This is a genomic window from Leeuwenhoekiella sp. W20_SRS_FM14 (assembly GCF_052119605.1).
GTDB lineage: Bacteria > Bacteroidota > Bacteroidia > Flavobacteriales > Flavobacteriaceae > Leeuwenhoekiella.
In genome coordinates this window covers 1-115,343 of record NZ_JBGQOK010000008.1, presented here as the reverse complement: position 1 = coordinate 115,343, position 115,343 = coordinate 1, and the positions used below count along the sequence as shown (strand labels likewise).

The window sequence follows — 115,343 nt, the reverse complement described above, 5'->3', positions numbered from 1 at the left end:
CCCACAAAAGCAGATGGTATCGCAAATATTAAATAGTCTGCGTATTCAATAATTTCATTAATATCATTACTTAGTTTTAATTGTGCAGGATTAAACTCTACCGCACTTAGGTAATTGGGATTGTGCTGTTCTTTCTTGATGTGTTCTAAAGCATAATTACTACGCATGTACCAACCTACTTCATTCAGGTTTTCTGATAACATTTTTACAATTGCCGTTGCCCAACTTCCGCCTCCTAAAACCCCAAATTTTAAGCTCATAATCTAATTTGTTTACTACCTCAAAAGTACAGATTTTATAGTCCACCTAAAACCTTGAAAACCACCTCCATTATTTTTTGGCACGCGGTTTGGTTAACAGTTAATATAATTCACAAGCCAGACGTCAATGCTAAGAATTTATAGGAATAGTTATTTAGAAAACGATTCCTTGAGTTATTAACTTAAAAACTTATAATTATGAGAACTATAAAATTACTTAGCGGTTTTGCTCTTATACTTTCAATGTTTACATCGTGCTATACAGATGTATATTTAGAGGATGAGGTAATCAATGAACCACAGATATCTCTGGGTGAAGTTCTTAATGCATACGAATTGTGGTATGTAGATATAGATCTTACTAAAGGAAATGGAGCAATTCCTTTTATGGAAAAAGCATTTACGTTATCATTTATAAACGGAAACTTAAGAGCAAATAACAATCTGGTTGCAATAGGTGATCAGGGTAATGGTTTTGGCATTCCGGTAGGTTATTATGATCTGTTTGATTACGACCTTGATATAAGTCACGATATAGATGGTTTTTATTCTTTTGAAGTAAACCTGTTAGCAAACGGAAGCATAGAATTGTACAACAGACCTTTACGAACTTCATATATTCTTAAAGGATATCAACGTAACAATTTTGATTACGACCGCATCTTTTACGACAACATACATTTCTTTTTACAGGAATATGCAGCATGGGAGAAAATATATACCAGTCAACAGGGGGCTTCAAACGAATTTGACGCAGAGAATTTCCTTCAGTTTTTACCGGCTTCAAGTGGTGGAAATTTTGAAAGTTCGCAAGACCCTAACGGAACTTCTGTAAATTCTATTTATTGGGATTATACAGGTATTTATGAAGTGCAAAATGTTGCTAATAATGCCTATTTAAAAACGCTCACGCTAGATTATGATTATTTTCAAAATGAATTTTTTGAACTTTCTATTCTAGATGATTCTACCATTTCGTTATATCAACCTTCATCAGGCACAGAATATCGATTTAGAGGAAAAGGATATATTGCCTACAAAACTCCTGAAGAGGGAAAAAGTAGAGTTAAGCAAAGCGAAATAGAGCAAACTATTAAGCAAATGAAGACCTTAAAGAAGTAGATAATTTTTTGGTTGGTTAGTTGAAAAACGCTTTAAAGATTTATTCTTAGGGCGTTTTTTTAATTATAAGCACTTAATTTAGTAATGAGTTGAAAAATCATTATTAAAATGCAGCCTGAAAGATTTACATAGATTTAGATTACTCTTATTATACTCTTAAGATGCTATTTTGTAATTTACATTCTTAAAACTAACTAATACTAGAAATAAAAGTTATGGGATTATTTTCATTTATTAAAAATGCCGGAGCTAAAATAGGCATCGGTAAGAGTACAGCTGAAGAAGCTGCAGAAAAGAAAGCAGAAGCTGCAGCAGCAGCGGCAGAAGCAAATAAGAAGGCAGCATCTTCTTTAAAAGAGACTATAAGTGATTTAGGTCTTGAAGTAGAAAATCTTGAAGTTACCATTACTGGCGAGTCTGCTGTTGTTTCAGGTAAAGCTAAAGATCAAACAACAAAAGAAAAAGTGGTACTAGTTGTAGGTAACGTAGAAGGGATTGCGCAGGTAGATGATCGTATGGAAGTAGATCACAGTGAGCCTGAAGCGCAATTTCACACTGTTGAGTCTGGAGATACGTTAAGTAAAATAGCAAAGAAGTTTTATGGCAACGCTATGAAATACCCTGTTATTTTTGAGGCTAACAAACCTATGCTTAAAGACCCAGACAAGATTTATCCTGGTCAAATGTTACGTATTCCTAATCTTGATTAAGTTTAAAAAACGTATAAATAAAAAATCCGCTTCAATGTTGAAGCGGATTTTTTTTATCTATAAAAATTCATTTGATCTATATAAACCCAAACAGGATCTGGTAATAGCGGCCTGCAGTTTTTACCTTCTTTAAGCGCTTTTCGAATAAATGTAGAAGAGATTTCAACAACCGGTGCGTCAACAACGTGTATGTTATTATGATATACTAAATTACTTTCTTCATTTTTTTCTGAAATTCGAGGGTAAACGTAAATCTCGTGATTTTCTAAAATAACTTCATAGTTTTTCCATTTATGAAGTGTTTTGAGATTGTCTTCCCCCATAATTAAGCTAAACTCGTGTTGAGGATATTTTTCTTTAAGATGGGCTAAGGTGTTTGTAGTATAATTAGGTTGTGGTAGGTTAAATTCTATAGTGCTGGCTTCAATTTTAGGATATGCTTCTAGAGCTTCTAATACAAGTTGATACCTGTGATTATTATCCAAAAGACTACTCTTTTTTTTAAATGGATTGTGTGGTGTAAGAACCATCCATATTTTATCAAGGTCGCTGTATTCAGCAAAGTGATTAGCGATAATTAGATGCCCTATATGTATAGGGTTAAAAGTGCCAAAGTATAGCCCTATTTTCATACCAGATTTTAGTGCTTTACAAATTTTTCAACCAGATTATATGCTTCTTCTAAAGCAACATCAAGATCGTTATTCTCAATAATGTGATCAAATTGTGGTGCCGTGGCAAGTTCAATACTGGCTTTGGCGACGCGCATATTTATGCGGTCTTCACTTTCGGTTTTGCGGTTTTTCAATCTTATTTTTAACTCTTCAATGCTTGGGGGTTTTACAAATACGGCTAGTGTGCGTTCTGGGTATAATTTTTTAATATCTAAACCACCTACTACATCTATATCAAAAATCACATGTTTGCCGTGTTTCCAAATGCGCTCCACTTCACTTTTTAATGTGCCGTAAAAATTATCCCGGTAGACCTCTTCCCATTCTAAAAACTCTTCAGATTTAATGCGACGTTTAAATTCTTTTAAAGAAAGAAAATAATAATCAACTCCGTCTTGTTCTGTGGGTCTGGGTTCTCGTGACGCAGCAGAGATACTAAATTCCAGATTTAATTCTTCTTTAGCTAAAAGCCACCTTACAATGGTTGTTTTACCGCTTCCGCTGGGCGCAGAAAAAACAATTAATTTACCTCCCTCAGTCATTTTAAAGCACGTTTAAAAGTTGTTCTTTAATTTTTTCTAGTTCGTCTTTCATACGCACCACAACTTGTTGCATTGGAGCGTAATTAGATTTAGAACCTATAGTATTTATCTCTCTTCCCATTTCCTGACTTATAAAAGCCAGCTTCTTACCATTAGAATCTGCAGATTTTAATGATTTCTGAAAGTATTCTAGGTGATTATTCAAACGTACTTTCTCTTCTGTGATATCGTACTTTTCTAAATAGTAGGTAAGTTCCTGCTCAAAACGATTTTCATCTACTTCAGTTTTTAGATCGCTTACTGCCTTAATGAGACGCTCGCGTACTCCTTGCATACGTTCTGGATCTAAGGTTTTAACTTCTTCTAAGTAAGCCGAAATATTAGAAATACGCAGATCAAAATCTTCTTTTAGAACTTTGCCTTCGTCAATTCTATAACTATCAATGGCATTTAGGGCAGTTTCAAGACTTGCTAAGATGGTTTGATATTCTTCAGCGTCAATCTCATCTCGTTCGGTTTTAAGAGCGTCAGGCAGTCTCACGGCCATTTTTAGAAGTTCGACCTCATCTGCACCTGGAGATACAGCCTTCAATTGCTTTATATATTGTTTTACAACATCAGCATTTATTGAGGTACTGGTTTCTTCACCATTAAGTTCAACATATAAACTAAAATCTATTTTACCACGCTCTAGTCTTTTGGCCACAAGGTTTCGCAACTCTAATTCTTTCTCTCTGTAAAAAGAAGGAATGCGCGCATTAAGATCCTGGCTCTTACTGTTAAGAGATTTAATCTCAATGGTTATTTTTTTTGTGGGAAGTTGAGTAACAGATTTCCCAAAACCGGTCATAGATTTTATCATGCGAATTATTTAGTGCGCAAAGATAACAAAACAAGCTGGGTTGAGGTACTTATTGAGAAATACGATAAAGTGTTAATTTATTAAGTTGAAATTTATTTTATTGAAAAATATATGTAGATTTTGTTAATTGTTTATAAATTACAAACTACTTAATTTAAAACACTAACTATTTATGAAAAAAGTAACACTACTACTTGGGTTGGCATTATTAACCGTAATCTCCTGTTCAGAAAATGCAGAAGAATTGAAAGATTCTCAAATATCAGAAAATCAAGAGGTTGCTGTTGATATGAGTGACTTTTATTTGTATACAGATGATTTTGAAAATGGAAAATCTAAGGTAGGTAAAGATTCTAAAGTTTGCTATTCAATGGCTAATTTAAATAGACAATTATCTGAAAATGAGGAGCTATATGACAAGATGTACACGATTGAAAAGGGTGTAAGAAAATTCATAAATGCAAAAAAGCCTTCAGGAGCAGGTAATGGCAATGGAGGCGGTACCAATACGGGCGGTGGTACAGATCCTGTGAGTGACGGTTTAGGAGTTATTACAATTCCTGTTGTGGTTCACGTGATCTACAGTAATTCACAAGAGAATATAAGTGACGCACAGATACAATCTCAAATTGCGATTCTTAATCAAGATTTTAATGCGACTAATGGAGATGTAAACAATGTACCTTCAGAATTTGCAGGTTTAGTTGCAGATTCAGACATCAATTTTACATTAAGTCAGACGATACGAGTTGCTTCTACACGTACTTCTTGGGGAACACGAGATGAGATGAAATTTGCTTCAAATGGGGGTTCTAATGTTGTTGCTCCCCAAACTCATTTAAATCTTTGGATTTGTAATATAGGAGGTGGTATTTTAGGATATGCACAGTTTCCTGGAGGTTCATCTTCAACAGATGGCGTAGTGATTTCTCCTCAATATATCGGAAACACCGGTTATGTTGCTGCTCCTTTTAATAAAGGTAGAACGGCTACTCACGAAGTTGGCCACTATTTAAATTTACGTCACATTTGGGGTGATGGCCGTTGCCAGCAAGATGATTTTGTTGCAGATACGCCATCTTCAGATGCGCCTAATTACGGTTGCCCATCGTATCCTACGGTAAATTGTAGAACTACAGATATGACCATGAATTATATGGATTATGTTGACGATGCTTGTATGTATATGTTCTCTGAAGGTCAAAAATCACGTATGCGTGCAATTTTTGGATCAGGAGGTCCAAGAGCGAGCTTTTTAAACTAGGTTACATACTCATAAATGAATTGTAAAGGCGCTCTGCTAAGAGCGTCTTTTTTGTACATTAGTTTTAAATAATAGATTATGAATTATATAGTGGGATTACTTTTTGTTTTGCTTGCTGCTAAAGGTTGTGAAGACCAGGCTGCATATCAAACTTTAGATTATGAAGCTTCTACCAGAGGTTATTATAGCCACATCAAGGTTGACGGAAATAATCTTACGGTTGATAATAACAGAGATGGTAGCGATAGGATTACTAAAGAATTATCTGCTAGTGAGGTAAACGAACTGAATAGACTCGTGCAGGCTTTTGTAATTACTTCCCCGGGAGATATAGAAAATCCTTCAAATGCTGCAGACACAGATGCGGCAATTCCTGTAAGATTTGTGATTAAAGGAGCGAGTTATAGTCGTACAGCAGAATTTGATAAAGGTAGTCCGCCTGCAAAACTGGCGCCTCTTGTAGGGCGTTTACTTTTATTAGCAGACACACTTTAAAACAAAAACCCACAAGATATCTTGTGGGTTTTTTAATAGTGGGATAATGCGCTTAAAGTTTACGCACCCATATATTTCTAAAACTTACCGGGTTTCCGTGATCCTGTAATTTTATGGGACCTTCACCGTGGGCTTCATTTTTAGGTTTTCCTATATACTCAGTAGTACCTTGTATCTCTACATTATCTTGAACTAAAACGCCATTGTGCAACACAGTTACGGTAGCAGCTTGTGTCTTGTTACCATCTACATCAAATACAGGTTGATGATAAATGATGTCATAGGTCTGCCATTCTTTAGTAGGTTTTGTGGCATTTACTAAAGGAATACTTTGCTTATAAATCGCTGTTGCCTGCCCGTTAGAATAGGTGCGGTTTTCAAAGCTATTAAGAACCTGAACTTCATACAAACCTTGCAAAAATATGCCACTATTACCACGACCCTGACCTTCACCTTCAACAACTTGAGGCGCCTGCCATTCTACGTGTAGCTGCATATCTCCAAAAGATTCTTTAGTTTGAATATCTCCTGTACCGCCTACAACGGTCATAGAGCCGTCTTTATTTATTTGCCACGGTGCATTTACGATCGAGTCTGTAGCACTTTTCCAGGCATCAAGGTTTTCACCATTAAACAATACAACCGCATCAGAAGGAACCCCTTTTTCACTAAAACTTACTACAGCCGGTTCTGGTTCCCAAACTTCAGTCTCTTTAGGATCTGTTATGGGGGCTTCTTCAACCACCATAGTGGTGTCTTTCACTGGAGCAGTAGTCTCGTCGGTTTTCTTTTCTTCGGAAGTATTACAGGAGATTAACAAACCTGCAGCCAGAGCCGGAAGTATAAATGTTTTTTTAATCATCATATTAAAGTTGTTTGATTTTTATATTTCGGTAGGAAACTTGATTTCCGTGGTCTTGTAAGGCGATTTTTCCCGATTTTACCTTAGCAAATGCTTTCCAATCTGCAAACTTAGATTTTGCAACCATAGCATCCCATTCTTCACCAGTAACCGGAAATGTTACTACTTCTTCACCATTCATAACTACAATACCTTTATTGTTATCATAATCAATAGTGATCTCATACGTATTCCATTCTCCAGCAGGTTTTACAACACCTTCAGGAGCTGCAATCATATCATATAAAGCACCAGAACGGTGTGTTGTTCCTGCTTTAGCATCAGGGTGGCGCTCGTCGTCTAATACCTGTATTTCTGCACCTGTGTAATACGGCTCGTTTAATTTAGGATCTTCCTGTACACCCCATAATACCCCACTGTTTCCACCTTCTGAAATCTTCCAATCAAGGCTTAAAACAAAACTTGTATACGTGCTGTCTGTTACCAGATTTTCAGTTCCCTCCCGGTTTTCTGCGGGTGTAAAAACTAAAGCATCGTCAACAACTTTCCACTGGGTAGGTTCTGCACCATTATAAACGTGCCAATGATCTAGATTACTTCCGTCAAAAAGAACAGTCCACTCGCCAGTTTCCTGTTGTATTTCTTCAGACTCTGTAACCGCTACTTCTTCTTTTTCAGAATCTTTAGGTTGATCTTTACACGAAGCAAAAAGTGCTAATGCAAAGCCCAGGGTTAATGTGATTTTTTTCATAGTGATATTTATTTAATGCCTAAAATTCGTTTCAATTTAGCTTCGTCTGTTTCCGCGCCGGCGAAATCATCAAAAGCTTTTTCGGTAGCTTCAATAATATGACTGGCAATAAACGGGGCGCCTTCACGAGCTCCTTGTTCAGGAGATTTGATACAGCATTCCCATTCCATAACCGCCCATACGTCACAGCTGTATTCGGTAAGTTTTGTAAAAATGGTTTTAAAATCTATTTGTCCATCACCTAAAGAGCGGTAACGTCCTGCGCGATCTCTCCAGTCGCCATACCCGCCAAAAGCACCTTTTTTGCCTGTAGGATTAAATTCTGAATCCTTAACGTGAAACATCTTTATAAACTCGTGGTAGTTGTCTATATATTCAATGTAATCTAATTGCTGAAGCACAAAATGGCTGGGATCATATAAAATATTTACCCGTTTGTGATTACCTGTCGCTTCGCGGAAACGCTCAAAAGTAACCCCATCGTGAATATCTTCTCCGGGATGCACTTCATAGCAAACATCAACTCCCTGCTCGTCAAAAGCATTCAAAATAGGAGTCCAGCGATCTGCAAGTTCTTTAAATCCTAGTTCTACTAATCCCGGTGGGCGCTGTGGCCAGGGGTGAAAGGTATGCCAAAGTAACGCACCGCTAAATGTACCGTGAACGTCTATACCAAGATTTCTACTTGCTTTTGCGGCACACATTAATTGGTCAACAGCCCATTCCTGACGTTTTTTTGGGTTGTTTTTAAAACCTTCTGGAGCAAAATTATCAAACATCTCATCATAAGCGGGATGTACTGCAACCAGTTGTCCTTGAAGATGTGTACACAGTTCGGTAATTTCGAGACCGTAGCTGTTTACTTTACCTTTAAGTTCATCGCAATAGGTTTTACTTTCTGATGCTTTTTTAAGATCGATTAACCGGGTTTCCCAGGTAGGGATTTGAATTCCTTTATAACCGAGATTGCTTGCCCATTTGCATAACCCATCAAGAGAATTGAAGGGTTCTTTATCGTCCATAAACTGAGCGAGAAATACTGCAGGGCCTTTTATGGTTTTCATTTGGTTGTTTGTTTTATACAAACACAGCGTCTAAGTGACGCTGCGTTTTTAAATTATTAATTTGTTAAGCTTACCCAGGCGGCATTATTGTCGCTTGATGCCACAGATGCGTAAATAAACTGCATACCTCTTAAACCGTCATCTATAGTTGGAAAATCTGGTCGTTCAGAGCAAGCTGCTCCGTCTTTTACGGCGAGAACTTCTTTAGCAAAGCTTCTGTAAATGGTAGCGAAACCTTCTAAATAACCTTCCGGATGGCCAGGAGGAACTCGGGTATATTCGGTAGATTCTGCATAAGTGCCATTTCCACCCGGTGTGTAAATCTGTTTCGGCTTGTCTAACCAATATGCGGTAAGCTCATTAGGATTTTCCTGATACCAGGCTACACTTCCTTTTGTGCCATAAACACGTATGCCCAGATTGTTTTCTTCACCGGTTGCTATTTGTGAAATACTCAAAGAGCCTTTAGTATTACCTTCAAGACGCAATAAAATATTACCGTCATCATCTAAAACACGCCCTGCGCCAAAACTGCTGAGGTCAGCAGCAACTTCTACAATTTTTTTACCCGTGATATATTCGGTTAGGTTTTCGGCGTGCGTACCTATGTCGCCTAAGGCACCGCCAATTCCAGATTTTTTAGGATCAACGCGCCAGCTGGCTTGTTTGTTTTCGGTTTCTTCAACAGCGGTAGACATCCACCCTTGTAAGTAGTGTACCACTACTTTGCGTATTTCTCCAAGTTCTCCATTTGCAACCATTAATCGTGCTTGCTTGACCATAGGATAACCGGTATAGTTGTGTGTCAAAGCAAATACTTTTGCGCTGCTTCTAACTACTTTTTGAAGTTCAAAAGCTTCTTCTAGCGTAAGTGTAACCGGCTTATCGCAAATAACGTGAAAACCATTTTCTAAGGCCATTTTTGCCGGTGGAAAGTGCATATGATTTGGAGTTACGATAGAAACAAAATCCATACGTTCTGTTTCAGGAAGCTCTGCTTCCTTTTTAATCATTTCCTCAAAACTATTGTAAGCGCGCTCAGGAGCAACACCTAATGCTTCGGCAGATTTGATGCTGCGTTCTGCATCACTGCTAAAGGCACCACAAACTAAATCTATCATCCCATCTATTCTGGAAGCTCTACGGTGTACATCTCCTATAAAAGAACCCTGGCCACCGCCTACCATTCCCATTTTTAATTTTTTCATCTTATAAATGTTTTTCTTCTACTTTTTCGTTCTTGAAGAATATAGCAAAAAGAACCATAACAGCTACAGCAAACAGCACCGGAAATGTCCAAATTCCATTCCAGTCGTGTACCCCTTCACTCAATAAATTGCTGTCTGTTACTTTACCTGCTATAAAGAAGCCTACTAACATACCTACACCGTAGGTGGCTAATGTGATAAGGCCCTGAGCTGAACTTTTAAACTTCTCTCCTGCTTTACTATCTGTATAAATTTGTCCTGAAACAAAGAAAAAATCATAGCAAATACCGTGCAATGCAATACCTATAAACAGCATAAATACAAGCTCGTCTGCATTGCCATAAGCGAATAATAAATAGCGAACCGCCCACGCTGCCATACCTAATAGTAAGGTGTATTTTACTCCAAAACGTTTAAAGAATAATGGTAGTAAAAGCATAAATAACACTTCAGATACCTGACCCAGGGCTGCCTTGGCGGTTGAACCTTCCATACCTATTTCTGTTAAAAACGGACTCAAATTCTGATAGTAAAATGCTAACGGAATACAAATGAGAATAGAAGATAGGAAGAATACAAGAAAGTTTCGGTCTTTAAGAAGTGAAAGCGCATCAAGTCCTAATATATCACGTAATCCTATTTTTTCTCCTTTAGCAACAACAGGAGGTGTTTTAGGTAATGTAAAACTGAAAATACCCAATACTGCCGAAGCAATAGCGGTCATTAAAAAAGTGTTTTTAAGAGCGCCTGCAGCTAATGCTTCGGTACTATCCCAGAAAAATATATAGCTAATAACCACCCCGGCAACAATCCATCCTATTGTGCCAAATACACGTATGTAAGAAAACTCTTTTGCAGGGTCTTTTAACTGTCTAAAAGATACTGAGTTTACTAAGGCAAGAGTGGGCATATAGGCAATCATATATCCTAAAACATAGGGGTAGAAAGCTGCAAAATCTGTAGCATTTGCCATTTGATACATAAGAACAGCGCCTATAAGATGTAGGACACCCAGAATACGTTCTGCATTAAAGTACCGGTCTGCAATTAACCCAATTATAAATGGGGCAATAATTGCTCCCCAGGATTGTGTGGAGAATGCAGCGCCTATCTCGCCGGCGGTAGCATTCAAATTTTGTCCCATAAAGGTACCTAATGTAACAAACCAGCCGCCCCAGATAAAAAACTCCAGAAACATCATAATTGATAGCTGTACGCGAATAAATGATTTCATAAAAAATATTAGTTAAGATTTTGTGCTGCAGAAAGTAGTAATTCTTTAGTTTTTATAATTCCTTCTTCGGCGGTGAGGTTTTCACCTTCATATTCAATACCTATAAAGCCGGTGTATCCCGCATTTTTTACAAGTTGAAGAATCTTAGTAAAGTCCATACTGGTTTCTTCTCCTGCTTCATCAAAGTTATAAGTCTTTGCGCTAACGGCTAAAGCTTTTGGCATCATTTCTTCAATACCTTGATACCTTGGATATTCCTCAACACAAGCACCATCCCATTGCGCACCATTTTCGCGTTTCACACAAAAATTACCAAAGTCAGGTAGCGTACCGCAATTGGGTTTATCAATGATATTGATAACTTCCATTAATAATTTTGCGTTAGAAGAAAAGCCGCCGTGATTTTCGACAATTACGTCTATGTTTTTAGAAGCTCCATATTCTGCTAATTTCCCCAAACCATCTATTGCGCTAGTTTTCCAAACCTCCTTATCTGGAGCGCCTATCAAATTAACGCGAATTGCGTGACAGCCTAAATAAGCGGCGGCATCAATCCACTTTTTATGATTTTCTACAGCGGTATTACGCTCATCGTCATCTGCTACAGCAAGATCTCCTTCTGCATCAACCATTATCAAAACGTTTTGCACATTAAATTCTTCAGACTTAGCTTTCAATTTAGGAAGAATAGAATCTAATGCGGTTTTATCATCAGAAAATGTTTCCATTAAAGGCGTGTATAACTGACTTACATATTCAATACCATCAAAACCCATTTCGTGTGCTTTTTCTGCAAAGTCTAGAGGGTTCATTTCTCCGCTTCGAATTGCTTTATTAAGTGACCACTGTGCGAGAGAAATCTTGAAAAATGGTTCTTTCTGAGTAACTACAACGCTTTCATCTACATTATTTTCAGTTTTATTTTCGTTTTTACACGAGATAACTGCGAGTAGTATTAGGGTTGTTAGCAGGAGTTTAACGTTCATTGGTTGAGTAAATTAGGTTGATTTACACGAGTCTCAAAATTGGGTGAAAAAGGTGCAAAAGATATAAGATCTCTAAATTATACTTTTTTTGGTTTAACTAAAAAATAACTTAAAATTTATATATTTGATAGCATTGGCTAGAATATATTATCAAAAAACTAGAAAAAACGTGAGTAGTATTAAACCTGAAGAGATGTACGATGCCATTGTGGTAGGTACTGGAATTAGCGGCGGCTGGGCTGCCAAAGAATTAAGTGAGCAAGGTCTTAAGACTTTAGTTCTTGAACGCGGCCGTATGGTGAGGCATATTGAAGATTATCCTACTATGAATATGGATCCCTGGGATTTCAAATTTAAAGGACAGCCTACAAAAGAAGAGGAGGCCAAGCAATTTAAGCAAGCGCGTACAGGATATACCACAAACAAGGCGCACAGCCACTTTTTTGTAAATGATCTAGAACACCCCTATAATGAAACCAAACGTTTTGACTGGATGCGTGGTTATCACGTGGGTGGTCGTTCTATTATGTGGGGTCGCCAGAGTTATCGTCTAAGCGACATTGATTTTGAAGCAAATAAAAAAGAAGGGATAGCTGTTGACTGGCCGGTGCGTTACAGTGATATTGCACCCTGGTATGATAAGGTTGAAGAATATATAGGAGTAAGTGGTGAGAATTTAGGATTACCTCAATTACCTGATGGTCATTTTGGCCCGCCAATGGATCTTAACTGCGTTGAAGAACATCTTAAGAAAAACATGGCGCAGAACTATAAAGACCGTTTGGTTACTATAGGGCGTACAGCTCATATTACCTATACAGATAAAACCTTTGAAGGTAGATCTGCGTGTCAATACAGAAATCGCTGTATGCGTGGTTGCCCGTTTGGAGCTTATTTTAGTAGTAACTCTTCTACATTACCTGCTGCTGAAAAAACAGGTAATATGACGCTAAGACCGTTTAGCATCGTAAAGGAGGTGGTTTATGACGATACTACAAAATTAGCAACAGGGGTTAAAGTTATTGATGCTGAAACTAAAGAAGAAATGACTTTTAACGCAAAAGTTATCTTCTTATGTGCTTCTGCAATTGCTTCTGCATCAATTTTAATGCAGTCAAAATCTGAACGCTTTCCAAATGGATTAGGAAACGACAGTGGAGAATTAGGACACAATATAATGGACCACCATTTTCAGGTAGGAGCTTCTGGAAAGTTTGATGGTTTTGAAGATAAATATTACAAAGGTCGCCGTGCAAACGGACTTTACATTCCTCGTTTTAGAAATGTAGGTGGCGATACAGATCAACCTAACTTTAAAAGAGGTTACGGGTATCAAGGAGGTGCAAGCCGTGGTGACTGGACTGAAGCTGTAGCCGAAATGAAATATGGTGAAGATCTTAAAAAAGCAATTTCTGAGCCGGGCGGCTGGACGATAGGTATTACCGCTTTTGGGGAATGCTTACCGTATCACGAGAATAAAATGAGCTTAGATTACGATAAATTAGATAAGTGGGGATTACCAACAGTCACTTTTGATGCAGAATGGAAAGAGAACGAGTGGGAAATGCGTAAAGATATGAAGCAGCAAGCGGTAGAAATGCTTACTAATGCTGGCTTTAAAGATGTTAAGCCCTATGATAATCCAGGAGCACCGGGACTAGGTATTCATGAAATGGGAACCGCGCGCATGGGTAGAGATCCTAAAACTTCGGTTCTAAATGGTAATAATCAGGTACATGCAGTACCTAACGTTTATGTTACAGATGGTTCTTTTATGACTTCAGCAAGTTGTGTGAACCCATCATTAACATATATGGCTTTTACTGCAAGAGCTGCAGCACACGCAGCAGAACAATTTAAAAACGGAAAATTCGCTTAATTATGAAAAGAAGACAGGTTTTAAAAAATATTGGTCTGGGCGCTGGTTATGTTATGGTGGCCCCTGCTGTTTTTAACTTATTGCAAAGTTGTAAAAGCGAACCTAAAAGTGATTGGGAGCCCGTTTTTTTAAACGCTACTAATGGCTATGCCCTAACTAAAGTGCTCGATGTAATTTTGCCTAAAGGCGATACTCCGGGAGCATCAGATCTAAACTTAGCTCAGTTTATTGACAGTTACATGAATGAAGTCGCAGGCGATAAGCAAAAAGAAGAGTTTAAGTCTGGAGCAAATGCTTTTGCCTTAAGCTTTAAAGAAAACTATGATAAAGAACTGATAGACGGTAAAGATGAAGATTTTGAAAGTGCTGTTGCAAAATATTTAGGAGCTGACACAGAAACGCGTGATGGGTATGTAAAACGAATTTCTGAAACTCAGGATCCAGATGCTCCTAAAGCAGATTTTGATGCACATGCAGGATCGTATGCATATTTAAATGCCGTACGTGATTTGGGAGTTTGGGCCTGGAAAAATAGTGAAGAAGTGGGTGAAAACGTACTATGGTATGATCCTATACCGGGAGCTTACATTGGCTGTTTGCCAGAATCTGAAGCAGGTGGCGGAAAAGTGATGTCACTTTAATGAAAAGACGTGTATTTATACAAAAAGGAGCCCTTAGTGGCTCCTTTTTAGCTCTGGGTGGTTCTCAATTATTTGCGATGCAAAACGAGATTAAATTGCCTCAGCGTACATTTAATCTGCATTATGCACCACATTTGGGGATGTTTAAAAATAGCGCAGGTGATGATCCAATAGCGCAACTTCATTTTATGGCAGATCAAGGTTTTACTGCTTTTGAAGATAACGAGATGCGTAATCGTGAAGTTGCATTGCAAAAGAAAATGGCTCAGGTTATGCAACAGCGTAATATGCAAATGGGTGTTTTTGTCGCGCATAAAATTTATTGGACAGCCCCAAACCTTACAAGTGGAAAATTAGATCTTCGTGATGAGTTTCTCAAAGATATAAAGGCATCAATAGAAGTTGCTAAACGAGTGGGTGCAAAATACATGACCGTTGTTCCCGGTTATGTAGATATGTCTCAGAATATAAATTATCAAACAGCACATGTTATTGAGTCTTTAAAACAGGCTGCTGGGCTTCTTGAACCTGAAGATTTAGTAATGGTTTTAGAACCGCTTAATTTTTATAATCATCCTGGTTTGTTTTTAAAAGAAAGCGCGCAGGCTTTTCAAATTTGTAAAGCAGTAGATAGTCCTGCTTGTAAAATTCTGTTTGATATTTATCACCAGCAAATTCAGGAGGGTAATCTTTTACCTAATATTGATGCCTGCTGGGATGAGATTGCTTATTTTCAAATGGGGGATAATCCTGGGCGAAAAGAACCAACTACTGGTGAAATTAATTATAAGAATATATTTAAGCATATACACAGCAAAGGATTTAAGGGTATTTTAGGGATGGAACATGGCAATTCACAACCTGGTATTGCCGGAGAGCAAGCTGTTATAGATGCCTATGTTGCTTGTGACAATTTTCTTTAAAAGATCTGCATCAAAAAACAGGGGTGACTTTTTTAAAAGTCACCCCTGTTTTTATTCTGCTTTTAAGATAGGTAAATGTACTTGGTGATTAATTCTTTTTAAGGTCTAAATAAACCCCATTTGTCCACCCGAAACCATCCTGAGTAGGGTATTCACCACCACCTGCAACAAGTGAGGTGTCAATCACATTATATTTTTCAAGCATTTTACCGGTGCGTTTATAAACCTGATCGTTAAGGTGTAACCATCTTGAAGAAATTTTTTCAGCAAGAGTATTCTTTCCGTAGATTTCAAGACCACGTACAGCAAGCCACTGGTGGGGTGGCCACCCGTTAGGACTGTCCCATTGCTGGGTGTTAATTTTAAGAGTGGTAACCAGACCTCCCGGTTTTAAAAATTGATTTTCTAAAACTTTAGCTACAGATTCTGCTTGTTGAGGTGAGGCCACTTTAAAATACAGCGGATAGACCATAGCTAGAGAAAGGGTAGGAGATGCAGCTTTTTTTGTTAAGTTGTAATCTGTATAAACCCCTTTATCTGCATCCCATAAATAGGTGTCAATTGCGTCCTTACGAGCGCCTGCAGCTGCGACTAATTCTTCGGCACCTTCTGTGTTATTATTAAACCTGCGCGCCTTAGCAAGCATCTGTTCAAGATTATAAAGAAGTGCATTTAAATCTACAGGGATGATCTGAGTAGTTTGTATGGTCGCAATATCATTAGGGTCTTCAAACCATCTGCTGCTAAAATCCCATCCACTCTCGCACGCAGCTGAAATATTTAAATATACTTCTGCGGCATTTCTACCAGACTCTTCTGCTGTGGTCACATCTTCAAGATAACTTTCTGCACGAGGGGTAGTGGTATTACTGTAATATCTGTTTAATAAGCTTCCGTCTGGCATTTTTACAACACGGTCTATAGCAGAATCTTCGGTAAGACCTTCTCCTCCTTTCATCCAGAAATCATATTCTTTTTCAAGAGCATCGTGATATTTTAAAAACACTTCTTTTTCCTCTTTAATACTTGCAAGAAGGTTTACCATTTCTGCAAAAAATGGAGGTTGTGATCGACCTAGATAATAAGTTCTGTTACCATTAGGGATAAAACCTATAGTCTCTATTTGATATGCGAAATTATCTAGAATATTTTCAATTAATTCAACTTCACCGGCATCTTTCAATCCTAATAAAATAAAATAACTATCCCAATAATAAACCTCTTGAAAACGACCACCGGGTACAATATAGGCTTTAGGTAATGAGATTCTAGAACCATTTTCTACCGCATCTGCATCTCTTTTTAAATAGGGCCAAAGTGCATTAATATGTTCTGCTGTTGTACGAGTAGTATCAGATTCAAAAGTTGAAGTAGAAATCTCAGGTAGTGTAAAATTCTCAAGTACAAATGCTTTTAAATCAAAATCAGGAAGATCTTTAAGACGTTTGTAATTTGCTAAAATACTGTCTGAGGGAAATTTAGGCTCGCAATCTACAAATGTTTTTCCGTCAGGAAATACGCGATTGGTTTGTACATCTATAAGGAGATCTCCGTAACGATCTATAGGATCTAGATTTTTATTAGGAAAATTTATTGGTTCCTGTATTGCAGAATCGGTTTGTGATTCTTTTTTACAGGAAGTAACTGATAACGTCATTAGGATTGCGAGTATTAGGGAATAGCATTTAATCATATCAGATTTTATTTAGTGCTAAAAAGCCCAAAAATTAATCAGTTCTGATAACTTTTGGGCTTATAGTTTGTATTTAAGTGTTGCAGCTTTACTCTACAATAAACTTACCTTTCATTACACTATAATGACCGGGAAAACTACAGATAAAGTCATAAGTTCCAGGCTCTGGTGCATCAAATTCTATAGTATCTGACTGACCGCCACCTAGCATTTTTGTATTTACGATTACCGCGTCTGTACCTTCAGGAATATAGCCATTGTCTCTTGCTGCAGAAGCTTTAGCACCAAATGCAGGAATCTCTGTGCCTTGGGTTAGTAAAACAAAATTATGACCCATAACTTCAACAGGTTGTTTGCCAGTATGGCGTAAGGTTAGTTTTACTTTTTTACCCGCAGGAACGCGTATTTCATTTTTATCAAACTGCATTAAATCTGTAGCTAGAAGAACAACTTCAGTTACATTTTCGTCAGCTTTTTTTGACGTAGATGTATTGTTAGCGCCAATTTTTACAGTTTCTTTTTCTTCCTTATTTTCTTTATCTCCACAGTTTACAAGTAAAAGAGAAAGTGCAAAAATAAGTGTGAGTTTAAATGTTTTCATTAGTTTTTATTTAGGTAAGGGCTAATATACGTAACAATTTAGAGTGTGCCAACACTCTCTGGGTGTTAATAGGAATACTTTAAGATTTAACGGTTTGCACATTAAAAAATGCTAATGTGCGCTCTTCATTATACGTAGTTCTTCGTGTAGTCATAAAACCTACATGCCCCCCTTTTTCGGGCATCTCAAGATGTATAAACGGATGCGATTTAGAAACAGCAACAGGATAACATTTCTCATTAAGAAAACTATCGTCTTTAGCGTTTAAAAGTAATACCGGTACTTTTATTTGATTTAAAAACTGACTGCTGCTGCTCTTTGTGTAATAGTCAAGAGCGTCTTTAAAGCCGTGAGCAGGAGCTGTATAATACTCATCAAATAGGCGCAGCGATTTAATTTTCCTGTAATTTTCTGCATTTAACTCTCCGGGAAAATTAGAGAGTTTCATCTTGTATTTAGCTCGTAAATCTTTAAGAAATGACCATCGGTAAATCCAGTTTCCACTTCTTTCTAAGGCGCCTAAAGAATCAAATAAATCTATGGGAGTAGATATGGCAACGGCAGCAATAATGTTATCTGGTCGCTCCCGGTTTTCTCCTAAATATTTTAAAATGAGATTGCCGCCAAGACTAAAGCCACATAAATATAATTGGGTGTTTTTCTTAAAACTATTAATGTGGCTAATAATTTCAGCTACATCTTCTGATGCTCCAGAATGATACGATCTTAATTTAGTATTAATCTCACCGCTACAGCTGCGTAAATTTATGGCTGCACAATCATAACCATGTTTTATGAGTTGCTTCACGGTTCCTAACATATAGGTCCTTTTAGCGGTGCCTTCAAGACCGTGAAAGAGTAAAACTGTTTTTGACAGTTTACTGGTACTCTTAGAATAACTCCAATCGATATCAATAAAATCACCGTCAGATAAAATAACGCGTTCCCGTTTTTGGTAAACGCCATACACGCGCCTTAATTTAGCGGCAAAAATAGTGTTAAAATGTGCGTTTTTGAATGGGCCTCTAGCCGTATATGTTGATTCAATCAATGGCATTAATAGAGAATATCGTCTTTAGGTTTTATACTTTCGGGTAAATTTTCTTCATCAAGCATATCCCGTAAATCTATTTCAATAGTACGACAGAGGGCGGTCATAGGCACATCATTAGCTTTACCTTCAAAAGGATCTTCACTGTTATCTCCTACATATTCCATAGTGGTAAAAATCCACATAATTAGAATGGTAAATGGGATCATTTGTAAAAACATAAAAGCAATTTGCCTAGCGGGTTCGATATCTTCTGAAACGTGATTTTCAAAAATATTTAGCAATCCCAGCGGAAGCAGTAATACAAATATCCACGTAAAAACTTTTGAAAAATAACCGTATTGTCTGGGAAATGGAGTGTTTTTTATACGCTCACACATTCCCTGAAAATCATAGAATTTTGCTAAGGCTTCCTGTAACTGCATTTCTTGAAGGCCATCTATAACCTGATCTTTTCTCAAACGCTGTATTATTAATGCCTGATTTTTTAAAAGGTGTGTAGCAGGGTTTGCCCGGTCTTTTGTCTCCTCATACTCGCTTTGCCCTACATATTGATGTACTTCACTACTTTCTTGATTGCGCTCTGCGTGACGGTCAAAAAGACGTTCTACTAAGGCACCTTCCTGAAGGGTCCAGGTGCGAGGCTGTCTCAATTGAACGCGTAATGCATTGAGCCAGGCGATATGTCTGTAAAATAAATCTCTCCTTATTTCTTTTTCTGCAACAGGGTCATCTATACTTATAAGACTTAATACTCGTATGCCCCAGGTGCGACTCCAGTTTACAATCATTCCCCAAATTTTACGACCTTCCCAAAAGCGATCATAACTCTGACTGTTTTTAAAACCAAGGTAAAAGGATACAGCAATACCAATTACTGTTAGAGGTTCAAAGGGAATATCTATAAAATACCAGCCTAAATAGTGGTAAACAAAAAAAATAGCTAAAGAATATACCAGAAAAAACAGAAGCTCTTTCCACGTGTATCGCAAGATTAATTTCCAGCTTATATTTCTTCTAATTAACATATAAATAATATTATTTCAGCCAAAGATAAAGGCATTTGATGCGACTGTAATACGTATTAAGGTAATTTTAAATAGTATGCACGCATAGGATATTTCAATATATTTGCGTTTTAATAGAGACTTATGTACACTAAACAATTTGAAATACGCTGGAGTGATATTGATGCAAATAGACATCTGGCGAACAGCGCATATATAAATTTTATGAGTCATACACGTATGGCTTTCTTAATGGAAAATGGATTTGGTCATCAAGAAATGGCTAAGTATAACATAGGCCCGGTAGTATTTTATGAGCATATGTATTATTTTAAAGAAGTATTTGCAGGGAAGCCTGTGACGGTATCCCTACAGTTAAAGGGTATCGCAGAAGACGGGATGTATTTTGAATTCTTGCATAACTTTTACGATCATAAAGGCCGAAATTTTGCAAGTTGTGAAATGATGGGTGCCTGGATTGATTTAAAAGAACGAAAACTTACGGCATTGCCCGAAGAGCTTATCGCTAATCTTGCTAAACTAGAACATACAGAAGATTTTAAAATTCTTACCAAAGAAGATACACGCAGGTATGGCAAGAAACCCCAGGATCTAAGTTAAGAAATAGCGGCTTTACTTGTGCGGGTAGATAAATAGACACCTGCAAATATTAAAAGTCCTGCTATTGCGCGTATAGGAGTAATCTTATCTGCACCTACCAGAACTGCAAAAATTACAGCTATTAGTGGCTGTAAATAGATAAAGGCTCCCACAGTAGAAGCTTTTAAAGTTTTTAAGGCGTAGAGGTTAAGAAAATAGGTAGAAAATGTGGTGCCGGCAACCACAAATATCATAATCCATATTGCATTTGATGGCAGTTCTAACCAGTTTACAGCAGTAAATTCGGTTAGCGTAAAAGGTAAGTTGAGAATAACACCACCTAGAAACAGCCATTTCATTAATGTTATTGTTGAGTATTTGTGAGTGATGGGTTTGACTAAAATAAGGTAAACTGCATAGGTTGCCCCATTTACAAAAAACAACACATTGCCTAAAGGTATATTAGGTGCATTAGGTTGCTGCGATGCGCCAAATAATACAAGTACCAGTGCTCCAAGCATTCCTATAGCGATTCCTAAAATTTTAATAAGGCCTATTTTTTCTTTAAGAAAAATTGCAGAAAGTACTAAAAGTATTACGGGAGAAAGTGTAATAATAACCGAACTATTAATAGGAGTAGAAAGGCTTAATCCTTTAAAAAATGCAAGCATATTTATAAACATGCCAAAGACAGCACAACCAAGTAATCTCCAATAATCTTTAGAATCTATTTTTTCTGATTTTGTAAAAATACTTGCCAACCAGAATAAAGAAGCTGCACCTACAACGCGCAATAGTATAAAGCCATAAGCTCCTATGTAATTAGGCATGACTCCTTTTGCTAATGTATGATTTATACCATAAATGGTGCTGGCACCGGTTGCTGCGAGAAGCGCTAATACGCGTTTATTCATATTAGCTTTATAAGTGTATTGAAGCTTTAGCTTCTTCTACTACTTTTTTACTGTTGCCTATAAAAATTTTGTCATTGTTTACAATTACCGGTCTTTTTAGAAAGGTATAGTGTTCTAAAATAAGTTCTTCAAAATCAGGCTCCTCAAGTTTTTGCGTATTTAAACCACGTTCTCTGTAGAGTCGTGCGCGCTTATTAAAGAGCATTTCAAAGCTTCCTGTAAGATTATGCAATTCGTTAAGTTGCTCCTCAGATATGGGGTCGGTTTTTAAATCCTGCTTAATAAATGCTGAAGGCAGTGCGATTTCTTTTAAAATGCGGGCGCAGGTATCGCAGGTAGATAAATAATAGACTTTTTTCAAAATACGAAGTTTAAAATATTCTTCAAGTTACAAAGTAATTGCTTTTACTTCTAAAATAGTACTTTTAGAAAAAATTTAAAACCATGCCCTTTACATTAGAGTATACACTCGATATAAGTCGTAAGAATCGCGAAATATTTAAAGGTTTTCTAAAGACAATATCGCTCAAAGATTTAAATAAAATACCTGCGGGCTTTAATAATAACATCATTTGGAATATTGCGCACGTCATCGCTACACAGCAGGTTTTGGTGTATATGCTTTCTGGCGTAAAGCCTCGTGTATCTTCAGAATTTATAGAAATGTACCGCAAAGGAACTAAACCTGAACGCGATATTTCTCAGGAAGAATTAGTTGAGATATGTGAACTCTTAAGCATTACCATAGACCATACAGCTACAGATTATGTCGCTGGTGTATTTAATGAATTTAAAGAATATACGGTATCTACCGGAAGCACCTTAAGTAATGTTGACGATGCATTGGCTTTTAATAATTTTCATGAAGGCATTCATTTAGGCTCTGTACTGGCCTTACGCCATGCTATAGGTTTGGTTTAATAAACGGAGCAACCTCGCTTAACGCGATCTTAATTGTTATTTGACCTTCAGCATAGGAAGCTACTTCATATGGGTTGTAAATTAAAATCATTTCGTTTTCAGTAAATCCTATATTAGCCGGTAAAATAAAGCTATCATTTTCAAAGAAATAACCAGTACTGTTAATGCTTTCACTTTCAGGAATTTCTTTTTGATTTCTAAATTTTTGCTCTACTAATTTTAGAAAAGCGGGTAGATCATTAATTAGATTTTCCGGGCTAAGAGATTTTCCGTTTTGTTTATCAATATTTAGATAGGTGGTGCTTCCATAACCGTGAGCTCCTCCCCAAAAACTATAAGTTTCAAAAACGATACTTAGTAGTTCTTCGCCATTGTAGCCGGTTGTCGAGTTGCTGGTAAATACATAGCCGGCACTTGTTTCGGGAAACTCATCCTGATAACTTCTGTAACTTGAAATAAAATTTGCGATGGCTTTATCTAGCGTTTTTATTTCGGGGCTTTCATCTGGGTTGATGATAAGATTGCTTATAAGTACGCGTTCTATAGCGTTATTGATAGAATCAGATAATTCGTCTGGACCCTGAGCAGTTAATTTATTAATTTCAATTTCAGGACATATGCCATTTTTACATGGTTCTAGAGTGGTTGCATTGTAAATGGTATTTTTAAAAGTTAACGGAGATTCCTTTTTTTGACAGCTAATTACAACAGATAGGATTACGTAAAAGCAGAAGTATTTTTTCAAATTAATAATTTTTTGCCTGTTAAACATAGGATAAAGGTACATTGATTTTTGGCAAAGCTTACTTAGCAAGGTACATTTACGGTACGATTTAATAAAAGTTTAAAATTTATGAAATTCAATACTAAGACAATACACGGTGGTCAGCACAACACAGATCCTGCTTATGGTAGTGTTATGCCTCCTATCTATCAAACTTCTACCTTTTCTCAAACAACCCCGGGTGGTCATAAAGGTTTTGAATATTCCCGTAGTGGTAACCCTACACGTAAAGCTCTTGAAGATGCATTGGCAAGTATTGAAAATGGAAATTTTGGTTTGGCTTTTGGTTCAGGATTAGCAGCAATAGACGCAATTTTAAAGCTTTTTAAGCCCGGTGATGAGATTATTTCAACAAACGATTTGTATGGTGGGTCCTACCGGTTATTTACAAAGATTTTTGAAGGTTTTGGTTTAAAATTTCGTTTTGTAGGGATGCAGGATACTTCAAAGATTGAAGATGTAATAACAGATAAAACAAAACTTATTTGGGTAGAAACACCTACAAATCCAATGATGAATATTATTGATTTTGAGGCAGTTTCAAAAGTCGCAAAAGCTTATAAATTACTGTTAGCTGTAGATAACACATTTGCCACACCTTATTTGCAACAGCCTTTAGATCTAGGCGCAGATATCGTTATGCACAGTGTTACAAAGTACCTGGGCGGTCATAGCGATTTAGTTCTAGGCGGACTTATTGTAAAAGATAAGGAGTTGGCAGATAGGTTATACTTTATTCAAAATGCAAGTGGTGCTGTTTGCGGGCCTCAAGATAGTTTTTTAGCACTACGCGGAATTAAAACTCTTCATGTACGTATGCAACGTCATTGTGAAAATGGAAAGGCAGTTGCACATTTCTTAAAAGAGCATCCTAAAGTTGATAAGGTTTACTGGCCTGGTTTTGAAGATCACCCTAACCACGATATCGCAAAGAGGCAAATGAACGATTTTGGTGGAATGGTTTCTTTTACAACTAAAAATGATTCGCTTGAAGGTGCAGTTTCAGTCGTTGAAAATTTAAAAGTATTTACTCTTGCTGAAAGTTTAGGAGGCGTTGAAAGTCTTGCGGGACACCCGGCGAGTATGACGCATGCAAGTATACCCAAAGAAGAGCGTGAAAATTTAGGAATAAAAGATTCTTTAATACGATTGAGTGTGGGAATAGAAGATATAGATGATCTTCTAGAAGATTTAAAACAAGCTCTTAACTAGAGCGATAATAGTAGTTTTAGAAATTGAGGTAGTAGATATACCCAATATTTAGCCAGACTATAGAATCATCATATCTATTGGGCGGGTAAAACTCTTCATCAGGATTTAAGCCATCTACCCAGTTAGAGTAATATTTGTGATAGCGCAGCTCCAGGTTTATATCGCTTAATTCACCTATTTTGTATCTGATACCTACGCTTCCTGTAAGCGCCCAGGTATTGCCAGAGCTATCGTCAATACCGCCTAATTTACCATCACCTATAAGAAAATCATCAAAATAGATATCTTCAGGCGTTGCTCCTTCCACATCCTGAATAGAAGAGTAGGATGGGTTAAAGCCTACATAATGAGCACCTAAACTTATATATGGTGCTACTTTATAGCCGCCTGCTTGAAAATCACGAATACTTTTAGGAAAATATTCAATTTGCATACCTAATTCAAAAACGAGAGAAGACCCTTTGTGATCTCTTAAGTCATAACCTTCGGGGGTTTCTTTTTGAGACTCAATACCCTCGTGTGTAAACTTGGAGTAGTGTAAATCTGCTTCAGTTCTTAACTTAAAATGGTCGTTAAAGTATTTATCCCGTGTATAGCAGTTACAATCAGAGCGATAAGCGAAGTTCATATAATGAACAATACCAACCCCAATCCCTATATTATTCAAATTTGTATCTACATTTTCGCGCAAACCAAAATCAGATTGAAAAAGTAAGGGGCCTGCGATTATTCCTACTTCATTTGAGAAGCCAAACTGAGCATTGCTTTTGAAAGGCATTGACAAACAGATGAATAATACCGCAAAGATGATTTTGGTATTCATTGATAATTGGGGATATTTATACGACAAATATACTAAAACATCCGATTTAACCTAAAATTATGCACTTCCTAGAATATTACATCTAAAAAATCTAAAAATACAGGTATTAAATTAAGAATATGGAAAATATATACCCTTATTTTTATTGATATCATATATTTGCACTGCATTAGCGTGTAGAATATTATAAATAGTAAAAACTTTAATATGTCAGATAGCATTAAGAAGTTCGTTGACTTTGTAGAAAAGGCAAATCCTAATGAACCAGAATTTATTCAGGCGGTTCAGGAAGTAGCAGAAACTGTAATACCTTTTATAGAGAATAACCCAAAATATCAAGATAAAAAATTGTTAGAGCGCATGGTAGAACCAGAGCGTGCAATTTTATTTAGAGTAACCTGGGTTGATGATCAGGGAGAAACGCAAATAAATAAAGGGTATCGTGTAGAATTTAATTCTGCTATAGGTCCTTATAAAGGTGGTCTTCGTTTTCATCCTTCAGTAAATTTAAGTATTCTTAAGTTTTTAGGTTTTGAGCAGGTTTTTAAGAACAGTCTTACTTCACTGCCTATGGGTGGTGGTAAAGGGGGTTCAGACTTTAATCCCAGAGGTAAGAGTGATGCTGAGGTTATGCGATTTTGCCAGAGTTTTATGACAGAATTATACCGTCATATAGGTCCTAATACAGATGTTCCTGCCGGTGATATAGGTGTAGGTGGTCGTGAAATAGGCTATATGTTTGGTCAATATAAGCGCATTCGTAATGAATTTACAGGTATTCTAACCGGTAAAGGTCTTTCTTACGGAGGTTCTAAAATACGTCCTGAAGCTACAGGTTATGGAAATGTATATTTCACTAAATACATGTTGAATAATATAGGGGAGAAGCTTGCCGGTAAAACGGTAGTCATTTCCGGTTCTGGAAATGTTGCTCAATATGCAGCAGAAAAGGCAACGCAGCTTGATGCAAAAGTTATTACGATGTCAGATTCTGACGGTTTTATTTACGATGCAGCCGGTATAGATAAGCATAAGCTTGCTTACATAATGGAAATTAAAAATGAGCGTCGCGGCCGTATTAAGGAATATATAGATAAATATCCTGATGCTGAGTTTCACGAAGGTAAAACACCTTGGGGTGTCAAATGTGATATTGCGCTTCCATGTGCAACTCAAAATGAATTAGACAAAAAAGACGCAGAATTACTGGTTAAAAATGGAGTAATGAGCGTAGGTGAAGGGGCGAATATGCCTTGTACACCAGAAGCTGTTGAGGTATTTGTAAAAGCAAAAATCTTATTCTCACCAGGTAAAGCTTCTAATGCAGGTGGTGTTGCTACCTCTGGTTTAGAAATGTCTCAAAACAGTATCAGATACAACTGGTCTGCAGAAGAAGTAGATCAAAAACTTCACGAGATTATGTATGACATTCATAAAGCCTGTGTAGAATATGGTACTCAAGAAGATGGTTTTGTAGATTATGTAAAAGGTGCAAACATAGCAGGCTTTGTAAAAGTGGCAGATGCTATGCTGGCGCAGGGAATTGTATAAGAAAGATTTCTTTTTAAATAGATTAAGACCCCGATACCGCTTCGGGGTTTTTTTATGGCATAAATTGTACTTTTAGCTTCTTATTAAGTCCCTTTGATGATCAAAAAAATCCTTTTTGTATTGGTTTTTTTATTCCCTTTACTGTGTATAAAGGCACAGAGTTATGCAGATTTCTGGACGGGTTACTTTTCTTACAATACTATTGTTTCTATTTCTGAGGGAGATGCAGAAATTTATGCAGCATCACAAAATTCTGTATTTAGTTACGCGCTTAATTCAAACGCAATTAAAACCTTTTCTACAATTGAAGGTTTAACAGGTGAAGCGATAAGTACCATACACTACAGTAAATCAGCCGGTATTCTCTTTGTAGGCTATCTTTCAGGATTAGTTGATCTGGTAAAACCAGACGGCAGTGTTTCAACTTTAGTGGCGATACGTGATAAAACGGCAATTCTTCCGTCAGAAAAAACGATAAATGATTTTTATGAATACGGCAACACCCTTTACATTGCTACGGGTTTTGGTATTTCTCTTTTTGACCTTGCGAGATTAGAATTTGATGATTCGTATTTTATAGGTGATAATGGTGCGCGCATACCTATTCTACAAACCACAATTTTTGAAAATTATATTTATTCAGCTTCACCTACAGGTGGTTTGCGAAGGGCTTTGGCAACTGCCGACAATCTTATTGATTTTAGAAACTGGGAGACCGTAGATTCCAGGAGTTGGTTGGGAATACAAACATTAGCAAATTCTCTTTTTGGTATAACCGCAGATCAAAATTTGCAACAACTAACAGCAGATTCATTTAATGCAGTTGCATCTTTTTCAACTCTACCCAAACAATTAAAAGCTTCTAATAGTGATTTGATTGTAACTTTTAATGACGAGATTCTATTATTTAATGCTCAGGGAAGTTTGATTTCTAGGATTATGACGAGTTCTCAATATCCTGATAATTTTAATGCAGCTCTCACTTTTGAAGACCAACTGTATACCGGCACACAACAAAACGGACTCTTAATTAGCTCTAAAACTACGCTTGAAGATGCGCTTAAGATAATACCAGACGGGCCATCGCGCAATGATCCTTTTGCGATTGAAGCTGCCCCGGGAGAATTATGGGTTGCATATGGGGATTACAGCGACTCTTATAATCCGTATCCTTTAAAACAACGAGGAGTGAGCAATTTAAGCGAAGAGGGTTGGTTAAATATTCCGTTTAATGAGCTCTTAGGGGCAAATAACATTACAAATATCACTTTTAACCCAGAAGATAACAGTCAGGTGTTTATGAGCTCATACAACTCGGGACTATTAGAGTTTGCAGATAAAATACCTGTACAGCTTTACGATGAGACTAATAGTGGGCTAAGTGATGTGCCTGTAAATCCTACAGATGTGCGTATTAATGGAGCAGCATTTGATCGAGAGGGTAATTTATGGCTTACAAATAGCCTTGTAAAAAACGCACTTGCTAAAAAAACGGGTGCTACTATTCAAGGAATTACTGTAGAAGATATTTTACCAGATTTTAATCAAATTAATGGTTATACGCAATTAGTCACAGATCGAAGAGGCTTTGTATATTTTGGGTCATCAAACCGCGGATTGTTAGGTTACGACCCTGCTACCAATACCTTTGCCCGTCTTAATGCAGAGCGCTCAAACTTACCTTCTAATGCGGTACTTTCTTTGGCGATTGATGCTAATGGTAGTTTATGGATGGGTACTTCAGCAGGCTTGCGGGTATTATTTAATCCTTCTCAAATGTTTGAAAATCCCGAAATTCAAGCGCGGGAAATTATTATAGAAGACAATGGTATAGCGGTAGAGCTACTTAGTGAGCAAGTAATACGTTCAATAGCTGTTGACGGTAATAATAATAAATGGGTTGGGACTGTATCTAGCGGTGCGTTTAGCTTTAATGCTAATGGTCAGGAAACCCTACAAGAATTTAACCGGCGCAATTCACCCTTGCCTTCAAATAATATTCAGGATATTACCATTGATGATTCGTCTGGTGAGGTCTTTTTTGCAACTCCTTTAGGCTTAGTTTCTTTTAGAGGAAATGCGGTAGCTCCAGAAGAAACCTTAGACAATGCCCGGGTCTATCCCAATCCTGTTAGACCGGGCTTTAATGGTTTAGTAACTGTAGATGGCTTGACAGAAAATGCAAACATTAAAATCACAGATCTTAATGGTAATCTGGTGTATGAAGAAATTTCTGAAGGAGGAAGTATACAATGGGATACAACCGCTTTTGGAAAATACAGAGTTGCCTCTGGTGTTTATTTTATTCTGATTACAGCCGAAGATGCTACGGAAACTAAAGTCGTTAAACTCATGATTATACGCTAATGTTAGTAACCACACGTGCGTTAGTGATTTCGGCTTTAAAATATGGCGAGGCAGATTTAATCGTTAAATGTTTTACCGAAGAAGCGGGTCTTAAATCTTATTTATTGCGTTCTATTTTAAAGTCAAAAAAGGGAAAGCTTCGTACGGCTATGTTTCAACCTGCAACGCAGCTTGAAATCGTTGCGATGCACAAAGATAAAGGTACTTTAGAAAGTATTCGTGAGGCAAAAGTTTTACAACCCTATGTGAGTTTGCATACAGATATTTTAAAGTCGAGTATAGTTCTTTTTCTTTCAGAAATGTTGCGTAATGTTATTCAGGAAGAAGAAGAGAACAGGCCGCTGTATTCCTATTTAGAACATGCTTTTATGTGGCTCGATTTACATACGCACACCGCTAATTTTCATTTATTATTTCTTCTGGAGCTCACTAAATATTTGGGCTTTTACCCCGATACTTCAAATATAGATTTACCAAATTTTAATCTGGAGTCGGGTAATTTTGAGCGTATAGAAACTTTATACAGTATTTCCGAAGAAAATTTAGATACATTAAAAAGTCTTCTGGGTACAAATTTTGATGCATTATCTGGCATAAAATTGAACCAGAAACGCAGGGCGGCCTTTGTAAATATGCTTTTGAGCTATTATGAATTACATTTGCACAGCTTTAAAAAACCCCGGTCTCTGGCGGTTTTAAGCACGCTTTTTAACTAACCACAACCTATGCGCTTACCTTATATATCGGTATTTTTTTTACTAAGCTTTTGTCTTGTTCACGCTCAAAAAATTACAGTTTATGATAATTTGAGTCAGGTTCCGGTTGAAGGTGCGGCATTGTATAATGCGACAAAGACAAGCACTGCAGTAACAAATGATAAGGGTATTGTAGATATATCACTATTTACAAATTCTGAAACCATTTATATTTCTCATGTTTCACATATTCTTAAAAAAACAACTAAGGCGGCTCTGATTGCTTCGGGTAATCAAGTGTTTTTGTTAGATGATGAGAACCAACTGAATGAAGTTGTGCTTTCGGTTTCAAAATTTGAACAACAAGGACGTGATATCACTCAAAAAGTAATTCGGCTTGATGCTGAAGATGTAGAACTTAAAAACCCGCAGACTGCTGCAGATTATTTGAGTCAGAGTGGGCAGGTCTTTGTGCAGAAAAGTCAGTTGGGCGGTGGCAGCCCTATGATTAGAGGTTTTTCTACAAACCGTTTGTTGATTACCGTTGACGGTGTACGTATGAATACCGCCATATTTAGATCGGGAAATCTTCAGAATGTAATCAATATAGACCCATTTACTATAGATCAAACTGAAGTTATTCTAGGTCCCGGTTCTGTCGTTTATGGTAGTGACGCGGTAGGTGGTGTGATGAATTTTTATACAAAAAAGCCGTCATTTTCTTTTGAAGAGGGTAATGATTTCTCAGGAATGGCCTTAAGTCGGTATGCAACTGCAAATAACGAAAAGACAGGACACCTTGATATTAATTTCGGTTTAAAAAGGTGGGCTTTTCTAAGTAGTATAAGTTATTCTGACTTTGACGACCTGCGTATGGGCGGGCATGGTCCCGATGATTACCTAAGACCAGAATACGTTAAAATTATAGATGGTGTTGATACCGTTGTAGAAAATGAAGACCCACAAGTTCAGATTCCTACAGGATTTAATTTGCTTAACCTCACTCAGAAAGTGCGTTTTATGCCTAATAGTATTTGGGATTTTAATTTGGGTTTGCATTACAGCACCACTTCAGACTATTCTAGATACGATCGTTTAACCCGTAAACGCGGTGATCAATTGCGTTCTGCTGAGTGGTATTACGGTCCGCAGACCTGGTTTTTAGGAAATCTTCAGGTAGATAAAAAGGGGAATGGAGATATTTATGATGACGCAAAAGTAACTGCGGCTTACCAATATTTTAAAGAAAGTAGAAACGACCGGGATTTTGGAAAACCTACACTATATTCAACCGAAGAGCAGGTAAATGCCTATTCTTTAGGACTAGACTTTACTAAAAAACTTTCTGAAAACAGGTTATTTTACGGTTTAGAATATGTGTACAACAAAGTAAATTCCTTCGGAAATCAAACTAATGTAGAAACTGGTGAGCGGGCTGCAACAGCCAGTAGATATCCTGATAATTCGAGTTGGCAATCTCTAGCTGCCTATTTAAGTGGCCAATTTAATCTTGCTGAAAAATTAACCCTTCAAACAGGCTTGCGCTACAATCATATTTTAATTAATGCTGCATTTGACGATACTTTTTATGACTTCCCTTTTGAAAAAGCAAATGTAAACTTTGGAAACCTCACCGGTTCTGCAGGTTTAAACTGGCAGACTAGCGAGATGCTTGATTTAAAATTAAATCTGGGGACGGCCTTTAGAGCGCCTAACATAGACGATATAGGTAAAATATTTGATAGTGAGGCGGGATCTGTAGTGGTGCCTAATCCTAATTTGAAAGCAGAGTACGCCTATAATGCAGAGATAGGTGCAGTATTTAAAGTTGGCGAATTACTCAGATTGGATTTAACTACGTATTATACGCATTTAGAAAATGCATTAGTGCGTCGCGATTTTAATCTTGAGGGCGTAACGGTTATTGATTATCAGGGAGAACCTAGCAATGTGCAGGCGATTCAAAACGCAGCACGTGCAGAGGTTTATGGTATCGAAGCCGGTTTAGAGTATTTATTTGCTAAAAATATGAAGTTCACCTCTCATATAAATATTACAGAAGGCAGCCAGGAAGAAGATGATGGCAGCGATGCACCCCTGCGCCATGCGGCTCCATTATTTGGGAATACACATTTAATTTACCGACTCAAAAAATGGAAGTTTGACGCCTCTGCAGAATATAATGGGGAGATTGCTTATGCAGATCTTGCACCTTCTCAAATTGCAAATGATTATTTATATGCACTTGATGCAGACGGGAATCCGTATTCTCCCCGCTGGTACACGATCAATCTGTATAGCGAATACCAGATCGCTAAAAACTGGAAAGCTACCGCAGCTTTAGAAAACATTACTGACCAGCGCTACCGCCCGTATTCTTCAGGAATTTCGGCGCCGGGACGGAATTTGGTTTTAGCAGTGAAATACACATTTTAAGGATTGTTAAACTGCGTAGAATAACCATTTATTCTTCATTTTTTATGGGTGTTTCAAAACGGTAGATTTCTTATCAAAATTCCGTAATTTTGCACACTTATTAGAAAACGCATATCATGAATACAAAGTTCCCTGAATATAAAGGACTTGACCTACCCAAAGTAGCCGAAGAAATTTTAGCCTATTGGAAGGAAAACGACATATTTGAAAAAAGTATTTCAACGCGTGAAGGCAACGACCCTTATATCTTTTTTGAGGGACCGCCATCTGCAAACGGAATGCCTGGTATTCACCACGTTATGTCGCGTGCAATCAAAGATATCTTTTGCCGTTTTCAAACTCAAAAAGGAAAACAAGTTAAGCGTAAAGCTGGTTGGGATACCCACGGACTTCCGGTAGAACTGGGTGTTGAGAAAGAACTGGGTATTACCAAAGAAGATATCGGTAAAAAAATAAGCGTTTCAGAATACAACGAAGCATGTAAAAATGCGGTGATGCGCTATACCGATGTGTGGAATAATCTTACCGAGCAGATGGGCTACTGGGTAGATATGGAAGATCCCTATATTACCTACAAGCCAAAATACATGGAGTCAGTATGGTGGCTTCTAAAAAATATTTACAACCAGGGTCTTATCTACAAAGGCTATACAATACAACCCTATTCACCAAAAGCAGGAACTGGTTTAAGTTCGCACGAACTTAACCAGCCCGGTACCTATCAAGATGTGACAGATACTACGGTAACGGCACAGTTTAAGGTTGTAGAAGATGAGACTTTTAAAGACTCTCCCTTAGCAGCTTTTGACGGAACAAAATACCTGATGGCCTGGACCACCACTCCGTGGACTTTGCCATCAAACACAGCTTTGACAGTTGGAAAAAAGATTGATTATGTATTGGTAAAAACATTTAACCAATATACGTTTGAGCCTATCAATGTTGTTCTGGCAAAAGCTTTGGTAAGCAAGCAATTTGACAAGAAATTCTTCGCTTCGGAAAGTGAGGAAGACTTTTCAAATTTCAAAGAAAGCGATAAAAAAATACCATATCAAATCCTTTCAGAATTTAAGGGTAGCGACTTATTAGAGCTGCGTTATGAGCCGGTGATTGATTATGTGAAACCTCACGATAATCCTGAGAATGCATACCGGGTAATTTCTGGCGATTTTGTTACTACAGAAGATGGTACCGGTATTGTACATACGTCACCTACTTTTGGTGCAGATGATGCAATGGTCGCTAAGCAGGCAGATCCAGAGGTGCCGCCTATGCTCGTAAAAGATGAGAATGGGAACCTAGTACCACTTGTAGATTTACAAGGTCGTTTTAGACCAGAGTTACAGGAATTGGGCGGTAAATATGTTAAGAATGAATACTACGATGACGGCGAAGCGCCAGAGAAAAGCGTAGATGTTGAGATTGCAATAAAACTCAAAGAAGAAAACAAAGCCTTCAAAGTTGAAAAATACGTTCACAGTTATCCCAATTGCTGGCGTACCGATAAACCTATTTTATATTATCCCTTAGATTCCTGGTTTATTAAAGTAACCGATGTGCGTGATCGTATGCACGAGCTGAATTTGGGTATAAACTGGAAGCCAAAGGCTACCGGAGAAGGCCGCTTTGGGAATTGGCTCGCAAATGCCAACGACTGGAACTTATCACGCTCACGCTATTGGGGAATTCCGTTGCCTATCTGGAGAACTGAAGATGGTAAAGAAGAAATCATCATTGGTTCGGTTACCGAACTAAAAGAAAAAATCACTGAAGCCTTAGAAGCCGGTGTTATGCAAGCAGACCCTTTTGAAGGATTTGTTGCAGGAGACATAACAGATGCAAACTATGATCTCGTTGACTTGCATAAGAATATTGTAGATGAGATTAAGTTGGTTTCACCTACCGGAAAACCCATGCGTCGCGAAGCAGATCTAATTGATGTTTGGTTTGACAGTGGTAGTATGCCCTATGCACAATGGCACTATCCTTTTGAAAATAAAGAAAAGGTTGAAAATATCTGGCGCAAAGCAGATTTTATTGCTGAAGGGGTAGATCAAACGCGTGGTTGGTTTTATACCCTGCATGCGATTGCAACAATGACTTTTGACGATGTTGCTTATAAAAATGTAGTTTCTAACGGTCTTGTTTTAGACAAGAATGGTCAGAAAATGTCTAAACGTCTAGGCAATGCCGCAGACCCTTTTGAGACCTTAAACACCTACGGTCCCGATGCGACACGCTGGTACATGATTAGCAACGCAAATCCCTGGGATAACTTAAAGTTTGACCTTGATGGTATTACGGAAGTGCAACGTAAATTCTTTGGTACACTTTATAATACGTATTCGTTCTTTTCATTGTATGCAAATCTTGATAGTTTTAACTACTCTGAAGCAGATATTGAACTTAAAGACAGACCAGAGATTGATCGTTGGGTTCTTTCAGAATTACATACATTAATTGCTGAAGTAGATAAATTTTATGCAGATTATGAGCCTACTAAGGCTACCCGAGCGATTTCAGAATTTGTACAGGAAAATCTAAGCAATTGGTTTGTACGATTAAGTCGCCGCCGTTACTGGAAAGGCGATTATGCACACGATAAAATTTCGGCATATCAAACCCTTTATAAATGTTTGATTACAGTTGCAAAATTAGGTGCTCCTGTCGCTCCATTTTTTATGGATCGTTTGTATAAAGATTTAAACGGTCTAACCGGTTTAGAGACTTCAGAAAGTGTTCACCTATCTGATTTTCCGGTAAGCGATGCATCTTATATAGATAGAAAGCTTGAACATAAAATGCAGAAAGCACAGACAATTTCTTCATTAACACTTTCATTACGTGCTAAAGAAAAGATTAAAGTGCGCCAGCCTTTGCAGCGTATTATGATTCCTATTTTAGATAATGAGCAGCGCGAAGAGATACTTGCGGTACAGGATTTGATAAAGTCTGAAGTAAATGTTAAGGAGATTGAATTGATTGATGATGCTTCAGGAATTCTGGTAAAATCTATTAAGCCCAACTTTAAAGCGCTGGGACCACGATTTGGTAAAGACATGAAGGTAGTAGCAAATGCTATTAATGCAATGAGCGCGGCAGATATTACTACGATTGAAAATGAAGGAAAAATCACCGTGGACATTAATGGAAAAAGTGTTACTTTGGCGCCCGAAGATGTGGAAATAACTTCTCAAGATATTGAAGGGTGGTTAGTTGCAAGCAGTGGTTCTTTAACAGTAGCACTTGACGTAACGCTAAACGATGCTTTGAGAAATGAAGGTATTGCCAGAGAGCTGGTTAACCGTATTCAGAATCTTAGAAAAGACTCTGGTTTTGAGGTAACAGACAAAATAGAAGTACAAATACAACGTGACGGTAAGATCGAGCAAGCCGTTATTGATAATTTAGACTATATTAAAATGGAAACGCTCACCGCAAAACTCGAGGTTGCAGAGCAAGTTACTAACGGTATAGCCATTGCATTTGACGATGTAGAAACAAAGTTGGCTATAAAAAAACAGTAAATAGAATATGGCGGCAGAAATTAAAGAACGTTTTAGCGACGCAGAATTAGAAGAATTTAGAGTTCTTATACAGGCTAAAATCGATAAGGCTCAGAATGATCTTGATCTTATTAAAAGTGCTTATATGAATGATGGTAACAACGGTACAGATGATACCTCTCCTACATTTAAAGCTTTTGAAGAAGGTAGTGAAACCATGAGTAAAGAAGCGAATTCTGCCCTTGCAATACGTCAGGAAAAGTTTATACGTGATTTAAAAAATGCATTAAACCGCATTCAAAATAAAACGTATGGTATTTGTCGTGTTACAGGTAAATTAATTAATAAAGAGCGTCTTAAGCTTGTACCTCATGCTACATTGAGTATCGAGGCAAAAAATATGCAGTAATTCTGTATATTTTAAATAATATATAAACGCTTCAGTATTTTCTGAAGCGTTTTTTATTTTAAATAAACTATGAATACATCTAAAACTAGTTTTGCTCTTATAGTGGTTCTGCTGTTTTTGGGTACGATTTATAGCCAAAAGCGACTAGAATATCGTATTCCATCAAATCTTGCAAAAGGTGTTTTTGTGGCTTCTGATGATGTTTTTGAAATTTTCATTAAAACTACAGATACAAAAAATATTAGTGTAAGAGCAGAAGTTGAAGGAGAGACTTTTGAAACTATAATAATAGATCCTGTTGTCGAAAATGGGTTGTGGCTAATAAAGATAAGCAGATCTTTAGGTTTTGAAGCTATAGACGATAAACTGGCTGCTCACAAAGTAGTCTCTATTGTGTTACATATAGAATTACCAAAAGATAAAGAGGTTTGGGTGAATTCAAGTTTAGCTTCGGTGCAGGCTCGAGGTAATTATAAGTATATAAACATGAATCTTTCTGGAGGAGATTGTAAATTGTTTGATTTCTGCGGAAGCGGTATTATCAATACACTTAGAGGTGCTATTGAAGTAGAGACTCGCAATACGCGTATTGAAGCGTTAACCCGTAACGGAATTCAGAAAGTAGCCACAAGACCTAATGGAAAGTACCACTTAAAGCTTAAAAGCGTTGACGGCAATATAAGCGTATCGCAATCTCAATAATTTAATTATTTTTACCTTTCGCTAATCAAAAACAGCTCATGTCATTAAAGAAGGCCGTAGGCATTATAGTTCTTATTTTACTTATAGATCAAATTAGTAAAATTTATATTAAAACACATTTTCAATTACAAGAGCAAGTACAGGTTTTTGAGTGGTTTAGAATTCTTTTTGTTGAAAATGAAGGCATGGCCTGGGGGACAAAAATACCCGGTGATTACGGAAAAATAATTCTTACTCTTTTTAGAATAGGTATTCTTCCTTTAATAGGATACTGGCTTTATGATAGTGTAAGAAAAAATATGTCGAGAATTCTTATTGTTGGGGTTGCATTGATTTTTGCGGGAGCTTTTGGAAATATTATTGATTCTGTTTTTTACGGAATTATTTTTGACAGTAGTGCAGGGCAACTGGCTACTTTTTTACCTCAAGACGGGGGTTACTCTAGTTTATTTTATGGTCGTGTAGTAGATATGCTGTATTTCCCAATATGGGAAGGTTATTTGCCAGAATGGTTGCCTATCTGGGGGGGTAATTATTTTACATTTTTCAATGCAGTTTTTAATATTGCAGATATGGCAATTAGTACCGGAGTGGGTTTGCTTCTTGTGTTTAACAAAAGAGCTTTTGCAAAAGAGAAAACGGCTTAGCGTTTAGATCAACTAAGCCTCAACCAACTTAGATGGTAATAATAAATTTGGTTCCGTATCCTAATTTACTCGTGACTTCTACCTTGCCACCTAGTGCTTCTACTTGATTTTTTACTATAAATAAGCCTACAGATTGATTGTTTTCATTATTATCTGTACTTCTAGACATATGAAAAATCTGCTCAGCATTTTTATCTGATAAATCATAGCCTGTACCATTATCTTCTATAATGAGTGATAGCTTTTTATTGTTTTCAAGACAGTAAGCTTTAATTTCAGGTTTACGACTTGGGCTTTTATTAATAATTCCATTTTTAATTAAAATGGTAAAAATGTTTGTCAAAAACTCTTGATTGTATTCAATTTCCGGAACCTCTGAAAAGTCTGAGTATATGTACGCTTCCTCGCGGTCAATAAGTGGTCTTAAATTAGATTTTACCTGGTCTAGGGTTTCTTCTAGATCTATGGTTACTTTAGGCTCTGCTGCCTTTGTTTGTATTGATACAACCTCGTTAAGTCTGGCTACAGTTCGGTTTAAGCTTTGTGCAATCTCCTTATAATTGTTAAACAGTTCTATTTGATCGTCTGTAAATTTCTGAGTTTCTACTAACTGGCTTGTAAGTTCAAGATTATTAACGTGAGATTTTATATTGTGTGATACATAGTTTGCAAAAGTGAATAGGCGAGAGTTATTGGCTTCTACCAGGTCTATGGCTTTTTCAAGCATAAGCTCACGCTCTTTTTCTTTATTTACATTTACCACTACTCCCTTAAGGCCTATAATTTGACCTTTTCTATCAAAATCTGGTCTGCTAATCGCGTGAGCCCAAAAGGTCTTATTCGTGTAGGTAACCATCTTGATGACTTCGTCATAAATGGGAGCTCCATTTGCTAAATTATGATAGCTGGCAATTACAGACTCATGATAATTCATATCAAAAAAATGCAGTGCATGTTTTATTGAGGGTTTGTAATTATCAGGGGTTTCTAAGATTTTTTGCAGTTGTTTATCAAAGTAACTTTTTTTATTAATAAAATCTATTCTCCAGCCACCGGCGCCTACCATTTCAGCTATTTGCTCGTAAAAAAAGCTTTCTCTTGACTCAGCGGTCTCAGGAACTGATTTTTTAGATAAAAAGGAAAGAATTCCATTTTGTTTGGTAACTGACATGCGAATTGGATTTTTAAAAATGAGGATGAAGATAGCAAAAAAATCGACATCGTGTCAAAAATTATACGTTTTATTAGGTGTTATACAGTGAGTTAGCGTGATGTCTTTGTTGTTATGAGGTAGGTTTTTCTCAGCTTCAAACAAGGATAAACCTATCTTTAAAGCGCCTGGTCTACATCTATTTAAAAAGCGATCGTAAAACCCTTTGCCATATCCAATTCGTGATCCAATTTGATCAAAAGCGAGTAGGGGTATGAATATGACATCAAGTTGAGTGGGCGTAATTTCAATACCATTTTGAGGTTCGGGGATTCCCCACTTATTTACAATTAAGCGTGTTCTGTCTGTAAGTAAATAATGACGCATAGTAGAATCTTGAAAATCACTTTTAGAAATGACAATATGTTTATCTTTTCCGTTGAGTATATTCAAAATATAATCGGTATTAACTTCCTTTAAATGTTCTATGCTTAAAAAGATATGATAAAACTCATAGTCCCAAATAGGGAGTTTGAGTAGCTGATTTGCGATAGAAAGGCTTAGTTCATCTATTTCTGATAAGCTTAAATTGTTACGCTTTTCTTTATATATTTTACGGTATTCTGCTTTAGTCATGTTTAATTTCTGAAGTAGAAAGATGAAATATGGCATCACCCTGATACACTAAAGAAGCTTCATTAGAGTTTATAATATACCCGTCATTTGTAGCTTTTACTTTATGTCTAAACGATCCGTATGGGTCTGTTATTGTTGCGATTACCTCATTTTTTTCTACAAAATCGCCGCAATTACTTTTAAGATGAAGTAGGCCGCTGTATTTTGCTCGTAACCATGAACTAGTCACAATGGTTGTTGATTTTTTTACTAGAGGTGGAGCCGTAAATTCTTTTGAGAGCATTTTAAAATGGTCTAGAATGCGCATCACCCCAAACACTCCTTCCCGCGCAATATCTTTGTCACTTACTTGCGACTTTCCGCCTTCAAAAAGTAAAATGGGTATATTTAATTTTTCGCAGGTAGAACGATAGGATTTTGCGATGTTTTTTGAGTAAACAGTAAATGGAGCTCCAAAAATTTCAGCATATTTTATAAGTTCTTTTTTATCAGGATCTACACGTATTTGAGCTACATTAAACCGGCTTCCTCCGCCGGTGTGAAAATCAAGACAAAAGTCTGCAGCAGGCAGTATTTTATTACTAAATTGATATGCAAATCTGCCTGCTAAAGAACCTTTACGAGTTCCGGGAAAAACACGGTTTAGATCTCTTCCGTCAGGAAAAGCACGTTCCATATTTAAAAAACCGAAGACATTTATAACCGGAATACATATAACAGTACCCCGTAGAACCTTGTTTATTTTTTTTGAAATAACCTGACGTACAATTTCTACACCATTAATCTCATCACCGTGAATACCTGCCGTAATTAAAATGCAGGGTCCGGGTTTTTTGGCGCGTTGTATTATAATAGGCACCTCTACAGATGTGGTCGTATATAATTTTGCGAGATTAAAATTAAGCGTGCGCCTTGTTCCCGGAGGAATTTTCTCGCCCAGTATGTGTAAAATATTGTCTTCGTCTATACCTGTCATAATTTTAGACGCCTCGTTCAATATATTTAATGACTTCTTTTGCGATATCTCTTCCTGTAGCACGTTCTATGCCCTCTAACCCTGGCGAAGAATTTACTTCAAGAATTAAAGGGCCACGGGCACTTTGTAGCATATCTACACCGGCTACGCCTAGCCCCATTGCTTTTGCTGCTTTAATAGCAGCAATTTCTTCTTCATCAGAAAGTGTGATGACTTCTGCGGTGCCACCTCGGTGCAAATTAGATCTAAACTCACCTTCTTTACCCTGACGCTTCATAGCGCCCACTACGTGACCGTCTATTATAAAGGCTCTAATATCTGCACCTTTAGCTTCCTTAATAAACTCCTGTACAATTACACGTGCCTGTAATCCGTTAAATGCTTCAATTACAGATTCTGCTGCATTTTTGGTTTCGGCTAAAACGACACCTAATCCCTGTGTTCCTTCTAAAAGTTTAATGATTAAAGGAGCGCCACCTACATGGTCTATAATCTCACCTACATCGCGCGAATAATTAGTAAAAACAGTTTTAGGAAGCCCCAAGCGTGCCCGAGATAAAATTTGAAGGCTGCGTAATTTATCACGGCTACGTACGAGTGCTTGTGACTCTGTAGTGGTAAAACAACCCATCATTTCAAATTGTCTAACTACAGCGGTACCGTAGTAGGTAATTGAAGCCCCAATACGCGGTATTATTGCCTCGGTGTCTGAAAGGTAACGTCCCTTGTAGTATACAGAGGGTTTCTTTTTTTCAATAATTAAATCACATTTAAGGGGATCTATTATTTCTACATTATGCTTGCGCTTCTTTGCAGCTTCTACAAGACGCGCAGTAGAGTATAAATTACCATTACGGGATAAGATTTTTATATTCATAAGGCTTTTTGAGCGTGTGAGACATCAGTGAGTTCTGTGTCTACGATAAATTTTTTAGTAAGGAATTTACGCCCTATCAAAACCGGGAACCGCATGTCTTCGCGAGAACTTAGTGTGAGCGATATTTTGAATGTTTTTTTAAAAATAGTAATGTTACTCTGTACAACATACCGGTATTGAATCTCGCCATTACTGCTCTTTACAGCTGTAATATCATAGGATGAAAAGCGCATTTCTTTACCGTTATATTCAGGATGTTTAGGATCTAGAAATGTACAGCATAAAATGTTATCTTCTTCTCGTATATGATTACAGTGTATTGAAGATGTATAGGCACCGGTATCTATTTTGATATCAATGTCAGACAAGCCCAGTTTAGGAAAATCGGCACGGTCTATACGTCCTATAATTACTTTTTCCATAGGTTGCAATTTAATAAAAGCATAGCTGTTAATTGGTAATACCTTCTAAAACTAGGTTAATGTAGTCTTAATATTCTTTGGTAAAATTATGTTTTAATCTGTAAAGATACAGCCTATAATTACGACCAAAGTAGCGCCTGTATATTAGGGTTGCTAATTTTTATTTGCTCAAGAAGCTGTAAATTTGAATGAGATGGAAATACCTGATTTAGACTTACAATTAAAAACACTTCCCAGCAGCCCCGGGGTATATCAATACTATGATAAGAAAGGCAAGTTGCTCTATGTGGGAAAGGCTAAAAATTTAAAAAAACGCGTTTCTTCTTATTTTACCAAGAGACACGATAATGCCCGAACGAATCTTCTGGTTAAGAAAATAGTCGAAATTAAACATATTGTTGTTGACAGTGAGACAGATGCGCTCCTGCTTGAAAATAATATGATAAAAAAATATCAGCCGCGTTACAATGTAATGCTTAAGGATGATAAAAGTTATCCCTGGATTTGTATTAAAAATGAGCGCTTTCCACGGGTTTTTCCCACCAGAAGATTAATAAAAGATGGTAGTGAATATTATGGGCCATACACCAGTATGAAAACTGTACATACCCTACTTGATCTCATAAAAGGGTTGTATCCTTTACGTACTTGCAACTATGATCTTTCTAAAGATAAAATAGAATCTGGCAAGTATAAAGTTTGTTTAGAATATCATCTGGGCAATTGTTTGGGGCCTTGCGAGGATAATATTTCCGCAGAGAAGTATCATGAGAATATAGATGCGATACGCGATATTGTAAAAGGAAATTTTAAAGACTCGTTGCATCGTTTTCGCCTACAAATGAAGGCTCATGCTGAAGCTATGGAGTTTGAAGATGCACAGCGTATTAAAGAGAAAATAGATATATTAGAGGGCTATCAGGCAAAGAGCACAGTGGTAAACCCACTCATTAATAATGTAGATGTTTTTAGTATCGTATCTGATGAGGGGTATGGGTATGTGAACTTCTTACAACTTTCTCACGGGGCGATTATTAGATCGCACACACTGGAGCTAAAGAAAAAATTAGAGGAGTCTGATCAAGAGTTACTCGAAATAGGAATTATAGAAATACGACAGCGTTTCAATTCTCAATCTCCAGAAATATACACGCCGATTCCTGTTGATTTAGGTGAAAAATTTAGAGTTACAGTTCCAAAATTAGGTGATAAAAAGCGCATAGTAGAATTGTCTGAGCGTAACGCAAAGTATTTTAGAATGGAGCGCTTCAAACAAACCAAAATCGTAGATCCAGACCGGCATGTGAATCGCCTAATGGCTCAAATGAAGTCTGATCTAAGACTATCTGTAGAGCCCAGACATATAGAATGTTTTGATAACTCAAATATTCAGGGAACAAATCCTGTTGCAGCCTGTGTTGTTTTTAAAGACGGAAAACCCAGTAAAAAGGATTATCGTAAATTTAATATCAAGACAGTAGAAGGTCCTAATGACTTTGCATCTATGGAAGAGGTTGTGTTTAGAAGATACAGACGTTTGCTAAATGAAGATGAACCTTTGCCACAACTCATTATTGTAGATGGCGGTAAAGGCCAGCTTTCTTCTGGTGTAAAGGCTTTAGAAGATCTGGGTCTGCGCGGAAAAATTGCTATTATAGGTATCGCAAAACGACTTGAGGAGTTATTTTACCCCGGAGATTCTATTCCACTTTATCTTGATAAAAAGAGTGAAACCTTAAAAGTGATTCAGCAACTGCGTAATGAGGCACACCGTTTTGGAATTACATTCCATAGAAACAAGCGCAGTAATGCTGCTATAAGTACAGAGCTAGAGACAATTTCTGGTATTGGAGAAAAGACGGTAATTGAGTTGTTAACCCATTTTAGATCTGTTACTAAAGTTAAAGAAGCTTCAGAAAAGAATTTAGCTGAAGTTATAGGGCCATCAAAAGCCAGGATTATTTACAATCATTATCAACAAACAGAATGAAAAAAAGCTACTGTCTACTTATTATAGTTTTAATGAATTGGGTATTTTATGCTCAAGACAGTACGACCATAGATTTTAGTAAATACCCAAAGGGAAACCAATTAAAGGTAGGTCTTGTGCTTAGTGGCGGTGGTGCTAAAGGTTTAGCGCACATAGGTGTTTTAAAAGAGATTGAAGCAGCCGGTGTTAAAATAGATTATATAGGCGGGACCAGTATGGGTGCCATAATTGGGGGTTTATATGCGGCCGGGTATAATGCACATCAGCTTGATTCTATTTTTAACGTTGTTAATTTTGACAAATTAATTCAAGACAATTTACCGCGTAGTGCGCAATCATTTTATGAGCGTGCAGACGCAGAAAAATATGCCATAAGTCTCCCTTTTGATCATTTTAAAATCTCGTTTCCTTCAGCACTTTCTAAGGGTCAAAATATTTATAACCTATTTACAGAGTTAACGCATCACGTACAGGAAGTAAATGACTTTTCAGAATTATCTATTCCATTTTTCTGTGTGGCTACAGATGCCGAAAAAGGACAGGCTATTATTTTAGATAAAGGCTGTTTGCCCGAAGCTATTACGGCAAGTGGCGCATTACCTTCCTTATTCAGTCCGGTAATTGTAGATGACCGTATTTTAATAGATGGAGGTGTTGTTAATAATTATCCGGTTGAAGAATTACGCAGAAGAGGTGCAAATTTTATAATAGGAGTTGACGTTCAGGATGATTTAAGAGGCAAGAGTGAGCTCAAGAGCGCACCAGAGATGCTTATTCAAATTAACAATTATCGAACCATTGAAGCGATGAAAGATAAAGTCGCTGAGACAGATATTTATATAAAACCCAATATTGCAGGTTACAGCGTTGTAGACTTTGATAAAGGAGCAGCCATAATTAAGGGTGGCGAGGAAAAAGCAGAAACATTTGATTCAGAATTTGTAAAGTTAGCTCAGCTTCAAAATGCGCAGTATAACAAGTCTGCATTAGCGATTAATGATACAGATACACTTAGAATTAAAAGTGTGGGTATTAATGGCAACACCTATTATACGCGATCATATATCTTAGGTAAGCTTAAAATTAAAACTCCGGCTAAAACCACTTATGCGGCTCTATTTGATGGAATAAATAATCTTGCAGCTACAAATAACTTTCAGCGTATAAATCATAAGCTAGAAGCATATGATGATGGTCAATACCATTTATCTGTAAATCTTACCGAAAGTGAATCTACAACTTACATAAAAGCGGGTATTCATTATGATGATGTGTATAAAAGTGCTGCTTTAATGAATATCACAAAAAAGCGTGTATTATTTAAAAATGATATTGCATCATTTGACCTTGCTTTAGGAGATAATATTCGGTATAATTTTGACTATTATAGCGATAATGGTTTTTATATTGGTTTTGGTTTAAAATCCTACTACAATAGCTTCGACCGTCGTGTAGATGCGAGATTTATTGAGCAATTGAGCGATTTGCCTTTAGAGAGTTTTAATAATATTACGGTAGATTATACAGATTTTACGAATCAGATCTATATACAAACACTTTTTCAAAAACAGTTTTCATTTAATCTGGGATTAGAACATAAATTTTTAAAAATAGATACAGAAAGTGTACGCCTTGTAGAAGACCCTAATAGTAAAGTCTATTTTGACAATAGCCATTACTTCAGCACATACGGAAGTTTACTTTTAGACAGTTTTGATAATAAATACTTCCCTACATCTGGTTGGTATTTTAATGGTGATTTTCATCTTTATCTATTATCTTCAGACTACAATAATAATTTTGAAGAGTTTTCTGTAGGTAGTGCGCGATTAAAATATGCACATAAAATCTTACCAAAACTTTCTGTACTTGTAGGCGTTGAAGGCGGTTTTAAAATAGGGGCTTCAGAAGGCGGTAGCTTTGACTTTATTTTAGGGGGATGGGGAAATGATTTTATTAATAATATTATTCCTTTCTATGGCTATGATTTCATTAGCAGCGCGGGCGATGGTCTCGTAAAATCTGATATAAGTTTTGATTTCAATTTTTATCGCAAAAATCATTTAAACTTTGGGGGTAATTTTGCCAATCTTGAAAACAGTTTGTTTACTAGCGGTAACTGGTTAACTCGGCCAGACTATACCGGTTATTTTGTAGGTTATGGTTTAGAAACGCTTGTAGGACCCTTACAAACAAAACTTTCATATTCCCCTGAGGTTGATAAAGTGTTCTGGAATTTTAGCCTGGGATTTTGGTTTTAAGAAAAAATTAGTTTGTTTGGCTAGTCTTTTTACGATATTTGTAATGATCGATAACGTTTTCGAAGAAAAACACAATAAGCATAAATCTTAATTGTATTACTTCGGTTAAAAAAAAGAAACTATGCCTTTCTACCATAAACTGGGTAAGATCCCGCACAAGCGTCATACACAATTTAGAAAATCTGACGGGAGTCTCTATTACGAGCAACTTTTTGGTACTATAGGTTTTGACGGGATGTATAGTAATATGTATCACGAGCAACGCCCCACACAGGTTAAAGAGATTAAAGGCAGTAAAAGTGTTAAGCCTAGAGTTGCCAAAGCAAATCACATACAATCCTATAGATTTAGAGGTTTTGAGATAAAGCCTCAGGCAGATTATCTAGAAAGCCGTAAACCCATTTTGACCAATAGCGATTGCACAATAATTCTTGCTGCACCGCAAAACAGAACACAAGATTATTTTTATAAAAACAGTGATGCAGATGAGTTGATCTTCGTGCATCGCGGTAGCGGTAAATTTCGCAGTCACTTAGGTAATTTAGAATTTAAATATGGTGATTACATTTTAATTCCGCGGGGAACAATCTATAAATTAGACTTTGATACAAGTGACAACAGATTGTTTATTGTAGAGTCTCGCAGGCCTATATACACCCCAAAAAGATACCGCAATTATTTTGGTCAATTATTAGAGCATTCTCCATTTTGTGAGCGTGATTTACGCAGACCTTATGAGTTAGAAACCAATAACGAAACCGGCGAATTCTTGATGAAAATTAAGAAGCAGGACGATCTTTTTGATATGGTTTATGCGACGCATCCCTTTGATGTGGTGGGTTATGATGGTTATAATTACCCGTATGCATTTTCTATTCACGATTTTGAACCCATAACAGGGCGCATACACCAGCCACCACCGGTACATCAAACTTTTGAGACCGATGCATTTGTGGTGTGCAGTTTTTGTCCGCGTAAATATGATTATCACCCAGAAAGCATTCCCGCACCTTATAATCACAGTAATATAGACAGCGATGAAGTATTGTACTATGTAGATGGAGATTTTATGAGTCGAAACGATATTGAAGCCGGGCATATTTCATTACATCCTGCCGGTATTCCTCACGGGCCACACCCGGGAGCTACAGAACGTAGTATAGGTAAAACTGAAACCGAAGAACTTGCTGTAATGGTTGACACCTTTAGACCGCTGCAGATTTGTGAAGATGCGATGCCTATTGCAGATGAGAGCTATTATAAATCGTGGTTACCGCACTAAATTTATTAATTAGGGCTAGTTTATATAGGTGTAGGTAAAGAATAACAAATAAGAAATACAGAATACAAAATCGCTTTAGATTATGAGTAAAGAATTAAAATCCGTTGACTACGGACTCGAAAAAATATTTGAAGGAGCGCAAGATTTTCTTCCGCTTTTGGGTACAGATTATGTAGAATTTTATGTGGGTAATGCCAAGCAGGCAGCACATTTTTATAAAACAGCTTTTGGTTTTCAATCTTTTGCATATAGCGGTTTAGAAACCGGCCAGAAAGACCGTGTGAGTTATGTGCTTAAGCAAGATAAAATTCGTTTAGTATTAACTTCTCCGCTAGGAAGCGATTCACCTATTAATGATCATATTGTTAAGCACGGTGATGGTGTAAAAGTGGTAGCCTTATGGGTAGAAGATGCCCGCAGTGCGTTTGAAGAAACAACAAAGCGCGGTGCAAAACCATTTATGGAACCTACAGTAGAAAAAGATGAGTATGGTGAGGTTGTACGCTCTGGTATTTATACCTATGGCGAGACCGTGCATATGTTTGTAGAACGCAAAAACTATAACGGACAGTTTCTGCCGGGCTTTCGCAAATGGGAATCAGATTATAATCCGGAGCCTACCGGTTTAAAATATATTGACCATATGGTGGGCAATGTTGGCTGGGGCGAGATGAATACCTGGGTAAAATGGTATGAAGATGTGATGGGTTTTGTTAACTTCCTGACTTTTGATGACAAGCAAATCACCACAGAGTATTCTGCTTTGATGAGTAAAGTGATGAGTAATGGTAACGGCAGAATAAAATTCCCAATTAATGAACCGGCAGAAGGGATTAAAAAATCTCAGATCGAAGAATATCTAGATTTTTATGAGGGTCCTGGAGTTCAGCATTTAGCTGTTGCTACAGATGATATTGTTAAGACTGTTTCCGCTTTGCGTGCTAGAGGAGTAGAATTTTTGCCACCACCACCGCAAGCCTATTACGATGATATTCCTAGAAGACTAGGGGCGCATATGGAAACTATGAAAGAAAATCTTACTAAACTACAAGAGCTATCAATACTTGTAGATGCAGATGAAGAAGGGTATTTGCTTCAGATTTTTACCAAGCCACTTCAAGACAGACCCACTTTATTTTTTGAAATCATTCAGCGTATGGGAGCAAAAGGTTTTGGTGCAGGTAATTTTAAAGCCTTGTTTGAGTCTATAGAGCGGGAGCAAGCTTCAAGGGGTACCTTATAATATTTCAGCTTTGCTAAAAAAAATATACGTTACAAATCCTTGTTTATTAGTAAGCAAGGATTTTTTTATTTAATCTATCCTTAGGATTAGGTTTTTAAGCTTTTGGCTATTTTTGGAACAACTCTTGCAAAAGCATTAGTAAAGCCCCTAATAATTAGTGCTATGAAAAAAGGTTTTCTGTTTTTTACAATTATGCTTTTAAGCTTTGCGACATTTGCTCAAGAGAATTCTTTTGGCGATGGGGAGTGGTTTAGATTCCGTATTAGTTATAGTGGCTGGTGGAAAGCGGGTGAAGCCACAATGGCTGTCTCTAATGATACGTATAAGGGTAAGCCGGTATATCATATTAAGGGTAAAGGTGTCACTACGGGAATGACCAAATTGTTTTTTGGCGTTGAAGATTATTATGAGACTTATGTAGATAAGCAAACAACGCTTCCTTATAAATTTATTCGGAAAATTGATGAGGGCGGCCACACAAAAGATAAAGTAATAGATTTTGATCAGCGCGCTCATGTTGCTACTGTAAACGATAAGAAGCATAACACGATCACTACTCATAAAACTGAACCTTCAATACACGATATGGTTTCTAGTTTTTATTATTTGCGCAATGCAATTGATTCAAAGACTTTGAAAGATGGCGACGAGACAGTGATTAATATGTTCTTTGATCAGGAAAACTTTAAATTCAAACTTAAATTCTTGGGTAGAGAAGTGCTTAAAACCAAGTTCGGTAAAGTAAATACCCTTATTTTTAGACCTTATGTACAAGCCGGAAGAGTATTTAAAGAGCAAGAAAGTTTGACAGTTTGGATTAGTGATGATCAAAATAAAATACCTTTACAAATCAAAGCTGATTTAGCAGTAGGTTCACTAAAAGCAGATATTGATGCTTATAAAGGTTTAAAGCATCCTTTCTATATTATACAAGATTAATGATAAAAGAAAACAGCCCGGAAACACAAAAGCAGTTAAACGCTTTAAGCGATAAGTTTGATGCAATGGGCCAGAATCTTAATCACCATTTAGAGGGTTTTGTACATGGTAAGCCCATAAATTATTGGGACTATATTCAAACAGATATACTTTTAAACCTACAGGTACAACGCACATTATTTCCCGATGAGATGGTATTTATTATGTACCATCAAATTAATGAGTTGCTGTTTAAAATGATCTTGTGGGAGATAGAACAAGTAGCCTATGCTGCTGAGCTTACTACCGCTCTCTTTTCATCAAAATTAGATCGCATTAGTAGATATTTTGATATGCTCACCTCTTCTTTTAATATTATGCGTGAGGGAATGGAGATGGAGCAATACTTAAAATTTCGTAGAACCCTTAGTCCTGCCAGCGGATTTCAAAGTGCGCAATACCGCCTTATTGAATTCAGCTCAACAGAATTCTGTAATCTTATAGATGCGCGCTTCCGTAACGATTTTAGTAGTGATGATATTAAAGATGACCTCTTTTACAATAATGCTTTTGAACACCTGTATTGGCAGGCTGCCGGCAAAGACTACAGTACAGGAGAAAAAAGTTATACGTTAAAAGAGTTTGAATTAAAATATAAAGAGGAATTCATCCGTTTCATTAAGCGTTATGAATCGCTAAACTTATGGTCAAAATTTAAAACACTACCACTTTCAGATCAAAAAGATGCAATATTAATAAAGGCAATGCGTCACTATGATTATACGGTTAATATACAATGGGTAATGGCGCATTACCACGCAGCACTACATTATTTAAATCAAGGTAAAGAACCTCTTGAAGCTACAGGTGGCAGTGATTGGGTAAAATATATGCATCCTAAATATCAAAAGCGCATTTTCTTTCCGGAGTTATGGTCTGAGAATGAGCGTGATGAATGGGGACAAAACATAGACTAAATTAAGAATTTTCAAAAACCCTAAATTGAAGAAATTAAGCATACTACTTCTGGCAGCACTTACATTTGGTGCGTGTGCAGATGATGAAACAAAAGAAGTTAAACCCGTTACAAAAGAAAAAGTCGCCCCTATAGTAAAACGTTTTGGTTACACCCTTAATGATTATAACGTTGTCTCAGATACGGTTCAACAGGGAGATAGTTTTGGACAAATATTATTTGATAATGGAATTGATTATGCCACAATTCAGCAGATTACAGATTCTGTTCAGGGTGTTTTTGATACTCGTCTTATTCGTGTAGGTAAACCCTATACGTTATTAAAATCTAAGGATACATTAAATCAAGCGCAGGTCTTCATTTATGAAGAAAACAATATAGATTATGTTGTTCTTGATTTTAAAGATGAGGTTGTACAGGCTACTGCAAAAAAACGTCCTGTTACAATTAAAGAACGTGAAGTAAGTGGTGTAATTAACAATAACCTTTCTACGACTTTTGACGACTTAGGCCTTAGTGTTAATGTGGCATATAAGATGGCAGACATCTATGCGTGGACCATAGATTTCTTTAGACTTCAGGCAGGAGATCGTTTTAAACTGGTCTATACAGAGAAGTTTATAAACGATACCATCCCTGCGGGAATAGGCGAGATAAAAGCCTCCTGGTTTGAGCATAAAGGCAAACCGTTTTATGCCTTCAGATATAAAAGTGACAGCCTCGCTGATACTTACGGGTATTTTGATAAAGAAGCGATGAATTTAAAACGTGCCTTTTTAAAAGGACCTTTGTCATTTAACCGTATTTCATCGAGATACAACCTTAAACGTCGTATAGCCTATTATGGTAATCGTATTAGACCACATAAAGGTACTGACTTTGCCGGTGCTGTAGGTACGCCTATTATGGCAACTGCAAATGGTACCGTAACTAAATCTGAATATAGAGGCGGAAACGGTAATTATGTTAAGATTAGACATAATAAAACCTATGAAACGCAATATCTTCACATGAGTAAGCGAGCGGTTAAAGTTGGTCAGCGTGTTTCTCAGGGAGATGTGATAGGATATATAGGGATGACAGGAAATACCAGTGGTCCTCATGTTTGTTACAGATTTTGGGAAAACGGTAAGCAGGTAGATCCTTTTGCCTTAAACCTGCCTACTTCAGAACCATTAGCAGAAGCACTACAAGAAGAATATTTTATACACATTGCTCCATTAGTAGAGCAACTAGACGCAATAACCTTCAAAAAATAATATAACATGCAAAAAATCAATCCCACTCAAACAAAAGCCTGGAAGGCGCTAAAAGATCATTTTGAAAAGGTAAGAGCCTTAGAAATGAAAACGCTCTTTAAGGATGATTCAAGAGCCGAAGATTTTTCCTTAATCTGGGATGACTTTTATGTAGATTATAGTAAAAATAGAATGACTTCTGAAACTAAATCTCTTTTATTAGATTTAGCGAAAGAGATGAATTTTGAAGACGCACGTGCCGCATATTTTAATGGTTCTGAGATAAATGAGACCGAAGGAAGAGCGGTAATGCATACAGCATTAAGACAACCTAAAGATGCTCACATAGCAATTGATGGTGAAGACGTTATTCCTGAAGTAAACGCGGTTAAAGAAAAAATAAAAGGTTTTTGTGATACAGTTATAAGCGGAGCGCACAAAGGTTTTACCGGTAAATCTATTACCGATGTTGTAAATATAGGTATAGGTGGTTCAGATTTGGGCCCTAATATGGTGGCTGAAGCTTTAGCCTTTTATCATAATCATTTAAAGGTTCATTTTATTTCTAACGTAGATGGTGATCACGTTCACGAGTCTTTAAAATATTTGAATCCTGAAACAACACTTTTTGTAATTGTTTCAAAAACTTTTACAACTCAGGAGACCTTGTCTAATGCGAATACCGCTCGTAAATGGTTTTTGAGTAAAGTGGCTGGCACGGTTGCAGAAGGTGAAGCCGTGGCTAAACATTTTGTTGCTGTATCTACAAATGAAGAAGCAGTTAAAGACTTTGGTATAGATCCTAACAATGTGTTTACCATGTGGGACTGGGTTGGTGGTCGTTTTTCGCTTTGGAGTTCTGTTGGCCTATCTATTGCTCTGGCTGTAGGATACAACAATTTTGAAAGTATGCTTGCGGGAGCTCATAAAGCCGATGAGCACTTTAAAAAGGCTGATTTGGGCGAAAACATTCCGGTGATGATGGCGCTTACGACTATCTGGTACAATAATTTTTTTGGTGCTGAAAGTGAAGCGATTATACCCTATACGCAGTATTTGCACCGTTTTCCGGCCTATTTACAACAGGCAATTATGGAAAGTAACGGGAAGAGTGTAGATCGTAATGGCAATCCTGTAGATTATCAAACCGGTCAAATCGTATGGGGAGAACCGGGAACAAACTCACAACATGCTTTCTTTCAATTAATACATCAGGGAACTAAAATTATTCCAACTCATTTTATAGGATTCAAACACGCTCTTCACGGCGATTCAGATCATCATAATAAATTAATGGCAAACTTCTTTGCACAGACGGAAGCCCTGATGAATGGTAAAACCGAAAAAGAAGCGCGTGAGGAATTAGAGTCTTCAAATATGAGTGCAACCGCTATAGACAAATTGGTTCCATTTAAGGTTTTTGACGGAAATAAACCTACTACCACTATACTTATTGATAAATTAACGCCAGAAAGCTTGGGAGCGCTAATCGCGATATACGAGCATAAAATCTTTACAGAAGGTATTCTTTGGAATATTTTCAGTTACGATCAATGGGGTGTAGAATTGGGTAAGCAGTTGGCAAAAAACGTGTTAACAGACTTAAATTCAGATAGTATAGCAAGTCACGATAGTTCAACCACATCCCTAATTAAGCATTTTAAAAGTGAATAGTAAAATGTGCTTGTAATTTATATTTTTAACTCTTAAATATCAATTATAGATATTTAAGAGTTAAAATTAAACATATTGCGTTAAATAGTAATCCTTAACATTGCGTTAATATTTAATTAGGTCTTTATTAAGACTTTTGCAAAAATTATAAATTCAAACAAGCACAATGAAAAAAATTACAAGTTTACTAGCACTTGTTTTTCTTCTGTTAACTGCTGTTGCGCAGGCTCAGGGAACTTTACGAGGTACAGTTGTAGATGGTGAAAATGGCACACCACTACCTGGAGTTAACGTAGTTGTTGATGGCACAACTAACGGAGTATCAACTGATTTTGATGGGTTATTTGAGATTCAAGTTGCTAAAAACACAGGTTCTTTACGTGTTTCTTATGTGGGATTTGCTCCACTAACGTTAAATTTTGATGTTACAGGAAAAAAAGTTATTGATTTAGGTACTGTGAAGCTTCAGATGGATTCTGATGCTCTTGATGAAGTAATTGTTAAGGCTTACTCTTTAGCAATAGATCGTAAAACTCCTGTTGCAGTTTCTACAATTAAAGCAGAAACTATTGAGAATGAATTGGGTAGTCAGGAATTTCCTGAAATCTTAAAAACTACACCTGGTGTTTATGTGACTAGAGGTGGTGGTGGTTTTGGAGATGCAGAGCTGCGTATACGTGGTTTTAATTCTCAAAACGTTGCGGTAATGATTAACGGTATTCCTGTAAATGACATGGAAAACGGTAATGTTTACTGGAGTAACTGGGCAGGTCTTTCTGATGTAACTAGCTCTATGCAGGTTCAAAGAGGTCTTGGTGCTGCTATGATAGGTCTTCCATCAATTGGAGGTACTGTAAACATCGTTACAAAATCTACTGATATTGCTGCAGGTGGTAATGTTGTAATGACTACTGGTAATGATGGCTATACAAAATATGGTTTTACTCTTTCAACAGGCTTATTAGATAATGATTGGGCTGCAACTGTAAGTTTATCAAGAACTACAGGAGAGCAGTTTGTTGATGCAACTACTATTGATGCATATTCTTACTTCTTAAACGTAGCTAAGAAAATAAATGAAAACCATGAATTATCGTTCACGGCTTTCGGTGCTCCACAACGTCACGGTCAGCGTCAAAACAGATTGTTAATTGATGATTACAGAAAAAGTGAGCGTGGAATCAAAACGAACACAGATTACGGTTATAAAAATGGACAGTTATTAAATCACGAAGATAACTTCTATCACAAACCACAAATGTCATTAAACCATTATTGGACAATTAGTGATATTTCTTCACTTACAACATCTATCTATGCCTCTTATGGTACTGGTGGTGGAGGTGGTACTGCAGGTGCTAACAAATTTGGAAAAGATGATTTAAATTATCGTGATTCTGCTTATGGTCCTGTAGATTTTGATAAAATTGTTGCTGAAAATAAAGCCTTGGGAGCAGCAACTAGTGTTGAGACGTTTTTAAGAGCATCTAGAAACAACCACCAGTGGTATGGTGCTTTATCAACATATAATACAGAGCTTTCAGAATATATTGACCTTTCTGCGGGTGTTGATGTACGTATCTACAAAGGAGATCACTTTACAGAGCTTACAGATCTTTTAGGAGGTTCTTTTTATATAGACAATAATGATGTTAATAATCCTAATAAGGTTGTTAAGGTAGGTGATAAGTATAACTATAGTGATTCGGGTTATACAAACTGGGCTGGTCTTTTTGCTCAGGCAGAATATAACAAAGACAAGATTTCAGCAGTTATTTCTGTTGCCGGTAACAATACATCTTACAAAAGAGAAGATTACTTCAAGTACACTCCAGAAGATCCATTAAGAGAAACAGACTGGGTAAACTTTACTGCTTTTAGTACTAAGGGTGGTCTTAACTACAGACTTGATGATGTAAATAATGTTTTTGCAAATGTGGGTTACTTTGAGCGTGCTCCTTTTAGTGATGCAGTTTTCATAAATAACACAAACATAACTAATGCTGATGCAGAGAATCAAAAAATCTTTAGTGCAGAAGTAGGTTATGGTTTTAGAAGTGATAATTTTAGAGCAGATCTTAACGTTTATCGTACAAAATGGACAGATCGTACCTACACGATCTCAAGAACAGCAGATAATGTTCAATACACTGCAAATATATTAGGTTTAAACCAGTTGCATCAAGGTGTTGAATTGGAGCTACAATACCGCCCAATAGAAACTTTAACTTTAACAGGTATGGCTTCTTTAGGTGACTGGAAATTTGCTAATGATATTAAAAATGTTCAGGTATTTGATGATCAACAAAACCCAATTGGAGATCCTATTGATATTTATTTAGAGGATGTAAAAGTTGGAAATTCTGCTCAAACTACCTTTGCTTTAGGTGCAGATTATGCAGTATTAGCTTCTACTACTATAAGAGCATCTTTTAACTATGCTGCAGATTACTTTGCAGATTACGATCCTACAGGTCGTAGTGCAGAGGGATTACCACAAACTTGGGAAATGCCAGAATATGGTTTACTTGACTTAGGTTTAACGCACAGATTTAACTTCGGAGGATTTAATGCGCAGATTAATGCTAATGTATTTAACGTTTTAGATACAGAATACATTTCTGATGCACAAGACGGTAATAACTCACTTGCAACTACAGCAAGAGTTTATTACGGAGCTGGTAGAACCTATACTGTAGGTGCAAAAATTAATTTTTAATAAAAATTGAAATGAAAAAATTTAATTATTTATTGACAGCAATTACTGTAGGGGCTATGTCTATGGTAAGTTGTGATCCTGTAGAAGATATTAATGATCAGCTAGAGGCAAATGAAGCAGGTATCTCTGATGTATTTAATTATACATTAACTGAAGATGACTACAAAAAAGTTTTAGAACTTGATTTTGCAACTTTTAATACTGTAGAGGATGCTAAGAGTTTAGTTCCGTTAGTTCTGAAAAATAATTTCCCTGTTTTAGGAGATGGTTCTTTAGCAACGGTAACATATGATTTGTATGCTCCGGTATCTACTGAGCGCTCATTAATTGTTTACACAGTAAGTACTGCAGATTATGATTCATATCCTGAAACAGAACGATTTGACAACTTTGACGATGAGGATCAGATCTATACATTTTTAGATGACAAATTTCCTGATGTTGCTAACAGAACATTAGTTTCTTTAACATACAAGTTTTACAACGGAAGTACTCAAACTTTGAATAATGGGTTTCTTAGAGTAAATGGTGAATGGCAATTTGCATTAGGACTTACAAATGCCGAATATACAATGGTAGGTCAAGGTTTTGCAAACTTCAATACTAAGGACGAAGCTTTGAGAAAATTACCAATTTATCTTTTAGATAAATTTAAATATGAAGATGTTGCAGTCAATGATGTTAAATCTACAATGTACAAAGTTTATACTACAGATGTAAATGATATTGATGGAGATGGAAGTGTTACAGATAGTGCAACGTATAGTTTCATAGCAAATTTCATTTTTGACGGATCTAAATGGAATGTGTATAATAATGCACTTCCTATGACTCTTCAGTTCGGTAATGATGCAGGTGAATGGATTCCTGATAATACTATAGCTTATACATTGGCTGTAGCTGATTATGCATTTATAGGTTCAGAATTATCTTCAGAGTTCCCTGCTCAAACAGCAAGTATGTTACGTTATAACAACCTTGATCGTCGTAGCGGTAATGATGCTTTCTGGAGTGATGACTTAATATATAGAGCTCTAAATTTACTATTAAATAAGTTAGATGCTAATGCAGAAGAAGGTCAGAAATATGCTGTAACTCTTGATATTTATAATGGGGCGAACACAACAGAAACGTTCTTTGTAATTAAAACTAACGGAAGTTGGGTAAAACAATAAATAGATAATAGTTTAAATAAAACCTCCTGCTCAATAAGAGACAGGAGGTTTTTTTATTTTTGTAAAAATTTTATTATGAGAAAGAAAATAGTTGTTGCTCTATGTTCAATGTTAGCTTTTGCGTCGTGTGGGGGTTCTGATGATGATGTAGTTGTTGCGCCTCCCGTAGAGCCAGAATTAGAAAGTCCGGTAGCAGTAGCTGATGCATTCAACGCCGAAGAAAACACAGATTTTATAATTCAAAATCTAACTGCCAATGATGATTTAGCTTCTGGTGCACGTATTGTTTCTGTTGATGCGGCAACCACACAGGGTGGTACACTAACAGACAATCGTAATGGCAGTTATACTTATACTTCAAAGCCTAATTTTGTAGGGGACGATACGTTTACTTATCAATTATGTCTTAATGCAGATACAAGTATTTGCTCACAGGCAACCGTTACCATAACTGTTTCAGATGCAGGTACGCCGGTTGCTAAAGATGACACTGCAGCCACAGCAAAATCCACCTCTTTAACACTTGTAAATTTATTAGCAAATGATGAGTTACTTGACGGGGCTGTGCTTACAAGTGTAGATTTTTCGACTAGTACGGGAACAGGTGTGTTGAATAGTAACGGCTCTGTTACCTATACCCCTGCGACAAACTTTTTAGGTGAAGATACTTTTACGTATACAATCTGTGATAACGATGCGACCCCTAGCTGTTCTACAGCAACGGTAACCATAAATGTATTAGAGGCGGTAAGTTTTACAATTCCTGCGCAGTTACAAAGTTATTATGCTGGCGTGAGCTTCTTTGAAGATGGAGATCTCACATTTGATGCTTTAAGCTCATTTACAATAGCAAAGCACACCACAATTTTAACATACACACAGCGCCACCAATTTTTATATGATGCAGATGCAGATTTGAGTAACCCTGCTAATGTGATATTAATGTATTCTGGAGAAAGCCGTGATGAGCGGGAGTATACTTCAGGAAGCAATTCTCATTCACCACAAACCTTTAATACTGAGCATATTTTCCCTCAGTCACGATTAGCTACCGAAGATGCTGTGACAGATTTGCATCATTTACGTTCTGCAGATGATGAGGTAAATACATTACGATTAAATTACCCTTTTGTAGATGGTAGTGGGGCTTACAAATTAATAAATGATAATTCATGGTATCCTGGTGATGAGTGGAAAGGTGATGTAGCGAGAGCTGTTTTATATCTTAATATACGATATGGCGAAGACTTTAAAAAAGTAGGAAATCTTGACTTGTTTTTAAAGTGGAACCGTGAAGATCCTGTTTCAGATTTTGAGAAAAACAGAAACAAAGTTATAGAAGCAGCTCAGGGTAATCGTAATCCATTTATAGACAATCCATATTTAGTAACCTTAATTTGGGGTGGAACACCTGCTGAAAACACATGGAACTAGTTTCTAATTAAAGCTTAATAAAAACCCTTCCATTTTAAACGGAAGGGTTTTTTGCATTTAAAGCATTTCGGTTTCAGTCCTTTCAGAGCAAAAAGTTATCTTTGATTTTTAAAATTTCAGACTATGTATACTACCGTACAATTTGTGCATTCGTACTGGGCTTATTTGGCTCTTATTATCCTTACAATAACAACTATAAACGTACTCGTTTCTTATTTTTCAGGTAAAGAATTTGGGGCTCGTGATTTTAGGTTGGCGTTGTTTACTTTAATTGTTTCACACATTCAATTACTAATAGGTATTGTGCTTTATTTTGTTTCTCCATTAGGAGCAAAAGCAATAGCTTCACAAGGTATGGGTGCTGCGATGAAAGATCCTAATCTACGTTTGTATGTGGTAGAGCATCCCATTGCAATGATTCTTACCATTGTTTTTATTACAATAGGATACAGTAAGCATAAGAAAAAATTAACTTCAAAGCCTAAGTTTAAACTACTAGCGATATTTTACACCCTTGGTCTTATTGTAATGCTAAGTCGCATTCCGTGGTCAAACTGGTTTTAGAAGATTATAGATTTCAGACAAAAGTCTTAAGCATAAAAAAAAGCTCCGTAATCAAAATGATTACGGAGCTTTTTCAATTGTTGCAAACTGCAAACTGAATCTAGCGATTCATCCAGTCTTCAATCTCTTCAACTTCTAATGGAATATTGCGCATTAGATTAAAAGGTTCACCTTGTTCCTGAATAACTAAATCATCTTCCAGGCGAATTCCAAAACCTTCTTCAGGAATATAGATGCCGGGTTCAACCGTAAATACATTATTGGCTTGCATGGGTTCGTGCAATAAACCATAATCATGGGTATCTAGACCAATATGGTGCGAGGTGCCGTGCATAAAATATTTTTTGTAAGCCGGCCAGTCTTTATTTTCATTTTGAACATCAGCTTTGTCGAGAAGTCCAAGTCCTAATAACTCTGAAGTCATCAACTTACCTACTTCCTCATGATAGGGTCCCCAAAGATTTCCTGGTGTAAGCATTTTTGTAGCTTCTTTCTTAACGCGTAAAACAGCATTGTAAACCTCTTTTTGTCGTGCTGTAAATCTTCCGGAAACGGGAATAGTACGCGTCATATCACTACTGTAATTTGCATATTCAGCACCTACATCTAGTAAAATTAAGTCGCCAGCCTTGCATTCTGCATTATTTACGATATAATGTAGCACGTTAGCATTATTTCCTGAAGCAACAATGGGTGTGTAGGCAAAACCACGTGAGCGATTGCGTAGAAACTCGTGCATAAACTCAGCCTCTATTTCGTATTCCATCACACCTGGCTTTACAAACTGAAGAATACGCTTGAAGCCTTTTTCAGTAATATCGCAGGCTTTTTGTAGTAAATCTATCTCTATAGGATTTTTTACTGATCGTAGGCGCTGCAATATAGGATTGCTTTTAGCTACGCTATGTGCAGGGTACTGCTCTTTTATTTTTTTATTAAAACGAGCTTCACGGGTTTCAGTTTCTACATTGGCACGGTAATGCTCATTTGTATTTATATAAAGCGTCTCTGCTTGAGTCATCAATTCATAAAAAACCTTATCCCACTCTTGTATCCAATACACCGTTTTTACGCCGCTAACTTCAAGAGCTTTCTCTTTTGTGAGTTTTTCTCCTTCCCATACGGCAATGTGGTCATTAGTTTCTTTTAAAAATAAAATCTCGCGGTGTTTTTCTTTAGGGCAATCTGGAAAAAGTACCAGAATACTTTCTTCCTGATCTACTCCACTTAGAAAAAATAAATCTCTGTTTTGCTGAAAAGGCATGGTGCTATCAGAGCCTATGGGGTAGATATCATTACTGTTGAAAACTGCAAGACTATTTGGCTTCATAGCAGCCATAAATTCTTTGCGATTATGTATAAAAAGATTGCGATCTATTAGGTCGTATTTCATAGTTGTAATTTGAATTTACTCAAAGGTAAAAACAACATGATTAATGGGTGTTAAACTCTTTTTAAATTGTTTAGATTTCTTTAACAAATAGGTATTTTTAAAAGCATAAAACTGTTGTACTATGCACATTCGATTTTTACTCCTCACTTTTTTTATAATTGTTTTTTCGAGCTCTTTTGCTCAGCAACCGGCCACTTCGCCAGATTTAATTGTAAAATCGCTTGAAACTAAAGAAACCTTGGTTTCAAATTCTATTGTTAAAAATATTCCTTTTAAAAATGCAGGCCCTACCATTATGAGTGGTCGTGTAGTTGATATTGAGGTAAATCCTGAAAATAGCACAGAGTTTTACGTGGCTTATGCTACGGGTGGCGTTTGGCATACAGTGAATAACGGTATTACATTTACTTCAGTTTTTGACAGGGCACCTACTCAAAATGTGGGTGATATTGCGGTAAACTGGGCACATAATATAATCTGGGCAGGTACAGGCGAGACCATTTCTTCAAGGTCATCGTATGCAGGGGTAGGTATTTTAAAAAGTACAGATAATGGTAAAACCTGGGTGAATACAGGTCTTTACGATTCGCACCATATTAGTGATATTATTGTAGATGAAAAAAATCCTGATGTAGTACTTGTAGCTTCCTTAGGGCATTTGTACTCTCCTAATGACGAGCGAGGCATTTTCAAGACTTTAGATGGAGGAAAAACATGGAATAAAACCTTGTTTATAAATAGTGACACAGGTATTATTAATCTGGGTGCCGCGCCAGAAAATGCTAATGTATTGTATGCCGCTGCCTGGGACAGAACGCGTATGGCTTGGGATTTTAGGGGGTCGGGTGAAAACTCAGGGATTTATAAATCTACTGATGCAGGTGAAACCTGGTCGTTAGTGACTGTAGGTAATGGTTTTCCGCAGGGAAAAGGAGTAGGGCGTATAGGTCTCGCTGTTGTAAATGCAAATACACTTTATGCAATTCATGATAATCAGGATATGCGTGATGATTCTAAAGAGAAGAAAGCAGAAAAGAAAGACGAAGATTTAAAGCCTGAAGCATTTAAAAATATGACTTCCGCAGCATTTTTAGAATTGAACGCCGATGAGCTTGATGATTACTTAAAATCAAATCGCTTTCCAAAACAATACACGGCTGTTAAAGCAAAAGAATTGGTAAAGTCTGGGGAGTTTAAAGCATCAGATTTCTATTTGTATACTTTCGATAAGAACAGTCCTGACTCTGAAGGTGAGGTTATAGGTGCAGAGATCTATAAATCTAATGACGGTGGAAAAACGTGGAACCGTACTCATGAGGGCTACATAGAAGATTTCTTTTATTCCTATGGGTATGTTTTCGCAGAAATGGATGTAAACCCACAGAACGAAAACGAAATCTATTTAGTAGGCGTTCCGCTTATTAAATCTACAGATGGCGGTAAAACCTTCACCTATATAGATGAACCTAATGTTCATGTAGATCATCATATTATTTGGGTAGATCCTAAAATGCCAAATCATCTTATTAATGGTAATGACGGTGGTTTAAATATGTCTTATGACGGGGGTAAAAGCTGGTCAAAAATAAACTCAATGCCTTTAGCGCAATTCTATGCAATTAATGTAGACTATGAGAAACCCTATAATATTTATGGGGGTTTACAGGATAATGGAACTTGGAAGGGACCTCATAATTATGAGTACTCTAAAGATTATGAGGCAGAAGGTCAATACCCCTTTAAGCGCGTAGGAGGTGGTGATGGTATGCAGGTGCAGATAGACCGAAGAGATAGTGATATTATTTATGTGGGATCGCAGTTTGGGTTCTACAATCGTCTAAATTTAAAAACAGGGGAGCGTACGTTTATTAAACCGAGTCATGATTTAGGGGAAGCTCCATATCGTTTTAATTGGGAAACGCCCATTTTGCTTTCATCGCACAATCAGGATATTTTATACATGGGCGGTAATAAGTTAATCCGCTCTATGAATCAGGGTGACACGTGGACGGCTATTTCGCCAGATCTTACAGCGGGCGGCAAGCCAGGTAATGTACCTTACGGAACGCTCACGGCAATTAGTGAGTCCCCATTTCAATTCGGTTTAATTTATACCGGTAGTGATGATGGGGTGATACAGGTCACTCAAGACGCCGGGGGCAGTTGGAAAGTTATTTCGACAACTTTACCTCAGAATTTATGGGTGAGTAAAGTAACTGCTTCGACTCATAAAAAAGGAAGGGTGTATGCAGCTTTAAATGGCTACCGCTATGACGATTTTAAGCCCTACGTATATGTAAGCGATGATTATGGGAAGAGCTGGAAAGATATAAGCTCTAATTTGCCACTTTCTCCTATAAATGTAATTATAGAAGACCCGGTTAAAGAAAACATCTTGTATCTGGGAACAGATGACGCGAGTTATGTGAGTTTCAATAAAGGCGAAAGCTGGGAGGTTTTAGACGGAAGTATGCCTAATGTAGCGGTTCACGATTTAGTAATTCAAACTGAAGCTAATGATCTGGTAGTGGGCACTCACGGAAGATCTATTTTTATAACAAATCTTGATGAGATTCAGAGTTTTGATCCCGGTAAGGCTGAAGATTTGCAACTGTTTAAAATGCAAGCGGTAGATTTTTCTACAAACTGGGGCAGGTCGTGGAGTGCATGGCGTACTGCAAATACACCAGAAACCAGCATTAAATTTTATGCTCCTAAAGCCGGTGAGGCTAAACTCGATATCTTAAGTAAAGAAGGTAAATCTGTTAAATCCTGGTCTGCAGAGATTGATAAGGGGTTTAATTATGTAACCTACGATTTAAGTATTTCTGAAGATGGGAAAAAGCAATTAGAAAAAGAAACTAAAAATTTAAAAATCACAAAGGCTCAAAATGGTGTGTTTTATCTTCCGCCGGGTACTTATACGGTGCAAATAAATGCAGCTGGTACATCTGCTAAAACCAAATTTGAAATAAAAGAGGGTAGTCGTCGCCAGGATCGTGCTGAGCGTGCCGCACAAACACAGGAAGATTAAAAAACTATTTATGAATTTAAACCTGAGTATTCCGGCATTGTTGTTTCCAGCAATTTCTTTAACAATGTTAGCTTATAATGCCAGATATCTTGCAATAGCTGCTTTAATTAGGGAGTTGCATAAACGGTATCAGGATAACTCGTCATCTCCTGTAAAAAAGCAAATTAATCAATTGCGTAAACGGCTGGGGATTATAAAAGCCATGCAGGCTATGGCAATTGTAAGTTTTCTACTAGCGGTAATAACGATGTTTTTGATTTATATTGAAAGAGATTTTCTTGCAAATATTGTATTTGGAGCTAGTTTAATAGCTTTAATGATTTCACTAACACTTTCGTTTATCGAAGTTCAGTTGAGTACTCGGGCTCTTGAAATTCAATTAAATGATATGGATGATTAATTATTCGGTGGCAGTACAAAATACAATCGGTTAACCTGTATCGTTTTACAAAGACTTAAGTCACCTATTACCATCAATTCAAATCTTCAGTAAGAAAATTATGTTTAACGAGAAGCCTATATTTCAAAGGTTTTCGTAAGAAATATTAAACATTATTTTTATTATTTAAAACCATTCCAAAAGCGGTCTCAAAGTTTGTGAAACAACCTTTTGAGCCGTATTTTTGTGCCACTAAATAAAAAACGTAAATAAATGGGAATCATTTCCTCTTCTATCGCCCGAAAAGTTGCCATGGCACTTTCAGGTTTGTTCCTAGTATTGTTTTTAGGTCAGCATTTTACAATTAACTTAACATCGACCTTTAGCCCAGAAACTTTTAATGAGTTTTCTCATTTTATGGGAACTAACTTTTTGGTACAGGCAATACTTCAACCTGTATTAATCTTTGGAGTTATTTTTCACTTTGTAATGGGTTTCATTCTTGAAATTCGTAACCGTGCAGCACGTAAGATTAATTATGTGAATTACAAAGGGAGTGCAAACTCAAGCTGGGTTAGCCGTAACATGATTTACAGTGGTCTTGTGATTTTAGCATTCTTAGGATTGCATTTTTATGACTTCTGGTTTCCTGAGATTGTACACAAATACATTGAGTCAAACCCTGCTGATGCTACGCGTTATTACGGGGAGTTAGTAGAAAAGTTTGAAAGCCCGGTTAGAACAGGTCTTTATGTGCTTTCTTTCGTTTTCTTAGCGCTTCACTTATTTCACGGTTTTGCATCTTCTTTTCAATCGGTTGGCTTTAATAACAAATACGCGACAGGCTTGAAGAAGTTTGCTAAGTTTTATGCAATCGCAATCCCTGCGGGTTTTGTATTCATCGCGTTGTTTCACCATTTTAATCACTAGACGATGTCAGAATTAAAATCAAATATACCAGACGGCCCACTTGCAGATAAGTGGACTCAACATAAAAATGATATTAACCTGGTTAACCCTGCAAACAAGCGTAACATAGATGTTATTGTTGTAGGTACAGGTCTTGCAGGAGGTAGTGCTGCTGCAACGTTAGCAGAGTTAGGCTATAACGTGAAGACTTTTTGCTATCAAGATTCTCCGCGTCGTGCGCACTCTATCGCTGCACAGGGAGGTATTAACGCTGCAAAAAATTATCAGGGAGACGGGGATTCTAACTACCGCTTATTTTACGATACCATAAAAGGTGGGGATTATCGCTCACGCGAAGCAAATGTTTATCGGCTTGCTGAAGTTTCAGGAAATATTATCGACCAGTGTGTTGCACAGGGAGTTCCTTTTGCACGTGAATATGGCGGACTTTTAGATAACCGTTCTTTTGGTGGGGTTTTGGTTTCCAGAACTTTTTACGCAAAAGGGCAAACGGGACAGCAGTTGCTTTTAGGAGCATATTCTGCAATGAACCGCCAGATTAATAGAGGTAAAATTCAGCCATTTAACCGTCATGAGATGTTAGATCTTGTCCTGGTAGATGGTAAAGCGCGAGGAATTATTGCCCGTGACCTGGTAACAGGTGCAATTGAGAGGCATTCTGCTCACGCAGTTGTTTTAGCGAGTGGTGGTTATGGGAATGTATTTTTTCTTTCAACCAATGCGATGGGAAGTAACGTAATGGCTGCGTGGAGAGCGCATCGTCGCGGAGCGTATTTTGCAAATCCTTGCTATACGCAGATTCACCCTACTTGTATTCCGGTTTCGGGAGATCATCAGTCAAAATTGACGTTGATGTCAGAATCCTTACGTAATGATGGTCGTATCTGGGTTCCAAAGAAAAAAGAAGATGCAGAAGCTATACGTGCCGGCAAATTAAAACCTACAGATCTTAAAGAAGAAGATCGTGATTATTACTTAGAGCGTCGTTACCCTGCTTTTGGTAACCTGGTTCCTCGAGATGTGGCATCAAGAGCAGCAAAAGAACGCTGTGATGCGGGCTTCGGTGTTAATAAAACCGGTGAGGCAGTATATCTTGACTTTAAGAGCGCAATAAACCGTTATGGTAAGGAAGAAGCTTTAATACACGGTAATCATAACCCTTCAGATAAAGAAATATACGACTACGGTAAAGCTGTAGTTGAAAATAAATACGGAAACCTCTTCCAGATGTACGAAAAGATCGTAGATGAGGATCCGTATAAAACACCTATGATGATTTACCCGGCAGTACATTACACGATGGGTGGTCTATGGGTAGATTATAACTTACAAACAACTATTCCGGGTTGCTACGCCGCTGGAGAGGCGAATTTCTCAGACCACGGAGCTAACCGCCTTGGTGCTTCAGCATTGATGCAAGGTCTTGCAGATGGTTATTTTGTATTGCCATACACGATTGGAGATTATCTTTCTAAAGATATTCGTACCGGTAAGATACCTACAGATTCTCCAGAATTTGATCAGGCAGAAAAAGATGTACGGGAGCGTATGAATAAATTAGTGAGTGGTAAAGGCATACACTCTGTAGATTATTACCACAAGCGTTTAGGAAAAATCATGTGGAATAAATGTGGAATGTCTCGTAACGCAAAAGAGCTTCAGGAAGCCATGGATGAGATTTCTGCTTTACGTGCAGATTTCTGGGAGAATGTAAAAGTACCGGGAAGTATAGATTCTAAAAATGCAGAGTTAGAAAAAGCCGGAAGAGTAGCCGATTTCTTAGAATTGGGTGAACTTTTTGCTAAAGATGCCTTAACTAGAAATGAATCTTGTGGAGGCCACTTTAGAGAGGAATATCAAACTCCGGAAGGAGAGGCCTTAAGAGATGATGAAAACTTTAGTTTTGTTTCTGCCTGGGAATATAATGCAGATCCACGTGAGGCTAAATTGCATAAAGAACAATTGACTTTTGATAATATCGAAGTTAAAACGCGTTCTTATAAATAATAATTAAAAGATAACTTTTACTATGAAGTTAACACTCAAAATATGGCGTCAGGAAAGCGCTAAAGCAAAAGGGGCGATGAAAAGCTACCAGATTGATGGGATTGACGGAGATATGTCTTTTCTAGAAATGCTAGATGTGCTTAATGAAGATTTGATTAATAAAGGTGAAGTGCCAGTAGAATTTGATCACGATTGTCGTGAAGGAATTTGTGGAAGTTGCTCCTTACAAATTAATGGAGAACCGCACGGTCCAGACCGTTTAGTTACAACCTGTCAGTTACACATGCGTAAGTTTAATGACGGGGATACTATTACAATAGAGCCTTGGAGAGCAACTGCGTTCCCGGTAATACAGGATTTGATTGTAGATCGTACTTCTTTTGATCGTATTCAGCAGGCAGGTGGTTACATTTCTGTAAACACTTCTGGTAATACAGTAGATGCTAATGCGATTCCTATTAAGAAAGAGAATGCAGATGATGCTTTTTATGCAGCTACGTGCATAGGTTGTGGGGCTTGTGTTGCTGCTTGTAAAAATGCAAGTGCTATGTTATTTACATCTGCAAAGGTTTCACAGTTTGCTTTATTGCCACAGGGTGAAGTAGAAGCTACAGAGCGTGTGCAAAATATGGTACGTCAGATGGACTTAGAAGGTTTTGGAAATTGTACCAATACTGGTGCTTGCGAGATAGAATGTCCTAAAGGAATTTCTTTAGAAAATATCGCTCGTATGAATCGCGAGTATTTAAGTGCTGTTTCAAAAGGATAAGCTTTTCGCAAAGCGGAAATTATAAATAAAACACCCGATAGATTTCAAAATTTATCGGGTGTTTTTACATAAAATAAGTCCTTCGAAAGGGTAGATCAGCAAATTGGATTGATCTAATCTTGTTGTAAGTATCAGATTATCCAAACAACCACTCCACAACATCATTCATCTTAGCAACTTTAACTATGGTAATACCGTAATTTTCATTCGGTATTTTACAATATTTAGAAACCATTATAGTGCTAAAGCCTAACTTTTCGGCTTCAAGAATACGCTGTTCTACGCGTGTAACCGGGCGTATTTCACCTGCAAGACCTATTTCTGCTGCAAAACAAATGTCTTTTGCGACTGCAATGTCTTCATTACTCGATAATATAGCAGCGACTACCGCCAGGTCAATAGCCGTATCATCAACACTAATGCCGCCTGTAATATTTAAGAAGACATCTTTTGCTCCAAGTCTAAAACCAGCGCGTTTTTCAAGAACGGCAAGAATCATATTCAATCGTTTAGCATTATAGCCGGTTGCGCTTCGCTGTGGTGTGCCATAAACGGCTGTACTTACTAAAGCCTGTATTTCTATCATTAGCGGGCGCATACCTTCTAAGGTGGCAGCTATTGCAGTTCCGCTTAGTTCTTCATCGTTTTTTGAAATTAAAATTTCAGAAGGGTTAGAAACTTCACGCAAGCCGCTGCCTTGCATCTCGTAAATACCAAGTTCGTTTGTAGATCCAAAGCGGTTTTTATGAGCTCTTAATATTCGATAAACATGATTGCGGTCGCCTTCAAATTGTAATACGGTGTCAACCATATGTTCCAGAATTTTAGGACCTGCAATATTTCCATCTTTGGTAATATGGCCTATTAAGATCACCGGAGTTGCTGTTTCTTTAGCAAATTTTATTAACTCTGTGGTGGTTTCCCGAATTTGAGAAATGCTACCGGCGCCACTTTCTACATAATCTGTATGCAGTGTTTGTATTGAATCTATGATGACAATATCGGGCTCTACAGCTTCAATCTGTTTAAAAATGTTCTGGGTTTTTGTTTCCGTTAGGATCAGGCAATTTTCAGCATTAGGGTTTATGCGTTCTGCCCGCATTTTAATTTGCTGAGCGCTTTCTTCTCCAGAAACATAGAGTGTTTTATAGGGAAGCATTAATGCGATTTGCAGCATTAAAGTGCTTTTTCCTATACCCGGTTCACCACCTAAAAGCGTTAAAGATCCAGGCACGAGTCCGCCTCCTAAAACACGATTGAGTTCGTTGTTTTTTGTATTTAAACGTGCTTCGGCTGTGGTATCAATTTCCTGAATACGTTGGGGTTTTGCGACCCGTTTTGTTGTTGGAGTCTCAACTTTCCAGCTCGATTTTTCTGCTTTTTGTATTACTTCTTCAGCAATTGTATTCCATTCTTTACAGGAAGTGCATTGTCCTTGCCATTTTGCAAATTGAGCACCACAATTTTGACAGAAAAAGGTTGTTTTAGTTTTTGCCATTAATATCCGAAATCATCTTTTATACGTTGAGCACGGGCCATTAAAATATCTTTATCTACATCGCCTGCGCTTTTTAATACCAATGCGCTCTCATAGGTACGCATTGCTTTTTTTGTATCTCCATTTCCTTCATAAGACCGGCCCAAATAGTAGGCCCCCAATACAGTCTCGGGGTATTCTTTTCGGGCAAGTTTGCCCAGGTTCTCAAAACCATCCCAATCTGCTTTTTTTTCTAGTGCCGCCGCAATGGCAATAAAGTCATTGATGCGTATTTTATCTTTGATACCGAATAGATTTTCAATAATCTCATATTTTTCAGTTAGATAATTAAACGGAGATTCTGCGGTAAGGATATCTTCCTGAAACTCTTTTTTTGTGATGGGTCTGTACACAGAAAAAATCTGTTCTAGTGCACTGGGTATTGCTTTGCCTGCCAGCGTGTAATGTGTTGCGTTCTCAAAATCGTCAAAATAATACTTAAGATTAGGGTTTTCTATATTTTGAAGTGCGACATGAAGTACCTGTGTAGATTCGCGAAGTGCTTCAATATCTTCAGTTCCAGTTGCCTGATAGTAAAATATTTTATTTTCAGTTTTCTGAAGAATATCGGTTAAGCGTTCAGTCATTTGGGGTGCCAAATCTGGACTTAAAGAAATATAGGCATTAAATAATGGCGGATTTTTCATCAGGTAATAGTTTGCAAAACCTGCAGTCGCGTCATGACCTACTATTAAATTGAAAGGTGCCAGGCGGTATTTTTTGCCCAACCAGGGAAAAAGATCCTGGCCAATAAAATTAAAGAATGAAGCCCCTTGCTCTGTGGGTAAAAAGTTGCCGTCATCATACTGGGTATCGTCCATGCGATTAGGTTGCATGACGCCTACTACAATGGCTTGAGGCATATCTTCCCAATAACTGTAATAATCAACATTGCCAGAGACAGGTTCAAAAAGATAATCTGCATCGAGTACTACGATTACCGGGTAATTTTTGTCTTTATTAGTCTCGTAATTACGGGGTAGCTGTATTTTTACTTGTCTGCTTTCGCTAAGATTTGTTGAAGGAACGGTTTCATACAAAACCTGTGCATTCAGAAAGCTGCTAAACAGCAGAAGTAAGAGTAGTGTTTTTTTCATGGTAGGTAGATTTTTTGGATATGTGAATTTAACCATAAAATGGCTAAGCTACCTCAATGCGGTCGTGATTACTTATTTCGATTTAATACCGGTAATAAAATAAATGAGAGTGCTCCTAAGACAATTACTAAAAGTGTTTGTGAGCCCCATATAATCCAGCCAAAAGCTTCACCACCTTCTTTACTAAAACCAAAAAAAACAAAAAGGGCACCTATACTTATAGGATACACTCCGATGCCTCCGTTTGTTACAGAGATAGAAAACGAACCAATAACAAATGCAGCCAGTATGATGCCTAATGAGGCCGTAGCAATTTCTGGGATTGTAAATTTTACAATCCAAAACATCATAACATACATAATCCAGATGAACAATGTATGTGCGATAAATGCAATTTTATGTTTCATATGCAGGATACTGCGCATACCCTCTAAAAGGCCGAACATAAATTTTTTGATTTTTAAGAAAAATCCGGACTTTGAGTTTTTGACTATTCTAAAACCTAGATAAATGCCACCAACTACAACAAATAGAAACGCTACAGTATATAATGGATTAATATTTTGATCTTTTAAATAGGTAAGGAGTAAATCTGTTTGCAGAAAAATGGCAATAGCAACAACCAGTAAAAGCATTACAAAATCTGCAATGCGTTCTGATATTATAGTGCCGAAGCCTTTCTCGAAAGGAATGTCTTCATAAGTGGTTAAAAGTGCTCCTCTTAACAGTTCACCACTTCTAGGGATCCCTAAATTTGCAAGATAAGCAGCCATTACCGCCATAAATCTGTTAGAAAGGTTGGGTTTGTAGCCCATAGGTTCTAATAAATATTGCCAGCGATAAGCCCTCGAAAAATGGCTTAAGAAGCCAAATATCAAAGAAATTAAAATATAAATGGGGTCTGCTTTTTTAATATTTTCCCATAGTGTAGCGCGCTCCTCTGGAGTAGCTGAGCTTAATGAATAATATATGAGAAAGACCCCTAAACCAAGAGGAATTAAAACTTTAAGAAATTTTATAAGTTGCTTTTTATTCAAGGTTATTTAAGCAAATTTGTTTCTTCATTAGGGAATACTAAAGAAGGTTTAAATGCTTTGGCTTCCTCAAGTTCCATAAAGGCATAGGCGATTAAAATGAGAATATCACCTTTTGCAACCTTGCGTGCTGCGGCGCCGTTGAGTGTGATTTCACCGCTACTTCTAGGGCCGGGAATTGCGTAAGTTTCTAAACGTTCTCCATTAGTAACGTTTACAATTTGTAAGCGCTCTCCTTCTATAACTCCGGCAGCATCCATAAGATCTTCATCTATAGTGATGCTTCCAATGTAATGAAGTTCTGCTCCGGTAACTTTTACGCGGTGTATTTTAGACTTTACAACGTTAACTAACATGGTGTAAAAATAAGGGTTTTTAATTTAGGGCGATATTGTCAATAAGGCGAACATCTCCTGCAAAAACAGCGATGAAAGCTCTGTACGATTCGTTTGCTCTTTTAGCTACAGTATGTTCTAAAGTACGTGCATTTGCGATTTCAAAATACTCTAGTTTCAATAGCGCGCTTTCTGCAAAAGCATTTGTCACAAAATGATGTATTTCTTCAATCCCTTTGTCGTCAAAAAGTTCTTTTGCTTTCAGTAAGGTGCTATATATAAAAGGAGCAATCTCTCTGTGATTATGCGTTAATCTCATGTTGCGAGAGCTTTCCGCAAGACCATCATCATGACGGCTAATTGGGCAACCTATGATTTCAACAGGAAGTTTTTCTATGGCTACAAGTTTATTTACGATTTGTAGTTGCTGGTAGTCTTTTTCACCAAAAAAGGCAAAATGAGGCTGTACAATCTCAAAAAGATACTTTAATACAGTAGCTACGCCTTCAAAATGACCGGGTCTAAAAGCACCTTCCATTACGGTATCTAGCCCGTCAAAATTATAATCTATAGATTCAATATTAGTACCGTAAATCGTTGTAGTACTGGGAGCAAAAACAATAAGGTTAGGGTTGATGTTTTCAAGGAGTTCAAGGTCTGCCTGAAGGTCTCTTGGATAAGTCTCTAAGTCCTGACTGTTATTGAATTGCGTGGGATTTACAAAAATACTAACCACCACTACATCACATTTTTGTAAAGCAAAATTAAAGAGACTGGCATGCCCCCTATGCAATGCTCCCATAGTGGGGACAAAACCTATTTTTGAACCATTTTCTTTATGCTTTGCAACAGCGTTAGAAATTTCTGGTCTATTGGTGAATACGTGCATGGGGATTAATTTAACAGGCGGCAAAATTACTATATTACTGGCAATCTGCATAAATTTTCGTAATTTTGCGTGTTTTTTAGCCTTAATAGAAACTTAGAAGCACACATATGAAAAATAAGAGGATATTGTACGTATCATCTGAAGTTATACCTTATTTGCCAGAGACAGAGATTGCATCTATGTCTTTTGAGGTACCTCAAATGGTTAATAGTAAGGGAGGTCAGATTAGAATTTTTATGCCTCGATACGGAAATATCAACGAAAGACGTCATCAATTACACGAAGTAATACGTCTTTCTGGTATGAACTTAGTTATTAATGACTTTGACATGCCTCTTATTATTAAAGTTGCTTCAATACCTAAAGAGCGTATTCAGGTTTACTTTATAGATAACGAAGAGTATTTTAAGCGTAAAGCGACTTTTACAGATGAAGACGGAAACTTATTTCCAGATAATGATGAGCGTGCTATATTTTTTGCAAAAGGAGTTGTAGAAACCGTTAAGAAATTAAATTGGGCACCAGATATTATCCATGTTCATGGATGGTTGGCATCTTTGTTGCCACTTTATTTGAAGAAATATTATGCGAGTGAACCACTTTTTAAACAAAGTAAAATAGTTACTTCTGTTTACAATAAAGGATTTAACGATACGCTTAATATGCAATTGATAGATAAAATAGCTTTTGATGGTATTGACAAAGGTGAGATTGCAGAATTAGCAGAGCCTACCTATTCAAACTTGATGAAAGTAGCGATTAAAAATTCTGATGCTGCAATTATAGGTTCATCAGATTTAGATGAAGAGCTTTCGAGCTATTTAAATGTGACTAAAATACCGGTATTACCCTTTAAGAAAAAGGAAGAGTTTGCTCAGGCGTATGAGGAATTCTACACGACTAAGGTTTTAGATTAAAAAAAAACGAATGAAATTAAATGCTTTGTTGGTAAGAACATTAGGAATACTAATGCTTCTTTTTATTGCTGCCTCTTGTGAAGATGACTTTTTGGAGATTGGAGATGGCTTAGTAGATTCTAGTAATTTTACTTCGGGTGTAGAAGCCTATGATGTAGTTGCTTATAATGAGCAACTTGTAAATAAGAATGCTGTTCAGACTAATGGTTTAAATATAGGAATCTTAGGTTTTTACAATGATCCGTTGTACGGGACAACCACAGCTTCAACTTTAAGTCAGGTAGGTTTAACAACATATAACAGGACTTATGGTACAAATCCGGTTATAGACTCTATAGTTTTTACAATGCCGTATTTTAGTACACAATCTGTTAACGAAGAAAGTGAAACAGTTTATACTTTAGATTCGGTGTCAGGTACAAGTCCTATAAAACTAACTGCATACCGATCTAATTATTTGCTTACAGATAATGCTCCACCAGATTTTGAAGATGCTGCAATATATTATTCTGATGATATACCGGGCTTTACAGGTGTGCGCGGTGATTTCCTTTTTGAAAAAGAGGTTTTACCATCTAATGCTCCGGTAATTACAACGGTGCCTGCAGAGACAACCGCAGAAAATCAGGATCCTGTGGCAACTACAAATTCACCCAGGTTACGCTTTAGATTAGACGGTCTTACAACAGGTGCGAACGCTGCATACTGGCAAGATGTAATTTTTTCTAAAGAAGGACAAGATGTACTTTTTAATGGTAATGCCTTTAGAAATTACTTTAGAGGAATTTATTTAGATGCACAGCCTATAGGCAATACAGGTAATTATTTTGTATTTGATAAAGCTAACACTTCAATCGTAATTTATTATAAGTCTGGAGCTGAAACTGCTCGTGTTTCGGGAAGTATCACTTTAGGATTTTCGGGTAATTCTGTTGTAAACTTTGAGAACAACTTTAAGACTTCTGTGACAGACAGGTTGGTTACTGTTAATACTACTGAGGGGGATGCAAATCTATTTTTAAAAGGTGGTCAAGGAAGCATGGCTGTTGTAGAGCTTTTTGGAGCAGATACAGATAATGATGGTATACCAGAAGATTTAGCTGAACTTCGAGCAAAAAACCGACTTATAAGAGAAGCAAATCTTGAGTTTTTTGTAGATCAATCAACTATTAGTGCATTGTCAACGTCAGCAATTTCAGAGCCAGAGCGCATATATATATACGATCTTGAAACAAACCAACCTCTGGTAGATTTTTCACTAGATGCAAATATCACGAGTCAGGGAGTAATTACTGCTGTAGGAACAACGCACTTAGGGCCTTTAACAAAAACCGAATCAGGAGCAGGAATTAGTTATAAAATACGAATTACAGAATATATTAAAAATCTTCTAAGCGCAGATAACGATAGTCCTAACACAAAATTAGGTGTTGTGGTAAGTCAGAATCTTACTGCTATAGGAACAGGTAGAATAGATAATAAAACATCTGCAGATTACCCGAATAGAATTCCTTTCGCATCAGTAGTTTCTCAAAAGGGAACAGTTCTTTATGGAAGTAATTCTTCAGTGCCTAATGAGAAGCGATTAAAATTGAATATATTTTATTCTGAAGCAGGAAATTAAATAAATTATATGTGCGGAATAGTAGGTTATATTGGGCACCGAGAGGCTTACCCTATCATTATGAAAGGTCTACAGCGTCTGGAGTACCGAGGATATGATAGTGCTGGTGTTGCAATATATGATGGAGAATCTATACAGCTTTGCAAAACAAAGGGCAAAGTAGACGATTTAAAAAAGAAGGTTGAATCTTCAATTAATACAAAAGGAAATTTAGGTATAGGTCATACACGCTGGGCAACACACGGGATACCTAACGATGTGAATTCGCATCCGCATTATTCAAATTCGGGAGATCTTGTAATTATACACAATGGAATCATTGAAAATTATGATGCCATAAAAAAAGAGCTTACCAACCGGGGTTTTACTTTCAAGTCTGACACAGATACTGAAGTTTTAGTTAACCTTATTGAAGATGTACAAATCAATCAGGGTTTAAAACTGGGTAAAGCAGTACAGGTTGCGCTAAATCAAACGGTAGGTGCCTATGCAATTGCTGTTTTTGATAAGAAAAAACCAAATGAAATTGTAGTTGCACGATTGGGAAGTCCTTTGGCTATAGGTATTGGTGAAGGTGAGTTTTTTATTGCATCTGACGCTTCACCTTTTATAGAGTATACTACAAATGCACTGTATCTTGAAGATGGCGAGATGGCGGTGGTGCGATTAGATAAGAAAATCAAGGTTTTTAGTATTAAAGATGATGCCTTGATTACTGCTCCATATATTCAGGAATTGAAGTTAAATCTTGAGCAGATAGAGAAAGGTGGTTACGAGCATTTTATGCTTAAAGAAATTTATGAACAGCCGCAGGCAATACGAGATACCTTTAGAGGTCGTATGCGTGTTAAAGAAGGCATTATTAAAATGGCCGGAGTAGATGACCATATTGATAAGTTTATAAATGCAAAAAGACTCGTCATTTTAGCCTGCGGAACTTCGTGGCACGCTGGTCTGGTTGCAGAGTATATTATTGAAGAATTAGTACGTATTCCTGTTGAAGTAGAATATGCTTCAGAATTTAGATACCGTAACCCTGTAATAGAAAAAGGAGACATCGTTATTGCAATTTCTCAAAGTGGAGAAACCGCAGACACGATGGCTGCAATGAAACTTGCAAAAGAGCAGGGGGCATTTGTTTTTGGTGTTTGTAATGTCGTTGGCTCGTCAATATCTAGAGAAGCTCACGCAGGTGCCTATACGCACGCAGGTCCCGAAATAGGAGTTGCATCAACAAAAGCATTTACTACGCAAATTACAGTTCTTACGTTGTTAGGATTAAAAATTGCAAAAGCTAAAGGAAAAATCTCTACTTCAGACTTTCATATGCATTTAGAGGAGCTAAACCTTGTTCCTCAAAAAGTGGAAGAAGCTCTGCAAAGTAATGAGCAGGCAAAGAAAATTGCCGAAGTGTATAAAGACGCAGCTAACTTTTTATATTTAGGTCGTGGATTTAACTTTCCGGTTGCTTTAGAGGGCGCATTAAAACTGAAAGAGATTTCATATATACACGCAGAAGGCTATCCAGCAGCAGAAATGAAGCATGGACCAATAGCTTTAATAGATGAGCAAATGCCGGTGGTTGTAATTGCGACCCGCCGAGGTCACTACGATAAAATCGTAAGTAATATTCAGGAAATAAAAAGCCGAAAAGGAAAAATTATAGGAATTGTTACAAAAGGAGATGTTACGGTGCGTGATCTCGCAGATTATGTCATTGAAGTTCCTGAGATAATGGATTCTATGTCGCCGCTTTTAACTACAATACCATTACAATTATTATCCTATCACATTGCAGTGATGCTGGGTAAAAATGTTGATCAGCCTCGTAATTTGGCAAAATCAGTTACGGTTGAATAAGCTCATATACTGGTCTTTATGATCTATTAAATTAACAACAAAAGCCTTCCTGTATGAGAAGGCTTTTGTTGTTTATAAAACTTTTTCAGCTAAAAAAAAACCAACAGATTAAATTCAACTAAAGAGGATTAGTTTTTTTAATATTAAAAACTATCTTTGCACGATGAAAAAAAACAGGTGTTTTTATGCACTATTCATTTTTTTCAACTACATATTTTGCTAAACATTAAATAGTTAAGAATGTCAAACGTTACAGGTAAAGTTTCCCAAATTATCGGCCCTGTTGTAGATGTGGAATTTGCAAACAATGCAGATCTTCCAAAAATTTATGATTCATTAGAAATCACTAGAGCAGACGGAAGTCTTCTGGTACTTGAGGTGCAATCACACGTAGGTGAGAACACAGTTAGAACTATCGCTATGGATTCTGCAGATGGTTTGAGCAGAGGTACAGATGTAGTTGCTACAGGAGCTCCTATTCAAATGCCTATAGGTGATGATATATATGGGAGATTATTTAATGTGATAGGTGATGCTATAGACGGTATAGGAAATCTTCCTAAATCTGGAAATGCAGGACTTCCTATTCACCGTGAAGCACCAAAATTTGAAGATTTATCAACTTCTACAGAAGTTTTATTTACAGGTATTAAAGTAATTGACTTAATTGAGCCTTACGCAAAAGGGGGTAAAATTGGTCTTTTTGGAGGTGCTGGTGTAGGTAAAACAGTATTGATTCAAGAGTTGATTAACAATATTGCAAAAGGTCACGGTGGTCTTTCTGTATTTGCCGGAGTAGGTGAGCGTACTCGTGAGGGTAACGATTTACTGCGTGAGATGTTAGAGTCTGGTATTATTAAATACGGTGATGCTTTTATGCACTCTATGGAAGAAGGCGGCTGGGATCTAAGTAAAGTAGATAAAGAAGCTATGAAAGGCTCTAAAGCTACTTTCGTATTTGGTCAGATGAATGAGCCTCCAGGGGCGCGTGCTCGTGTGGCACTTTCAGGATTAACCATTGCAGAATATTTCCGTGATGGAGCAGGAGAAGGTCAGGGTAAAGACGTTCTTTTCTTCGTAGATAACATTTTCCGTTTTACTCAAGCAGGTTCAGAAGTATCTGCACTTTTAGGACGTATGCCATCAGCGGTAGGTTACCAGCCTACCCTTGCGACTGAGATGGGTGCGATGCAAGAGCGTATTACTTCTACAAAAAGAGGTTCTATTACATCTGTACAGGCAGTATATGTACCTGCAGATGACCTTACAGACCCGGCACCGGCTACAACCTTTGCTCATTTAGATGCTACAACAGTACTTTCTCGTAAGATTGCAGAATTAGGTATTTATCCTGCTGTTGATCCATTAGATTCAACTTCTCGTATTTTATCTGCAGCTATCTTAGGTGATGAGCATTACAACTGTGCTCAAAATGTAAAAGAGTTATTACAGCGTTATAAAGAACTTCAGGATATTATTGCCATCTTAGGTATGGAAGAACTTTCTGAAGAAGATAAATTAGCTGTTGGTCGTGCACGTCGCGTACAACGTTTCTTATCTCAACCGTTCCACGTTGCAGAGCAGTTTACAGGTATCCCGGGAGTTTTAGTTGATATTAAAGAAACTATTAAAGGATTTAATATGATTATGGATGGTGAATTAGACCACCTTCCGGAAGCAGCTTTTAACCTTAAAGGTACTATTGAAGAGGCTATTGAAGCTGGAGAGAAAATGCTTTCTGAAGCATAAAAATATGTAGGCAGTTTTCGGGTAGCGGTTTAACAACTGCAAACTGTAACTGTAAACTGAAAACTAGAAGATATGCATTTAGAAATTGTAAGTCCAGAGGCTACTTTATATAGCGGTGAAGCAACGTCAGTAACACTTCCGGGTGTAGATGGCGGGTTTCAGATTTTAGATAATCACGCGCCTATAGTTGCTCTTTTAGAAAAAGGAGTAGTTAAAGTTAAAGGAGCTATACTTTCAGAAAAAGCAAAAAAGCGTTTTACAGTAGGAAAAGAGGCGGGAGAATTTGTTCTTGCAATCAATTCAGGTACTGTAGAGATGAAAGATAATAAAGTAATTGTATTGGCAGATTAACCACTGCTAATTTATATAATGCAAAAGCGCTTAATCTAGTTGATTAAGCGCTTTTTTTATGATTATGTTTATTGATTTTTAAAGAGTACTCAAAATTTTATACTATTGCTTGGCTAACCACGCTTCGCGTGCAATTACAGCCTCTTTTTTAGCCTTTTGTTTAAGAGTTATAAAGTAGGTAGGGTCTGCCGAAAGTGTTGCTTTTATAGTCTTTAAATCACCAAATCGAGTAAATTCAATATTCAAATGGTCTCCTACTTTTTTAGATGCTAATAGGGTGTTGAAGTCCTCTATACTGGTAAAAGGAATTTCATCTATAGATGTTATAAGATCACCTCTATCAAGATCGGCTTTATATGCAGGGCTCCCTTTAAATGTGTTTCTGGTAATTTCCAAGCCAGTTTCTGTTTCTTTAAACGAAGCGCCAAAATACGGCTTGTTAGCATCCTGTTCAAGATTAAGTCCTACTTGTTCAAATAATCCGGCATAATTCGGCATCTCACTGCTGTAGATGTAGTTGCTGAAAAAGTTTTGGGCGAAAGCATCACCGGCATAATCGGCCAGTGTAGTTTCAATATCAGCAACGGTATACGCTACTTCAGTTTTACCGAAACGATTCCACATCAGTTGCATAAAATTATCCAGATTTAAGTCTTTTTCACGTAAGCTTAAATCCAAAGCCAGACCTAAAACACTTCCGTAGGAATAATAGGAGATAAACATATTCTCGCGGTTTACAGGGTCAACCGAAGTTGCGGCATCTACAAAAGGCGCCTGATTGCTCATCTCAATGGGGTTGAAATACTGCAATGCAGGAGAGTTCCAAACATAATTAAACGTGCCATTAAGACCTTCAACATATTCCTCTGCTGTAATAACACCTGCACGTTCTAAAATCAGATTTGTGTAGTAGCTGGTAAACCCTTCGGCAAACCAAAGACTGTTGCTCATATTGGCTTTATCAAACTGAAACGGTTCTAAGTCCGCCGGGCGAATGCGCTCCACATTCCAGCTGTGAAAGTACTCGTGAGAAACCGTCCCGATATTGCCCTTCATTCCGCCATTGGCGAGCGTTTCGGTATCCGTAAGAATGGTACTGTTGCGATGTTCCATGCCATCCCCGGAAACATTGGGCATATAACACGCCAAAAAGGTGTATTCGCCATAATCATATTTGGGCAACTCTCCAAAAACAGCTTGTTCCTGCAAGACAATAGCTTTTACTTTATCCCAGTATTCATCAAATTCAGCTTCGGTTCCGGGGTCGTGTAAAACGAATCTTATATTCTGACCGTCTACCTTAAATTCACGCAGTTTGTAGTTACTTATTTCCGTAGGGCTGTCCATAAAATAGTACAGATTTGGTGACGTGTAGGTAGTGCCTTCTTTAAGTTTTAGTTGTGTTGCAACTTTCCAGTTTAAGTCTTCACGAGCATTAAAGGTGATTTCTATAGGGCGTTCCTGTAATGATTCAGCGTACATAAATGTAGCGGGCATATTAAGGTGCGCGTGGGTTTCATCAACTTGAGAATACGTGCCGCCACCTCGATTGGCAAACAAAATGTATTCTATATTTATGGTTCCGTCTGTATTGGTGATGATCCAACTATACGGGTTGTCTCGTTTTACCTCAAGGGGTTCTCCGGCTCCGTTGGTTGCTTTAAAACCGTAAATGTTTTTAGCGAACTCGTGAATGGCATAGCGTCCCGGTGAAGATCTACTCATTTCAACGCGCAGGGTGTTTGACTTGATCTGCGGAAAAGTAACTTTTACTACCGCCTCGTGATGTACGGCATTGTCAAAAGAAATTTCATAGGTATTGGTCTGAGCCTGAAGAGAAAGGCTTACAAGTAGGAAAGCAATCCAAAGTTTCATAAATAATAAGGTGTTTAAAACGTAAAGATAAGGATATCACGCTACTTAAAAATCCTTAATAACGTTCCCCTCCTTGGGAGGGGTTAGGGGAGGAAAAGGCTAGAATATCTCCGGGCTGACAATCTAATGCTTCACAAATGGCTTCTAAAGTTGAAAACCGAACCGCTTTTGCCTTGCCTGATTTTAAGATTGAGAGGTTAGCTTCGGTAATACCTACAATTTCCGCCAGTTCTTTGCTCTTCATATTTCGGTCTGCCAATACCTGGTCTAAGTTGATGATGATGGGCATAGCTAAACGGTCAAATCGTTTTCTTCTTTCAGTTTTAAAGCTCTTGCAAAAGCATCGCTAAGGAGCAGGAATAGTACTCCTACAATTAAAAGAAATAAAAGAAGGTTAAAGTTTGAAGTGCCAAAAGTGATACTGAATTGACTCTCAACCGTAAGCAAGGAATATATTCCAATAAAAACGAACGAACCCAATGCACAAGCGGTAAAAAACTGTCCGGTTTTTTTGGTGCTTACAATAACTTCTTTTGAGAACAGTTTTCCTTTAAGTAGCAATCCGGCAAACTTCCGCAACTGATAGAACCCAAAGAAAAAGAGCAGGAATAATGCGAAAAAAAAAACCGTAAAGAGCAAGGCTTTTCCTCCAAAACCACTTTCTGTAAACGGAATATTTACATTAATGATGCTTTGCTCAGGAAAAATTAAGATATATAAAATGGTTCCCGGAAAAAAGACCACAATGGGGATCATTAGGTAAAAAGCCAGATCAATAAGCGATTTGAAGAGTTTGTTTAAGTTCATTGTTTTAATAATGGGTTACACCTATACGTACCTTATCTGCAACAAAAGCCATGACTGTAAAGAGAATTATAACTGATGCGGATACAATAAATAATACATTTTTAGTTTTCAAAATTTTAAATATTATCGTTTTACGATAACAAATATAATTTAATTATTGGAAAACAATAATTTTTATTTAAATATTTTTCATTCTTGCATTTCGAAGAGGTCAGATGAGGACGTATCTTTGCTCAATGCTTCCCAAAAAATTACAGTCAAAAATTGATCAACGCAAGGCAGCGAATGCGTTACGCAAATTAGGCTCCTATTCTTTGGAGGGCCTGGGGAAGGATGTCGATTTTTCATCTAACGATTATTTGGGTTTTTCTAAAAACAAGAGCATTTTCTTCCGCGCAAGCGAAATTTTAGAAGAACAAAACCTAAAACAAAATGGTGCAACCGGTTCGCGTTTACTTTCCGGCAATCATAAAATTTACGATCTGGCAGAAGCGTTTATTGCAAAAACACATCAGGTTGAAGCGGCATTGATTTTTAATTCGGGTTACGATGCTAATGTGGGTTTTTTTAGCAGTGTGCCGCAACGTGGCGATGTGATTTTATACGATGAGTTTATTCATGCCAGCATCCGCGACGGTATCCAAATGAGTCATGCAAAAGCGTATAAGTTTAAGCATAACGACCTACAGGATTTAGAATTAAAACTATCACTTCGAGCGCAATCAGAAAATCAAGAAGAGGTAAATCAAAACGAAATTTTTATCGTCACTGAATCGGTTTTCTCCATGGATGGCGATACGCCAGACCTAAAAGCGATGGTGAATTTATGCGAAAACTACAACGCCCATTTTATAGTTGACGAGGCGCACGCTCTAGGTGTTTTTAATCTGGGATTGGTGAATTATTTAAACTTAAAAAACAAGGTTTTAGCTACATTGGTAACATTTGGTAAAGCGATGGGCTGTCATGGAGCAGCGGTTTTAGGTTCAGAAGATTTAAAAAGCTATCTTATTAATTTTGCACGAAGTTTAATTTACACCACTGGTTTGCCGCCGCATAGTGTAGCAACCATCTTAGCATCTTATAAACAGCTTAAAAATGTCAACCCGAGCGCAGAAGAGGGGCTTTCTGATGAAGTGATAAAGCTCAATACTAACATTCAATTTTTCCGGCAAGAAGTCAAAAATAAAAACCTTCAAGCGTATTTTATCCCGAGCAATTCGGCAATACAATCTGCAGTAATTCCTGGAAACGATACTGTTAAAGAGATTTCACTTCAGCTGAAAGAATTTGGTTTTGACGTCAAAGCGATTCTTTCACCCACAGTGCCGGCAGGACAGGAGCGCTTGCGGTTTTGTTTACACAGCTACAACACACAACAAGAGCTTAAAAATGTACTTGAGCGGCTTGCAAAATCTTTACATACATTCTCTATAGATTAAGCTTGCGGTAGTACCTTTGCAGTATTATGGCAAAACAAACTTTTTTTATAACCGGGATTTCTACAGAAGTAGGAAAAACAGTGGCTTCGGCGATTGTTACTGAAGCTTTGGAAGCTGATTACTGGAAGCCTATTCAGGCAGGTGACTTAGACGATTCTGACACCCATAAGGTTAAGCGGTTTATTAGTAATACTAAAACGCATTTTTTTGAAAATGCATTCAGCTTAAAAACGCCTATGAGTCCGCATGCAGCAGCAGCGATTGATGGTGTTCAAATCATTTCTGCAGAGGTAAAACGACCCGAAACTAAAAACAATCTGGTAATTGAAGGAGCGGGAGGCCTTTTGGTTCCTATAAGTGATACCGAAACGATTCTAGATTTAATTGAGCCAGATGACAAGGTGATTGTAGTTTCACGTCATTATTTAGGAAGTATCAATCATACGTTGCTCACAATCGATAAACTGAAACAAGCCGGGAAAACCATTTTCGGAATTCTTTTCAGCGGAGCCGAACATCCCACCACAGAGGCTGTAATTTCAAAAATGAGCGGCGTTAAGATCATTGGCCGTATTGATGAAGAGCCCTATTTTGATAAGATGGTGGTTAAAGAATATGCAGATCTTTTGAAAGAAAATCTACAGTAGGAAGTGACAATAAGCAGGCTTGTACGAATTTTAAACTTTGAATTTTGAATCTAACTGAACGCGATAAAAAACACATTTGGCATCCACTAACGCAGCATAAACTACATCCTGAAGCAAAACCTATTGTCAAAGCTAAAGGAGCTTTGCTTTATGATGAGGACGGAAATGAATATGTAGATGCAATTTCTTCCTGGTACACGGCGATGTATGGGCATTGCAATGATTTTATTATAGACCGCGCCTATAAACAAATGCAGCAGCTCGATCAGATTATTTTTAGTGGTTTTACACACGAGCCGGCAGTAGTTCTTTCTGAAAAATTGATGCAAATTTTACCTTCCAATCAAGCCAAGTTGATGTTTAATGATAATGGATCGACATCAACAGAGATTGGTATTAAAATGGCGTTGCAGTACCATCATAACAAAGGTGCTGATCGTAAAACACTTTTGGCATTTGAAGAAGGTTTTCACGGGGATACGTTGGGCGCAATGTCTGTAAGCGGATTATCTGTTTACAATGGTCCGTTTGAAGAATTTTTTATTGATGTAAAACGCATTCCACTGCCTAATGGCGAAAATATCAACAACGTACTTCAAGCCATAGATGCTTTTCATAAGGAAACTCCATTAGCCGGATTCATTTATGAGCCTTTAGTACAAGGCGCTGCAGGGATGAAAATGTATCAGCCTGAACATCTGGAGCCCGTTTTGCAAAAATGCAGGGAACTTGGTATTATTACCGTGGCCGATGAGGTTATGACCGGCTTCGGTAAAACCGGAAGCTTTTTTGCTTCAGACCACATTAGCATCAAGCCTGATGTGATGTGTCTGTCAAAAGCCTTAACCGCCGGTTTGGTTCCTATGGGAATCACCACCTGTACTCAGGAGATTTACGATGCTTTTTATGATGATGATATAGGTAAAGGTCTGTTTCACGCGCATACCTATTCAGCTAATCCTATTGCTTGTGCAACTGCTATTGCCGGGATAGAATTATTGCAGTCGGAAGAAATTCAGGCTAACATCAAACAAATTATGAGTTGGCATCAGCAATTTGCCGAAGAATTAAAAGACCATCTAAAAGTGCGTGTTACGCGACAACAAGGTGTGATTTTTGCTCTAGAATTAGCAATTGAGATGGAACGTTATGGCAACCTGCGCTACCGCATCTATGAAGCGTGTATGAATGAAGGCGTGTATTTGCGACCACTTGGCGCTACTATTTATATTCTAGCACCCTATATTACTACTCGGGAGCAAATGGAAACAGTGTATGCTGCGATTAGGAAGGTTTTAGATACGTTTTAATAGTCTCCGGCTTTTAGTTGACTTTTATTTAGATCTATAACCTCGCCAGTATTTTCAAGAGTTACTTGAAAAATCTCATAGAGTATTTCATCATCCTCGCCAGCAGATTTAAGTTCTACTAGAGCTTCTCCTTTAGGGCCTTTTATGGGGAATAATGCTTCTGCGGTTTTATCGCCGTTGGTATAATTTACTTTATAACTGCCAAAGCCATTTTTCTCTATAGGTTCTCCCAGAGCTTCAATTACTGCAGGGTTATTCTGTACAATTTCTAGAGCCTCGTCACCGCCGCTGCTATTTTGTACTTTATTAACAAAGCCAAAGATTGCTCCTCCTATTAGAATAATTCCGATGATAATAATAGTAAAACACCCACCTACGGGTACGACCCATTTCCAGTTGCGAGACCACCAGCTGCGTTCTTCTTTTACTAATTCGTTCATTGATTTTTGTAGTTGATTGATTCTACGAATCTAAGTAAATCTTTTAAAACTTGATTTTTTGATGTTCTCATTAACTGATATAGTAATTTTGCGATGTATAAAAAATCAGTTTTTAAATACTGATTTTGTCAAAAATAAATCCAGTTGAAACACATAGTTGCACTAACCGGAATTTCTGCTATATCTGCTTCGGGAGAAGATAAGCTTCTGCACAATGGCTTAGCAAATCATAACTTATCTTTTGATGAAGGTCTTGACGCCTGGGTAGGTAAACTGCCTAAAAAGATTCAGTTTAAAATTCAAAAAATACGAAAGGAAAGCCGCAATTATCAGGCGCTCGATCCTTCAGTATTGTATGCGATGTATGTATCTCGTAAAGCGGTTGCACAAGCCGGCTGGACCTACGGGAGTAAATTTGGTATTAATATAGGTTCGTCACGCGGAGCTACCCAGCTTTTTGAAGGGTATTATGAGGCATTCGCCAAATCTGGAAAAACCGAAACCCTGGCGTCACCCACAACCACTTTAGGAAATATCTCCTCTTGGGTTGCTCAGGATTTACAAAATGATGGCCCCGATATTTCACATTCTATTACCTGTTCTACTGCATTGCATTCTTTGCTTAATGGGGTTGCCTGGTTACAGTCGGGTATGTGTGATAAATTCTTAGTAGGTGGTAGTGAGGCTGCGTTAACACCATTTACTATAGCTCAAATGCGGGCGATGAAAACCTATAGTCGAGCAGATAAAGAGGCTTCTTATCCGTGCCGTGCGTTTGATCTTAATAAAACTGAAAATACAATGGTTTTAGGAGAAGGGGCAGCATCAGTGTGCCTGGAGTTAGGAACTCGTGAGCACGCACTGGCATATGTAGTAGGAGTAGGTTATGCAACCGAAACCTTGAAGCATGCTGTTTCTATTTCGGCGGAAGCCACATGTTTTCAAAAGTCTATGAAGATGGCAGTAGAAGATGCTCTTGGCACTGGTGATAATGTAGGGATTGACACTATCGAGGAAATGATGGGGGCTATAGATGCGATTGTGATGCATGCTCCCGGAACTCTATTAGGAGACAGCAGTGAGTTTAAGGCGGTACAGGCATTATTTGGAGATAATCTTCCGTTATTAACAACCAATAAATGGAAGATAGGACACACCTTTGGTGCTAGTGGGTTGTTGAGTCTTGATCTGGCTGTAAAAATGTTGCAATCTCAACAATATGAGGAAGTACCCTTTATTTCGCCGCAGGCAAAACAGAAAGAGATTAAGAATATATTAGTTAATGCAGTAGGTTTTGGTGGTAACGCTGTTAGTATTTTGTTACGCAAAGCCTAGCTTTTTCACATTTATAAACAACAGATTTAGTATTTTTGACAGACTTTCAAATGCTATGAAATCTACTTTGACAGAAAAGATACTTTCTTTAAACTGTTGAGGATTTAAAATAAAACAGATGAAACATAACTGGACTCGCGAGGAAATCCTCAATATCTATAACAAACCTTTAATGGAGTTGCTTTATGAAGCTGCGACAACACACCGCTTGCATCACGATCCCAATACCGTACAGGTTTCTACATTATTATCAATTAAAACAGGTGGTTGCCCCGAGGATTGTGGGTATTGCCCGCAAGCTGCGAGATATCATACAGATATTAAAGGCAATGATTTAATGGGAGTTCAGCAGGTAAAAGCACAGGCTTTACGTGCTAAAGCTGCAGGAAGTTCACGAGTTTGTATGGGTGCTGCCTGGAGAAACGTAAAGGATGGTGAAGAGTTTGATCAGGTTTTAGAAATGGTACGTACCATTAACAAACTGGATATGGAGGTATGTTGTACGCTAGGTATGATTACCGAAAATCAGGCGCAACGTCTGGCTGAAGCGGGTTTATATGCTTATAATCACAACTTAGATACTTCTGAAGACTATTATAAAGATGTGATTTCAACACGTGCCTTTCAAGATCGATTAGATACAATAGGAAATGTACGCAAAACCAATGTTACGGTTTGTAGCGGTGGTATCATAGGGATGGGAGAAAAAGTAGAAGATAGAGCTGGTATGCTCGTTGCTCTTGCGACTTTAGATCCACAGCCAGAAAGTGTGCCTATAAATGCATTAGTAGCGGTAGAAGGCACTCCAATGGAAGATATCGAGCCTATTTCTATATGGGAAATGGTGCGTATGGTAGCAACTACTCGTATTGTAATGCCACAAACACAAGTACGACTAAGTGCAGGACGTACGCAAATGAGCAGAGAAGGGCAGGCAATGTGTTTCTTTGCGGGAGCAAATTCGATTTTTGCAGGAGATAAATTGTTAACTACACCTAATCCTGATGTAAATGAAGATATGAAGATGTTTGAATTGTTAGGCTTAAATCCGCAGGCACCTTTTGTAAAAAAGGCAAAACCAGAAACTGTAGAAGCTCAAGACTCTAAACATATGCCTACCGGTGAAAAGCCAAAATGGTCTAGACCGGGTCATACGATACCTCGTAATGAAGAAGCAAAGGCAAAAGCTAAAGCTTAATCCTAATACTTATATACTTGAAGCTTACCGAAATAAATAGGGTAAAAACAATTACTAAAGCAGAATTCATTAAAAATTATTTGAAACCACAAAAACCAGTGGTAATCGAAAATTTAATTGAAGATTGGCCTGCTTTTGATAAATGGGATCTTGACTACATTAAAGATGTGGCCGGTGATAAGGAAGTGCCATTATATGATGATAGGCCGGTTACTCACGAAGACGGCTTTAACCAGGCCCACGCAAAAATGAAGATGGCAGATTATATAGATTTGCTAAAAAAAGAGCCTACGACTTATCGTATTTTCTTATATAATATTATGAAAGAAGTTCCTTCGCTTAAAAAGGACTTCAATTTTCCAAAAATAGGATTGCATTTAATCAAGCAAATACCTATGGTATTCTTCGGTGGTGAAAACTCACGGGTTTTTATGCATCACGATATAGATTGGGCAAATATTTTGCATTTTCATTTCCACGGAAAAAAACAGGTGGTTTTATTCCCTCCGGAGCAGACTAGAAATTTATACAAAGTTCCGCACTCTTTAATAACCAGAGAAGATATTGATTTTGATAATCCGGATTTTGATAAATTTCCGGTTTTAAAAAAAGCAGAAGGCTTTATCTGCGAACTTAATCACGGAGAAACTCTATACATGCCTGAAGGATACTGGCATTATATGAAGTATGTAACGCCTGGTTTTAGTATGAGTTTACGTTCGCTACCTAGAAAGCCTAAACATCTGTTGCGCGCCGTTTATAACGTCTTTATAATGCGTCATTTTGATGGCTTAATGCGACGTAAAAAAGGACAGGCGTGGATTGATGAGAAAAATGAGCGCGCGATTACCGAAACCCATACAGCACACGGTATTTAAATGAGTTTCTGATTCTGAATTTTGCTTAAACGTTGGTGAATCTGGCTACGATGGTTCTCTACGTAAAAGCACTAAAATTTAGTTCTTAGTCCTAAGAATATAAAACTGTTAGTAAAAGAAAATTAAGGTATTAATTCTTTAGACTTCTCGTAAATCCAGTCTCCTGGCCAGCCGCGGTAGAATAAGTAATCGGCTAGTTTTTTTCGTTTTTTGTATTTGTCTTTTTCCGTTAATTGGTTAAAGCGTTTTTGAGCCAGTTTGTCAAAGGTTTCTATGTATTCTGAATCTGGAATTTCGGTAAAGGCTTTTTTAATTATATAATCGCCTATTTCGCGCTGTTTTAATTCTTGTTTAATGCGGTTTTTACCCCATTGCTTATGACGAAATTTTCCACGGGCAAAACTGCGTGCGAAGCGTTCTTCATCTAAAAATTTGTGCTGTAAAAGATGATAAATTATTGCATCTATAGCATCTGGAATCATACGCATTTGAAGCAGTTTCTCACGCACTTCTTTATGGCAGCGATCTTGATAAGCGCAATAGGCTTCAAGCTTTCGCTTTGCTTCTTCTAGCGTATAGGTTTTTACAGGTTGTTGCATTAAAATTAAAATAAGCCAAAGATATAAAACAAAAAACCCCCACCGTTTGCACGATGAGGGTTATTTCAGTTATCTAATTTCTTTCCCGTCTTTATCTGTAAAACGGTACTCGAGATACGTGTAAGCATCTCTAGGCATTATTTTTACCCATTTTTTATGTTCTATAAACCATTTAGAACGTACTGATGGGAAGCCTTTTGTCAAGAAGGCCTCTATAAAAGGATGCGTATGTAACGTAATCTTTTTATAGTCTTTTTTGAATAATTTTATTAAGTCTGCTTGTATGCGACTTACAACACTAATAGGTGCTTCAATTTCACCATCTCCATTAGGATCTTTCTCCCGGGTCTTTATGTTCATTTCAGGTCGTACACGTTGGCGTGTAATCTGAATAAGTCCAAATTTACTGGGGGGTAAAATTTTATGCTTTGCACGGTCATCGCTCATTTCATCACGTAGATGATTAAAAAGTGTTTTACGATTTTCGGCTTTACCCATATCTATAAAATCTACTACTATAATACCGCCCATATCGCGTAGACGCAATTGGCGTGCAATCTCAGTTGCAGCGATCATATTTACTTCCAAAGCTGTTTCTTCCTGACTTTTAGCTTTATTAGATCGGTTACCACTATTTACATCTATAACATGTAAAGCTTCAGTGTGTTCGATAACTAAATAAGCCCCACGACTCATCGATACAGTCTTCCCAAAGGAAGTTTTAATTTGTCGTTCAATGCCATGTTTTTCAAAAACAGGTACATTACTCTGGTGTAGTTTTACGATATTTTCTTTATTAGGTGCAATCTCTTGCAGATATTCTTTAATTTGATAATACAATGTCTCGTCATCTACACATATTGCAGTGAAGGTGTCGTTAAACAAGTCTCTTAACATAGAAGAGGCTCTGTTCATCTCACCTAAAACTTTACTGGGTAAATGGGCATTGTGTAATTTTTTACACATGGCAGTCCAACGGTCTACCAGGTTTTGTAGATCTTTATCTAACTCTGCAACCATTTTTCCTTCAGCGACAGTACGCACAATTACGCCAAAACCTTTGGGTCGTATACTCTGCATGAGGCGTTTAAGGCGTGCTTTTTCTTCTTTAGATTCTATTTTTTGCGAAATAGAAATACGATCAGAAAAAGGAACTAAAACCACATATCTCCCGGCAATAGATAGCTCACTGCTTATTCTTGGGCCCTTTGTAGAAATGGGTTCTTTAACTACCTGTACGAGAATAGATTGATTAGATTTTATAGCGTCTGCTATTTTACCATTTTTGTCAATGTCTTTTTCTGTAGGAAAGTTTTTTAAGGAGTAATCCTTGAGTTTACCTGTGCTTACACGTTTTACAAATTTCAAAAGAGTGGGAAGCTGCGGTCCTAAATCGTGATAGTGCAAAAATGCATCTTTCTCGTAGCCTACATTGACAAATGCGGCATTAAGACCAGAAACCGTCTTGCGAATTTTAGAGATAAATATATCTCCTACCGCAAACTGGTTATCTTCCTCATCCTTATGTAATTCTATTAGTTTACCATCTTTTAAAAGGGCAAAATCAACTGAAGTGGAACTGGATCTAATGATTAATTCATTATTCACGCTTCATTAAATTATATCCACAGCATTAGCCTGATATACAGGTATTTGCTGCAAAAAGATTAAACATTTTTTTTCACAGGATTTTGTAAACGTTAGAAGTTTTACGCAGCAAATTGTGCGAAGACTCCAGATGTCAATGAACATGTGTTATTATAACAAACGCTATAATAACAGAAAAAGTAGTACTAGACTACTTTTTCTTTTTGTGACGGTTAGCGCGACGACGTTTTTTACGTTTGTGCGTTGCTACCTTGTGTCTTTTTCTTTTTTTACCACTTGGCATAAGAGCTCGGTTTAATAATTAATAGTTAGTTTTCGTCTACTGATACGTTTGACTTAACACCTTCTACAAAAACCTTAGCAGGTTTAAACGCAGGGATATTATGTGCGGGTATCTTAATAGTAGTATTTTTAGAAATGTTACGGCCGGTTTTCTCAGCACGCGTTTTGATAATAAAACTTCCAAAACCTCTTAAGTAAACATTGTCTCCACTTTCCAGAGAGTTCTTCACTTCGGTCATAAATGTTTCAACAGTTGCCTGAACATCATTTTTCTCAATTCCTAATTTCTCGGAAATCTTAGCAACAATATCTGCTTTTGTCATTATTTATTGTTTTAGGGGGTTAAAAATTTTCAAGGGTGCAAATATACACATTAATAAATCAATATTTCAAGCGTAAAAGATTAAAATATAACTACATAAACGGCTAAATTGAACAAAAGGTATTTTTTGTGTTAAATTTCTCTAAAAAACTAATTGACTGGTACTTACAAAATAAAAGAACGCTTCCCTGGAGGTCTACAAGCGACCCGTATTACATTTGGCTTTCAGAAATCATACTTCAGCAAACACGTGTTGAGCAGGGAACTCCTTATTATTTTAACTTTATAAAGGCTTTTCCTGATATAAAATCACTCGCTGATGCAGACGAAGATGTGGTTTTAAAATTATGGCAAGGTCTGGGCTACTACTCTAGAGCTCGTAATTTGCATGCTACTGCAAAAAAAGTAGCTTATGATTTAGACGGTATCTTCCCGACTACCTATTCTGAAATCATAAAATTAAAGGGTGTGGGTGATTATACCGCCAGTGCGATTGCTTCTATATGTTTTAATGAAGTTAGAGCTGTTGTAGATGGTAATGTATATAGAGCACTTTCTCGAGTTTTTGGTATTGAAACCCCTATAGATTCTACATCTGGTAAAAAAGAGTTTAAAGATTTGGCTCAAAAACTGATTGATATCAAAGATCCAGCAACTTTTAATCAGGCGATTATGGAGTTTGGTGCTACGCAGTGTAAGCCTAAGAATCCATATTGTTTGCATTGCCCTTTTAATACAGAATGTGTCGCGTTTCAGCAGGGTAAAATAGAGCGTCTTCCTTATAAAGAAGGAAAAATAAAAGTGCGGGACCGGTTTTTTAATTATTTAATATTGATTACACGAGACGGCAAAACTGTACTAGGTAAGCGGGAAGAAAAGGGTATCTGGCAGGGCTTGTTTGACTTTCCCTTACTGGAATCTGAAACAAATCTTGATTTAAATACGTTCCGCGAATGCGTGAAAGGCTTTTCTATTAAAGGTATAGATGAACCAATTCTCTTTGATAATTTAGAAGTAGAGTCTATTAAACCAGGTCAGACTGAGCCCATTGTTCATAAGTTGTCACATCAAAAGCTGCACGTTAAGTTTTGGGTTGCTAAGGTCGTAGAAGCTAAGGGTCTTCAAACTATACCATTTACAAGCTTTAGTGAGTTTGCAGTGCCTAGAGTTATTGATCGCTTTATGGAAACTTTTGATTTTGAGGAACATTAATAGGAAAACACCTTAAAATCTATGTGATTTATGGCAAAGGCTTAACGTGTTTTTAGTTGAGCAACTACTTAATTTTAGTTACTTTTGATCTTTCAAATTAAGATTATGTCAGGTACACTAAATAAAGTAATGTTAATAGGTCACACCGGAGACGATGTTAAAATGCACTATTTTGAAGGTGGTGGCAGTATAGGGCGTTTTCCGCTTGCTACTAACGAGACGTATACAAATAAAACTTCGGGTGAGCGTGTAAGCTCCACCGAATGGCATAATGTGGTTGTGCGTAATAAAGGTGCAGAGATTTGTGAAAAATACTTGAAGAAAGGCGATAAGGTATATATAGAAGGGCGTATTAAAACCCGTAAATGGCAGGATGAGTCTGGTATTGAACGTTACAGTACAGAAATACAATGTACAGACTTTACATTTTTAACGCCTAAAGATAATGGAGGTATGGATTCTTCTGCATCTCAACCGACTCAAAGTAGACCTGCAGTAGCGGCTAAACCGAAAGCGGCACCATCTCCTGTAACTCCTGCAATTGAAGAGGAAGAAGATGATCTACCTTTTTAAATAGTATAAACTAAACACCATCATTTAATTGGATCCTGACCCCCCAAGTTTGCTACTCATTCAACAAAGCTTTTCAATAACCACGGTTATAGAAATTATAGCGGTGCTTATCTTGCTGGTTTTTTCAGCTTTAATTAGCGGTACTGAGGTTGCTTTTTTTTCACTTACTCCTTCAGATTTAGAGCTAGATCCCGATAAGCAATCTAGAAAAGAAAGCATTGTTGCGGGATTATTAGAAAAGCCAAAAAAACTTCTTGCAACAATACTGGTTGCAAATAACTTTATAAATATTGCTATTGTTTTAATATTTACAGGTCTGGGAGAGACGTTATTCTCTGGTCTTGATGGCTTAAAGGTTTGGGTGGTAGATCTAAGGTTTTTAGTAGAAGTTTTAGGAATTACCTTTCTTATACTTATGTTTGGTGAGATCCTGCCTAAAGTTTACGCCAGTAGAAATAAGGTAAAGTTTTCTAGTCAAATGGCGTATCCTATGCTGGTTTTAGATTTTATCATTACACCTTTAAGTATGCCTATGCGTTCTATAACGCTATTGCTTCAGGATCGCCTGGGCAAACAAAAGGCTAATATAAGTATAGATCAATTAGGGCAGGCATTAGAGTTAACCAGTGAAGAAGATACCTCTTTAGAAGAGCAAAAAATTTTAAAAGGTATAGTAAGTTTTGGTAATACAGATACCAAGCAGGTGATGAAACCTAGAATGGATGTATTTGCGCTTAATGAAGACTCATCTTACTCAACCATTATTCCTTTAATAATTGAGAATGGGTACTCACGTATTCCTGTTTATGCAGATAATGTAGATAATATATCTGGTATTCTCTATGTTAAAGATTTGCTTCCGCATATAGATAAAGAAGACTTTGAGTGGACTTCTCTTTTAAGAGACCCTTACTTTGTGCCCGAAAATAAAAAGCTAGATGATCTTTTAAATGAATTTAAAGAGAAGCGAATACACCTTGCAATTGTTGTAGATGAATATGGCGGAACAAGTGGTTTAATCTCTATGGAAGATATCATAGAAGAGATTGTGGGTGATATTAGCGACGAGTTTGACGATGAAGATATTATCTTCTCTAAGCTAGATGACAATAATTATATTTTTGAAGGAAAGACATCGCTTAAAGATTTTTACAAAGTTCTGCGAATGGATGATCCTTCGTCATTTGAAGAAAACAAAGGGGAGGCTGAAACGCTAGCAGGATTTCTTTTAGAGATTTCTAAAGGTTTTCCGCGGAAAAACGAAATACTAAATTTTGAGCACTATGCGTTTACTATAGAGGCTATAGATCAAAAACGTATTAAGCAAATTAAACTTACAATTAGAGACACCGAATAAAGGCGGGTTTCTTATAATCTTTATAGTATTGAATCTAAAAGCAGCACATTTAATGATTTTATGCAGTTTTCTGATCTTTTCTTGCAAAGATGATGTATTGCCTAAGCCTGATGCTTTTTTAGCACTTAATTATAAAGCTCCTGAATATTCTCTGTATGGCTCAGACGAGTGTTCTTATGAATTTATGAAAAATGCGCTTGCGGTAGTTCGCTATAAAAGTGATTGCTCTGCCGTTTTAGAATATCCTGCGTTAGATGCTGCGCTGTATCTTACGTACCGCCCTGTTACTAATAATATAAAAGAGTTGTTAACCGATGCTCAAAAACTAACTTATGAGCATGTTATAAAGGCAGACAATATCTCTGAAGAGAAGTATTTTAATGAGGAACACAATGTTTACGGTATGTTTTACGACGTTGCTGGTAACGCAGCTTCACAATCTCAATTTTATGTTACCGATAGCACGGCCCACTTTATAACAGGATCTATCTATTTTAATGTAAAGCCTAACTACGATAGTATTTTACCCGCTGCCGCCTATATGAAAAATGATATTCGTCATATAATGGAAAGTCTTAGGTGGAAGAAATAGCCAGGTACTCGCCGCATAATCCCGTTTTTTAATCACAATTTTGCAGCCAGATTTTGGGCTATGGAAAGTGATACTAAAAAATGGATTTACCTCATTATCCTCTCGCTGGTTTGGGGCAGTTCTTATATACTTATTAAAAAAGGGTTGCTGGGGTTAAAGCCGCTTCAGTTAGGGGCTATGCGTATTACATTTTCTACAATTTTTCTTTTTCTTATAGGATTTAAATCTCTTTTTAAAATTACCAGAAAGCAGTGGCCCTGGATTGCACTTAGTGCTTTACTAGGTACCTTTCTTCCTGTTTTTTTATTTGCTTATGCAGAAACTGAGATTGATAGCAGTATCGCTTCGATACTAAATTCACTGGTTCCCCTGTTTACTATGTTCTTAGGCTATGTGATTTTTAAAATACCGTTTACGGGAAATCAAGTACTTGGAGTTTTAATGGGGCTTGCAGGAGCAGGGATTCTTATTTTTAAAGGAGCTGAAGTCAACCCAGAACAGAATTATGTGTTTGCAGGTTTTGTTGTTCTTGCGGCGCTGTGTTATGCAGGTAATGCAAATATCATAAAATCGAAGTTACAGGAAGTTTCCTCTAAGGCAATTGCAGTAGGTAATTTTACGGTAATGATTATTTCGGCGTTAATTGTTCTTTATTTCTCAGGCGTTTTAGAGCTTGATTTATCAAATAATGTAGTCTCAGAATCTCTGATGTATATAGGTGTGCTTGCTGTTGTGGGAACAGGAATCGCTAAAATTTTATTCAATAGGCTCATTCAGATTTCGTCTGCCGTGTTCTCAACTTCGGTGACCTATTTGATTCCTGTAATTGGTATTTTTTGGGGTTTACTTGATGGTGAATTATTCACTTTGATTCATTTTTTAGGAGCGATGGTTATTCTGGCGGGTGTGTACCTTGTAAACCGTAAACAAAAAAAGACCGACGATTAAGCCGGTCTTCTTAAGTATTTAAAAAGCTAATTTTTATTTGAAATCTGCTTCAGTAACTCCTTCATTAACCTTTACTTCAGAAAATGTAAACTCAATATTTTGAGGTCCCATAGACTGTGATAATTTGGTAGGAAATTGTACGCCTTTAACTTCTTTGTAGTCCCCAAATAATACGGTTTGAACAAAGGTCTGGCCTTGCATTTCCTGGGTAGTTTCCTCTTTAATTTTTAGACCACTTTCTGTGTCATAAAAAGCTTTTTTCTTATCATTTAAAGCTAAAACATAAGCGTTTTTACCATCTACTTTTTCGATCTTCTCAAGCTTAATAGTTTCATCATCAAGCATATTTATTTCAGCAACAATAGCAGATTCTGCTTTTAAATCTTTCAGTTGCTCAGGAGTAGGAGTAACGGTTTGCCCCTGTGCAGTAATAACAGCGGTGTCACCATTAAGTACTTGTTTAGACATTACATTACCCATTACCTCTATCATTTGTACAAACTGTTCTTTGTTTGTTTTTTTCATAGTAAGTTTAAGTGGTGTTCCCTGAACACTGCCTTCGCCAACCATTAAAAGAGATTCAAGAGCTGCTACTTTATCTTTTCCGCCTATGGCTTCCAAATAGTTGTTTAAAACCGTTTGCTTAGTTACACCTTCAGGAAGCGCTACTTCATATTTTGGCTTTTCTACAGCATTACCTTCTTTGTCATAAAATTTTACAGGAATTGTTTTTCCTTTAAATGATACGTTTTCAAGGTTGCTCAAGACTTCGCTTCCTTTTCCTGCAATAACAATACGCGAATTATCTGATAAGAAATACTTTTTAGCTACGCGTTGAACATCTGCAATAGTTACAGCATTAATTTTACTTAAGTAATTCTGGTAAAAGTCTTCAGGAAGATTTTCTGTTTCAATATTTAACGCAAAACGCGCTACAGTAGCCGGTTGCTCTAGAGATCTTACAAAACTTCCTACATATTTAGCCTTAGCATTTTTTAGATCTTTTTCTGAAACCGGAGTCTCACGTATTCTATCTATTTCTTCTAAAAATGCCACAACAGAACTGTCTGTAACCATGTTTCTAACACTCGCTGAAGCGCTAAACGAAGTCATCCCATATTTGTCATTGCCTATGCTAGAATAAGCTCCGTAAGTATAGCCTTTGTCTTCACGTAGGTTTAAAAACAGGCGGCCTTCACCACCACCACCTAAAATTTGATTTGCCATTAAAACCGGAAAATAATCAGGATCACTCATTTTAAGAGAAACCAGGTTTTCTACAATCACTTCAGACTGCACCGCATTAGGCATATCTATAAAGTCTATTTCTGTACTAGTAACATTTTTAGGAGTTGTAAAAGCTGCTGGAAGAGCGCTTCCTTTTTTCCAATCTTTAAAATTGTTAGTTACTATTTTTTTGATGTTTTTAAAATCAACATCACCTACCACAACCAGATATGCGTTGTTAGGAATGAAAGCTTTGTTATAAAAAGCTTTAGCATCTGTAAGAGTTACATTCTCTAAGCCTGCTGGCGTCTCAAATTCACCTTTTGGGTGATCTTTACCATAAAGTAATGCACGACTTGCAGTACTTGCAGCTGCAGAAACACTTTTTTCATTTGTTTTTAAATTGTCTATTAGAAGAGCTTTCTCTTTATTGAATTCTTCTTCAGTAAAATTAGGATTGATTGCTGCATCAGCAAGAAGTTCTAAAATACGATCTGAATATTGAGTAAGACCACTTGCAGCAGCATATTGAGACCCAAAGTTGATACGGGCACCCATAAAATCTACTTCTTCATTATAAGCATCTTTACTAATGCTTGTAGAGCCTTTACCTAATAATGCGCCAGATAATGTTGCAGCTCCTGTTTTGTCTCCTTCCTGAATAGGCGGATTGTCTAACGTAAGTGTATATGCAACGCGTGGGAGTTTGTGATTTTCTACAACGATTACCTTTAGACCATTCTTTAATTCGAAGCTCTGAGGTTTGCTGAGGTTAATTTCAGGTGCAGGCCCGGCTTTTGGCATTGTGCTTCTGTCTACTTGTGCGTTAGCGCTAAAACTAGCCGCTAGAACAAGTAAACTAAATATTATTTTTTTCATCAGAATTTGATTTTGTTTGACGTTACTGTTTGATTTGTAATAATCTACAGTTTATTTCTCCTCTTTTTTCGGTAGATATTCTACTTCAACACGTTGATTAGGCTTTAAATATTTATTTGCAACCTCTTTAATTTCTTCACGAGTGATAGAACGGTAAATTTCTATTTCTGTATTAATTAGATTAGTATCGTCATAAAGCATATAGTCTGTTGCCAGTGTGCTTGCAATACCTTCAACGCTAGAGTTTGAGTTTACAAAGTTGCTTTCAGCCTTATTTTGAAGTTTTTGAAAATCACTTTCTGAAATTAAATTATTTCGCAAAGCGGCAATTTCTTCTTCCATACCCTCAAGTAGCGTTTCAAGAGAAGTTTCTCCTAAAGGCAAACCATAGATGATATACATACCGTAATCTTCCTGCTCTAAATTTATGGCTCCTATTTGTAGCGCCTGTTTTTTCTCATCAACCATTTTCTTATACAGTTTAGAGCTTTTACCATCGCTTAAATAAGAAGAGATCATATTTAGAACATAAGCATCGTGATCACCATATCCCGGAGTGCGGTATGCGGTAAGAATTGCAGGGACCTGTATATTAGAATCGTAAAACTGAGTTCTTTTTGCTTCAGTAATAGGAGCTTCTTCAGGATAGCTGCGTTCTAATTTTGGTCCGCTAGGAATAGGACCAAAATAGTCCTGAATCATTTTTTTTGTTTTAGCAATATCAATATCTCCGGCAACCACTAATGCTGCATTACTAGGTTTGTAATATTTATCGAAGTAAGCTTTAAAATCTTCAAGAGAAGCAGCATCCAGATCTTCCATATAACCTACATTAGGATCTTTATATGGGTGCTTTTCAAACAATTGCTCGCTTATTGCAAATAAAAATTGGCCATAAGGAGAGTTGTCATAACGCAAACGACGCTCTTCTTTAACAACTTCATTTTGAGTATCTACACCGTCTTGTTTTATAATAGGATGTAACATACGTTCAGACTCCATCCACAGGCCAAGTTCTAGATTATTTGAAGGAAAAACTTCATAATAATACGTTCGATCCTGAGATGTGTTGGCGTTATTAGTACCTCCATTAGAACTCACCATCTCAAACCATTTTCCATTTTCGATGTTTTCTGTTCCTTCAAAAAGTAAATGTTCAAAGAAATGTGCAAAACCGGTTTGCCCATCTTCACGGTCTTTACCACCTACGTGATACATTACAGCTGTAGTAACCACTGGAGCAGTATTGTCCTGATGTAAAATTACGTGAAGACCATTGTCTAAATCATACTCTTCAAATTCAACTTCTTGAGCAGTAGCATTAAAGCTCAAAAGAAGAATTGAAGCAATTGAAAAAAGAGTCTTTTTCATGCTTAAATTTTATTTTTAGTTATACCCATGAGTATATGATTAACAAAAAAAGTTACATAATCTTCATTAAAAGTATGTAATCTCTATTCTTAACGAATTATTTTGCAATAAACAGAGTTTTTAAAGGGAGAATTCTCTTTTTTTAACACGGTGTTAATGACATTAAATTTTAAAAGTGTGAACTTTATGAAAAATCAAAAAAAAAGTTATGCTTAAAGTTGCCCTACCCATTCGTTTTGGTGTTGCTATCACCGCTGGTCTAATCGCTTATTTTTTAGTCCTTGCCCTTTTTGGGTTACATACAAACCCCATATTTAGTCTTTTTAATGGAGTTATTACCGGATTTGGAATTTTTGAATCTATTAAATATTACAAATTAAGTAAAGGAAAAGAATTTGAATATGGTGATGGTTTTTCTGTAGGAATTGTCACCGGTTTTGTTTCTACAATATTGTTTACAGCATTTTTTGCATTGTACGCGGGTAATATAAATCCTGATTATCTAGATATTATGATAGGCAGATGGGAGAGTACGTATGACACTAGCCTGGGAAGTGTTGTATTTGTAGTTGCCATTATGGGTTTTGCGACCAGCGCTGTACTAACCTTGAGCTTTATGCAATTGTTTAAACAAAGTTGGAATACAACTAAAAGAGCTAAATAAGTCAATTTTAAATGTTACCATTGGTTTGGATTGTAAGTAAATAGCTGTATATTTGCGCCCTCTTAAATCTAAAGGTTTAAGATTTTAAAAACTATTTAATCATTACGCTATGTACGCAATTGTAGAGATAGCAGGGCAGCAATTTAAAGTTGCAAAAGATCAAAAGGTATTTGTAAACCGTTTGTCAGGAGAAGAAGGAGACGATGTTTCTTTCGATAAAGTTCTTATGACAGGAGATGGTGACAACATCACTTTAGGCGCCCCGGCTATAGAAGGAGCTCTAGTAGGAGCAACAATCACTCGTCACTTAAAAGGAGACAAGGTTATCGTTTTCAAAAAGAAGAGACGTAAAGGTTACAGAAAGAAAAACGGTCACCGTCAATCTTTAACTGAACTTTTAATAGGTGATATCTCATTAAAAGGAGGTAAAAAAGCAGCTAAAACTGAAAGCGCAGCTCCTAAAGCTGAAGCTAAAAGTGAATCTAATGACGATTTAAGTAACAACACTGTTGCTGAATTGAGAGAGATGGCTAAAGAACAAGGACTTGAAGGATATTCTTCAATGAAGAAGGCTGAATTAATTGAAGCTTTAAGTAAATAATAATCTACTAAAAACTTAAAATAAGATGGCTCACAAAAAAGGAGTAGGTAGTTCGAAAAACGGTAGAGAATCAGAATCAAAACGCTTAGGTGTTAAGATTTTTGGTGGTCAGGCTGCTATAGCAGGTAATATTATCGTTAGACAACGTGGTAACACGCATCACCCAGGTGAAAACGTTTATGGTGGTAAAGACCATACACTACACGCAAGAGTAGACGGTGTTGTTAAATTCACTAAAAAGAAAGACAACAAATCTTACGTTTCTATAGTACCAGCTGCAGAAGCATAAGTAAAACTTATATAATTATTTAAAAGGGTCTCTTTCAGATTGAAAGAGACCCTTTTTTTGTTTATAGTTTAAACTTTACCTAATACAGACTTAACACCGCTACTTTATCTTAGTATGTTAATTCAACCCATTGAGAACCCTACTTTTAATTACATTACTTTGTATTATGGCTCCTTATGCTTTAATACAGGCACAGTCTATTGATAAATCTTTTCAGCATTTTTCAGACTCTCTCTTTTATGTATATAAATTAGAATTAGATACTGCATTAAAACAATCAGATCGAAATAAAATTGTTGAAGCATACTTAAACCGCGCATCGCTATATAAACAATCTCAGATTTACACAGAAGCAGTCGAGAATTATAACTTAGCATACAGATATAGCTCAAAAACAGCATATAAAACTAAGTCTTGTATTAAAAATAATCTTGGGGAGATTTATATATTATTAAATAATTATACAAAGGCTCTACACTATTTAAAAGAAGCTTTTGAGATTGCATCAGAAAATAATTTATCTATTGAAAAAGCTAAAAGTTTACGGTTAATAGGTACGTGCAAAGAAAAGCTTGGTGAACCCCTCGTAGCGTTGACTTATCAAAACAGAAGCTATGCAATTTATAATGAGCAAAATGATTTATATGGGCAGGCCATAGTAAATGAAAATTTAGGAAGTATCTATGAGGACCTTAAAATGTATGATAAAGCGTACAGTCACTTTGAAAAGGCTTTTGTGTATTTTAAAAATACAAATGATGAGTCGCAGATAAATGCTCTTAATAATCTGGCAGATATTTACAGAAAGACTCAAGATTACACGAATGCCCTGATAAAAACAACAGCGGCATTAAATCTTGCACAGCAGTATGGCAATTCACATCAAATACAAAGTGCCTATAAAGATCTTTCTAAAACTTACATTTTAAAAAATGATTTTGAAAAGGGTTATCACTATTTGTCTGAATATCAAAAACGTGTAGAGCAGCAGTTTTATTCTCAAAATTTTAATCAGCTAAATGCGCTTCAAACCATTTTTGACACTAAAGAGAAACAAGCTCAAATTAATTTGCTTGAAGCAAAAAACAAGACGGCAAAAGCTAATTTAGTTATTCTCATCCTGCTTACACTCGTTGCGGTCGTTTCATGTGTTTTGGTTCTTTATATTCAGAAAAGAAGAAGGAGCTTAATTGCCAAGATTCACGCGTATAAACAACGTGCTCTAGAAGCTGAAATAGAACATAAGGTTGCTCAGGAGCAATACTTACAAAATGAAATTCAGCTTAAAACAGCTACACTCTCTAAATACAGCTTAAGCATTTCTCAAAAAAATAAATTGATAGAAGAGGTGTCGGGAACACTTCAGAAACTAAGTTCTCGTAAACGAATGGATCTTCCTGTAAAATTAGAAGCCCTATCAAAAGAATTAGATCTTCATCTTGCAGAAGATAATGAGTGGAACCAATTTATGGTTCTATTTGAAGAAATTCATCCCCACTTTACAAAAAATTTAAGTGAAGTTACGTTACATAAACTTACGGCAACTGAGTTGCGTTTATGTTTGCTTTTAAGACTTAATTTATCGTCAAAAGAGATCGCTTCTATTTTACGAATTACGGCAGACAGCGTTCGAGTTGCGAGGTATCGTTTACGCAGAAAACTACCCATAGAAACACAGGAAGAATTAGTGAATTTTATGCTCAGGTTATAAAGGAGGGTTATTCTTTAACAAGATGTTAGTTTTGTGTAAAGTTTAGGTAATTGTTGCCCTGGTGTAGCTTTCAAAATTTACAATCTTTACAATTTGTTGCTTTTAATTTTAGCAGGTGTTTAAAGGGCTCAGGTAAATTTGAAAAAATACTAAACACCAAAAAAATGAAAATTATTACCAGTTTAAAGTTGCTCAGTGTAACGCTGCTTTTTGCCTTTAGTAGTACAAGTTTATCTGCGCAAAACAGTAGTATTCAAGGCGTGATTGTAGATGATTATGGAATAAATGTTCCGGGCGCCGCAGTAATGATTGAAGCCTTAAATAAAGGAGCGGTTTCTAACCAGGACGGAAAATTTACCTTTCTTGATATTCCTGAAGGTAGCCATACACTTGCTATTAAATATTTAGGTTTTAAAGATATGTTTGTGCCGGTAGATGTCACTAGTGGTAAAACAACAACGATATCTATTTTGTTAACTTCAGAAGAGACTAAATTAGAAGATGTACAGGTTATAGGTTATAGTTCTGGTGGGCAATCGCGTGCACTTAATACACAAAAGAATAATCTTAATATTACTAATGTTGTTTCTACAGATCAGATAGGTAAGTTTCCTGATGCCAATATAGGTGATGCGGCAAAGCGTATTCCGGGTATTACGATGCAGATAGATCAGGGAGAAGCGCGAAATATTATTGTACGTGGTCTGGCTCCACAGTTAAATTCGGTAACCTTAAACGGAAGCCGTATTCCTTCGGCAGAAGGAGATAATAGAAATGTACAGATGGATTTGATTCCGTCTGATATGATACAAACCATAGAGGTCAATAAAGCTGTAACGCCAGATATGGATGCAGATGCTTTAGGTGGTTCTGTAAACCTTGTAACACGATCTACTCCGCAAAGCTTTAGACTCTCTGCCACGGGTGGAAGTGGAATAAATTTTATTACAGATAAACGTATTCTAAGCGGGTCGTTTCTTGTAGGCGATCGTTCAAAAAACAAAAAGTTTGGCTGGCTTATTTCTGCATCTATAAATGACAACGATTTTGGGAGTGATAATGTAGAAGCAGAGTGGGCAGATACGTTTGAATATACAAACGCAGCTGGTGAGGAGACAGAGGTTGACGTCAATCCGTATGCGGCTGTTTTTGAAACGCGTAAATATCTTGTTCAACGAGTAAGACGCAGTTTTTCTGCAAACCTAGACTACAATATAGATGAGAATAATGAGATTTATTTAAAAACGATGTATAACTGGCGTGATGATCGGGAGAATCGTTTTGCCTATTCTTCTGAGGTTTTAGATGCCGAAGATATTCTTGAAAGTGATTTTGATTTGGTTAACAATACGCCTTCGCGTTTTCCGGTTGAAGCAAAAAGAGAAACTAAAGGAGGTATCCCCGGTGGAAGAAATCAAAACAGACGTCTTGAAGATCAGCGTATGCAGAACTATAGTCTGGGAGGAAATCACGTTTTTGGAAATCTTAAATTCACCTGGATGGGTTCTTTTGCAAAAGCATCTGAAGAACGGCCTAATGAGCGTTATTTAGTTTACGCTTCAGAATATGGTATAAACAATGAAGTTGTTGACACACGTTACCCATTGCATATGCCCGAAGAAACAGAAGATTTCACAAATTTCGAATTTGATGAGTTGACTGAAGAATATCAATTTACAGAAGAAAAGGACCTTAACTTTTTTGCCAATTTTGAGCTCCCGGCAGACTTTTTTAATACCGAAAGTGGGAGTATAAAATTTGGTGTTCGTGGTCGTTTTAAAAATAAGAATAGAGACAATAGCTTCTTTGAATATGCACCGCTTACCGGCACTTTAGATAATCTGTCTCTTGTAGAGCAACGTAATTATAGTGGTAACGATTTTCTTGCAGGATCTCAATATAAACCCGGTGTTTTTGCATCCCCACAATTTTTAGGAGGTTTAAATCTACAAGATGTAACAGCTATTGAAGGTGAGGCTGTGCCTGATGAATATCTGGGTGATAATTTTGACGTGACAGAAAATGTGTTTGCAGGTTATTTAATGACTAATCAAAAGCTTACCGAAAAACTTGACGTGTTAATAGGTTTAAGAATTGAGAATACGCGCATTGAGAGTACTGGAAATAGCTTTAATGTAGATGAGCCAGAAGATGTTACACAGATTGATGATGAGAGCTCCTATACTAATATACTGCCGGGAGTGCATTTTAAATACAATGCTTCAGAATCAACAGTTTTGCGTTTTGCGTGGACAAATACACTAGCCAGGCCTAATTATATAGATCTGGTGCCTTACAGGCAACGCGAAGACGATGAGATCTCAATAGGAAATCCGCAATTAGAACCTACAACTTCTATGAATTTTGATTTTATGGCAGAGCGATATTTTGAGTCTGTAGGGATTCTTTCAGGCGGAGTGTTTTACAAAAATATTCAGGATTTTATTTACACTCAAAAAACAGATCAGGAAGATGGTATAGAGTTATTTCAGCCTTTAAATGGTGACAAAGCAACCATCTTTGGGGCTGAAGTTGCTTTTCAGCGACAGCTAGATTTCCTGCCGGGTTTCCTCAAGAACTTTGGTATCTATGTAAACTACACCTATCTAAATTCTGAAGCTAAGGGTATTGCAAATGAAGATGGTGACTTGCGCGGTGATCTCGATTTACCGGGCTCTTCTCCTAATATGTTTAATGCTTCATTATCTTATGGTGACAGCTGGTTTAGTGCTCGCTTATCTGGTAATTATTCTGATGCTTATTTAGACGAATTAGGAGGTAATGCTTTTGAAGATCGTTTTTATGATGAGCAGTTCTTTTTAGATCTTAATGCAACTGTTTTCTTATCTAAAAATCTTCAGGTATTTGCAAACCTCAACAATATTACAAATCAGCCTTTGCGTTATTATCAAGGAGTGCAGGATAGGACTATGCAGATGGAATACTACAATACGCGTTTAACCTTTGGTGTCAAATATGACTTATTTTAAAATGAAAAACTTCAAAATTATAGCATTTCTAAGCGGTATTTCTATAGTGATTTCCTGCGGAAGTAGTAAATCTCAACTGCCTGAGATTAAACCCGATCTAATAACAGAGCACGTTAAATATGATACAGATGACCCTGCGATTTGGATAAATCCTGAAGATGCATCGCAGAGTATTGTTTTTGGTACAGATAAAGAAAGTGATGGAGCGATCTATGCTTTTGATCTCAACGGAAAGATTATAGCATCAAAAACCATTCGCGGTATTCAAAGACCTAACAATGTAGATCTGCGTTACAATTTTCCTGTGACTGATTCTACTACGACAGATATCATTGCTTTTACTGAGAGGGAACGTAAAATGTTGCGCATCTATTCGGTTCCTGATATGAAACCTTTAGATGGTGGTGGATTTCCGGTATTTGCAGATGATAACAATCCCAATATAGATTTTCAATCTCCTATGGGTGTGAGTTTATACAAGTCGGCAATTGATAGCTCATTCTATGCGATTGTAGGTCGAAAATCTGGGCCTTTAGAAAACTACTTATATCAGTATAAAATCACGACAAAATCAGACAGTTTAGTAGGGTTTGACCTGGTACGTAAATTTGGTCAATTTAGTGGTAAAAAGGAAATTGAAGCTATTGCGGTAGATGATGCGATGGGTTTTATTTATTATTCAGATGAAGGAGATGGTATTAAAAAATATTTTGCAGAACCTGATAAGGGTAATGAGCAGGTAAGCTCTTTTGGATTTGCAGATTTTCAGAATGATATTGAGGGTATAGCGATTGCAACTTATGAAGATGGCACAGGTTTTTTAATAGTATCAGACCAGCAACGGGGGCAGTTTAACATTTATGATCGCAAAACAAATGCTTTTATAAAGGCTTTAAATCTTACAACGACAGAAACAGACGGTTGTGATGTGGTAACGGTACCTCTCAATAGTACATTTAAAAACGGCTTGTTTGTAGCGATGAATGACGACGGTACTTTTTATTTTTATGATTTAGCCAAGCTGAAGTAGTAAAGAAAAATAGGTTGAAAATTAAAAAACCCCTCTTAAATATCTAAGAGGGGTTTTGCTTTTTAAGTGTTATTAATTATAAACCAGGATATGTTCCTGTAATAATCTCGACACCATCAATTATCCATCCTACTACAAAGAATCCTGCAGTTAGGATAAAAAGAATGTTCCATAAAATAGGGCTTCCTAAGTACCATCTGTGCGCAGCAAAGGCTCCTAAAAATAACCCTCACAATACTGTGAAGGTTATTGCTGTATTATTAAATGCTGTATTTAATTCTTTAAGTTTAGTTGTAGAGCGTCATAACTTTCAGACTTTATGCCAATTAATCCGAATTTTGTTTCCCCGGCAGCAATTGTTTTTCCATATAAATTATATTCTTCCAGCTCTATTTTAAACTTTTTGTTAGCAGAACCCGCAGCAATCATATTTGCTCCTGCGAGGCCGGGTCCAACTATTAACCCTGCCGGAAAAGAGTTTGTGTTTTCTTCGTAACCGTAAGGACCATTAGATGCAGAAGTTGAATAAACACTTACAGGGCTTAATAATAAATACCAAAGGTAACTTGCCGGACTTTGTTTAATAGCTTTAAATACGTCAGCCTGATCCATTATATAGACCTCGTTTCCGTTTTGATAAGCAATTACGGCATCTCTTCCAAAGACAATATCGTTAGTAGAGTTATTGGTAATTTTTAATGCTACTAGTTTAACTCCTTTTTTTGCTTCTTTCTTAGCGTACTTTTTTTCAAGAAGATCGTATTTGTAATCTAATTGCAGATCCTGATTTTTAGCAGTACTGATGTAGTTTATAGATTGGGGTTCAATTAATCGATATCTGGAAGCGCAACCCGACAAAGCGACAATTAAATTTAGTAACAGTAATTTGTAGATGTGTTTCATTAATAAAACTTTAAGATTTAATGTAAAAATATAATTATAAATGATATAGGCAAGTTTTTACATAAAAAAAGCCCCGACATATTTAATATGTCGGGGCTTAGGATTTTTGAACCCTAATTTTGGCAAGCTTAGTATCTGTAATACTCCGGTTTGAAAGGGCCTTCAACCGTAACTCCAATATATTCAGCTTGTTCTGTGCTTAATTCGGTAAGTTCTACACCTATTTTCTCTAGGTGTAAAGCGGCTACCTTCTCATCTAAATGCTTAGGTAGCATATAAACATCATTGTCATAGTTAGCAGAATTTTTCCAAAGTTCAATTTGTGCTAAAGTCTGGTTTGTAAATGAGTTACTCATTACAAAACTTGGGTGACCTGTTGCACAACCCAGGTTTACAAGGCGACCTTCAGCAAGAAGAATAATATCTTTACCGTCTATCGTGTATTTGTCAACCTGTGGCTTAATCTCATCTTTAGTAGAACCGTAGTTTTCATTTAACCAGGCTACCTGTATCTCATTATCAAAGTGGCCTATGTTACAAACTATGGTTTTATCTTTCATCGCTTTAAAGTGCTCAGCACGTACAATGTCTTTATTTCCTGTAGTAGTGATCACAATATCTGCAGTGCTTACAACGGTCTCTAGGCGTTTAACTTCAAAACCGTCCATTGCAGCTTGTAATGCACAAATAGGGTCAATTTCAGTAACCGTAACAATAGAACCTGCACCTTTAAAAGAAGCAGCTGTACCTTTACCTACATCTCCATAACCACAAACTACAACACGTTTGCCGGCAAGCATCACATCTGTTGCACGACGAATTGCATCAACAGCACTTTCGCGACAACCGTATTTGTTGTCAAATTTAGATTTTGTAACGCTGTCATTAATATTTATAGCAGGCATTGGTAAAGTACCTTTTTTAACGCGCTCGTATAAACGGTGAACACCCGTAGTAGTCTCTTCAGAAATACCTTTAATTGCAGCACTTAACTCAGGATACTCATCAAGTACCATATTTGTTAAATCACCACCATCATCAAGAATCATGTTTAATGGCTTACGGTCTTCACCAAAGAAAAGCGTTTGCTCAATACACCAGTTAAATTCTTCTTCACTCAAACCTTTCCAGGCATACACAGGAATCCCCGCTGCTGCAATTGCTGCTGCTGCGTGATCTTGTGTAGAAAATATATTACAAGAGCTCCAGGTCACATCTGCACCTAGTGCAACAAGTGTTTCAATTAATACTGCGGTTTGAATTGTCATATGCAGACATCCTGCAATACGCGCTCCTTTTAGCGGTTGCTCGGCACCATATTCTTCTCTCAAAGCCATAAGTCCCGGCATCTCTGCCTCAGCTAATTCAATTTCTTTTCTACCCCAAGCAGCTAAAGAAATATCTTTAACTTTATAAGGTACATACTGTACTGTTTTCGTTGACATAGTCTTATATTTACAATTCTTATTTTTTGCAAAAATACGTAATAATCACTACTTAACGTGCCACTTTTCAAAACAATAACACCTAATCCAACCACTCAAGTTTATATCTGGAAAGTGGAAGAGCCTCTTGAAGTTTTAGCTAAATCTGTAAATCTTACTCCGCATTGTCAGGCTCGCTTTGACAGTATGAAGTCAGAATTACACCGCAGAGGTTTTTTGAGTATTAGACATCTTTTACACGTTGCAGGTTATACAGATCAGGATTTATACTATACAGAGAATGGAAAGCCGCATCTTAAGGACGGTAAGCATATTTCAATAACACACTCCTACAATTTTACGGCAATAATCGTTAGTGATACTGCTGAAGTAGGTATAGATATTGAAATGCAGCGCGATAAAATCTTACGTATTGCATCTCGCTTTACTCCGTTAAAAGAATACAAAACCCTTGCTAATGATGAAGCGGTTGTGCGCAAACTCACCATTGTTTGGGGAGCAAAAGAATCATTATATAAAATATACGGGGTTAAAGGGCTCAGCTTTCTACAACATATTAATGTAGCTGATTTTGATTTTGATGACAATAAATCAACAGCGGTTATAAATTATCACGGGAGTCAGAGTGAGTACAGTGTTGATTTTCTCGAGTTTGAAGGCTTTACCTGTGTATATGCTTTGGCTTTATGATCAAAAATTTAAAGAAAAGTAAAAAAGAAGTCTACACGCATTTTCAAAATGCAGCACAAAACAGGCAGTCTCTCTTTGCAATCTTATTTGACCCCGAAGAATTTGATGATAAGGCTATTGATAATCAGCTAAAGCGAATTCCAAAAAACGTCACACACATTTTAGTAGGAGGTAGTACAGCGACTCAATCTCAAACGCAAGTAGCGGTTCGTTATATTAAAGAACAGTGTAAATTACCGGTTGTATTATTTCCAGGAGATTACCGGCATATTACAGCAGAAGCAGATGCCTTACTTTTTTTAAGTTTACTTTCTGGGGACAATGCAGAATACCTCATACATCAGCAAATAAAGTCTGTAGAAATACTTAGAGATACAGATATAGAGATTATACCTACCGGTTATATTTTAATAGACGGCGGTATAGAAACAGCAGTTCAGCGGGTAAGCAACACTCAGCCGCTATCTCAAAACAATATTGATCTCATTGTAAATACTGCACTTGCGGGGCAATATTCTGGCAAAAAATTAATTTATTTAGAGGCGGGTAGTGGAGCTGTGAATCGGGTTTCCGTACAAATTATAGAAGCTGTGAAAAAAGCGATAACAATACCCTTAATTGTAGGAGGCGGAATACGCACTCAACAGCAGTTGCAAGATGCATATCGCGCAGGAGCAGATATGGTTGTGGTAGGAAATGCTTTTGAAAAAGGCGATTTTTAAGACCCTCGTATTGTTGAGATAGTTCTATATTATCGCAGAAATAAAATAATAAAACTCATGAACATTTCAGTAGAACTTACATTAACGCCACTCCAGGACGATTACGAGCCGGCAATTATAGATTTTATTAAAAGTTTGCGTGCATCTGGGCTAATCGTTTTAGAAAATCCTTTAAGTACACAGGTTTATGGTGATTATGATGCGGTAATGACTGTACTTCAGAAAGAAATGAAAGTTGCTTTAGAAGCGGTAGAGCGAGGTCTTTTATACATAAAAATCGTAAAATCTGACCGCAGCGACTATGAGCCCCATTTTTGATTTTCTATTTGGTCAATATGCAGAATACGAGACCACTTCTGTAGTCTTAGAAATTATAGCGGTTGTTTTTGGACTCCTTTCTGTCTGGTTTTCTAAGCAGAACAATATTTGGGTTTACCCTTCGGGGATGATAAGCACAGCAATTTTTGTGTATCTGTTAGCAAAGTGGGGTTTGCTGGGCGATTTAATGATTAACGCATATTATTTTGCGATGAGTGTTTATGGCTGGTACATTTGGACGCGTAAAGTAGATGCAAAACATGTTACGCCTATAACGCGAACTACGTTAACAGAACATAAATGGTCTGCTCTCATTTTTATATTAACGCTCATTTTTGTGTTTTGTGTCTACACGTATTTTGACAAGTGGAATAGTTGGACGGCGTATGTAGATACGATAACCACAGCTATATTTTTTGTTGGGATGTGGCTTATGGCTAAGCGTAAGATTGAGAATTGGATTTATTGGATAGTGGGAGATATAATTTCTGTGCCCTTATATTTTCACAAAGGCTTCACATTTACCAGTTTTCAATATATTATTTTTACTATTCTAGCTATTTATGGTTTTATTGCGTGGAAAAAATACCTGAACAACAACCCGGTGATTGTATAAAAATTGTGCTGTTTGGACCAGAAAGTAGTGGTAAAACAACGCTTTCACGAGCACTATCTGAATATTATAAAACGGTATGGGTACCCGAGTATGCTCGCGAATACCTTCAAGAGAAGTGGGTGACTCAAAAAACAATTTGTGAGCCTAAAGATATACTTCCCATCGCAAGAGGACAGATTAAACTAGAGAATGACGCAGTACAAACCGGCATTAAATTAGTATTTTGTGATACAGATCTGTTAGAGACAAAAGTTTATAGTGAAGCTTATTATGAGGGTTGGTGTGATCCTTTTGTTGCTGAAGCAGCGCTCAAAAATAAGTATGATCTTTATCTCTTAACTTTTATTGATATACCCTGGGAGGCAGATGACTTACGAGATAGGCCAGAGCAACGTCAGGAAATGTTTGATCTTTTTGAACAGGCATTGATTAGTAACAACAGGCCATACGTGCTTTTAAAAGGAACTGTTCAGCAACGCTTAAAAACAGCTATTAACCAAATTAACAACTTACTACCTTGAATTTTACAGACCAAGAAATCAGCGAAATCAGAGAACATGGTTTAACTACAAAACAAGTAGCCTCTCAAATAGAACTTTTTGTAAATGGTGTACCTAATGTTAAGCTGGTCTCTGCAGCAACAATATCAGACGGTATTTTTCAGCTTTCAGATCAGGAGGCGTTAACCTATCGTGATGTTTATGAACAAAAGAAGGCAGATCTAGAAATTCTAAAATTTACACCAGCCTCTGGTGCTGCCAGTCGTATGTTTAAAAGTGTATTTAAATTTCTGGAAGATTATAATGTAGAAAAAGAATCAGTTAATGCATATCTAGAACGTACCGGTAGTAAGGCTATGAAAGTCTTTTTTGATAACTATGAGAAATTTCCTTTTTATAATAGAATAATAGATCATCTAAGTGATGCAGAATTGGCTGATGAAAACTCAAAAAAGTATGCATTTGTAAAGAAAATGATGGGTGCCGAAGGTGAAGACTTTGGCAATTTGCCTAAAGGTTTAATCCCTTTTCACTATTACGGTTCTTATAGTGTAACCGCTTTTGAAGAACACCTGTACGAGGCGGCTGCTTACGCTGCAAAAAATGATCAGGCAAAATTACATTTTACTGTATCTCCAGAACATAAAGAGGCTTTTGAAGCACAATTAAAAGAGGTAGAAACTTCAGTAAGTACAAAAACAAATACCCATTTTGAGGTTGATTATTCTTTTCAAAAGCCAGAAACAGATACTATCGCAGTTACTTTAGACAATAAAATGTATCGTAAAGATGATGGTTCGTTACTTTTTAGACCAGGAGGTCACGGTGCATTAATTGAAAATTTAAATGATGTTGATGCAGATGTGATATTTATTAAAAACATAGACAATGTCCTTGTTAACGATAGAATTGAGAATTTAGCAAAAAGTAAACGCACACTTGCGGGTGTGTTACTTGCAAAGCAGGAGCAGGTTTTTAAATATGCAGGTTTACTGGCAAACGACACCATTACAGAAGCAGAGCTCGAAGCGCTCGTTACGTTTTTAGAAACCGAATTTAGTACGCGTATAAGTGATGATTATTCTAATTTTTCAATGGCTGAAAAGAAAACATATCTAGCTGAAATTTTAGATAGACCCATACGAGTTTGTGGTATGGTTAAAAATGAAGGAGAACCTGGCGGAGGTCCGTTTTGGGTTGAAGATGAAAATGGCAAGATAGCGCTGCAGATTATTGAAAGTGCACAGGTAAATACTAAAGATGCTAAGCAGGAAGAGATTTTTAAAAACTCAACTCATTTTAATCCGGTAGATATTGTAGCAGGTGTGCGTAATTATAAAGGAGAGAAATACAATTTGCTTGATTATGTAAATCCAGACCTGGCATTTATCGCATATAAAACAGATGGCGGTACAGAGATTAAAGCATTAGAGCTTCCGGGATTGTGGAATGGCGCGATGGCACGCTGGAACACTTTATTTGTTGAGGTTCCTCTAGAAACATTCAATCCTGTAAAAACGGTAAATGATTTGCTTAAACCTTCGCACCAGAGCTAGATGAATAAAGACGTACTGTTTTCAGAATGTGATTTTAAAGCAGTTCGCAGTAGCGGGCCCGGAGGTCAGCACGTAAATAAAACTTCAACTAAAGTGATGCTACACTGGAGTTTAAAAGACACAACAGTATTTGATGAGGTACAAAAAGATCGTCTGAGTGCACGTTTATCTTCAAAACTTACTACCGAGGGTTCACTGGTGCTATCATACGATCAAAGTCGCAGTCAGCACAAAAACAAAGAAGAGGTATTTAAGAACCTGGTAAGGCTCTTGGAAGCAGGATTAAAAATTCCGAAGCATAGAAAAAAAACAAAACCCTCTTTAGCTTCTAAAAAGAGGCGACTTGATACAAAGAAGTATACAGCAGATAAAAAAGCAAACCGAAGGCCGCCCAGTTTATAAATGTACCGGTCAAGATTTTAAAAGTGTGGAGAATTTCCACACTTTTTTTGTGGAATATATTCAGATTCTACAAGTTCCACACATTCCATCATTTAGTGATGTTGAGTTCAATTACCTGTTTTTCAATACAATATAGTTATAAGAGATGGCTTAGTTGTACTTGGTACAGTTTTGTTATATACCTAAATGAGTTTGAGAGTAAACAAGCTTAATTTTCAAAATACTAATAAACAAATACAGAAATGAAAAATTTAATAATGACAGTGGCAGCAGCAGCAACGTTACTTTTTGCAAGTGAAAAGGTAAATGCTCAGGATACTGAAAATAAGGATATAGCATTAAATCAAACAGAAGTTCAAGCTCCGGTAAATGATGGATTTGAAAAAATAGAAATTTCAGAATTGCCTAAAATCGTTACAGATGCTGTAGTGGTTGATAAAGCTGGGGCTACGATTAATGAGGCTTTTTTAAATGCTGAATTAAAAGTATATAAACTCACGCTAACTAATGAAGATCTAGAATCTGAAACTGCTTACATAAATGAAGTAGGAAAATGGGTTGAGGTTAAATAAAAATTCAATTAAATAATCAATATAAATTTTTGCACAAACGTGCACTTTCTAAATAACACAATTATGAAAAATCTAGTAATGACAGTAGCAGCGGCAGCAACAATGATATTTGCAGCTCAAAATATGAATGCACAAGAAACATCTCAAGATGTTGCAATGAACCAAACAGAAGCACAAGCTCCGGTACAGGATGGTTTTGAAAAAATAGAAACAGCTGCACTTCCCGAGATTGTTACAAACGCAGTAACGGCAGACAAAGCAGGTTCTGAAGTGACCGAGGCATTCTTTAATGAAGAATTAGGAGTGTATAAGTTGATGTTACAGGCAGAAGGCGCTGAAGCTGAAACAGCATATATCAACGCAGAAGGAAAATGGGTTACTTTAAAGTAATCTAAAGTAAAAAGTAAGTATTATAAATCACGACACTTAGGTGTTAATCTAAAATATCAAATTATGAAAAAGTTAGTAATGACTGTAGCAGCCGCAACAACAATGCTTTTTGCAGCTCAAAATATGACCGCACAAGAAACATCTCAAGATGTTGCAATGAACCAAACAGAAGCACAAGCTCCGGTACAGGATGGTTTTGAAAAAAT

The 115,343-nt window shown here is 37.0% G+C and carries 105 protein-coding genes and 2 pseudogenes (1 of these 107 running past the window's edge); 66 read left to right on the top strand and 41 right to left on the bottom strand.

Annotated features, from left to right (window positions below; genetic code table 11):
- Positions 1-260 carry the beginning of an NAD(P)H-dependent glycerol-3-phosphate dehydrogenase gene (locus tag ACEN25_RS14180; RefSeq protein WP_441803477.1) on the bottom strand. 730 nt of this gene lie to the left of the window's left edge, so only the first 260 of its 990 coding nucleotides appear in the window; it begins with the start codon at positions 258-260; its stop codon lies beyond the left edge, outside the window.
- 198 nt (positions 261-458) lie between these two features.
- Between ACEN25_RS14180 and ACEN25_RS14175 the strand changes: the two genes are divergently transcribed.
- Positions 459-1,382 (top strand): nicotinic acid mononucleotide adenyltransferase, encoded by a 924-nt coding sequence (locus ACEN25_RS14175; protein WP_441803476.1) that lies wholly within the window; start codon positions 459-461, stop codon positions 1,380-1,382.
- Positions 1,383-1,597: 215 nt separating this feature from the next.
- Positions 1,598-2,092, top strand: coding sequence for a peptidoglycan-binding protein LysM (gene lysM / locus ACEN25_RS14170; RefSeq protein WP_441803475.1), 495 nt, complete (start codon positions 1,598-1,600; stop codon positions 2,090-2,092).
- Between the two features lie 53 nt (positions 2,093-2,145).
- Here the strand turns inward: lysM and nadD are convergent, their stop codons facing one another.
- Genes nadD through ACEN25_RS14155 form a run of 3 tightly spaced genes read right to left on the bottom strand, consistent with a single transcriptional unit; the run spans position 2,146 to position 4,170 of the window.
- Positions 2,146-2,724: a nicotinate (nicotinamide) nucleotide adenylyltransferase gene (gene nadD, locus ACEN25_RS14165; protein ID WP_441803474.1), complete on the bottom strand. Its 579-nt coding sequence runs from the start codon at positions 2,722-2,724 to the stop codon at positions 2,146-2,148.
- 8 nt (positions 2,725-2,732) lie between these two features.
- Positions 2,733-3,308: a guanylate kinase gene (gene gmk, locus ACEN25_RS14160; protein WP_028376969.1), complete on the bottom strand. Its 576-nt coding sequence runs from the start codon at positions 3,306-3,308 to the stop codon at positions 2,733-2,735.
- Between the two features lies 1 nt (position 3,309).
- Positions 3,310-4,170, bottom strand: coding sequence for a YicC/YloC family endoribonuclease (locus ACEN25_RS14155; protein WP_441803473.1), 861 nt, complete (start codon positions 4,168-4,170; stop codon positions 3,310-3,312).
- A gap of 172 nt (positions 4,171-4,342) precedes the next feature.
- Here ACEN25_RS14155 and ACEN25_RS14150 point away from each other — a divergent pair, with 172 nt between their 5' ends.
- Complete coding sequence (locus ACEN25_RS14150) at positions 4,343-5,434, top strand: zinc metalloprotease (protein WP_441803472.1); 1,092 nt, start codon at positions 4,343-4,345, stop codon at positions 5,432-5,434.
- A 78-nt stretch (positions 5,435-5,512) separates the two neighbouring features.
- Positions 5,513-5,929: a hypothetical protein gene (locus ACEN25_RS14145; protein WP_441803471.1), complete on the top strand. Its 417-nt coding sequence runs from the start codon at positions 5,513-5,515 to the stop codon at positions 5,927-5,929.
- A 52-nt stretch (positions 5,930-5,981) separates the two neighbouring features.
- On the opposite strand, the gene ACEN25_RS14140 is transcribed toward ACEN25_RS14145, so the two are convergent.
- The 6 genes from ACEN25_RS14140 to ACEN25_RS14115 are packed head-to-tail and all read right to left on the bottom strand — an operon-like array spanning position 5,982 to position 12,034.
- Positions 5,982-6,791, bottom strand: a complete 810-nt coding sequence (locus tag ACEN25_RS14140) for a 3-keto-disaccharide hydrolase (protein WP_441803520.1) — start codon at positions 6,789-6,791, stop codon at positions 5,982-5,984.
- A gap of 4 nt (positions 6,792-6,795) precedes the next feature.
- Entirely contained in the window at positions 6,796-7,542 is a 747-nt protein-coding gene (locus tag ACEN25_RS14135; protein WP_441803470.1) for a DUF1080 domain-containing protein, read from the bottom strand.
- An 8-nt stretch (positions 7,543-7,550) separates the two neighbouring features.
- Positions 7,551-8,606, bottom strand: a complete 1,056-nt coding sequence (locus ACEN25_RS14130; RefSeq protein ID WP_441803469.1) for a sugar phosphate isomerase/epimerase family protein — start codon at positions 8,604-8,606, stop codon at positions 7,551-7,553.
- 56 nt (positions 8,607-8,662) lie between these two features.
- The gene (locus ACEN25_RS14125) at positions 8,663-9,814 is read right to left on the bottom strand and encodes a Gfo/Idh/MocA family protein (RefSeq protein ID WP_441803468.1); all 1,152 of its coding nucleotides are present in this window, start codon (positions 9,812-9,814) and stop codon (positions 8,663-8,665) included.
- 1 nt (position 9,815) lies between these two features.
- Positions 9,816-11,048 carry a nucleoside permease gene (locus ACEN25_RS14120; RefSeq protein ID WP_441803467.1) on the bottom strand — a complete coding sequence of 411 codons (1,233 nt, stop codon included), beginning with the start codon at positions 11,046-11,048 and terminating at the stop codon, positions 9,816-9,818.
- 8 nt (positions 11,049-11,056) lie between these two features.
- Positions 11,057-12,034: a sugar phosphate isomerase/epimerase family protein gene (locus tag ACEN25_RS14115; protein ID WP_441803466.1), complete on the bottom strand. Its 978-nt coding sequence runs from the start codon at positions 12,032-12,034 to the stop codon at positions 11,057-11,059.
- A gap of 193 nt (positions 12,035-12,227) precedes the next feature.
- On the opposite strand from ACEN25_RS14115, the gene ACEN25_RS14110 reads away from it, so the two are divergent.
- Genes ACEN25_RS14110 through ACEN25_RS14100 form a run of 3 tightly spaced genes read left to right on the top strand, consistent with a single transcriptional unit; the run spans position 12,228 to position 15,477 of the window.
- Positions 12,228-13,913: a GMC oxidoreductase gene (locus tag ACEN25_RS14110; protein ID WP_441803519.1), complete on the top strand. Its 1,686-nt coding sequence runs from the start codon at positions 12,228-12,230 to the stop codon at positions 13,911-13,913.
- Positions 13,914-13,915: 2 nt separating this feature from the next.
- A complete protein-coding gene (locus ACEN25_RS14105; protein ID WP_396509850.1) occupies positions 13,916-14,554 on the top strand; it encodes a gluconate 2-dehydrogenase subunit 3 family protein in 639 nt (212 codons plus the stop codon).
- Positions 14,554-15,477 (top strand): hydroxypyruvate isomerase family protein, encoded by a 924-nt coding sequence (locus tag ACEN25_RS14100; RefSeq protein ID WP_441803465.1) that lies wholly within the window; start codon positions 14,554-14,556, stop codon positions 15,475-15,477. Before ACEN25_RS14105 ends, ACEN25_RS14100 begins: the two co-directional genes overlap by 1 nt.
- An 88-nt stretch (positions 15,478-15,565) precedes the next feature.
- On the opposite strand, the gene treF is transcribed toward ACEN25_RS14100, so the two are convergent.
- From treF to ACEN25_RS14080, 4 genes are all read right to left on the bottom strand, one after another.
- Positions 15,566-17,134, bottom strand: coding sequence for an alpha,alpha-trehalase TreF (gene treF / locus ACEN25_RS14095; RefSeq protein ID WP_441803464.1), 1,569 nt, complete (start codon positions 17,132-17,134; stop codon positions 15,566-15,568).
- A 124-nt stretch (positions 17,135-17,258) separates the two neighbouring features.
- A complete protein-coding gene (locus tag ACEN25_RS14090) occupies positions 17,259-17,771 on the bottom strand; it encodes a plastocyanin/azurin family copper-binding protein (protein ID WP_441803463.1) in 513 nt (170 codons plus the stop codon).
- 79 nt (positions 17,772-17,850) lie between these two features.
- Entirely contained in the window at positions 17,851-18,828 is a 978-nt protein-coding gene (locus tag ACEN25_RS14085; protein WP_441803462.1) for a YheT family hydrolase, read from the bottom strand.
- A complete protein-coding gene (locus ACEN25_RS14080; protein ID WP_441803461.1) occupies positions 18,828-19,850 on the bottom strand; it encodes a bestrophin family protein in 1,023 nt (340 codons plus the stop codon). Before ACEN25_RS14080 ends, ACEN25_RS14085 begins: the two co-directional genes overlap by 1 nt.
- A 123-nt stretch (positions 19,851-19,973) precedes the next feature.
- On the opposite strand from ACEN25_RS14080, the gene ACEN25_RS14075 reads away from it, so the two are divergent.
- Positions 19,974-20,450, top strand: coding sequence for an acyl-CoA thioesterase (locus ACEN25_RS14075; RefSeq protein ID WP_441803460.1), 477 nt, complete (start codon positions 19,974-19,976; stop codon positions 20,448-20,450).
- On the opposite strand, the gene ACEN25_RS14070 is transcribed toward ACEN25_RS14075, so the two are convergent.
- Together ACEN25_RS14070 and ACEN25_RS14065 are read right to left on the bottom strand one after the other, a co-directional pair.
- Complete coding sequence (locus ACEN25_RS14070; protein ID WP_441803459.1) at positions 20,447-21,343, bottom strand: DMT family transporter; 897 nt, start codon at positions 21,341-21,343, stop codon at positions 20,447-20,449. The genes ACEN25_RS14075 and ACEN25_RS14070 overlap by 4 nt on opposite strands.
- A 7-nt stretch (positions 21,344-21,350) precedes the next feature.
- Positions 21,351-21,704, bottom strand: coding sequence for an arsenate reductase family protein (locus ACEN25_RS14065; RefSeq protein ID WP_441803458.1), 354 nt, complete (start codon positions 21,702-21,704; stop codon positions 21,351-21,353).
- An 83-nt stretch (positions 21,705-21,787) separates the two neighbouring features.
- Between ACEN25_RS14065 and ACEN25_RS14060 the strand changes: the two genes are divergently transcribed.
- Positions 21,788-22,264: a DinB family protein gene (locus ACEN25_RS14060; RefSeq protein ID WP_441803457.1), complete on the top strand. Its 477-nt coding sequence runs from the start codon at positions 21,788-21,790 to the stop codon at positions 22,262-22,264.
- On the opposite strand, the gene ACEN25_RS14055 is transcribed toward ACEN25_RS14060, so the two are convergent.
- Positions 22,248-23,009 (bottom strand): DUF3298 domain-containing protein, encoded by a 762-nt coding sequence (locus ACEN25_RS14055; RefSeq protein ID WP_441803456.1) that lies wholly within the window; start codon positions 23,007-23,009, stop codon positions 22,248-22,250. The genes ACEN25_RS14060 and ACEN25_RS14055 overlap by 17 nt on opposite strands.
- A 105-nt stretch (positions 23,010-23,114) precedes the next feature.
- Between ACEN25_RS14055 and ACEN25_RS14050 the strand changes: the two are divergent.
- Positions 23,115-24,260: pseudogene (locus ACEN25_RS14050) on the top strand (cystathionine gamma-synthase); the annotation flags it as partial.
- Positions 24,261-24,276: 16 nt separating this feature from the next.
- Here ACEN25_RS14050 and ACEN25_RS14045 read toward each other — a convergent pair.
- Complete coding sequence (locus ACEN25_RS14045; protein ID WP_441803455.1) at positions 24,277-25,083, bottom strand: THC0290_0291 family protein; 807 nt, start codon at positions 25,081-25,083, stop codon at positions 24,277-24,279.
- A 207-nt stretch (positions 25,084-25,290) separates the two neighbouring features.
- Between ACEN25_RS14045 and gdhA the strand changes: the two genes are divergently transcribed.
- The 8 genes from gdhA (at position 25,291) to ACEN25_RS14005 (ending at position 37,396) form a co-directional block, all read left to right on the top strand.
- Positions 25,291-26,634 carry an NADP-specific glutamate dehydrogenase gene (gene gdhA / locus ACEN25_RS14040; protein WP_441803454.1) on the top strand — a complete coding sequence of 448 codons (1,344 nt, stop codon included), beginning with the start codon at positions 25,291-25,293 and terminating at the stop codon, positions 26,632-26,634.
- Positions 26,635-26,730: 96 nt separating this feature from the next.
- Positions 26,731-29,001: a type IX secretion system anionic LPS delivery protein PorZ gene (porZ, locus tag ACEN25_RS14035; protein WP_441803453.1), complete on the top strand. Its 2,271-nt coding sequence runs from the start codon at positions 26,731-26,733 to the stop codon at positions 28,999-29,001.
- Entirely contained in the window at positions 29,001-29,717 is a 717-nt protein-coding gene (gene recO / locus ACEN25_RS14030) for a DNA repair protein RecO (protein WP_441803452.1), read from the top strand. Before porZ ends, recO begins: the two co-directional genes overlap by 1 nt.
- 9 nt (positions 29,718-29,726) lie before the next feature.
- Positions 29,727-32,132: a TonB-dependent receptor plug domain-containing protein gene (locus tag ACEN25_RS14025; protein ID WP_441803451.1), complete on the top strand. Its 2,406-nt coding sequence runs from the start codon at positions 29,727-29,729 to the stop codon at positions 32,130-32,132.
- 116 nt (positions 32,133-32,248) lie between these two features.
- Positions 32,249-35,659: an isoleucine--tRNA ligase gene (ileS, locus tag ACEN25_RS14020; protein WP_441803450.1), complete on the top strand. Its 3,411-nt coding sequence runs from the start codon at positions 32,249-32,251 to the stop codon at positions 35,657-35,659.
- Positions 35,660-35,666: 7 nt separating this feature from the next.
- Positions 35,667-36,047 (top strand): TraR/DksA family transcriptional regulator, encoded by a 381-nt coding sequence (locus tag ACEN25_RS14015; RefSeq protein WP_028376935.1) that lies wholly within the window; start codon positions 35,667-35,669, stop codon positions 36,045-36,047.
- Between the two features lie 69 nt (positions 36,048-36,116).
- Complete coding sequence (locus ACEN25_RS14010; protein WP_441803449.1) at positions 36,117-36,749, top strand: hypothetical protein; 633 nt, start codon at positions 36,117-36,119, stop codon at positions 36,747-36,749.
- Positions 36,750-36,787: 38 nt separating this feature from the next.
- Positions 36,788-37,396: a lipoprotein signal peptidase gene (locus ACEN25_RS14005; protein ID WP_028376933.1), complete on the top strand. Its 609-nt coding sequence runs from the start codon at positions 36,788-36,790 to the stop codon at positions 37,394-37,396.
- Positions 37,397-37,424: 28 nt separating this feature from the next.
- Here ACEN25_RS14005 and ACEN25_RS14000 read toward each other — a convergent pair whose 3' ends face one another.
- The 5 genes from ACEN25_RS14000 to ACEN25_RS13980 are packed head-to-tail and all read right to left on the bottom strand — an operon-like array spanning position 37,425 to position 41,457.
- Positions 37,425-38,567 (bottom strand): sensor histidine kinase, encoded by a 1,143-nt coding sequence (locus tag ACEN25_RS14000; RefSeq protein WP_441803448.1) that lies wholly within the window; start codon positions 38,565-38,567, stop codon positions 37,425-37,427.
- Positions 38,568-38,621: 54 nt separating this feature from the next.
- Complete coding sequence (locus tag ACEN25_RS13995; protein WP_441803447.1) at positions 38,622-39,182, bottom strand: 5-formyltetrahydrofolate cyclo-ligase; 561 nt, start codon at positions 39,180-39,182, stop codon at positions 38,622-38,624.
- The gene (locus ACEN25_RS13990; RefSeq protein ID WP_441803446.1) at positions 39,175-40,158 is read right to left on the bottom strand and encodes a succinylglutamate desuccinylase/aspartoacylase family protein; all 984 of its coding nucleotides are present in this window, start codon (positions 40,156-40,158) and stop codon (positions 39,175-39,177) included. The genes ACEN25_RS13995 and ACEN25_RS13990 overlap by 8 nt, the downstream gene beginning before the upstream one ends.
- Positions 40,159-40,162: 4 nt before the next feature.
- Positions 40,163-41,035 (bottom strand): 30S ribosomal protein S6--L-glutamate ligase, encoded by an 873-nt coding sequence (gene rimK, locus ACEN25_RS13985; protein WP_028376929.1) that lies wholly within the window; start codon positions 41,033-41,035, stop codon positions 40,163-40,165.
- Positions 41,032-41,457: an ATP-dependent zinc protease family protein gene (locus tag ACEN25_RS13980; RefSeq protein ID WP_028376928.1), complete on the bottom strand. Its 426-nt coding sequence runs from the start codon at positions 41,455-41,457 to the stop codon at positions 41,032-41,034. Before ACEN25_RS13980 ends, rimK begins: the two co-directional genes overlap by 4 nt.
- Before the next feature lie 193 nt (positions 41,458-41,650).
- Between ACEN25_RS13980 and uvrC the strand changes: the two genes are divergently transcribed.
- From uvrC to ACEN25_RS13920, 12 genes are all read left to right on the top strand, one after another.
- A complete protein-coding gene (gene uvrC, locus ACEN25_RS13975) occupies positions 41,651-43,447 on the top strand; it encodes an excinuclease ABC subunit UvrC (protein WP_441803445.1) in 1,797 nt (598 codons plus the stop codon).
- Positions 43,444-45,708 carry a patatin-like phospholipase family protein gene (locus ACEN25_RS13970; RefSeq protein WP_441803444.1) on the top strand — a complete coding sequence of 755 codons (2,265 nt, stop codon included), beginning with the start codon at positions 43,444-43,446 and terminating at the stop codon, positions 45,706-45,708. Before uvrC ends, ACEN25_RS13970 begins: the two co-directional genes overlap by 4 nt.
- A gap of 121 nt (positions 45,709-45,829) precedes the next feature.
- Positions 45,830-46,990: a homogentisate 1,2-dioxygenase gene (locus ACEN25_RS13965; protein ID WP_441803443.1), complete on the top strand. Its 1,161-nt coding sequence runs from the start codon at positions 45,830-45,832 to the stop codon at positions 46,988-46,990.
- Between the two features lie 82 nt (positions 46,991-47,072).
- A complete protein-coding gene (gene hppD / locus ACEN25_RS13960; protein WP_441803442.1) occupies positions 47,073-48,233 on the top strand; it encodes a 4-hydroxyphenylpyruvate dioxygenase in 1,161 nt (386 codons plus the stop codon).
- Between the two features lie 162 nt (positions 48,234-48,395).
- Complete coding sequence (locus tag ACEN25_RS13955) at positions 48,396-49,172, top strand: DUF3108 domain-containing protein (protein ID WP_441803441.1); 777 nt, start codon at positions 48,396-48,398, stop codon at positions 49,170-49,172.
- Complete coding sequence (locus tag ACEN25_RS13950) at positions 49,172-50,128, top strand: tryptophan 2,3-dioxygenase family protein (protein ID WP_441803440.1); 957 nt, start codon at positions 49,172-49,174, stop codon at positions 50,126-50,128. The genes ACEN25_RS13955 and ACEN25_RS13950 overlap by 1 nt, the downstream gene beginning before the upstream one ends.
- Positions 50,129-50,153: 25 nt before the next feature.
- Positions 50,154-51,386 carry a peptidoglycan DD-metalloendopeptidase family protein gene (locus ACEN25_RS13945; RefSeq protein WP_441803439.1) on the top strand — a complete coding sequence of 411 codons (1,233 nt, stop codon included), beginning with the start codon at positions 50,154-50,156 and terminating at the stop codon, positions 51,384-51,386.
- A gap of 6 nt (positions 51,387-51,392) precedes the next feature.
- The gene (gene pgi / locus ACEN25_RS13940; protein WP_441803438.1) at positions 51,393-53,039 is read left to right on the top strand and encodes a glucose-6-phosphate isomerase; all 1,647 of its coding nucleotides are present in this window, start codon (positions 51,393-51,395) and stop codon (positions 53,037-53,039) included.
- A 166-nt stretch (positions 53,040-53,205) separates the two neighbouring features.
- On the top strand, positions 53,206-55,758 hold the full coding sequence (locus ACEN25_RS13935) for a TonB-dependent receptor (protein WP_441803437.1): 2,553 nt from the start codon (positions 53,206-53,208) through the stop codon (positions 55,756-55,758).
- Positions 55,759-55,769: 11 nt separating this feature from the next.
- Complete coding sequence (locus ACEN25_RS13930) at positions 55,770-56,933, top strand: hypothetical protein (RefSeq protein WP_441803436.1); 1,164 nt, start codon at positions 55,770-55,772, stop codon at positions 56,931-56,933.
- Positions 56,934-57,008: 75 nt separating this feature from the next.
- A complete protein-coding gene (locus ACEN25_RS13925) occupies positions 57,009-58,367 on the top strand; it encodes an endonuclease (RefSeq protein WP_441803435.1) in 1,359 nt (452 codons plus the stop codon).
- Between the two features lie 123 nt (positions 58,368-58,490).
- Complete coding sequence (locus ACEN25_RS13920) at positions 58,491-58,931, top strand: hypothetical protein (protein ID WP_441803434.1); 441 nt, start codon at positions 58,491-58,493, stop codon at positions 58,929-58,931.
- Between the two features lie 100 nt (positions 58,932-59,031).
- Here ACEN25_RS13920 and ACEN25_RS13915 read toward each other — a convergent pair whose 3' ends face one another.
- Entirely contained in the window at positions 59,032-60,324 is a 1,293-nt protein-coding gene (locus ACEN25_RS13915) for an aminopeptidase P family protein (protein WP_441803433.1), read from the bottom strand.
- Between the two features lie 121 nt (positions 60,325-60,445).
- Here ACEN25_RS13915 and ACEN25_RS13910 point away from each other — a divergent pair, with 121 nt between their 5' ends.
- The 5 genes from ACEN25_RS13910 (at position 60,446) to ACEN25_RS13890 (ending at position 67,443) form a co-directional block, all read left to right on the top strand.
- A complete protein-coding gene (locus tag ACEN25_RS13910) occupies positions 60,446-63,358 on the top strand; it encodes a WD40/YVTN/BNR-like repeat-containing protein (RefSeq protein ID WP_441803432.1) in 2,913 nt (970 codons plus the stop codon).
- Positions 63,359-63,368: 10 nt separating this feature from the next.
- Positions 63,369-63,758 (top strand): DUF2721 domain-containing protein, encoded by a 390-nt coding sequence (locus ACEN25_RS13905; protein WP_441803431.1) that lies wholly within the window; start codon positions 63,369-63,371, stop codon positions 63,756-63,758.
- Between the two features lie 252 nt (positions 63,759-64,010).
- Entirely contained in the window at positions 64,011-64,667 is a 657-nt protein-coding gene (locus ACEN25_RS13900; RefSeq protein WP_035899861.1) for a succinate dehydrogenase cytochrome b subunit, read from the top strand.
- 3 nt (positions 64,668-64,670) lie between these two features.
- The gene (locus ACEN25_RS13895; RefSeq protein ID WP_441803430.1) at positions 64,671-66,674 is read left to right on the top strand and encodes a fumarate reductase/succinate dehydrogenase flavoprotein subunit; all 2,004 of its coding nucleotides are present in this window, start codon (positions 64,671-64,673) and stop codon (positions 66,672-66,674) included.
- A gap of 22 nt (positions 66,675-66,696) precedes the next feature.
- Positions 66,697-67,443, top strand: coding sequence for a succinate dehydrogenase/fumarate reductase iron-sulfur subunit (locus ACEN25_RS13890; RefSeq protein ID WP_028376911.1), 747 nt, complete (start codon positions 66,697-66,699; stop codon positions 67,441-67,443).
- A 136-nt stretch (positions 67,444-67,579) separates the two neighbouring features.
- On the opposite strand, the gene radA is transcribed toward ACEN25_RS13890, so the two are convergent.
- From radA to panC, 5 genes are all read right to left on the bottom strand, one after another.
- Positions 67,580-68,941: a DNA repair protein RadA gene (gene radA, locus ACEN25_RS13885; protein ID WP_441803429.1), complete on the bottom strand. Its 1,362-nt coding sequence runs from the start codon at positions 68,939-68,941 to the stop codon at positions 67,580-67,582.
- Positions 68,941-70,077 (bottom strand): alpha/beta hydrolase, encoded by a 1,137-nt coding sequence (locus tag ACEN25_RS13880; RefSeq protein WP_441803428.1) that lies wholly within the window; start codon positions 70,075-70,077, stop codon positions 68,941-68,943. Before ACEN25_RS13880 ends, radA begins: the two co-directional genes overlap by 1 nt.
- Positions 70,078-70,145: 68 nt before the next feature.
- Positions 70,146-71,114, bottom strand: a complete 969-nt coding sequence (locus tag ACEN25_RS13875) for a lysylphosphatidylglycerol synthase transmembrane domain-containing protein (protein WP_441803427.1) — start codon at positions 71,112-71,114, stop codon at positions 70,146-70,148.
- A gap of 2 nt (positions 71,115-71,116) precedes the next feature.
- Positions 71,117-71,467, bottom strand: coding sequence for an aspartate 1-decarboxylase (gene panD / locus ACEN25_RS13870; protein ID WP_028376907.1), 351 nt, complete (start codon positions 71,465-71,467; stop codon positions 71,117-71,119).
- A 19-nt stretch (positions 71,468-71,486) separates the two neighbouring features.
- On the bottom strand, positions 71,487-72,335 hold the full coding sequence (gene panC / locus ACEN25_RS13865; RefSeq protein WP_441803426.1) for a pantoate--beta-alanine ligase: 849 nt from the start codon (positions 72,333-72,335) through the stop codon (positions 71,487-71,489).
- A 107-nt stretch (positions 72,336-72,442) separates the two neighbouring features.
- Here panC and ACEN25_RS13860 point away from each other — a divergent pair, with 107 nt between their 5' ends.
- From ACEN25_RS13860 to ACEN25_RS13840, 5 genes are all read left to right on the top strand, one after another.
- Positions 72,443-73,252: a glycogen/starch synthase gene (locus ACEN25_RS13860; RefSeq protein WP_441803425.1), complete on the top strand. Its 810-nt coding sequence runs from the start codon at positions 72,443-72,445 to the stop codon at positions 73,250-73,252.
- A gap of 10 nt (positions 73,253-73,262) precedes the next feature.
- Positions 73,263-74,876, top strand: a complete 1,614-nt coding sequence (locus ACEN25_RS13855; protein ID WP_441803424.1) for a DUF4270 domain-containing protein — start codon at positions 73,263-73,265, stop codon at positions 74,874-74,876.
- 9 nt (positions 74,877-74,885) lie between these two features.
- Entirely contained in the window at positions 74,886-76,736 is a 1,851-nt protein-coding gene (glmS, locus tag ACEN25_RS13850) for a glutamine--fructose-6-phosphate transaminase (isomerizing) (RefSeq protein ID WP_441803423.1), read from the top strand.
- Positions 76,737-76,976: 240 nt separating this feature from the next.
- On the top strand, positions 76,977-78,485 hold the full coding sequence (gene atpD / locus ACEN25_RS13845; protein WP_441803422.1) for a F0F1 ATP synthase subunit beta: 1,509 nt from the start codon (positions 76,977-76,979) through the stop codon (positions 78,483-78,485).
- A 72-nt stretch (positions 78,486-78,557) separates the two neighbouring features.
- The gene (locus ACEN25_RS13840; RefSeq protein ID WP_028376901.1) at positions 78,558-78,836 is read left to right on the top strand and encodes a F0F1 ATP synthase subunit epsilon; all 279 of its coding nucleotides are present in this window, start codon (positions 78,558-78,560) and stop codon (positions 78,834-78,836) included.
- A gap of 102 nt (positions 78,837-78,938) precedes the next feature.
- Here the strand turns inward: ACEN25_RS13840 and ACEN25_RS13835 are convergent, their stop codons facing one another.
- From ACEN25_RS13835 to ACEN25_RS13825, 3 genes are read right to left on the bottom strand one after another with little or no spacing between them, the layout of a single operon-like run.
- A complete protein-coding gene (locus tag ACEN25_RS13835) occupies positions 78,939-80,711 on the bottom strand; it encodes a M61 family metallopeptidase (RefSeq protein ID WP_441803421.1) in 1,773 nt (590 codons plus the stop codon).
- Positions 80,712-80,766: 55 nt separating this feature from the next.
- Positions 80,767-81,000: a helix-turn-helix domain-containing protein gene (locus tag ACEN25_RS13830; RefSeq protein WP_441803420.1), complete on the bottom strand. Its 234-nt coding sequence runs from the start codon at positions 80,998-81,000 to the stop codon at positions 80,767-80,769.
- Between the two features lie 2 nt (positions 81,001-81,002).
- Complete coding sequence (locus tag ACEN25_RS13825; RefSeq protein ID WP_441803419.1) at positions 81,003-81,518, bottom strand: DUF2975 domain-containing protein; 516 nt, start codon at positions 81,516-81,518, stop codon at positions 81,003-81,005.
- Between the two features lie 236 nt (positions 81,519-81,754).
- Between ACEN25_RS13825 and ACEN25_RS13820 the strand changes: the two genes are divergently transcribed.
- The 3 genes from ACEN25_RS13820 to bioA are packed head-to-tail and all read left to right on the top strand — an operon-like array spanning position 81,755 to position 84,917.
- The gene (locus tag ACEN25_RS13820; protein WP_441803418.1) at positions 81,755-82,960 is read left to right on the top strand and encodes an aminotransferase class I/II-fold pyridoxal phosphate-dependent enzyme; all 1,206 of its coding nucleotides are present in this window, start codon (positions 81,755-81,757) and stop codon (positions 82,958-82,960) included.
- Positions 82,961-82,986: 26 nt separating this feature from the next.
- Positions 82,987-83,607: a dethiobiotin synthase gene (gene bioD, locus ACEN25_RS13815; RefSeq protein ID WP_441803417.1), complete on the top strand. Its 621-nt coding sequence runs from the start codon at positions 82,987-82,989 to the stop codon at positions 83,605-83,607.
- Between the two features lie 44 nt (positions 83,608-83,651).
- Positions 83,652-84,917 carry an adenosylmethionine--8-amino-7-oxononanoate transaminase gene (gene bioA / locus ACEN25_RS13810; protein WP_441803416.1) on the top strand — a complete coding sequence of 422 codons (1,266 nt, stop codon included), beginning with the start codon at positions 83,652-83,654 and terminating at the stop codon, positions 84,915-84,917.
- On the opposite strand, the gene ACEN25_RS13805 is transcribed toward bioA, so the two are convergent.
- On the bottom strand, positions 84,914-85,357 hold the full coding sequence (locus tag ACEN25_RS13805; RefSeq protein ID WP_441803415.1) for a cytochrome c oxidase assembly factor Coa1 family protein: 444 nt from the start codon (positions 85,355-85,357) through the stop codon (positions 84,914-84,916). The genes bioA and ACEN25_RS13805 overlap by 4 nt on opposite strands.
- 144 nt (positions 85,358-85,501) lie before the next feature.
- Here ACEN25_RS13805 and ACEN25_RS13800 point away from each other — a divergent pair, with 144 nt between their 5' ends.
- The 3 genes from ACEN25_RS13800 (at position 85,502) to ACEN25_RS13790 (ending at position 88,768) form a co-directional block, all read left to right on the top strand.
- Positions 85,502-86,692, top strand: a complete 1,191-nt coding sequence (locus ACEN25_RS13800) for a beta-ketoacyl synthase N-terminal-like domain-containing protein (protein ID WP_441803414.1) — start codon at positions 85,502-85,504, stop codon at positions 86,690-86,692.
- Positions 86,693-86,810: 118 nt separating this feature from the next.
- Complete coding sequence (gene bioB, locus ACEN25_RS13795) at positions 86,811-87,890, top strand: biotin synthase BioB (RefSeq protein ID WP_441803413.1); 1,080 nt, start codon at positions 86,811-86,813, stop codon at positions 87,888-87,890.
- A 17-nt stretch (positions 87,891-87,907) separates the two neighbouring features.
- On the top strand, positions 87,908-88,768 hold the full coding sequence (locus tag ACEN25_RS13790) for a cupin-like domain-containing protein (protein ID WP_441803412.1): 861 nt from the start codon (positions 87,908-87,910) through the stop codon (positions 88,766-88,768).
- Between the two features lie 122 nt (positions 88,769-88,890).
- On the opposite strand, the gene ACEN25_RS13785 is transcribed toward ACEN25_RS13790, so the two are convergent.
- From ACEN25_RS13785 to ACEN25_RS13775, 3 genes are all read right to left on the bottom strand, one after another.
- Entirely contained in the window at positions 88,891-89,367 is a 477-nt protein-coding gene (locus ACEN25_RS13785) for a regulatory protein RecX (RefSeq protein ID WP_441803411.1), read from the bottom strand.
- 69 nt (positions 89,368-89,436) lie between these two features.
- Positions 89,437-90,975 carry an Rne/Rng family ribonuclease gene (locus tag ACEN25_RS13780; RefSeq protein WP_028376887.1) on the bottom strand — a complete coding sequence of 513 codons (1,539 nt, stop codon included), beginning with the start codon at positions 90,973-90,975 and terminating at the stop codon, positions 89,437-89,439.
- A gap of 308 nt (positions 90,976-91,283) precedes the next feature.
- Entirely contained in the window at positions 91,284-91,580 is a 297-nt protein-coding gene (locus tag ACEN25_RS13775) for an HU family DNA-binding protein (protein WP_028376886.1), read from the bottom strand.
- Positions 91,581-91,708: 128 nt separating this feature from the next.
- Here ACEN25_RS13775 and mutY point away from each other — a divergent pair, with 128 nt between their 5' ends.
- The 5 genes from mutY to ACEN25_RS13750 all read left to right on the top strand — a co-directional run bounded on the left by mutY (position 91,709) and on the right by ACEN25_RS13750 (position 96,261).
- A complete protein-coding gene (mutY, locus tag ACEN25_RS13770; protein WP_441803410.1) occupies positions 91,709-92,791 on the top strand; it encodes an A/G-specific adenine glycosylase in 1,083 nt (360 codons plus the stop codon).
- A gap of 105 nt (positions 92,792-92,896) precedes the next feature.
- Positions 92,897-93,364 (top strand): single-stranded DNA-binding protein, encoded by a 468-nt coding sequence (locus tag ACEN25_RS13765; protein WP_441803409.1) that lies wholly within the window; start codon positions 92,897-92,899, stop codon positions 93,362-93,364.
- 28 nt (positions 93,365-93,392) lie between these two features.
- The gene (locus tag ACEN25_RS13760; RefSeq protein ID WP_441803408.1) at positions 93,393-94,721 is read left to right on the top strand and encodes a gliding motility-associated protein GldE; all 1,329 of its coding nucleotides are present in this window, start codon (positions 93,393-93,395) and stop codon (positions 94,719-94,721) included.
- Positions 94,722-94,773: 52 nt separating this feature from the next.
- Entirely contained in the window at positions 94,774-95,313 is a 540-nt protein-coding gene (gene gldD / locus ACEN25_RS13755; RefSeq protein WP_441803518.1) for a gliding motility lipoprotein GldD, read from the top strand.
- Between the two features lie 60 nt (positions 95,314-95,373).
- On the top strand, positions 95,374-96,261 hold the full coding sequence (locus ACEN25_RS13750; protein ID WP_441803407.1) for a DMT family transporter: 888 nt from the start codon (positions 95,374-95,376) through the stop codon (positions 96,259-96,261).
- A gap of 33 nt (positions 96,262-96,294) precedes the next feature.
- Here ACEN25_RS13750 and ACEN25_RS13745 read toward each other — a convergent pair whose 3' ends face one another.
- Both ACEN25_RS13745 and ACEN25_RS13740 read right to left on the bottom strand, forming a co-directional pair.
- Complete coding sequence (locus ACEN25_RS13745; protein WP_441803406.1) at positions 96,295-98,367, bottom strand: insulinase family protein; 2,073 nt, start codon at positions 98,365-98,367, stop codon at positions 96,295-96,297.
- A 51-nt stretch (positions 98,368-98,418) separates the two neighbouring features.
- Positions 98,419-99,738 carry a M16 family metallopeptidase gene (locus tag ACEN25_RS13740; RefSeq protein ID WP_441803405.1) on the bottom strand — a complete coding sequence of 440 codons (1,320 nt, stop codon included), beginning with the start codon at positions 99,736-99,738 and terminating at the stop codon, positions 98,419-98,421.
- 208 nt (positions 99,739-99,946) lie between these two features.
- On the opposite strand from ACEN25_RS13740, the gene ACEN25_RS13735 reads away from it, so the two are divergent.
- From ACEN25_RS13735 to ACEN25_RS13710, 6 genes are all read left to right on the top strand, one after another.
- Positions 99,947-100,402 (top strand): DUF4199 family protein, encoded by a 456-nt coding sequence (locus ACEN25_RS13735; protein ID WP_028376878.1) that lies wholly within the window; start codon positions 99,947-99,949, stop codon positions 100,400-100,402.
- 109 nt (positions 100,403-100,511) lie between these two features.
- Positions 100,512-101,003: a 50S ribosomal protein L21 gene (rplU, locus tag ACEN25_RS13730; RefSeq protein WP_028376877.1), complete on the top strand. Its 492-nt coding sequence runs from the start codon at positions 100,512-100,514 to the stop codon at positions 101,001-101,003.
- Positions 101,004-101,028: 25 nt separating this feature from the next.
- Positions 101,029-101,292 carry a 50S ribosomal protein L27 gene (gene rpmA, locus ACEN25_RS13725; protein ID WP_128757973.1) on the top strand — a complete coding sequence of 88 codons (264 nt, stop codon included), beginning with the start codon at positions 101,029-101,031 and terminating at the stop codon, positions 101,290-101,292.
- 130 nt (positions 101,293-101,422) lie between these two features.
- Positions 101,423-103,003, top strand: coding sequence for a tetratricopeptide repeat protein (locus tag ACEN25_RS13720; RefSeq protein WP_441803404.1), 1,581 nt, complete (start codon positions 101,423-101,425; stop codon positions 103,001-103,003).
- A gap of 164 nt (positions 103,004-103,167) precedes the next feature.
- Positions 103,168-105,993, top strand: a complete 2,826-nt coding sequence (locus ACEN25_RS13715; RefSeq protein ID WP_441803403.1) for a TonB-dependent receptor — start codon at positions 103,168-103,170, stop codon at positions 105,991-105,993.
- A 1-nt stretch (position 105,994) separates the two neighbouring features.
- On the top strand, positions 105,995-107,023 hold the full coding sequence (locus ACEN25_RS13710; RefSeq protein WP_441803402.1) for a phytase: 1,029 nt from the start codon (positions 105,995-105,997) through the stop codon (positions 107,021-107,023).
- Positions 107,024-107,099: 76 nt separating this feature from the next.
- On the opposite strand, the pseudogene ACEN25_RS13705 reads toward ACEN25_RS13710, so the two are convergent.
- From ACEN25_RS13705 to ahcY, 3 genes and pseudogenes are all read right to left on the bottom strand, one after another.
- Positions 107,100-107,237: pseudogene (locus ACEN25_RS13705) on the bottom strand (NINE protein); the annotation flags it as partial.
- Positions 107,238-107,296: 59 nt separating this feature from the next.
- Entirely contained in the window at positions 107,297-107,926 is a 630-nt protein-coding gene (locus ACEN25_RS13700) for a hypothetical protein (protein ID WP_441803401.1), read from the bottom strand.
- A 128-nt stretch (positions 107,927-108,054) separates the two neighbouring features.
- On the bottom strand, positions 108,055-109,371 hold the full coding sequence (gene ahcY, locus ACEN25_RS13695; RefSeq protein ID WP_441803400.1) for an adenosylhomocysteinase: 1,317 nt from the start codon (positions 109,369-109,371) through the stop codon (positions 108,055-108,057).
- A gap of 57 nt (positions 109,372-109,428) precedes the next feature.
- Here ahcY and ACEN25_RS13690 point away from each other — a divergent pair, with 57 nt between their 5' ends.
- The 9 genes from ACEN25_RS13690 (at position 109,429) to ACEN25_RS13650 (ending at position 115,137) form a co-directional block, all read left to right on the top strand.
- The gene (locus tag ACEN25_RS13690; RefSeq protein WP_441803399.1) at positions 109,429-110,061 is read left to right on the top strand and encodes a 4'-phosphopantetheinyl transferase family protein; all 633 of its coding nucleotides are present in this window, start codon (positions 109,429-109,431) and stop codon (positions 110,059-110,061) included.
- Positions 110,058-110,783 carry a geranylgeranylglyceryl/heptaprenylglyceryl phosphate synthase gene (locus ACEN25_RS13685; RefSeq protein ID WP_441803398.1) on the top strand — a complete coding sequence of 242 codons (726 nt, stop codon included), beginning with the start codon at positions 110,058-110,060 and terminating at the stop codon, positions 110,781-110,783. Before ACEN25_RS13690 ends, ACEN25_RS13685 begins: the two co-directional genes overlap by 4 nt.
- Positions 110,784-110,840: 57 nt before the next feature.
- Positions 110,841-111,101 (top strand): thiamine-binding protein, encoded by a 261-nt coding sequence (locus tag ACEN25_RS13680; RefSeq protein WP_028376866.1) that lies wholly within the window; start codon positions 110,841-110,843, stop codon positions 111,099-111,101.
- Complete coding sequence (gene pnuC, locus ACEN25_RS13675) at positions 111,085-111,717, top strand: nicotinamide riboside transporter PnuC (RefSeq protein ID WP_441803397.1); 633 nt, start codon at positions 111,085-111,087, stop codon at positions 111,715-111,717. The genes ACEN25_RS13680 and pnuC overlap by 17 nt, the downstream gene beginning before the upstream one ends.
- Positions 111,678-112,238: an AAA family ATPase gene (locus ACEN25_RS13670; protein ID WP_441803396.1), complete on the top strand. Its 561-nt coding sequence runs from the start codon at positions 111,678-111,680 to the stop codon at positions 112,236-112,238. Before pnuC ends, ACEN25_RS13670 begins: the two co-directional genes overlap by 40 nt.
- Positions 112,235-113,773, top strand: a complete 1,539-nt coding sequence (locus ACEN25_RS13665; protein WP_441803395.1) for a DUF4301 family protein — start codon at positions 112,235-112,237, stop codon at positions 113,771-113,773. The genes ACEN25_RS13670 and ACEN25_RS13665 overlap by 4 nt, the downstream gene beginning before the upstream one ends.
- A complete protein-coding gene (arfB, locus tag ACEN25_RS13660) occupies positions 113,774-114,175 on the top strand; it encodes an alternative ribosome rescue aminoacyl-tRNA hydrolase ArfB (RefSeq protein WP_441803394.1) in 402 nt (133 codons plus the stop codon).
- A gap of 242 nt (positions 114,176-114,417) precedes the next feature.
- Positions 114,418-114,747: a hypothetical protein gene (locus ACEN25_RS13655; RefSeq protein ID WP_441803393.1), complete on the top strand. Its 330-nt coding sequence runs from the start codon at positions 114,418-114,420 to the stop codon at positions 114,745-114,747.
- A gap of 63 nt (positions 114,748-114,810) precedes the next feature.
- Positions 114,811-115,137: a hypothetical protein gene (locus ACEN25_RS13650; protein WP_441803392.1), complete on the top strand. Its 327-nt coding sequence runs from the start codon at positions 114,811-114,813 to the stop codon at positions 115,135-115,137.
- The last annotated feature ends 206 nt before the right edge of the window (positions 115,138-115,343 follow it).

Bases quoted from the DNA above. Each gene is read 5' to 3' on its own strand.
- ACEN25_RS14175 (WP_441803476.1), top strand. From the start codon at position 459: ATGAGAACTATAAAATTACTTAGCGGTTTTGCTCTTATACTTTCAATG.
- lysM (WP_441803475.1), top strand. From the start codon at position 1,598: ATGGGATTATTTTCATTTATTAAAAATGCCGGAGCTAAAATAGGCATC.
- nadD (WP_441803474.1), bottom strand. From the start codon at position 2,724: ATGAAAATAGGGCTATACTTTGGCACTTTTAACCCTATACATATAGGG.
- gmk (WP_028376969.1), bottom strand. From the start codon at position 3,308: ATGACTGAGGGAGGTAAATTAATTGTTTTTTCTGCGCCCAGCGGAAGC.
- ACEN25_RS14155 (WP_441803473.1), bottom strand. From the start codon at position 4,170: ATGATAAAATCTATGACCGGTTTTGGGAAATCTGTTACTCAACTTCCC.
- ACEN25_RS14150 (WP_441803472.1), top strand. From the start codon at position 4,343: ATGAAAAAAGTAACACTACTACTTGGGTTGGCATTATTAACCGTAATC.
- ACEN25_RS14145 (WP_441803471.1), top strand. From the start codon at position 5,513: ATGAATTATATAGTGGGATTACTTTTTGTTTTGCTTGCTGCTAAAGGT.
- ACEN25_RS14140 (WP_441803520.1), bottom strand. From the start codon at position 6,791: ATGATTAAAAAAACATTTATACTTCCGGCTCTGGCTGCAGGTTTGTTA.
- ACEN25_RS14135 (WP_441803470.1), bottom strand. From the start codon at position 7,542: ATGAAAAAAATCACATTAACCCTGGGCTTTGCATTAGCACTTTTTGCT.
- ACEN25_RS14130 (WP_441803469.1), bottom strand. From the start codon at position 8,606: ATGAAAACCATAAAAGGCCCTGCAGTATTTCTCGCTCAGTTTATGGAC.
- ACEN25_RS14125 (WP_441803468.1), bottom strand. From the start codon at position 9,814: ATGAAAAAATTAAAAATGGGAATGGTAGGCGGTGGCCAGGGTTCTTTT.
- ACEN25_RS14120 (WP_441803467.1), bottom strand. From the start codon at position 11,048: ATGAAATCATTTATTCGCGTACAGCTATCAATTATGATGTTTCTGGAG.
- ACEN25_RS14115 (WP_441803466.1), bottom strand. From the start codon at position 12,034: ATGAACGTTAAACTCCTGCTAACAACCCTAATACTACTCGCAGTTATC.
- ACEN25_RS14110 (WP_441803519.1), top strand. From the start codon at position 12,228: ATGTACGATGCCATTGTGGTAGGTACTGGAATTAGCGGCGGCTGGGCT.
- ACEN25_RS14105 (WP_396509850.1), top strand. From the start codon at position 13,916: ATGAAAAGAAGACAGGTTTTAAAAAATATTGGTCTGGGCGCTGGTTAT.
- ACEN25_RS14100 (WP_441803465.1), top strand. From the start codon at position 14,554: ATGAAAAGACGTGTATTTATACAAAAAGGAGCCCTTAGTGGCTCCTTT.
- treF (WP_441803464.1), bottom strand. From the start codon at position 17,134: ATGACGTTATCAGTTACTTCCTGTAAAAAAGAATCACAAACCGATTCT.
- ACEN25_RS14090 (WP_441803463.1), bottom strand. From the start codon at position 17,771: ATGAAAACATTTAAACTCACACTTATTTTTGCACTTTCTCTTTTACTT.
- ACEN25_RS14085 (WP_441803462.1), bottom strand. From the start codon at position 18,828: ATGCCATTGATTGAATCAACATATACGGCTAGAGGCCCATTCAAAAAC.
- ACEN25_RS14080 (WP_441803461.1), bottom strand. From the start codon at position 19,850: ATGTTAATTAGAAGAAATATAAGCTGGAAATTAATCTTGCGATACACG.
- ACEN25_RS14075 (WP_441803460.1), top strand. From the start codon at position 19,974: ATGTACACTAAACAATTTGAAATACGCTGGAGTGATATTGATGCAAAT.
- ACEN25_RS14070 (WP_441803459.1), bottom strand. From the start codon at position 21,343: ATGAATAAACGCGTATTAGCGCTTCTCGCAGCAACCGGTGCCAGCACC.
- ACEN25_RS14060 (WP_441803457.1), top strand. From the start codon at position 21,788: ATGCCCTTTACATTAGAGTATACACTCGATATAAGTCGTAAGAATCGC.
- ACEN25_RS14045 (WP_441803455.1), bottom strand. From the start codon at position 25,083: ATGAATACCAAAATCATCTTTGCGGTATTATTCATCTGTTTGTCAATG.
- gdhA (WP_441803454.1), top strand. From the start codon at position 25,291: ATGTCAGATAGCATTAAGAAGTTCGTTGACTTTGTAGAAAAGGCAAAT.
- porZ (WP_441803453.1), top strand. From the start codon at position 26,731: ATGATCAAAAAAATCCTTTTTGTATTGGTTTTTTTATTCCCTTTACTG.
- recO (WP_441803452.1), top strand. From the start codon at position 29,001: ATGTTAGTAACCACACGTGCGTTAGTGATTTCGGCTTTAAAATATGGC.
- ACEN25_RS14025 (WP_441803451.1), top strand. From the start codon at position 29,727: ATGCGCTTACCTTATATATCGGTATTTTTTTTACTAAGCTTTTGTCTT.
- ileS (WP_441803450.1), top strand. From the start codon at position 32,249: ATGAATACAAAGTTCCCTGAATATAAAGGACTTGACCTACCCAAAGTA.
- ACEN25_RS14015 (WP_028376935.1), top strand. From the start codon at position 35,667: ATGGCGGCAGAAATTAAAGAACGTTTTAGCGACGCAGAATTAGAAGAA.
- ACEN25_RS14010 (WP_441803449.1), top strand. From the start codon at position 36,117: ATGAATACATCTAAAACTAGTTTTGCTCTTATAGTGGTTCTGCTGTTT.
- ACEN25_RS14005 (WP_028376933.1), top strand. From the start codon at position 36,788: ATGTCATTAAAGAAGGCCGTAGGCATTATAGTTCTTATTTTACTTATA.
- ACEN25_RS14000 (WP_441803448.1), bottom strand. From the start codon at position 38,567: ATGTCAGTTACCAAACAAAATGGAATTCTTTCCTTTTTATCTAAAAAA.
- ACEN25_RS13995 (WP_441803447.1), bottom strand. From the start codon at position 39,182: ATGACTAAAGCAGAATACCGTAAAATATATAAAGAAAAGCGTAACAAT.
- ACEN25_RS13990 (WP_441803446.1), bottom strand. From the start codon at position 40,158: ATGACAGGTATAGACGAAGACAATATTTTACACATACTGGGCGAGAAA.
- rimK (WP_028376929.1), bottom strand. From the start codon at position 41,035: ATGAATATAAAAATCTTATCCCGTAATGGTAATTTATACTCTACTGCG.
- ACEN25_RS13980 (WP_028376928.1), bottom strand. From the start codon at position 41,457: ATGGAAAAAGTAATTATAGGACGTATAGACCGTGCCGATTTTCCTAAA.
- uvrC (WP_441803445.1), top strand. From the start codon at position 41,651: ATGGAAATACCTGATTTAGACTTACAATTAAAAACACTTCCCAGCAGC.
- ACEN25_RS13970 (WP_441803444.1), top strand. From the start codon at position 43,444: ATGAAAAAAAGCTACTGTCTACTTATTATAGTTTTAATGAATTGGGTA.
- ACEN25_RS13965 (WP_441803443.1), top strand. From the start codon at position 45,830: ATGCCTTTCTACCATAAACTGGGTAAGATCCCGCACAAGCGTCATACA.
- hppD (WP_441803442.1), top strand. From the start codon at position 47,073: ATGAGTAAAGAATTAAAATCCGTTGACTACGGACTCGAAAAAATATTT.
- ACEN25_RS13955 (WP_441803441.1), top strand. From the start codon at position 48,396: ATGAAAAAAGGTTTTCTGTTTTTTACAATTATGCTTTTAAGCTTTGCG.
- ACEN25_RS13950 (WP_441803440.1), top strand. From the start codon at position 49,172: ATGATAAAAGAAAACAGCCCGGAAACACAAAAGCAGTTAAACGCTTTA.
- pgi (WP_441803438.1), top strand. From the start codon at position 51,393: ATGCAAAAAATCAATCCCACTCAAACAAAAGCCTGGAAGGCGCTAAAA.
- ACEN25_RS13935 (WP_441803437.1), top strand. From the start codon at position 53,206: ATGAAAAAAATTACAAGTTTACTAGCACTTGTTTTTCTTCTGTTAACT.
- ACEN25_RS13930 (WP_441803436.1), top strand. From the start codon at position 55,770: ATGAAAAAATTTAATTATTTATTGACAGCAATTACTGTAGGGGCTATG.
- ACEN25_RS13925 (WP_441803435.1), top strand. From the start codon at position 57,009: ATGAGAAAGAAAATAGTTGTTGCTCTATGTTCAATGTTAGCTTTTGCG.
- ACEN25_RS13920 (WP_441803434.1), top strand. From the start codon at position 58,491: ATGTATACTACCGTACAATTTGTGCATTCGTACTGGGCTTATTTGGCT.
- ACEN25_RS13915 (WP_441803433.1), bottom strand. From the start codon at position 60,324: ATGAAATACGACCTAATAGATCGCAATCTTTTTATACATAATCGCAAA.
- ACEN25_RS13910 (WP_441803432.1), top strand. From the start codon at position 60,446: ATGCACATTCGATTTTTACTCCTCACTTTTTTTATAATTGTTTTTTCG.
- ACEN25_RS13905 (WP_441803431.1), top strand. From the start codon at position 63,369: ATGAATTTAAACCTGAGTATTCCGGCATTGTTGTTTCCAGCAATTTCT.
- ACEN25_RS13900 (WP_035899861.1), top strand. From the start codon at position 64,011: ATGGGAATCATTTCCTCTTCTATCGCCCGAAAAGTTGCCATGGCACTT.
- ACEN25_RS13895 (WP_441803430.1), top strand. From the start codon at position 64,671: ATGTCAGAATTAAAATCAAATATACCAGACGGCCCACTTGCAGATAAG.
- ACEN25_RS13890 (WP_028376911.1), top strand. From the start codon at position 66,697: ATGAAGTTAACACTCAAAATATGGCGTCAGGAAAGCGCTAAAGCAAAA.
- radA (WP_441803429.1), bottom strand. From the start codon at position 68,941: ATGGCAAAAACTAAAACAACCTTTTTCTGTCAAAATTGTGGTGCTCAA.
- ACEN25_RS13880 (WP_441803428.1), bottom strand. From the start codon at position 70,077: ATGAAAAAAACACTACTCTTACTTCTGCTGTTTAGCAGCTTTCTGAAT.
- panD (WP_028376907.1), bottom strand. From the start codon at position 71,467: ATGTTAGTTAACGTTGTAAAGTCTAAAATACACCGCGTAAAAGTTACC.
- panC (WP_441803426.1), bottom strand. From the start codon at position 72,335: ATGCACGTATTCACCAATAGACCAGAAATTTCTAACGCTGTTGCAAAG.
- ACEN25_RS13860 (WP_441803425.1), top strand. From the start codon at position 72,443: ATGAAAAATAAGAGGATATTGTACGTATCATCTGAAGTTATACCTTAT.
- ACEN25_RS13855 (WP_441803424.1), top strand. From the start codon at position 73,263: ATGAAATTAAATGCTTTGTTGGTAAGAACATTAGGAATACTAATGCTT.
- glmS (WP_441803423.1), top strand. From the start codon at position 74,886: ATGTGCGGAATAGTAGGTTATATTGGGCACCGAGAGGCTTACCCTATC.
- atpD (WP_441803422.1), top strand. From the start codon at position 76,977: ATGTCAAACGTTACAGGTAAAGTTTCCCAAATTATCGGCCCTGTTGTA.
- ACEN25_RS13840 (WP_028376901.1), top strand. From the start codon at position 78,558: ATGCATTTAGAAATTGTAAGTCCAGAGGCTACTTTATATAGCGGTGAA.
- ACEN25_RS13835 (WP_441803421.1), bottom strand. From the start codon at position 80,711: ATGAAACTTTGGATTGCTTTCCTACTTGTAAGCCTTTCTCTTCAGGCT.
- ACEN25_RS13830 (WP_441803420.1), bottom strand. From the start codon at position 81,000: ATGCCCATCATCATCAACTTAGACCAGGTATTGGCAGACCGAAATATG.
- ACEN25_RS13825 (WP_441803419.1), bottom strand. From the start codon at position 81,518: ATGAACTTAAACAAACTCTTCAAATCGCTTATTGATCTGGCTTTTTAC.
- ACEN25_RS13820 (WP_441803418.1), top strand. From the start codon at position 81,755: ATGCTTCCCAAAAAATTACAGTCAAAAATTGATCAACGCAAGGCAGCG.
- bioD (WP_441803417.1), top strand. From the start codon at position 82,987: ATGGCAAAACAAACTTTTTTTATAACCGGGATTTCTACAGAAGTAGGA.
- ACEN25_RS13805 (WP_441803415.1), bottom strand. From the start codon at position 85,357: ATGAACGAATTAGTAAAAGAAGAACGCAGCTGGTGGTCTCGCAACTGG.
- bioB (WP_441803413.1), top strand. From the start codon at position 86,811: ATGAAACATAACTGGACTCGCGAGGAAATCCTCAATATCTATAACAAA.
- ACEN25_RS13785 (WP_441803411.1), bottom strand. From the start codon at position 89,367: ATGCAACAACCTGTAAAAACCTATACGCTAGAAGAAGCAAAGCGAAAG.
- ACEN25_RS13775 (WP_028376886.1), bottom strand. From the start codon at position 91,580: ATGACAAAAGCAGATATTGTTGCTAAGATTTCCGAGAAATTAGGAATT.
- ACEN25_RS13765 (WP_441803409.1), top strand. From the start codon at position 92,897: ATGTCAGGTACACTAAATAAAGTAATGTTAATAGGTCACACCGGAGAC.
- gldD (WP_441803518.1), top strand. From the start codon at position 94,774: ATGATTTTATGCAGTTTTCTGATCTTTTCTTGCAAAGATGATGTATTG.
- ACEN25_RS13750 (WP_441803407.1), top strand. From the start codon at position 95,374: ATGGAAAGTGATACTAAAAAATGGATTTACCTCATTATCCTCTCGCTG.
- ACEN25_RS13745 (WP_441803406.1), bottom strand. From the start codon at position 98,367: ATGAAAAAAATAATATTTAGTTTACTTGTTCTAGCGGCTAGTTTTAGC.
- ACEN25_RS13740 (WP_441803405.1), bottom strand. From the start codon at position 99,738: ATGAAAAAGACTCTTTTTTCAATTGCTTCAATTCTTCTTTTGAGCTTT.
- ACEN25_RS13735 (WP_028376878.1), top strand. From the start codon at position 99,947: ATGCTTAAAGTTGCCCTACCCATTCGTTTTGGTGTTGCTATCACCGCT.
- rplU (WP_028376877.1), top strand. From the start codon at position 100,512: ATGTACGCAATTGTAGAGATAGCAGGGCAGCAATTTAAAGTTGCAAAA.
- rpmA (WP_128757973.1), top strand. From the start codon at position 101,029: ATGGCTCACAAAAAAGGAGTAGGTAGTTCGAAAAACGGTAGAGAATCA.
- ACEN25_RS13715 (WP_441803403.1), top strand. From the start codon at position 103,168: ATGAAAATTATTACCAGTTTAAAGTTGCTCAGTGTAACGCTGCTTTTT.
- ACEN25_RS13710 (WP_441803402.1), top strand. From the start codon at position 105,995: ATGAAAAACTTCAAAATTATAGCATTTCTAAGCGGTATTTCTATAGTG.
- ACEN25_RS13700 (WP_441803401.1), bottom strand. From the start codon at position 107,926: ATGAAACACATCTACAAATTACTGTTACTAAATTTAATTGTCGCTTTG.
- ahcY (WP_441803400.1), bottom strand. From the start codon at position 109,371: ATGTCAACGAAAACAGTACAGTATGTACCTTATAAAGTTAAAGATATT.
- ACEN25_RS13685 (WP_441803398.1), top strand. From the start codon at position 110,058: ATGATCAAAAATTTAAAGAAAAGTAAAAAAGAAGTCTACACGCATTTT.
- ACEN25_RS13680 (WP_028376866.1), top strand. From the start codon at position 110,841: ATGAACATTTCAGTAGAACTTACATTAACGCCACTCCAGGACGATTAC.
- pnuC (WP_441803397.1), top strand. From the start codon at position 111,085: ATGAGCCCCATTTTTGATTTTCTATTTGGTCAATATGCAGAATACGAG.
- arfB (WP_441803394.1), top strand. From the start codon at position 113,774: ATGAATAAAGACGTACTGTTTTCAGAATGTGATTTTAAAGCAGTTCGC.
- ACEN25_RS13655 (WP_441803393.1), top strand. From the start codon at position 114,418: ATGAAAAATTTAATAATGACAGTGGCAGCAGCAGCAACGTTACTTTTT.
- ACEN25_RS13650 (WP_441803392.1), top strand. From the start codon at position 114,811: ATGAAAAATCTAGTAATGACAGTAGCAGCGGCAGCAACAATGATATTT.